77 protein-coding genes and 1 pseudogene are annotated in these 85,561 nt (G+C 63.6%); 43 read left to right on the forward strand and 35 right to left on the reverse strand.

What is annotated here, in order from left to right; all coding sequences use genetic code 11:
• Positions 1–214: 214 nt before the first annotated feature.
• Complete coding sequence (locus AC1VWL_RS03275; protein WP_482985743.1) at positions 215–700, forward strand: CcdC protein domain-containing protein; 486 nt, start codon at positions 215–217, stop codon at positions 698–700.
• Between the two features lie 234 nt (positions 701–934).
• Here AC1VWL_RS03275 and AC1VWL_RS03280 read toward each other — a convergent pair whose 3' ends face one another.
• Complete coding sequence (locus AC1VWL_RS03280; protein WP_482985744.1) at positions 935–2,089, reverse strand: PQQ-dependent sugar dehydrogenase; 1,155 nt, start codon at positions 2,087–2,089, stop codon at positions 935–937.
• Between the two features lie 159 nt (positions 2,090–2,248).
• On the opposite strand from AC1VWL_RS03280, the gene yiaA reads away from it, so the two are divergent.
• Positions 2,249–2,686 (forward strand): inner membrane protein YiaA, encoded by a 438-nt coding sequence (yiaA, locus tag AC1VWL_RS03285; RefSeq protein WP_296246843.1) that lies wholly within the window; start codon positions 2,249–2,251, stop codon positions 2,684–2,686.
• Positions 2,687–2,728: 42 nt separating this feature from the next.
• Here the strand turns inward: yiaA and AC1VWL_RS03290 are convergent, their stop codons facing one another.
• The 5 genes from AC1VWL_RS03290 to AC1VWL_RS03310 form a co-directional block, all read right to left on the reverse strand.
• Positions 2,729–4,021, reverse strand: a complete 1,293-nt coding sequence (locus AC1VWL_RS03290) for a dicarboxylate/amino acid:cation symporter (RefSeq protein ID WP_482985745.1) — start codon at positions 4,019–4,021, stop codon at positions 2,729–2,731.
• Positions 4,022–4,073: 52 nt separating this feature from the next.
• Positions 4,074–4,805: a L,D-transpeptidase family protein gene (locus AC1VWL_RS03295; protein ID WP_482985798.1), complete on the reverse strand. Its 732-nt coding sequence runs from the start codon at positions 4,803–4,805 to the stop codon at positions 4,074–4,076.
• A 68-nt stretch (positions 4,806–4,873) separates the two neighbouring features.
• Positions 4,874–5,722, reverse strand: a complete 849-nt coding sequence (locus AC1VWL_RS03300) for a MurR/RpiR family transcriptional regulator (protein ID WP_481615664.1) — start codon at positions 5,720–5,722, stop codon at positions 4,874–4,876.
• 1,081 nt (positions 5,723–6,803) lie between these two features.
• On the reverse strand, positions 6,804–7,901 hold the full coding sequence (locus tag AC1VWL_RS03305; RefSeq protein WP_481615425.1) for a dipeptide epimerase: 1,098 nt from the start codon (positions 7,899–7,901) through the stop codon (positions 6,804–6,806).
• The gene (locus AC1VWL_RS03310) at positions 7,898–9,352 is read right to left on the reverse strand and encodes a C40 family peptidase (protein ID WP_482985746.1); all 1,455 of its coding nucleotides are present in this window, start codon (positions 9,350–9,352) and stop codon (positions 7,898–7,900) included. The genes AC1VWL_RS03305 and AC1VWL_RS03310 overlap by 4 nt, the downstream gene beginning before the upstream one ends.
• A gap of 204 nt (positions 9,353–9,556) precedes the next feature.
• On the opposite strand from AC1VWL_RS03310, the gene AC1VWL_RS03315 reads away from it, so the two are divergent.
• From AC1VWL_RS03315 to hglS, 9 genes are all read left to right on the forward strand, one after another.
• Positions 9,557–10,981: a transglutaminase-like domain-containing protein gene (locus AC1VWL_RS03315; RefSeq protein WP_482985799.1), complete on the forward strand. Its 1,425-nt coding sequence runs from the start codon at positions 9,557–9,559 to the stop codon at positions 10,979–10,981.
• Positions 10,982–11,051: 70 nt separating this feature from the next.
• Entirely contained in the window at positions 11,052–14,036 is a 2,985-nt protein-coding gene (locus AC1VWL_RS03320) for a TonB-dependent receptor (protein ID WP_482985747.1), read from the forward strand.
• Between the two features lie 57 nt (positions 14,037–14,093).
• Positions 14,094–15,647 carry a serine hydrolase domain-containing protein gene (locus tag AC1VWL_RS03325; RefSeq protein WP_482985748.1) on the forward strand — a complete coding sequence of 518 codons (1,554 nt, stop codon included), beginning with the start codon at positions 14,094–14,096 and terminating at the stop codon, positions 15,645–15,647.
• Entirely contained in the window at positions 15,601–16,338 is a 738-nt protein-coding gene (locus AC1VWL_RS03330; protein WP_482985749.1) for a M15 family metallopeptidase, read from the forward strand. The genes AC1VWL_RS03325 and AC1VWL_RS03330 overlap by 47 nt, the downstream gene beginning before the upstream one ends.
• A 52-nt stretch (positions 16,339–16,390) precedes the next feature.
• Positions 16,391–16,771: a hypothetical protein gene (locus AC1VWL_RS03335; RefSeq protein WP_482985750.1), complete on the forward strand. Its 381-nt coding sequence runs from the start codon at positions 16,391–16,393 to the stop codon at positions 16,769–16,771.
• A gap of 222 nt (positions 16,772–16,993) precedes the next feature.
• Complete coding sequence (locus tag AC1VWL_RS03340; RefSeq protein ID WP_282270757.1) at positions 16,994–17,371, forward strand: EF-hand domain-containing protein; 378 nt, start codon at positions 16,994–16,996, stop codon at positions 17,369–17,371.
• A gap of 263 nt (positions 17,372–17,634) precedes the next feature.
• Positions 17,635–18,387, forward strand: coding sequence for an HAD family hydrolase (locus tag AC1VWL_RS03345; RefSeq protein ID WP_282273261.1), 753 nt, complete (start codon positions 17,635–17,637; stop codon positions 18,385–18,387).
• Positions 18,388–18,463: 76 nt separating this feature from the next.
• On the forward strand, positions 18,464–18,961 hold the full coding sequence (locus AC1VWL_RS03350; protein ID WP_482985751.1) for a hypothetical protein: 498 nt from the start codon (positions 18,464–18,466) through the stop codon (positions 18,959–18,961).
• Positions 18,962–19,055: 94 nt separating this feature from the next.
• The gene (hglS, locus tag AC1VWL_RS03355; RefSeq protein ID WP_482985752.1) at positions 19,056–20,414 is read left to right on the forward strand and encodes a 2-oxoadipate dioxygenase/decarboxylase HglS; all 1,359 of its coding nucleotides are present in this window, start codon (positions 19,056–19,058) and stop codon (positions 20,412–20,414) included.
• Between the two features lie 198 nt (positions 20,415–20,612).
• Here hglS and AC1VWL_RS03360 read toward each other — a convergent pair whose 3' ends face one another.
• From AC1VWL_RS03360 to AC1VWL_RS03390, 7 genes are all read right to left on the reverse strand, one after another.
• Positions 20,613–21,983: a leucyl aminopeptidase family protein gene (locus AC1VWL_RS03360; RefSeq protein ID WP_482985753.1), complete on the reverse strand. Its 1,371-nt coding sequence runs from the start codon at positions 21,981–21,983 to the stop codon at positions 20,613–20,615.
• A gap of 33 nt (positions 21,984–22,016) precedes the next feature.
• Positions 22,017–22,727, reverse strand: coding sequence for an HAD family hydrolase (locus tag AC1VWL_RS03365; protein WP_481615414.1), 711 nt, complete (start codon positions 22,725–22,727; stop codon positions 22,017–22,019).
• 325 nt (positions 22,728–23,052) lie between these two features.
• On the reverse strand, positions 23,053–24,144 hold the full coding sequence (locus AC1VWL_RS03370) for an AI-2E family transporter (RefSeq protein ID WP_482985754.1): 1,092 nt from the start codon (positions 24,142–24,144) through the stop codon (positions 23,053–23,055).
• A gap of 45 nt (positions 24,145–24,189) precedes the next feature.
• A complete protein-coding gene (locus tag AC1VWL_RS03375; RefSeq protein WP_482985755.1) occupies positions 24,190–24,639 on the reverse strand; it encodes a protein sip-5 in 450 nt (149 codons plus the stop codon).
• The gene (locus AC1VWL_RS03380; protein ID WP_282271317.1) at positions 24,636–25,121 is read right to left on the reverse strand and encodes a phage holin family protein; all 486 of its coding nucleotides are present in this window, start codon (positions 25,119–25,121) and stop codon (positions 24,636–24,638) included. The genes AC1VWL_RS03375 and AC1VWL_RS03380 overlap by 4 nt, the downstream gene beginning before the upstream one ends.
• A 5-nt stretch (positions 25,122–25,126) precedes the next feature.
• Positions 25,127–25,486: a hypothetical protein gene (locus AC1VWL_RS03385; protein WP_296246876.1), complete on the reverse strand. Its 360-nt coding sequence runs from the start codon at positions 25,484–25,486 to the stop codon at positions 25,127–25,129.
• Positions 25,487–25,606: 120 nt separating this feature from the next.
• Positions 25,607–27,037, reverse strand: coding sequence for a Do family serine endopeptidase (locus tag AC1VWL_RS03390; protein WP_296246877.1), 1,431 nt, complete (start codon positions 27,035–27,037; stop codon positions 25,607–25,609).
• 461 nt (positions 27,038–27,498) lie between these two features.
• Between AC1VWL_RS03390 and AC1VWL_RS03395 the strand changes: the two genes are divergently transcribed.
• The 4 genes from AC1VWL_RS03395 to AC1VWL_RS03410 all read left to right on the forward strand — a co-directional run bounded on the left by AC1VWL_RS03395 (position 27,499) and on the right by AC1VWL_RS03410 (position 32,298).
• Positions 27,499–29,652: an adenosylcobalamin-dependent ribonucleoside-diphosphate reductase gene (locus AC1VWL_RS03395; RefSeq protein WP_482985756.1), complete on the forward strand. Its 2,154-nt coding sequence runs from the start codon at positions 27,499–27,501 to the stop codon at positions 29,650–29,652.
• 145 nt (positions 29,653–29,797) lie between these two features.
• Positions 29,798–30,604, forward strand: coding sequence for a histone (locus AC1VWL_RS03400; RefSeq protein ID WP_482985757.1), 807 nt, complete (start codon positions 29,798–29,800; stop codon positions 30,602–30,604).
• 77 nt (positions 30,605–30,681) lie between these two features.
• Positions 30,682–31,521, forward strand: a complete 840-nt coding sequence (locus tag AC1VWL_RS03405; RefSeq protein ID WP_482985758.1) for a TSCPD domain-containing protein — start codon at positions 30,682–30,684, stop codon at positions 31,519–31,521.
• Positions 31,522–31,611: 90 nt separating this feature from the next.
• The gene (locus AC1VWL_RS03410; RefSeq protein ID WP_482985759.1) at positions 31,612–32,298 is read left to right on the forward strand and encodes a hypothetical protein; all 687 of its coding nucleotides are present in this window, start codon (positions 31,612–31,614) and stop codon (positions 32,296–32,298) included.
• A gap of 359 nt (positions 32,299–32,657) precedes the next feature.
• On the opposite strand, the pseudogene AC1VWL_RS03415 reads toward AC1VWL_RS03410, so the two are convergent.
• Positions 32,658–32,858: pseudogene (locus AC1VWL_RS03415) on the reverse strand (transposase); the annotation flags it as partial.
• Between the two features lie 830 nt (positions 32,859–33,688).
• Here AC1VWL_RS03415 and AC1VWL_RS03420 point away from each other — a divergent pair.
• Positions 33,689–34,528, forward strand: coding sequence for a hypothetical protein (locus tag AC1VWL_RS03420; protein ID WP_482985760.1), 840 nt, complete (start codon positions 33,689–33,691; stop codon positions 34,526–34,528).
• A gap of 138 nt (positions 34,529–34,666) precedes the next feature.
• On the opposite strand, the gene AC1VWL_RS03425 is transcribed toward AC1VWL_RS03420, so the two are convergent.
• A complete protein-coding gene (locus tag AC1VWL_RS03425; protein ID WP_482985761.1) occupies positions 34,667–35,407 on the reverse strand; it encodes a hypothetical protein in 741 nt (246 codons plus the stop codon).
• Positions 35,408–35,570: 163 nt separating this feature from the next.
• Between AC1VWL_RS03425 and AC1VWL_RS03430 the strand changes: the two genes are divergently transcribed.
• Both AC1VWL_RS03430 and yjjJ read left to right on the forward strand, forming a co-directional pair.
• Positions 35,571–35,789, forward strand: coding sequence for a hypothetical protein (locus AC1VWL_RS03430; protein WP_482985762.1), 219 nt, complete (start codon positions 35,571–35,573; stop codon positions 35,787–35,789).
• Positions 35,790–35,906: 117 nt separating this feature from the next.
• Positions 35,907–37,298 (forward strand): type II toxin-antitoxin system HipA family toxin YjjJ, encoded by a 1,392-nt coding sequence (yjjJ, locus tag AC1VWL_RS03435; protein ID WP_482985763.1) that lies wholly within the window; start codon positions 35,907–35,909, stop codon positions 37,296–37,298.
• A 73-nt stretch (positions 37,299–37,371) separates the two neighbouring features.
• Here the strand turns inward: yjjJ and AC1VWL_RS03440 are convergent, their stop codons facing one another.
• On the reverse strand, positions 37,372–38,358 hold the full coding sequence (locus AC1VWL_RS03440) for a hypothetical protein (RefSeq protein WP_482985764.1): 987 nt from the start codon (positions 38,356–38,358) through the stop codon (positions 37,372–37,374).
• 195 nt (positions 38,359–38,553) lie between these two features.
• Entirely contained in the window at positions 38,554–39,000 is a 447-nt protein-coding gene (locus AC1VWL_RS03445) for a winged helix-turn-helix transcriptional regulator (protein WP_482985765.1), read from the reverse strand.
• 96 nt (positions 39,001–39,096) lie between these two features.
• Here AC1VWL_RS03445 and AC1VWL_RS03450 point away from each other — a divergent pair, with 96 nt between their 5' ends.
• A complete protein-coding gene (locus tag AC1VWL_RS03450; protein ID WP_482985766.1) occupies positions 39,097–40,335 on the forward strand; it encodes an MFS transporter in 1,239 nt (412 codons plus the stop codon).
• Between the two features lie 111 nt (positions 40,336–40,446).
• Here AC1VWL_RS03450 and AC1VWL_RS03455 read toward each other — a convergent pair whose 3' ends face one another.
• A complete protein-coding gene (locus tag AC1VWL_RS03455) occupies positions 40,447–41,028 on the reverse strand; it encodes an ester cyclase (RefSeq protein WP_482985767.1) in 582 nt (193 codons plus the stop codon).
• Between the two features lie 287 nt (positions 41,029–41,315).
• Between AC1VWL_RS03455 and AC1VWL_RS03460 the strand changes: the two genes are divergently transcribed.
• From AC1VWL_RS03460 to AC1VWL_RS03470, 3 genes are all read left to right on the forward strand, one after another.
• On the forward strand, positions 41,316–41,990 hold the full coding sequence (locus AC1VWL_RS03460; RefSeq protein ID WP_482985768.1) for a hypothetical protein: 675 nt from the start codon (positions 41,316–41,318) through the stop codon (positions 41,988–41,990).
• Positions 41,991–42,204: 214 nt separating this feature from the next.
• A complete protein-coding gene (locus AC1VWL_RS03465) occupies positions 42,205–43,644 on the forward strand; it encodes a DUF4919 domain-containing protein (protein ID WP_482985769.1) in 1,440 nt (479 codons plus the stop codon).
• Between the two features lie 224 nt (positions 43,645–43,868).
• Positions 43,869–45,083, forward strand: a complete 1,215-nt coding sequence (locus AC1VWL_RS03470; protein WP_482985770.1) for a DUF2268 domain-containing putative Zn-dependent protease — start codon at positions 43,869–43,871, stop codon at positions 45,081–45,083.
• 175 nt (positions 45,084–45,258) lie between these two features.
• On the opposite strand, the gene AC1VWL_RS03475 is transcribed toward AC1VWL_RS03470, so the two are convergent.
• Complete coding sequence (locus tag AC1VWL_RS03475; protein WP_482985771.1) at positions 45,259–46,377, reverse strand: alkene reductase; 1,119 nt, start codon at positions 46,375–46,377, stop codon at positions 45,259–45,261.
• A 289-nt stretch (positions 46,378–46,666) separates the two neighbouring features.
• Positions 46,667–47,485: a carboxylesterase family protein gene (locus AC1VWL_RS03480; protein WP_482985772.1), complete on the reverse strand. Its 819-nt coding sequence runs from the start codon at positions 47,483–47,485 to the stop codon at positions 46,667–46,669.
• Between the two features lie 255 nt (positions 47,486–47,740).
• On the opposite strand from AC1VWL_RS03480, the gene AC1VWL_RS03485 reads away from it, so the two are divergent.
• The 3 genes from AC1VWL_RS03485 to AC1VWL_RS03495 all read left to right on the forward strand — a co-directional run bounded on the left by AC1VWL_RS03485 (position 47,741) and on the right by AC1VWL_RS03495 (position 50,010).
• The gene (locus AC1VWL_RS03485; RefSeq protein ID WP_482985773.1) at positions 47,741–48,883 is read left to right on the forward strand and encodes an alpha/beta fold hydrolase; all 1,143 of its coding nucleotides are present in this window, start codon (positions 47,741–47,743) and stop codon (positions 48,881–48,883) included.
• 76 nt (positions 48,884–48,959) lie between these two features.
• On the forward strand, positions 48,960–49,619 hold the full coding sequence (locus tag AC1VWL_RS03490) for a glutathione S-transferase family protein (protein WP_482985774.1): 660 nt from the start codon (positions 48,960–48,962) through the stop codon (positions 49,617–49,619).
• Positions 49,612–50,010 (forward strand): hypothetical protein, encoded by a 399-nt coding sequence (locus AC1VWL_RS03495; protein WP_482985775.1) that lies wholly within the window; start codon positions 49,612–49,614, stop codon positions 50,008–50,010. Before AC1VWL_RS03490 ends, AC1VWL_RS03495 begins: the two co-directional genes overlap by 8 nt.
• A 36-nt stretch (positions 50,011–50,046) precedes the next feature.
• On the opposite strand, the gene AC1VWL_RS03500 is transcribed toward AC1VWL_RS03495, so the two are convergent.
• Entirely contained in the window at positions 50,047–51,024 is a 978-nt protein-coding gene (locus AC1VWL_RS03500) for an HPP family protein (RefSeq protein WP_481534384.1), read from the reverse strand.
• A 147-nt stretch (positions 51,025–51,171) separates the two neighbouring features.
• Between AC1VWL_RS03500 and AC1VWL_RS03505 the strand changes: the two genes are divergently transcribed.
• Together AC1VWL_RS03505 and AC1VWL_RS03510 are read left to right on the forward strand one after the other, a co-directional pair.
• On the forward strand, positions 51,172–51,993 hold the full coding sequence (locus AC1VWL_RS03505) for a hypothetical protein (RefSeq protein ID WP_482985776.1): 822 nt from the start codon (positions 51,172–51,174) through the stop codon (positions 51,991–51,993).
• 133 nt (positions 51,994–52,126) lie between these two features.
• A complete protein-coding gene (locus AC1VWL_RS03510) occupies positions 52,127–52,822 on the forward strand; it encodes a TorF family putative porin (RefSeq protein WP_482985777.1) in 696 nt (231 codons plus the stop codon).
• Positions 52,823–53,091: 269 nt separating this feature from the next.
• Here the strand turns inward: AC1VWL_RS03510 and AC1VWL_RS03515 are convergent, their stop codons facing one another.
• Complete coding sequence (locus AC1VWL_RS03515) at positions 53,092–53,367, reverse strand: hypothetical protein (RefSeq protein WP_481534381.1); 276 nt, start codon at positions 53,365–53,367, stop codon at positions 53,092–53,094.
• 171 nt (positions 53,368–53,538) lie between these two features.
• Between AC1VWL_RS03515 and AC1VWL_RS03520 the strand changes: the two genes are divergently transcribed.
• The 3 genes from AC1VWL_RS03520 to bioD are packed head-to-tail and all read left to right on the forward strand — an operon-like array spanning position 53,539 to position 56,109.
• Entirely contained in the window at positions 53,539–54,120 is a 582-nt protein-coding gene (locus AC1VWL_RS03520) for a M23 family metallopeptidase (RefSeq protein ID WP_482985800.1), read from the forward strand.
• 49 nt (positions 54,121–54,169) lie between these two features.
• Entirely contained in the window at positions 54,170–55,462 is a 1,293-nt protein-coding gene (gene bioA, locus AC1VWL_RS03525) for an adenosylmethionine--8-amino-7-oxononanoate transaminase (RefSeq protein WP_482985778.1), read from the forward strand.
• A complete protein-coding gene (bioD, locus tag AC1VWL_RS03530) occupies positions 55,459–56,109 on the forward strand; it encodes a dethiobiotin synthase (protein ID WP_482985779.1) in 651 nt (216 codons plus the stop codon). Before bioA ends, bioD begins: the two co-directional genes overlap by 4 nt.
• A 256-nt stretch (positions 56,110–56,365) precedes the next feature.
• Here the strand turns inward: bioD and AC1VWL_RS03535 are convergent, their stop codons facing one another.
• The gene (locus AC1VWL_RS03535) at positions 56,366–58,717 is read right to left on the reverse strand and encodes a membrane-bound PQQ-dependent dehydrogenase, glucose/quinate/shikimate family (protein ID WP_482985780.1); all 2,352 of its coding nucleotides are present in this window, start codon (positions 58,715–58,717) and stop codon (positions 56,366–56,368) included.
• 119 nt (positions 58,718–58,836) lie between these two features.
• On the opposite strand from AC1VWL_RS03535, the gene AC1VWL_RS03540 reads away from it, so the two are divergent.
• Both AC1VWL_RS03540 and AC1VWL_RS03545 read left to right on the forward strand, forming a co-directional pair.
• Entirely contained in the window at positions 58,837–59,913 is a 1,077-nt protein-coding gene (locus AC1VWL_RS03540) for an SPFH domain-containing protein (protein ID WP_482985781.1), read from the forward strand.
• Positions 59,913–61,112, forward strand: a complete 1,200-nt coding sequence (locus tag AC1VWL_RS03545; protein ID WP_482985782.1) for a TFIIB-type zinc ribbon-containing protein — start codon at positions 59,913–59,915, stop codon at positions 61,110–61,112. The genes AC1VWL_RS03540 and AC1VWL_RS03545 overlap by 1 nt, the downstream gene beginning before the upstream one ends.
• A 260-nt stretch (positions 61,113–61,372) precedes the next feature.
• Here the strand turns inward: AC1VWL_RS03545 and AC1VWL_RS03550 are convergent, their stop codons facing one another.
• Positions 61,373–61,732, reverse strand: a complete 360-nt coding sequence (locus AC1VWL_RS03550; RefSeq protein WP_482985783.1) for a DUF1428 domain-containing protein — start codon at positions 61,730–61,732, stop codon at positions 61,373–61,375.
• A 606-nt stretch (positions 61,733–62,338) separates the two neighbouring features.
• Between AC1VWL_RS03550 and AC1VWL_RS03555 the strand changes: the two genes are divergently transcribed.
• Positions 62,339–63,355 (forward strand): hypothetical protein, encoded by a 1,017-nt coding sequence (locus tag AC1VWL_RS03555; RefSeq protein ID WP_482985784.1) that lies wholly within the window; start codon positions 62,339–62,341, stop codon positions 63,353–63,355.
• A 480-nt stretch (positions 63,356–63,835) separates the two neighbouring features.
• On the opposite strand, the gene AC1VWL_RS03560 is transcribed toward AC1VWL_RS03555, so the two are convergent.
• Positions 63,836–64,225: a DUF6165 family protein gene (locus AC1VWL_RS03560; RefSeq protein ID WP_296246945.1), complete on the reverse strand. Its 390-nt coding sequence runs from the start codon at positions 64,223–64,225 to the stop codon at positions 63,836–63,838.
• 130 nt (positions 64,226–64,355) lie between these two features.
• Here AC1VWL_RS03560 and AC1VWL_RS03565 point away from each other — a divergent pair, with 130 nt between their 5' ends.
• Complete coding sequence (locus tag AC1VWL_RS03565) at positions 64,356–64,760, forward strand: hypothetical protein (RefSeq protein ID WP_482985785.1); 405 nt, start codon at positions 64,356–64,358, stop codon at positions 64,758–64,760.
• 127 nt (positions 64,761–64,887) lie between these two features.
• Here AC1VWL_RS03565 and AC1VWL_RS03570 read toward each other — a convergent pair whose 3' ends face one another.
• Positions 64,888–65,076, reverse strand: coding sequence for a heavy-metal-associated domain-containing protein (locus AC1VWL_RS03570; RefSeq protein WP_481615732.1), 189 nt, complete (start codon positions 65,074–65,076; stop codon positions 64,888–64,890).
• A 131-nt stretch (positions 65,077–65,207) separates the two neighbouring features.
• On the opposite strand from AC1VWL_RS03570, the gene AC1VWL_RS03575 reads away from it, so the two are divergent.
• The 4 genes from AC1VWL_RS03575 (at position 65,208) to AC1VWL_RS03590 (ending at position 69,737) form a co-directional block, all read left to right on the forward strand.
• Entirely contained in the window at positions 65,208–67,700 is a 2,493-nt protein-coding gene (locus AC1VWL_RS03575) for a heavy metal translocating P-type ATPase (RefSeq protein WP_482985786.1), read from the forward strand.
• Between the two features lie 24 nt (positions 67,701–67,724).
• Entirely contained in the window at positions 67,725–68,180 is a 456-nt protein-coding gene (cueR, locus tag AC1VWL_RS03580) for a Cu(I)-responsive transcriptional regulator (protein WP_482985787.1), read from the forward strand.
• 210 nt (positions 68,181–68,390) lie between these two features.
• Positions 68,391–68,966, forward strand: a complete 576-nt coding sequence (locus AC1VWL_RS03585; RefSeq protein ID WP_303748602.1) for an OmpO family porin — start codon at positions 68,391–68,393, stop codon at positions 68,964–68,966.
• Between the two features lie 312 nt (positions 68,967–69,278).
• Entirely contained in the window at positions 69,279–69,737 is a 459-nt protein-coding gene (locus AC1VWL_RS03590) for a hypothetical protein (RefSeq protein WP_482985788.1), read from the forward strand.
• Positions 69,738–69,931: 194 nt separating this feature from the next.
• Here the strand turns inward: AC1VWL_RS03590 and AC1VWL_RS03595 are convergent, their stop codons facing one another.
• On the reverse strand, positions 69,932–70,402 hold the full coding sequence (locus AC1VWL_RS03595; protein WP_481615062.1) for a YehS family protein: 471 nt from the start codon (positions 70,400–70,402) through the stop codon (positions 69,932–69,934).
• A 182-nt stretch (positions 70,403–70,584) separates the two neighbouring features.
• On the opposite strand from AC1VWL_RS03595, the gene AC1VWL_RS03600 reads away from it, so the two are divergent.
• Positions 70,585–70,908 (forward strand): DUF6122 family protein, encoded by a 324-nt coding sequence (locus AC1VWL_RS03600; protein WP_282271453.1) that lies wholly within the window; start codon positions 70,585–70,587, stop codon positions 70,906–70,908.
• A gap of 83 nt (positions 70,909–70,991) precedes the next feature.
• On the opposite strand, the gene AC1VWL_RS03605 is transcribed toward AC1VWL_RS03600, so the two are convergent.
• From AC1VWL_RS03605 to AC1VWL_RS03615, 3 genes are all read right to left on the reverse strand, one after another.
• Positions 70,992–71,450: a hypothetical protein gene (locus AC1VWL_RS03605; RefSeq protein WP_482985789.1), complete on the reverse strand. Its 459-nt coding sequence runs from the start codon at positions 71,448–71,450 to the stop codon at positions 70,992–70,994.
• Positions 71,451–71,558: 108 nt separating this feature from the next.
• Complete coding sequence (locus AC1VWL_RS03610; protein ID WP_482985790.1) at positions 71,559–72,770, reverse strand: NAD(P)/FAD-dependent oxidoreductase; 1,212 nt, start codon at positions 72,768–72,770, stop codon at positions 71,559–71,561.
• A gap of 30 nt (positions 72,771–72,800) precedes the next feature.
• Complete coding sequence (locus tag AC1VWL_RS03615) at positions 72,801–73,295, reverse strand: lipocalin family protein (protein WP_482985791.1); 495 nt, start codon at positions 73,293–73,295, stop codon at positions 72,801–72,803.
• A gap of 190 nt (positions 73,296–73,485) precedes the next feature.
• Here AC1VWL_RS03615 and AC1VWL_RS03620 point away from each other — a divergent pair, with 190 nt between their 5' ends.
• Positions 73,486–73,734, forward strand: coding sequence for a hypothetical protein (locus AC1VWL_RS03620; RefSeq protein WP_481615066.1), 249 nt, complete (start codon positions 73,486–73,488; stop codon positions 73,732–73,734).
• 163 nt (positions 73,735–73,897) lie between these two features.
• Positions 73,898–76,243 (forward strand): DUF3772 domain-containing protein, encoded by a 2,346-nt coding sequence (locus tag AC1VWL_RS03625; RefSeq protein ID WP_482985801.1) that lies wholly within the window; start codon positions 73,898–73,900, stop codon positions 76,241–76,243.
• Between the two features lie 149 nt (positions 76,244–76,392).
• Here AC1VWL_RS03625 and AC1VWL_RS03630 read toward each other — a convergent pair whose 3' ends face one another.
• The gene (locus AC1VWL_RS03630) at positions 76,393–78,492 is read right to left on the reverse strand and encodes a phosphoglycerol transferase I (protein WP_482985792.1); all 2,100 of its coding nucleotides are present in this window, start codon (positions 78,490–78,492) and stop codon (positions 76,393–76,395) included.
• Positions 78,493–78,944: 452 nt separating this feature from the next.
• Positions 78,945–80,639, reverse strand: coding sequence for an ABC1 kinase family protein (locus AC1VWL_RS03635; RefSeq protein WP_282271459.1), 1,695 nt, complete (start codon positions 80,637–80,639; stop codon positions 78,945–78,947).
• 144 nt (positions 80,640–80,783) lie between these two features.
• Here AC1VWL_RS03635 and AC1VWL_RS03640 point away from each other — a divergent pair, with 144 nt between their 5' ends.
• Complete coding sequence (locus tag AC1VWL_RS03640; protein ID WP_482985793.1) at positions 80,784–81,692, forward strand: DUF808 domain-containing protein; 909 nt, start codon at positions 80,784–80,786, stop codon at positions 81,690–81,692.
• Positions 81,693–81,845: 153 nt separating this feature from the next.
• On the opposite strand, the gene AC1VWL_RS03645 is transcribed toward AC1VWL_RS03640, so the two are convergent.
• The 3 genes from AC1VWL_RS03645 to AC1VWL_RS03655 form a co-directional block, all read right to left on the reverse strand.
• Entirely contained in the window at positions 81,846–82,508 is a 663-nt protein-coding gene (locus AC1VWL_RS03645; RefSeq protein ID WP_482985794.1) for a hypothetical protein, read from the reverse strand.
• A 4-nt stretch (positions 82,509–82,512) separates the two neighbouring features.
• Positions 82,513–83,049, reverse strand: a complete 537-nt coding sequence (locus AC1VWL_RS03650) for an RNA polymerase sigma factor (protein WP_482985795.1) — start codon at positions 83,047–83,049, stop codon at positions 82,513–82,515.
• Between the two features lie 67 nt (positions 83,050–83,116).
• A complete protein-coding gene (locus AC1VWL_RS03655; protein WP_482985796.1) occupies positions 83,117–84,658 on the reverse strand; it encodes a GGDEF domain-containing protein in 1,542 nt (513 codons plus the stop codon).
• Positions 84,659–84,776: 118 nt separating this feature from the next.
• Here AC1VWL_RS03655 and AC1VWL_RS03660 point away from each other — a divergent pair, with 118 nt between their 5' ends.
• On the forward strand, positions 84,777–85,409 hold the full coding sequence (locus AC1VWL_RS03660; RefSeq protein ID WP_482985797.1) for an NAD-dependent epimerase/dehydratase family protein: 633 nt from the start codon (positions 84,777–84,779) through the stop codon (positions 85,407–85,409).
• Positions 85,410–85,561: the final 152 nt, after the last annotated feature.

An 85,561-nucleotide genomic window follows, 5' to 3' on the forward strand; every position in this document is an offset into this window, starting at 1 on the left:
ATGCTCGGCAGGGGCTTTACCGGTAAGGCTTCTGCCGAGCATGGCTCGGCACTACGCTCCCTCCCTTGCGCCGCAGGCGTAGGGGAGGGTTGGGGAGGGGTTGGCTTTTGAAGCATTGCCGAAAAAGCCGCTGCCGAGCATGGCTCGGCACTACGATGTCTGGTTTATTGTCAGCTTCGCGGCTTACGCCGCTCCTACAACACGGGGACGCTTCATGCCTGCTGCATTGCCTGTCTACATGCCTTGGTTGATGACGGCTGGTTTTGGTTGGTTGTATTACCGGCGTATCCGTCGCCACTTTGGCTGGCAGCCATGGCGCCCCGTTCGTAACGGCTTCCGTATCGGTCTGCTGTCGTTGGTGAGTGCTGCGCTGGTAGCTGCGGCGATATATATCCCGCATGTCGCGTTGGGGATTGTTGCCGGCGCTGTCGCCGGGGTTGGACTGGGCGTGTTCGCACTCAAACACACGTTGATCAGTCCACGCGATGGACAGGCCGGCTACACGCCGAATCCGTGGATCGGCGGTGGCTTGGCGGTATTGCTGATCGGACGCTTGGCCTGGCGCTGGTATGGCGGCGCTTTCAGCCAGGGCATGGGCGCGGGCATGGGCAATGCCAGTCCGTTGACCTTGGCGTTGGCGGCGGCCTTGATCAGTTATGGTCTGGTGCAGGCGGTAGGCCTGGCGATACGCCTGCGCTGATATCGGTAGTGCCGAGCCATGCCCGGCATGGGCCTTGGCAGTAAAACTTCATCTGTAGTGCCGAGCCATGCTCGGCAAGGGGCCTTACCGGTAAAGCCCCTGCCGAGCATGGCTCGGCACTACAGGCGGGCATTACCAGTAAAGCCTCTGCCGAGCATGGCTCGGCACTACAGGTGGGGCTTTGGCGGTAAAGCTCCTGCCGAGCGTGGCTCGGCACTACAGGAAGCGGAGGCGTCAGCCTGCCTTTGGCGTCAGCTTCAACAGCTTTGCGTTGGCGCCATCTTCCAGCAGCCACAGCGCACCGTCCGGGCCTTGCTCCACTTCGCGGATGCGGTTGCCCATGTCAAAGCGCTCGGCTTCGTGGGCCTTGTCGCCATCAAAGGCGACGCGCACCAGCGACTTGGACGACAGGCCGCCGATGAAACCGCTGCCCTGCCACTGCGGGAACTGCTTGCCGTTGTAGATGATGAAGCCGGCCGGCGAGATCACCTGGCGCCAGGTCACCACCGGGGCGATGAACTCCGGGCGGGTGTCGTGATCGGGAATCGGGCGGCCGTCGTAATGGTCGCCATTGGAGACGATCGGGTAGCCGTAATTGCCGCCGCGCTGGATCAGGTTCAGCTCGTCGCCGCCCTTCGGACCCATCTCGTGTTCCCACAGCTTGCCGTTGCCGTCGAAGGCAATACCCAGCACGCTGCGGTGGCCCAGCGACCACACCTGGTCAGCCGGTGAGCCCTGCGCCACGAACGGGTTGTCGGCCGGCACGCTGCCATCGTCGTTGAGGCGGATGATCTTGCCCAGGTTGGTCTTCATGTCCTGCGCCGGGTCGAACTTCTGCCGCTCGCTGGAACTGATCCACAACTTGCCATCCGGGCCGAAGGCCAGGCGATGGCCGTAATGGCCGCGGCCGGTGACCTTGGGCGTCTGCCGCCAGATCACCTGCGCATCGCTCAACGTGCCGCTGCCATCGGCGTTCAATACCAGCTTGGCGCGGGCGACGGCGGCACCACGGGTATCATCCTCGCCATCTTCGGCGTAGCTGTAATAGACCAGCCCATTGCTGGCGAACTGCGGATGGGCCAGCACGTCACCAAAGCCACCCTGGCCGCCGTAAGCCACGGTCGGGACGCCGCTGATGGTGCCGCGCTTGCCGCTGGCGGGATCGAAATGGAGCAGCTTGCCGGCCTTCTCGGTGACCAGCAGGCTGCCGTCGGGCAGGAAGGTCATTGCCCAGGGCTCATTAAAGCGAGCTGTCTCGGTGGCGGTGAACGGCCATTGCGCGGGCTTCAGCGCGGCTTCGGCGGCCGGGTCGGGATCAGCGGCGCAGGCGCTGGTGAACAGGGCGGGGGCCAGGGCCAGGCTCATGCTGAGCAGGAGGGTACGGGGCATGGAGGTCTCCGGAAGCGGGGTGCGATACCAGTGCAGGGTTGTACACCATGACAGCCGATGCTGTCCGTTCGGGGGATGGGACTGGCGCACGGAATCGCTTACCGTAGCGGCCGAGCGCCCGTGGAACTGGGCCCCCGCATGCACAAAAAAGGAGTTTTCATGACGAAACAACAGATCTATCGCCCCTCTGCCGCGTTCATCGCGTCCGCATGGACGGCATTGTTGCTGGGGGCGGTGGCGTATCTGGTCGGGCTGTTCAATGCGCAGATGCTGCTCAACGAAAAGGGCTATTACCTGACCCTGCTGCTGTTCGGCCTGTTCTCGGCGGTATCGCTGCAGAAGAGCGTGCGTGACCGCCTGGAAGGCATCCCGGTAAGCAGCCTGTATTACAGCCTGTGCTGGTTTGCGCTGTTGTGCGCGTTGTTGCTGCTGTTGGTTGGCCTGTGGAATGCGACCCTGCTGCTCAGCGAGAAGGGCTTCTACGGCATGTCTTTCGCACTGTCGCTGTTCGGTGCCGTGGCGGTGCAGAAGAACACCCGCGACGTGATGGCGGCCGACGCTGCCTACGGCACGCCGCCGCTGCCGCCGCAGGAATGATTGAACGCCACTCCCGCCTATGGCGGGAGTGGTTGCAGGCAATCAGCTGTCGCTGGTTTGATCCTGTTCCGGGTGCTGCGCCGTGTGCCGGGCAACGATGCCGGTGGCGGTAACGCCGCCAGTGGCATTGCCGATTGTGCAGAACACATCGGGAATCGTGTCCACCGCCAGCAACACGCCCAGCGGTTCCACCGGCAGGCCCAGGCTCTGGGTGATCGGCATGTTGTTGGTCATGAAGTTGGCCTGGCCGGGCAGGCCGGTCGAGCCCATGCTGATCGCTGCGGCCAGCAAGATGGCCACCGCGTATTGCGAAGCATGCACGTCCATGCCGTACAGCCAGGCGATGAAGCTGGCCACGGCGATGTACTGCGCCGGGCTGGTGATGCGGAACAGCGACACCGCCATCGGCAGCACCAGCGAGGTCAAAGCAGGCGGGTAGCCCAGACGATTGCGCGCGCTGTCGATCATGGCCGGAAGCGAGGCCAGCGAGGACTGCGTGCTGCCGGCGATCACCTGTACCGGCACCAGTGCCCGGGCAAAGCGGCCGAACGGCTCGCCGGCAGCGAAGCGGGCAACCAGGTACAGCAGCAGGGTGATCAGGATGTAGATCACGCACATCAGCACGATGTAGTAGCCAAGCACGCCGATGATGCTCATGCCTACTTCAGCGCAGACCACGAAGACCAGCGCGAACACGCCTACCGGCGCCGCCCACAGCACCCAACGCACGATGGTGATCATGGTGTCGGCGATGATGCGGATGATGTCCAGGATGCGGTCGCGGCGCTCCGGTTCCTGTCGGCTCAGCGCAAAGCCGAAGAACATGGCGAAGGCCACCAGCGGCAGCATCGCGCTGGAGGCGGCGGCGGCAAGTGCATTGCTGGGAATGAGCGAGCTGATCCACTGCGCGGCACTCAGCGGCGTGGCTGCGGTTGCCGGCGAACGCAGCGCATCGCGGAAGGCCTGGATGTTGTCTGCATCGCGCGGCAGCAGGTCCAGCAGGAACGGGGTGATGACGGCCGAGAACGCGGCCGAGCCGACCAGCAGGATCAGGAACACGATGATCGCATTGCGCGCCGTGCGTCCCGATGCCGCCGCATTGCTGGCGGTATTGACGCCAACGATGACCAGCGCGGTAACCAGCGGTACCACCGTCATCTGCAGGGCATTGAGCCAGAGCCGGCCGATTGGCCGCAGCACGTCGGCGATCTTCAATGCGAGCGCCTGGTCATAGGCGGTCAGTGCCAGCCCGACGATGGCGGCCAGCACCAGCGCGATCAGCACCTTGACGGGCGCTGAGACCTTGGAAGATTTTGCGGGGGCGCTGTCGGTCATGAAGAGAAGGCTTGGCTAAAGGAAGGGAAGATGCCCGGAACCGGACAAATGCTCAACGGGCGGTTTCTGAAAGTGCGGGCAACCCCCAGCTGCGCTGCAGCCGCTGGTACTCGGCATCAGGCAGCAGCACGAACAGCGGCTTGGCCTCGGGTGACAGCCATTCCAGCAAGGCTGACATGCGCTCTGGTTCCATCGCTGTACAGCCAGCGGTCGCCTCGCCAGGCTGGCGCCACAGGTGGGCGAAAATGCAGCTGCCCTGGCCGGGCACTGCAGCGGGGTTGTGCTCGATGACGAAGCCTTCGCGGTAACGACGATCGCCGTTGTTGTGCAGGTCCAGGCGCATGGCCTCGGTCGAACCCTTGACTGCGGCTTCGCCGACCTTGGTGGCATCGACGATCTGGTTGTACAGCGGCGAGGCCGGTACATCCATGCAGTAGCTGCTGGCCAGCATCGGCTGGTAGGGCATGGCGCTGGTGATGTGCTCGGCATAGCCGAAGGCCGGGCCGATGGCGAAGATGCCAGCCGGGCTGCGGCCATCACCTTCGCGCTTCCGCGGGCCATCTGTCTGTTGCGGGTGCACGCCCACGCCCCAGGCGCTGCCGCTACGGCCGAGGCTGACATCGAAGCCGGCATCGTGGGCTTTCCAGCCACCGGCGGTGCGTTCGAAGGCTTGCAGGTGGGCGTTGGTCGCGTCCCAGTTGGGTGTGGTGACGACGATCAGCTGGCGGGCACTGTGTACAGGAGTAGCGAGTGGCGAGGCGAAGCTGACTGGTGCGATGACCATCAACACGCAGCCCAGCAGGTGTCGGAAGTTACGTTGGAACGAGATGAGCATGGCGACGGTTCCCGAGGTCAGATGTCGATCAGGTGCTGGATGCGTTCCTGGTTCAAAGCCAGTTGCCGTTGCCGATCAGGATTGGTCTGGCACAGCAGCACGAACACGAAATCCAGCAGATATTGCAGCGAACTGCGATAAAGCAGCTGCGCGATCGGCGGCTGCGGGTCGTGCGCGCAGATGGCCAACGAGGCATCCGCATGCGCGCGCAGTGGATTGGCGGTGTGGCGGGTGATCGACACGACCTTGCCACCGACTTCCTGGAACTGCCGCGACAGCTGCCATAGCTGCGGCAGCTTGCCGAACTCGGAGAACACCAACAGCACGTCCCCGGGGCGGGCGGCGGAGAGGTTGGCAGTCATCAAGATGGGATCGGCATGTTGCACGGTGAGGATGCCCAGCAGCGACAGTCGCATGGCGAACTCGCGCGCGTACAGGCCATCGTCGCCCAAGCCGTAGATGAAGACTTTGGGTGCATTGTCGACCAGTGCGATGACGGCTTCCACGTCGGCCTGCGCGTTGGCGGCCATGGTTTCTTCTTCGGCAGCGGCTTTGGCACGGCGCAGGGTCTCGGCAACCAGCAGGTAGCCACCGGGTTGGTCCTCTGGTGGCCAGCTGGTACTTTCACCATTGCCGGCAGCGGCGACGGCCGCGCCTACCGAGTATTTCAAGTCTGGATAGCCTTTGAAGCCGAGCTTCTGGCTGAACTTGACGACGCTGGACTGGCTGATATCCAGGGCATTGGCCAGCTGCTGCGAGGAGTAGTCGCGCAGCAGGTGTGCGTTGTCGAGGATGAAGTCGGCGATGCGCCGTTCGATGGCCGACATCTGTTCGCGTTCGGAGCGGATTTTTACCAGAGGTGGCATGGGCGTATGGATGTTTATCTGCTGAAGACTTTAAGGGATAGCGTAAGCAAGTGGAGCAGTGGTGCTGCTTCGGCTGTTGCTCGGGAGCCCCTCTCCTGCGAAGCGGGAGAGGGGTTGGGGTGAGGGCGCTTTGGTTTTCGCCTGTGCCCGTATCTTTGCTCCAGCCCCCTCCCTTGCACGAAGTGCAGGGGAGGGTTGGGGAGGGGTAGCTTCTGCAGTTGCAGTTGCTCCGGCTCCTGCCGTTGCTCGTGCTCCACCGGGTCCCCTTCCGCAGCGACGGAGCTGGCAGACAAGACCCCGAATGGGGCGACGCACAGGGATGTGCGTCGTTTTTCGACGATATAGGGATGTATCGTCGAAAAATCCTGCCAGCGGAGTGGACCTGGAGCGCGCAGCGCGGAAGGCGCGTAGGCAGGGTGTGCTTGACCAGCCATTCGGCTGTTGAAAAGGCGCCTCTTTGGGCCACGTTTCTTTGCACAAGCAAAGAAAGGTGCGCTCGTGCCCCGAAGGAGAGCGGAAACCTTTGATTCTGGTTTTGCTGTTGCCGCTGCTTTGGAGGTGCCAAAGGGCAAGTCAAAGTCAAAGCAAGGGCTTTCGCTCCCCGTCGGGGAGCGAGTTACTTTTCTTTGCTTGTGCAAAGAAAAGCTAACCAAAAGAAAGCACACCCTGCCTACGCGCCCACGACGCTGCGCGCCGCGGGTCCACTCCGCCGCCGGGATTTTTCGACGAGACGTCCCTGTCTCGTCGAAAAACGACGTGCATCCATGCACGTCGCCCCTGCGGGGTCTTGTCCGTCTGCTGCGTCGCTGCGGAAGGGGACCCGGTGGGGCAAAAGCTGGAGCAACAGCAACAGCAACAGCAGAAGCCGGAGCAGAAGCAGAAGCAGAAGCTACCCCTCCCCAGCCCTCCCCTGCGCTGCGCGCAAGGGAGGGGGCAACAGCAGAAGCAGAAGCCAGGTTCATGCGTTGGTGGGGGGACTCCTCCCAAAACAAAACAGCACCGGGCTTTGCCGGTGCTGTTGTTTCCACATGCGCGACCACCGCGGCGGCAACCGAGGAGAGACCGGTTGCCGCCTGCGTGATCACGGCTTGATCATCTCCAGCCCGCGGACCTCGATGATGCCCAGTCCCGGTGCGTCGGTGATGCTGATCTCCGATTCGTTGAAGATCACGCCGCCTACCACCGGATTGAACTGGCTCAACGATGGCCCATCCAGATCCACCTTGCTGATCGCGCCGGACTTGGCCACGCCAAGATGCACTGCCGCCGCGACGCTGATGCTGGACTCCAGCATGCAGCCGATCATGCATGGCACGCCGTACAACGAGGCGATATCGGCAATCTTGATCGCGTTGGAGATGCCGCCGGTCTTCATCAGCTTGATGTTGATGATGTCGGCTGCACCCTGCTGGATCAGGTCGAATACCTGGTGCGGGCTGAACACGCTTTCGTCAGCCATCACCGGTGTATTGACGCGCTCGGTGACGTACTTCATGCCAGCGATGTCTGCAGCCTTCACCGGCTGTTCCAACAGCTCCAGCACGACACCAGCGTTCTCCAGCACGTGCATCGCATACACCGCCTGCTTGGCGGTCCAGCCCTGGTTGGCATCCAGACGCAGCAGGGCGCGGCCTTCGACGGCGGCGTGGATGGCCTTGACCCGTTCGATGTCCAGGCCGATGTCCTTGCCCACCTTGATCTTCAGCGACTCGAAGCCGCGCTCCACCGCCGACAGCGAATCAGCCACCATCTTGTCGATGTAATCGACGCTGATAGTGATGTCGGTGGTGATCACCGGGTCGCCGCCGCCCAGCATCTGGTACAGCGGTGCCTTGTGCAGCTGTGCCCACAGATCGTAAATGGCGATCTCCACCGCCGCCTTGGCGCTGGTATTGCGCTCCAGCGAGGTCTGGATCAGCCCGCAGATGCGGTTGAGGTTGCTGATGTCCTCGCCGATCAGGCGGGGTTTGATGAAGGTGTTGATGGCCTCGATGATCGAGCCGTGGGTGTCGCCGGTGATCACCGCAGTGGCCGGCGCCTCACCGTAGCCGGTGTTGCCGGTGTCGGTGCGCACCATCACCACGATGTCTTCCACCGTTTCCACGGTGCGCAACGCGGTTTTGAACGGGGTTTTCAGCGGCACGCGGAGCATGCCAAGTTCGATGTCGGTGATCTTCATTTGGTGTTTTGCAGGCGGATGCGCTGGATGTTGGTCATGCGGTCGATGTAGCTGACGGTGTCGCTGGCCATCATCGGCTGCAGCGGGGTCACCGATACGCCGTTGAGGCTGGCATGCACGCGCTTGCCGCTGGCGTCGAACCAACTGCCACCGGAAGTATCGTGGATCACCCAGGTCATGCCATTGGCTTCACCGAGCATCATCATCACGTGGCCGGGGATGTAGATCAGGTCGCCGACCTGCAGCTTGGCGATCGCATCATTGCGCTTGGCCTTGCTGTCCTTGTCGGTGAAGGGCACGCGGTTCAAGGCCGGGCTGATTGCCTGCGCGCTGGTATTGCGCGGCAGCAGCACGCCGAAGCTGCGGTAGATTTCCGATACGAAGCCACTGCAGTCGCGGGTGTCGTAGGAGTGGCCCCAGCCATAGCGTTCGCCGAGGAACTTGAAGGCCTGGGTGATCAGGTTGGCCTGGGTCAGCGGCAGGTAGTCGCTGGCCGATTCCTGCGTGCGCGGCAGCAAGGCCGGCACCAGCGCCAGGCTGCCGTCGTCATTGCGTACCGGCAGCTGGATCACATGGCCGCCATGCGCCTGCTGGCCGTTGACCGGATCCATCACCGGCCAGTCGGCGATTACCGGCACGCGCACGCCCATTTCCAGCTGCAGGTCGGAGACGCGCGGCTCTTCCGGGGTGTGTGCGGTGAAGGCCTTGCCCGCAGTGATCACCCGGTACGGACCGGTGGCGCCGTAACCGAAGACCTGTTCGGCGCTGCCGACGCCGACGAAGCGCTTCTCCATCCACGCCGCATAGCGCTCGCTGGCGACGAATACCCACTTGCCGTCTGCACTTTCATGCAGCACCGCCACCGCGTCGCCGGGGAACAGTGCCGACTCCTGGAAGCGGTCGATATCGGTATCGCCCTGGCTGCTGAATACGCGCAGCTCGGTGGGAAAGGCGCGCAGCGCGGCGCGGTGCACGACCAGGCCGTACTGGATCGGGCGAGTGGCCGGGATCGCGTCCAGGGCGAGGTTGGCGGTCACTGCCTGCAATTGGGCTGGGGTGACCTGCTTGCCGTGTACGTCGTACAGGGTGCGGGTCGGCGCCTTGGAGATGCCGTTGATCTGCTCACGGACCAATACTTGTGGCAGTAGCGCGGGCAGCGTGTGCAGGTCGATGATGGAGGCATCGAGCTGGCGCATGCGCGCGTTCTGCGCCTCGATGGCGGCGCGGTCCAGGATCACGGCGTCGGCGTTGGGCAGCCCGCTGATCCACGGCTGCGGCGTCAGCAGGGCTTCTTCCAGGCCGATGATGCCTGCGTAGCCCGGGGCCGCCGTTGCAACGGGTGGCGGCGACAGCGCAAAAGCCGGCCCGGCGCACAGCGCCGTGGCAAGGATCAAAGCCCGCGCAAGCGGGGCAAGGCGTCGGCGCTGGGACAGCGGCGGCAAAGCAAGCATTGGGAAGCTCCCCTCGTTGATGCTCAGGAATATTTATTCCTTTCGCCGTCGAAAGCAAGAATAAATTATTGACCGGCTATCGGGTGCGTGTTACACAGCGTTAACCACCCTGCACGTGGAAGTGTTGCCGTGGCTTCAAACGCCGATTCTGCCCGCTTTGCCTGCGTCCCGTTCGCCCGCACGGTCCTCGCCTCTGCCTTGTGCATGAGCGTGGCCTGGATCGCCTATGCCGGTGAGGCGCCATTGACGGCGCTGCCCGGGTTGACGGCGCGTGTGGACCGTGGCGATTTTGCTGGCGCGCAGGCCGAGATCGACAAGGCACTGGCAGCACCCGGCATCGATGCCGACAGCCGCGCCGCCTACCTGTTCCAGCAGGAACGCATGCGCCGCATCCGCCTGGATTTCACCCTGGACGAAGCGCAAGCCAAAGCCGCCGTGCGCAGGTCGGTACCGGATCTGCGTGATGAAGAATTCAAGGCTTGGGATGACGCCGGCCTGATCGAGCACCTCGACATCGACGGCCAGCGTCGCTGGTTCAAGCGCGCACCGAACAATCTGTTCCTGTTCAGTGCCGAGGCCTCCAACCGGCGGCCGGCCGACAAGCGTGTTTCCCGGCCTGGCCCGTACGAGCGACTGGGCTCGCACCATCTCGAGGTGATCAAGGCTTCGGAGCAGAGCGGCCAGACCAGCATCAGCCCGCGGCGGGTGCGCATCACCCAGTCCATCAAGGTCGACGCCGATGCGGTGCCGGCGGGGAAGACGGTGCGCGCCTGGCTGCCGTATCCGCGTTCAATACCTGGCCAGCAGGAAAACATCCAATGGCTGTCCAGCGCGCCGCAGGGCGCGCAGATCGCACCCGAAGACACGCTGCAGCGTACCGCCTACCTCGAACGCAAGGCCGTGGCCGGCACGCCTACCGAGTTCTCGGTCAGCTACGAGCTCACCATCTCCGCGCGCCGATTCATCATCGATCCCGACAAGGTGCTGCCGACGCCGCGGGATGCGGCGCTGGAGCCCTATCTGGCCGAGCGCGCGCCGCATGTGGTGTTCACCCCCGCCATGCGTGAGTTCTCGCGCAAGGCGGTAGGCAATGAAACCAACCCGTACCGCGTCGCCAAGAAGTTGTTCGATGCGGTGGATGCGATTCCGTGGGGTGGTGCCCGCGAGTATTCGACGATCAGCAATATTTCCGACTACGCGCTGCATGCCGGGCATGCCGACTGCGGCCAGCAGACCTTGCTGCTGATCTCGCTGCTGCGCATGAACGGCATCCCGGCGCGCTGGCAGTCGGGCATGGTGTATTCGGACAACGAGGTCGGCTACAACAACCTGCACGATTGGGGCGCGCTCTATCTTGCTCCCTACGGCTGGGTGCCGATGGATGTAAGCACGGGCGCACTGGACAGCGACCAGCCCGAACAACGCAATTTCTATTTCGGCGGGCTGGATGCCTACCGCATCGCGTTCAACGATGACTACTCACGCGCGTTCGTGCCTGCCAAGCAGCACTTCCGCTCGGAGACCGTTGATCTGCAACGAGGTGAGGTTGAGTGGGAAGGGGGGAACCTTTACTTCAACCAGTGGCAATACGACTTCCAGTCGCAGGTTCTGGCGCCGGAGTCCAAGTAATAGAACGTCGTAACCGTTGTCTTACTTATCGATTTACGTCTGCAGGAGAGAGCAGGGGATGAACAGGAAAATGTTGAAAAGAGCGGCGCTGACCGTCGCATTGGGTGCCTGTCTTGGCGTGATGGCGCCGAGCGTGATGGCACAGAGTGCGAACGGTGCGATTGCCGGCCGCGCAAACTCCGGTGACCAGATCACCGTGGTGAACAAGGCGACGGGTTTGACCCGTACCGTAACCGTCGGCGCTGATGGCTCGTATCGCCTGAGCCAGCTGCCGGTGGGCGACTACAGCCTGCAAGTCAAGCGGGACGGGGAAGTCGACAAGGAGCCGGTGGCAGTCAACGTGTCGCTGGGCGGCACCACAAATGTCAATCTGGGTGGTGGTGGAGCAGGCAACGCGGTCACCCTGGACTCGGTGCAGGTCACCGGTTCCAAGATCGTCAACCGGGTCGACGTCTACTCGACCGAATCCTCGTTCAACATCAAACGCGAAGAACTGGCGCGCATGCCGGTGGACCAGAGCGTGGCGGCGGTCGCCTTGCTGGCACCAGGCGTGGTGGACTCCGGCTCGAGCTTCGGTGGCTTGAGCTTTGGTGGTTCCTCCGTGGCTGAAAACGTGGCCTACATCAACGGCTTGAACGTTACCGATCCCTATCGTCGCCAAGGTTTCTCGACGGTTCCCTTCAACTTCTATGAAGAGTTCCAGATCAAGACCGGCGGCTATTCGGCCGAGTTCGGCCGTAGCACCGGTGGCGTCATCAACGCCATCACCCGCTCGGGCGGCAACGAGTTCAAGGGCGGTGTGCAGGTCACCATGGAGCCCTCGGCATGGGCTTCGGAGAAGAAGGATCATTTCCACAGCGATGGCACCATCGATGAGCGTAACCGCACCAGTCGCGATCGTGCGCCGCTGACGAAGACCAATGTATGGGCGTCCGGTCCGATCATGCAGGACAAGCTGTTCTTCTTCGCGATGTATGAGAACCGCGACAGCAAATCGCAGGATGTCGATAACTCCGAAGCCTGGAAGACCAAGAGCAACAACGACTTCTGGGGCACGAAGCTCGATTGGCGTATCAGCGACAATCACCAGCTTGAGCTGCTTGCGTTCTCCGACAAGGCAGATTCGGTGACCACCAGCTACGAGGACTACGATTGGAACACCAACATTTTCGGTGAATCCAGTGGCCAGAGCAGCGGTTCCTCCGGCGGTGACAACTGGTCGCTGACCTACACAGGGCATCTGACCGACAATTTCGTCGCCAAGGCGATGTACGGCGTCAACAAGCGCAGCGCCGTGAGTGACAGTCCGGCGGATGGCGACTGCAGCATCATCACGGTGGCGTCAAGCTTCACCAAGATTTATGGCGAGCAGGAAGGCGTGGGTTGCCACCCGACCAATAGCGCCATCAGCAACCGTGAAGACAAGCGTGAAGCGGCACGCGTGGATTTTGAGTGGACACTGGGTGATCACCTGGTTCGGTTTGGTCTGGACCAGGAAGTGATGGATTCGGCCAGCTCGACGCTTTACCCAGGCGATGGCTCTACCTATCAGGTGCTTTCGGTAGACCCGGGGAGCTCCGTCAACGGCGTGGTGCTGCCTGCAGGTGTTACCGACATCATTGATGCCCGCTACAAGGTCACTGGTGCGCCGGTCAGCACCAAGGCGCAGGCGTTCTATCTGGAAGACAACTGGAACGTCACCCCGAACCTGCTGCTTAACCTCGGCGTGCGTTTCGACCAGTTCCACAACAAACTGGCCTCTGGCGCCACCTTCGCCAAATCCAAGTTCAATGACATGATCTCGCCGCGCCTCGGCTTCAGCTGGGACGTCAAGGGTGATGGCTCGATGAAGGTGTTCGGCAACGCGGGTCGTTACTACACCCCGCTGACCAACAAGCTCACCGACTACTTCGGTGGTGGTACCACCGACGAACATACCTACTACGCGTTCAACGGTTGGGAAGAGAAGCAGAGCGCAAACGGGGGCACGTACAAGGTTCCGGTGCTCGGCCAGCAGATCGGCCCGGTCAACACCGAAGGCAACGCCCCGGCGCCGACGGACGTTCGCACGGCGGTGGCGCGTGATCTGAAGCAGGTATTTCAGGATGAGTACATCCTCGGTTTCCAGCAGGCGATCAACGAGGAATGGTCGTACGGCGTCAATGCCACCTACCGTCGCATGACGCGCGCCGTGGAAGATGCGCGCATCAACCACGTCGAAGGTTGCGACTGGTACTCGGGCGACTGGCCGATCATCAACCCGGGTGAAACCAATAAGTTGTGGTGCCCGGATACGAACAGCTGGGTGACGCTGGATTCGTCCAAGGATGGCTACAAGGCCTCCGGTAGCGGTGCCATCATGGGTTACAAACGGCCCAAGCGTACCTACAAGGCGCTGGAGTTCCAGATTGACCGTGCCTGGAATGACAAGTGGTCGTTCAATGCCAGCTACCTGCTGTCCAAGAGCGAAGGCAACATCGAAGGCCCGGTGAACTCTGATACCGGCTACAACGACACCAACCTGGTGCAGTACTACGACCACCCGGCGGTCAACGAGCGCTTTGGCGTGACCTTCAATGACGCCCGCCACCAGTTCAAGCTGCGCGGCACCTTCAAGCTCAACGAACAGTGGTCGTTCGGCAGCACGTTGTCGGCGCGCTCCGGTGGTCCGATCACGGCGTTTGGTGTGGTCTGGCCGAATGACAATCGCAATGCAGGTGGCCCAGGCGAATACAGTGGTGGTGGCTCGGGTTGGCTGTGCAAGGCCAACTGCTCAACGTGGGCAACCCGCGAGCTTGTGTATTCCGAGCGTGGTGCCTTCGGTCGCATGCCGTGGGTAATCGATCTCGGTGCAAGCGTGATGTGGACCTTGCCGGTGGAAGGTGTCGACCTGACGGCACGCCTGTCGGTCTACAACCTGCTCAACCGGCAGACAGTGGTCAACGTGCATTCCCGCTACGAAAGTACCCCTGGCACGAAGATGCCTTACTTCGGCGAAGGCACCAATTGGCAGGCGCCGCGTTACACGAATCTCGTTGTGACCTGGAACTTCTGATGTAGTGTGTGAGAACGGCCCGCTTCGGCGGGCCGTTCGCTTTTGTGGAGAGGGATGATGCGATTGAAACTGCTGTTGGCCATCGTTGCCGTGCTTGCGGCAAGCCCGGTGCTCGCCGCTGATGGCGACAACGCGCGGATGGACGCGTTGGTCGAGCAGGCGGTGCAGCGCTATCAGCTTCCCGGAATAGCGGTGGGGGTGATCGAGGATGGCAAGGTGGTGCGGCGTATCACCCGCGGTGAGCTGGTAGCGGGCGAGAGCGCTGCAATCAACGATGACAGCCTGTTCAAGATCGCCTCCAACACCAAGGCGATGACCGCAGCAGTTCTGGCGCGGCTGGTGCAGGCCGGCAAGTTGCGCTGGGATGACCCTGTCACCAGGCACCTGCCGCAGTTCCGCATGCAGGACCCGTGGGTGACGCGCAATATGCAGGTTCGCGATCTGCTGATCCACAACAGCGGCCTCGGCCTGGGCGCAGGTGATCTGATGCTGTGGCCCGAGCCGAACAACTTTGATCGTCAGGACATCATTGCAGGCCTCGCGCACCTGAAGCCGACTGGTAGCTTCCGTAGCGAGTACGCGTACGACAACCTCATGTATGTGGTGGCCGGTGAAGTCGCCGCTGCTGCGGGCGGAAAGCCATACGCACAGTTGATGCGCGAGGAAATCTTCCAGCCGCTGGGCATGCAGCGCTGCCAGGTAGGTGCGTGGTCACCCGCGGCGCTCGGCAATATCGCGCAGCCGCATCATCGTGATGGCAAGCGCAACATTGCCGCCGAACGCGATCCTGCACAGGTCACCGATTTCCCATCGATGGCTGCCGGCGGTATCCGCTGCAGCCTCAACGACATGTTGCGCTGGATGCAGGTGCTGCTGGATCCGGCGCAGGCACCGGGTTGGCTGGATGCGACCCAGCGGCGTGCGCTATGGACCGCACATATGCCGATGCCGATCAGCCAACGCCTGCGCGACTGGGACAACACGCACTTCTACGCCTATGGCTATGGCTGGCGTCTGTCGGATATGGATGGGCAGTGGAAGGTCGCGCATACCGGCACCTTGTCCGGCATGTATTCCTCGCTGGCCTTGCTGCCGGATCGCAAGACCGGCGTGGTGATCCTGATCAACGGTGAGGGCGAAGATGCACGCACGGCGCTGATGCAGGCCATGCTCAAGCATTACACCGCACCGGCGGCGAACAATGACGTGTTGCATTACGCCAGGTTGATTGACGACGCGGCCGCGCAGCGCCGTTCTGCAGGGCACGTGCGTCCTGCATTGCCGAAGGCACGTGCGGCCACGGCGGCCGAGTTCGGCAGCAAGGTCGGCGTCTGGCAAGACCCGTGGTTCGGCGAGGTGTCTTTGTGCCCGCGTGATGGCAAGCTGCAGTTCGCCTCGGCCAAGTCGCCGCGCATGAGTGGGCAGGTGATGCGTGCCGGTGAACGCTGGTATGTGGCCTGGCAGGGATTGGGCGAAGATGCCGATGCCTGGCTGGAATTCTCCGGCGACGCCCAACATCCGCTGCTGCATCTACGTGCCATCGACCCGGATATCGACTTCAGCTATGACTACCCCGATCTGGAATTCCAACGCCGTGGCGATTGCCACTAAATCGTTGCCATTGTTGCTGGCACTGTTGCCGTTCACCGTGCTTGCCCAGCAGGTGCAGGTATCGCCGGCAGAGACGCCGGCACAGGCCGGCATCGTCGATGTCACCACGCTGGCCCCGGACATCGCCCTGGATATCCGCTACGCCGGCACCGACAACTTCACCGGGCGCGTCGTCCCCGGCTATGAAGCACCGCGCTGCTATCTGCTGCAGCCGGCGGCGCAGGCCTTGGCGCGGGTGCAGCGCGGACTGCGCGCGCAGGGTTATCGACTGCAGGTGTTTGACTGCTACCGGCCGGTGCACTCGGTGACCTCGTTCGTCGCCTGGGTGCACGATGGCAAGGATCAGATCGCCAAGCAGCGCTATTACCCCAACATCGACAAGAGCCGCCTGCTCGACGGCTACATCGCCGAAACCTCTGGCCATAGCCGGGCGGCGACGGTGGACCTTGGCGTGCTGGATTGCCGCAGCATGCCGTGCACCGCCCTGGACATGGGCACCGGCTTCGACCGCTTCGATGTGCTGGCGCATACCGCCAATCCCGATATCAGCGCGGTGCAGAAGCAGAACCGACAGCTGCTGCTCGATGCGATGCAGGCGCAGGGGTTTGCCAACTATCCAATGGAATGGTGGCATTACACCTTCAAGCCCGAGCCCACGCCGACCACGGCCTACGACTTCCCGGTGCGTTGAACGGGGCAGGGGCGGTTAGACTGCGGTTCCCTGAATGGACCGCGCTGCGCCCATGAATCTGGTTCTGCATTACGGCCTGCTCGGCTCGCTGGAAGCTGGCTTGATCGCTCTGGCGATCGGCTTTGTGGTGTTTGCGTTGTGGTGGCAGGTGTGCCGGCGCGCCGGGCTGCGGCACGGCCACGCCATCGCCTATTCCGCGCTGATAGCGGCGGCCATCGCTGCGGGCGTGGATGGCTGGAAGCTGTTTTCGCTGGGCATGGTCAACCTGCAGTCGCCGCTGTACGCCAGATTGGCGCTGGCTTCGATCCATGACCCGGACCAGCTGGGCACGCGCGTGCTGTTTGAGTTGATCGGCGTAGCCGTTGGCGTCGGCCTGGGTTGGTTGTTGTTCAGTTCGCAGCAACCGCTCGCTGACACCACGCATGGTGCTTGAGGCGCCGGCATCGCATCGATAAGCACTATGCTTGGAACGCTCTAATCAGTGGCTTACTTTCACTTCATGCACGGCTAACAGGGGTGGTAACCGCTGATCCGGTGCAGGTGGTTAACAGGATGTTCGCTGCGGTTTCTTGGGGTGCAAGCGATTCAGGCGCGACTTGTCAGGGTTGGGGCGTGCGGAATTTCCGCGCTTTAGCCAACACACGAGGAAGACCTGATGACCGTACGTAATCGCACTCCGCTGTTCGCCCTGGTTGCCATCGTAGGTTCCGCGCTTGCACTGCCGGCAATGGCGCAGGATGCACAGGATCAGGCCGCCGCTGCGCAGGCACAGGCTGCGCAGGCACAGGATTCGGCAGAACAGGCGCAGAACGCTGCTGCCAGTGCATCAAGCAGCGCCGCCAAGGCCTCGGCGGCGGCTGGAGGCGGCCAGAGTTGGGCAGATGTGGATGCTGATGGTGATGGCGCCATCAGCAAGACCGAGTCGCAGGCCAATGCTGGCCTGGCCCAGGTGTTTGATGAGGCTGATAGTGACAAGGACGGCAAGCTGACGCCGGATGAGTACCGGGCTTATGCGGCTGCGCATAAGAATTGATTGGTAACCGGGTAGGGCTCGAAGAGCCCCCCTCCCCAACCCTCCCCTGCGCTACGCGCAAGGGAGGGGGTAGAAGCGGCATTGCGCGATGAACCAGCAGTTTGCGCGGTCCGCTCCCTCCCTTGCACGCAGTGCCGGGGAGGGCCGGGGAGGGGGGCTGTTTGCCGTTGCACTTTGCTTGAGCTGCCATCCCAGCAAGCCAAACCCTGCCTTCCAGACGCGATCCCCTATTCACCGCAGGGCAGATTGCTATCCTGTGCGGCATGAACACGCAGACTTCCCCCTCCGCCATCGGCCTGGTCGGCTTCGACGGCGATGACACGCTCTGGAAGAGCGAAGACTATTACCAGAAGGCCGAGCACGAATTTGGCCTGATCCTCAGCAACTACATCGACCTGCACGATGCCGGCACCGCCCAGCATCTGCTCAAGGTGCAGCGCCGCAACCTGGCCGTGTTCGGCTACGGTGCCAAGGGCATGACCTTGTCGATGCTGGAAGCTGCAATCGAATTGACCGACGAGAAGATCTCCGCGCATGACCTGCGCCAGATCGTCGAGATCGGCCGCCGCACGCTGGAGCATCCGGTGGATGTCATCGATGGCGTCCGTGAAGCGGTGGCGGCCATCGCCGCCGAATACCCGGTGGTGCTGATCACCAAGGGCGACCTGTTCCATCAGGAGCAGAAGATCGAGCGTTCCGGCCTGCTGGACCTGTTCCCGCGCATCGAGATCATCTCGGAGAAGGATCAGTCCACCTACGCCAAGGTATTGGCCGAGTTCAACATGCCGGCCGAGCGCTTCGTGATGGTCGGCAATTCGCTGCGCTCGGATATCGAGCCGGTGCTGGGTCTGGGTGGCTGGGGCATCCATACCCCGTACGCAATGACCTGGGCGCACGAGGCTGAGCATGGTGTCTCCGCGGAAGAACCGCGCCTGCACCACGCCGATACCGCCCACCAGTGGCCGGAAGCGGTGCGTGCCGTCGCCGCGCAGGCTGCAGCAGCGCAAGGCAACTGAGGTGAGCGCGGCAGGCTCCCGGCAATCTCCACGTCGCACAGGCTTGCTGCTGCGGTTTGGATTGCTGGCAGCTGCCGTGCTGCCCCTGCCGTTGTTGGCGCAACAGCCGGTAACGGCAGCGGTGGCCGAGGTCTACGCGCCGGCCACCGGTGACGCCTGGGTGGACAAGCAACTGGCCGATATCAACGCCTATGCCGCGCGCTACCCGGAAGCCTTCGTCGATGAGTTGGCGCGTTATGCCAGTGCGCGCCCGGGCTATGTGCAGGCCTTGCTGCAGGACCATGGCTGGAAGCCCGGTGATGTCTATCTGGCCTGCTTCTGGGGCAAGCTCAACGGCAGCAACTGCCGTACCGCGGTGAAGGCCCGCGCGCAGCAGCCCGAGGCCAGCTGGAAAGAGGTGTTGGCTGGCCTGCAGCCGGCCCCGGACAACCTGCGCTGGCGGGCCCTGCGCCACGCCATCGTCGCCAGTTTCGACCACTGGGACCGGCCGATAACGCTGGATCCGCTGCTGCAGCGGCAGCTCGGCGACCGCGCCCAGCGCGAGGCGGCAGCGCGCAGGAGTGACGCGGAGTAAAACCGCGTCGGCATTTGCTGCCCTGCAGATAGGCGCAGGGGGCGATTCCGGGCGAAAATGGCGTTCCTTCGATTTCGCGTCAAAGCGCTTTGTCATGACCGCCGACCGTTTCGTTTCGCCCGATCACATCCGCAGCCTGTTCTCGCAGGCGATGTCGCATATGTACCGCACCGAAGTGCCGTTGTACGGCACGCTGGTGGAACTGGTTGGCGCGATCAACGCCGACGTCCTGGCCGCGCAGCCGGAGCTCGCCGCGCAGATGCAGCGCAGTGGCGAACGCGAGCGCCTGGACGTGGAACGCCATGGCGCAATCCGCGTCGGCACCGCGCAGGAGCTGGCCACGCTTGGCCGCCTGTTCGCGGTGATGGGCATGCAGCCGGTGGGCTATTACGATCTGTCGGTGGCCGGCGTACCGGTGCATTCCACCGCGTTCCGGCCGGTGGATGGCGAGTCCTTGAACCGCAACCCGTTCCGCGTGTTCACCTCGCTGCTGCGGCTGGAGTTGATCGAGGACGCCGCGCTGCGCGAGCAGGCCGCCGAGATCCTGGCCCGCCGCAATATCTTCACCGCTGGCGCGCTGCAGCTGATTGAACAATGCGAGCGCGATGGCGGCCTTAGCGAAGACGATGCCTGGCGCTTCGTCGTTGAGTCACTGGAAACCTTCCGCTGGCACAACGAAGCCACCGTGTCGCTGGAGACTTATCACGCCTTGCATGGCGCGCACCGTCTGGTTGCCGACGTGGTCAGCTTCCGTGGCCCGCACATCAACCACCTCACCCCGCGCACGCTGGACATCGATGCGGCACAGGCGGCGATGCATGAGCGTGGTCTGGCGGCAAAGGCCGTGATCGAAGGCCCGCCGCGCCGTGATTGCGCCATCCTGCTGCGCCAGACCAGCTTCAAGGCGCTGGAGGAAATGGTGCATTTCCCGTCGGGGGCCGACAACGAAGCCGGCACCCACACCGCGCGCTTCGGTGAGATCGAACAGCGCGGCCTCGCGCTGACGCCGAAGGGCCGCGATCTGTATGACGCCCTGCTTGCGCAGGCACGTGGCGGCGAAGGCAGTGCCGGTGGCGACTACATGCAGCGCCTGCAGAGCGCATTTGCCGCGTTCCCGGATGACCATGCAACGCTGCGCCGCGAAGGCCTGGGTTATTACCGCTACAGCCTGACCGATGCGGGCCTTGCCGCTGATGCGGAAACCCGTGCCTTGCCGGCGGAAGTGTTGATCGAGCGTGGTTTCGCCAGCGCTGACCCGATCATCTATGAGGATTTCCTGCCGGTGAGTGCGGCGGGTATTTTCCAGTCCAACCTCGGTGGTGGCGAACAGCGTGCGTATGCCGCGCGTGCCAACCGCGATGCCTTCGAGCAGGCCCTGGGCGCGACGGTCAGCGACGAGTTCGCAATCTACGAGCGCCTGCAGGCCGAGTCGCTGGCAGCACTGAAGGCTTGATGCATTGCTCCCTCCCTTTGCCGTAGGCAAGGGGAGGGTTGGGGAGGGGGGCTCTTGCCGTTGTAGTGCCGAGCCATGCACGGCAGGGGCTTCATCGGTAAAGCCTCAATGCCGAGCATGGCTCGGCACTACAGTTGAAGCGTTACCGGCAAGGCCCATTGCCGAGCATGGCTCGGCACTACCAAAAGCCGGGACGCTTCAGGCGCCGTAACGCGCCTTCAACATCGCCCATGCCGAGCGCAGCGCCAGTGCTTCACCACCGGCCGGGCGGCCCGGGCGTTCGCCGTCATTCCAGGCGTAGACGTCCAGATGTGCCCACACCTGGCCTTCGTTGATGAAGCGCTCCAGATACAGCGCTGCGGTCACCGAACCGGCCATGCGCGAGCCGGCGTTGGCCAGGTCGGCAATGCCGCTGTTGAGGTAGCGCAGGTAGGGACGCCACAACGGCATGCGCCACACCGGGTCGCGGGTGCTGTCGCCCGCCTGCAACCACTGGTTGGCCAGGGTGTCGTCATTGGCGAACAAGGCCGGCAGGTCCGGGCCCAGCGCGATGCGTGCGGCACCGGTAAGGGTGGCGAAATCGAGGATGGTGTCCGGGTTCTGCTCGCTGACGTAGGTCAGCGCGTCGCACAGCACCAGGCGGCCTTCGGCGTCGGTGTTGTCGATCTCCACGGTGATGCCCTTGCGGGTGGTGATCACTTCGCCGGGACGGAAGGCATCCGGGCCAACGGCATTTTCCACCGCAGCCACCACCAGGGTCAGCTGCACCGGCAGCTGCTGCGCCATCACCAAACCCGCCAGGGCGATGGCGTGGGCGGCACCGCCCATGTCCTTCTTCATGTTGCGCATGCCGTCGGCCGGCTTCAGGTCCAGGCCGCCGGTGTCGAAGCACACGCCCTTGCCGACCAGTGCCAGATGCGGTGCACCGGCATTGCCCCAGCGCAGCACGATCAAGCGCGGCGCGCGATGCGAGGCGCGGCCAACCGCGTGGATGGTGGGGAAGTTCATTTCCAGCAGTTCGTCGCCGGCAATCACTTCCAGCTCGCCGCCATGGGCTTCGACCAGATCGCGCGCGGCGTCTTCCAGCTGCTGCGGGCCCATGTCTTCGGTCGGCGTATTGACCCAGTCGCGCACGCGCAGGCAGGCGGTCACCACGTCCAGCACTTCGGCGGCCGGGCTTGCCAGCAGCTGTGCGGCCGGGCGCGCCAGCTTGCGGTAGCGGTCGAAGCGGTAGCTGCCCAGGCCCCAGCCGATCTGCAGGTTGGCGCTGCTGCTGGCGTCCAGCGCGTTGGCAACCTGCCAGGTGGTGCCGGCCGGCAGCGCGAACGGTGCATGCGCGTAGGCGTAGGCATCGGCATGGTCGCCAACGCCGAGCACGGCGCCGGCAATGCCGTTGTCGCCGGGCAACAACAGCACGCTGCTCGGTGCAGCATTGAACTGTTGTGCTGCGGCCCAGGCCTGCACCGCGGCCGGCTGCTGTGCCTTCCACGCGGCGAAGCCGTCGCGGTCCAGCACGTACAGCGGCAGGGCGTTGCTGGAATCGGTGGTGTAAGCGGTAATCGGGGTCATGGTGTTCTCTTGCGTCTGCTGGCGGCCGTGGGCTTAGCGCTGCTGCGAGGATGCGTTCGCATCCAACCAGTCGGCCAGTCCGGTCAGGGTGTCGAACTGCAGGTCAGGCTGCAGTTCGGTGTGGGTCCATGAATGTTCTTCGCGGTTGATCCAGCAACCACGCAGGCCGGCGCGCATCGCACCGGCTACGTCCATTTCGGCATGATCGCCAACGTGCAGTACCTGCGCGTGTTCGACGCCAAGGCGCTCGCAGGCGGCATGGAAGATGCCCGGGTCCGGCTTGGCCGCGCCGAATTCGCGCGAGCCCAGCTGGAAGGCGAACAGCTCGCCGATGCCAATGCGCTGCAGGTCGGCATTGCCGTTGCTCACTGCGGCCACCGGCACGCGCGCGGCGATACGGCGCAGCGCCGCCAATGCATCGGGGTAGAACTCGACCTGGTTGCGCGCGGCGTAGAAGGCTTCGTAGGCCGGGTCGAGCAGGTCCATGCTTGCCCCGCTCTTTTCCAGCGCTTCGGCCAGGGTCAGCCGGCGCAAGGCGCTGAGGTCGTAGTGCAGATGCGGGTTGTCGCGGAACGAGCGTTCGCGCAGCTCACGCATGGCGGCGACCGGGTACATGCTGGCGGTTGCCGGGCTGTGCTGCAGCATCCAGTCGTGCAGCACCTGGTCGATGCGGGCACCGATGGGAGCGAACGGCCACAGGGTGTCGTCCAGATCGAGGGTGATGGCGAGTACGGGGAAATTCATCCGGGCATTTTACGCCAAGCCCATGAGCCGGGCCTGTAGGAGCCGTGGCTGCCCGATCTTGCTTGTGGGAGCGGCGTGAGCCGCGAAGCCGGTCCATCATCGGCGGCGTAGCCCGGGTAAGCGCAGCGCACCCGGGAGGTGGGCGCGTGCTGATGTCTGCAGCGGCGTAGCCCGGGTAAGCGCAGCGCACCCGGGAAGTGGGCGCGCGCTGATGTCTGGCGTTGTCTGCAAACGGCCCCGGGTGCGCTGCGCTTACCCGGGCTACGTTGCTGGTTGCTTCAGCATTGTCAGCTTCGCGGCTGACGCCGCTCCCACAATAGGGACGCTACTCCAATAGCTTTGCCCAGCCGTGCATGCCGTCGACGCGGCTCAGCACCAGCTTCACGCAGACCAGCAGCGGCACTGCCAGCAGCAGGCCGATCATGCCCCACAGCCAGCCGAACAGCATCAATGCCAGGATCAGCATCAGCGGCGAGATCGCCATGCGGCGGCCGAGCACGATGGGCGTGATCAGCTGCCCCTCCAGCGTATGCAGGGCCAGGTAAGCCAGCGCTGGCAGCAGGGCGGTCAGTGGATCGCGGAATTCGACGAAGCCCATCAGCAGCATCAGTACGATGCCGATCAGTGGCCCCACGTACGGGGCGAAATTCAGCAGCGCGGCCACCGTGCCCCACAGCAAAGCCTCGGGCAGGGCGATGCCGAGCAGCATCAGCACGCCGGACAGGATCAGGCCCAGACCGACATTGATGAGGGTGATGGTCAGTACGTAGCGGGATATCTCGCGCTCGATCGAGCGCAGTATCTCGGCGGTGAAGCGCTTCTGCTGGCGATTGGGCAGCAGCGCGATCACGTGCCGCTGCAGGTTTTCGCCGTAGATCATGAAGAACAGGGTCAGCAGCACCACCGCCAGCGCCGAGGCGGCCAGCTTGGGTGTGCGCACCAGTGCCTTGTAGGGATCGTCGAGCTGGGTGCGGATCACCTGCACCTTGCGGTTGCCTTCGCCACCGGCGGCGCGGGCGAAGCTCTCCGCCGCCAGGTTGGCCTGCTGCACCGGTTTGACGAAGTCCTGCACCTTGCGCGAGATCTGTCGCATCTGCTGCGGCGCTTCCTGCACCCATTCGGTGGCCGGGCCGGCCAACTGCACGGTCAGCGCGGCGCTGCCTGCCAAGCCTGCCGCCATCACCAGCAGTGCGCCGAGGAAGCGTGGCAGGTGCAGTTTCTGCAGCAGGCGGATGATGGGGTTGCCGATCAGCGCGAAGAACATCGCCAGCAGCACCGGCAGGATCACTTCCTGCGCGGCCCACAGCGTGTAACCCACCGCCAGCGTCGCCAGTACCACCACGGCGACTGGCGCGCGCGGGCGTGGCGCAGGGGCTTCAGCGGGGCGGGGTGTGGCTTCGGGCAACGGGTCAGACATGCGGGCAGCGCTCCGTGAACGGAACGGCGCGCAAGGGCGCCGTGCTCAGGATTCTGACAGTTCTGTCGCCGCTTCGGCGGGGCCGGGTGGCGTGCTGTTGCTGCGCGCCGTGCTGGCTGCCGCGGCGGGCGGCGGCGAGTTGTCCTCGCCGGTCTCGTCGTCGCCTTCATCGGTATCGGCCGCTGCCTGCCCGGCCATCACGCCCGCCGCTGCCGCAGCGGCGGCGAACGAGGCCACCGAAGCCTGCGCGCTGCTGACCAGCCCGGACACCGAGCCGATCATCTGCAGCCAGCGGCTGCCGCTGAAGGCACCGCCGGGTTCCAGCTTGCCGGCCAGGAAGCCGCCAGCCAGGCCGACCACCACGATGCGACCGGGTGTCCATGCACTGCGCCAGCTCTGGTTGAGCTGGTCCCAGTGCTGGGTGGCTTCCTCGCCACGCACCTGCACCACGGCTTCGGCGCGGCGCACACGGCGTTGCAGGGCTTCGAAATTCACGGTGTGTTCTCCCCGGGGATCTTCACTTCGGCATCGGGGTCTTCGCCGGTTGGTTCGTCGAACAGACCCAGCCGCGACAACTGGCGGCGGGTGGCGTGCATGCCGGTGTGGTGGAAGAAGTACGACACCCGCCATATCGCGTAGCCGGTGACGGCCAGGCTGGTGAGGGTGGGGATCAGCAGCGAGACGAACAGCGACAAGCCCATGTATTGCAGCATCGCCACCGCCGTGGCCGCCAACAGCAGCCAGGCCGAGGCGCCGAATACGATGGCCACGCCGCTCCATGCCAGGGAACGACCAAACGCGCTGCGCGCCAGGGCCAGGTCGGCCGAAGCCAGCCTGCGCAGGGAGCGCAGCGTGTTGGAAGCCGAGTCCAGCGTCTGCCGGCCGGCCGCGCCAACCTGACGGATGCTTTCTTCCAGCCCGGGCGCCTGGCCCGGGGTGGAATCGTCGCCAGTGGGCGGTGTTGCGTTATCGCTCACGCCGATCAGTCGTTGCTGCGGGCGAGCTTGGCAATGATCCAGCCAGCGGCGAAGGCCACGCCGAACGAGGCCAGCGGACGCTCACGGATGAGGTCGGCGGCGCTGTCGATAAGGTCCTTGCCCTTGTCCATCAGTGCATCGACCTGTTCCTTGGCGGCGGCACCGCCAAGTTCAGCGGCGGCCAGGCCGGACAGCGCGCTGTCGGACAGTTCGGCCTTCATGTTGGCCTTGCCCAGACGCAGTTCGTCGCCGGCGGCACCGGCAGCGCCCTTGACGGCCGAGCCAGCGGCGGAAGCGGCGGACTTCAGGTGTGCGCCAGCCTCGCCCAGGTGTTCCTTCATGTTCTCGGTATTGGTGGGGCTCATCGTGATCTCCTGGTTTCAGCGGGTGCGCCGGATGGCGCGCGGTTGCAACAGAACTCAACAAATAGCAGTTGCCGGGTGTAAACAACGTTACGCCGGCAGCACAAGATGCTCACCTGGGCATCATCGCATCATCAATTGGCCACGCTGGCTGCCACCGCGCAGGATGTTCAACACCAGCTGTGGCGGGCGTTGGCCGAAGCTTGCCCGCCAGCCGGCAAGGTCGGTGAACGCACCGCTGCTGGCCGCGAGAATCACATCGCCACCGGCCAAGCCCGATTGCGCGGCGCGGCTGCCGCGCGCCACTTCGCTGACCAGCACGCCGTTGATGCCGGCCTGGCGCAGCGATTCGGGCAGGTCGGCGAAAGTGGCTCCGCTCAGACGCGGATCCAGCGTATCGCCTGCGACTGCACGTGGTTGTTCCTTCAAGGTGGCCTTGAGCTGCAGCGGCTTGCCGTCGCGGCGTACCTCCAGATCAACCGTGCGGCCGACCGTGGAGAGCCCTTCAAAGTTGTGCAGCGCCTGCGCGCTGTCCACGCGCTGGCCATTGATCGCAGTGACCACGTCGCCAGCCTTTACTCCGGCAGCGGCTGCACCGGAACCGGCCAGCACGCGCGTTACCAAAGCGCCACGGGCCTCTTCCAGGCCCAGGCCCTGCGCGATCTGTGGGGTCAGGTTCTGGGTTTCCACACCCAGCGTGCCGCGCACCACCACGCCCTTGGTGATCAGCTGCTCGACCACGTCACGGGCCAGGTTGGACGGAATCGCCAGGCCCAGGCCGATGTTGCCGGCCATGCTGCCCTGCGGGTTGTAGCTGGCGGTATTGATACCGACCAGCTGGCCGTTGAGGTTGACCAGCGCGCCACCGGAGTTGCCGGGGTTGATCGAAGCATCGGTCTGGATGAAGTTCTGGTAGCCCAGCCCGCGGATGCCGCTGCGGCCCACCGCCGAGACGATGCCGGAGGTGACGGTCTGGCTGAAGCCGAAGGGGTTGCCGATCGCCACGACGAAGTCACCCACGCGCAGCTGGTCGCTGTTGCCCAGTGGCAGCGCGGTGAGCTTTTCGGCGGGGATGCGGATCAGGGCGATGTCGGTGTCGCGGTCCGAACCGAGGAACTCGGCCTTGACCGTGCGGCCGTCGGCCAGGGTGACCTGTACGTCGTCGGCGTTCTCGACCACGTGGTGGTTGGTGAGCACGTAGCCGCGCGCTGCATCGATGATCACGCCCGAGCCCAGCGACTCGTTGATGCGCTCCTGTGGCACCTGCGGGAACAGGCGGCGGAAGAAGGGGTCGTCAAAGAAGGGATTGCGTACCCGCACGACCTGCTTGGTGTTGACGCTGACCACGGCTGGCATGGCCTGTTCCAGCATCGGCGCCAGTGACGGCACCGCTTGTCCGGCGACGGCGGCCGGCAGCGCGGCGGTGGTCGGCAACACCGTACTCAGCGAGGCGGCTTCGGCGCGGTTGTCCAGGTGGGCATTGATGGCGGTGGCAGTGAAACCACCAAAGGCGGCGGCCAGGGCGAGGGTCAGCAGGGTCGGGATGGGTCGCATTGCCGGGGGTTCCATGCGGGGGCGCCCGAGGGCGGCGCCGGGGTGGGGCGGGTTGCTGAACACGAGTGTGGCGGGGGGCAGTTAAATCGGCAATGAAACTTCTGCATTGCCGCAATCCCAAGGGCCTCAAGCTCTGCACGGAATGCAATAGAGAAGACGTACATTTTTCGTTTGACATCACCCCGTGGGTGGGTAAGCTTGGTCGGGTCATCACCCACTAGATGTTGGGTTGATGTGAAAAGCGTCCCCAAGCAGTAGGGTTTAGTGCTCGGGGTGCAAGCACCCCAACGGAAGGCGTGCAATGACCGCGACAGTGATGCAGAAAACCGGTTTTTCCCGGAATCCCCTCATCCCGCCGACAGGCGCGTAAGTACGCGCCTGCGCGTCGCTGTCTTTGCTGCCCGGCCTGTTTGGGAAAAGAAAATCGCACCGCAAGGTGCCCCAGGAGAGTTTCCACAATCATGAGTACGGTGCGTCTGGAAGTGGTCAGCAATCAAACCAAGTCGGACATGATCCCTCTGCAGCCTGCCTCGCAGGACATCTGGGAAAAGAAGTACCGCCTCACGACCAAGGCGGGCGAAGCGCTGGACGCCGATATCGACGGCACCTACCTGCGCGTGGCCCGTGCCCTGGCGGATGCCGAGGCGACCGACGACAAGCGCGCCTACTGGTATGAGCGCTTTGCCTGGGCCCTGCGCCGTGGCGCAATCCCGGCTGGCCGCATCACCTCCAATGCCGGCGCCCAGCAGCACAAGCCGGCCACCAGCACCATCAACTGCACCGTGTCGGGCACCATCACCGACTCGATGGACGGCATCCTGGAGAAGGTCCACGAAGCGGGCCTGACCCTGAAGGCCGGCTGCGGCATCGGCTACGAGTTCAGCACCCTGCGTCCGCGCGGTGCCTTCGTTGCCGGCGCTGGCGCCTACACCTCCGGGCCGATGTCCTTCATGGATATCTACGACAAGATGTGCTTCACCGTGTCCTCGGCCGGTGGCCGTCGTGGCGCGCAGATGGGCACCTTCGACGTGTCGCACCCGGACGTGAAGGACTTCATCCGCGCCAAGCGCGAGGACGGCCGCCTGCGCCAGTTCAACCTGTCGCTGCTGATCACCGACGGCTTCATGGATGCGGTGAACAACGACGCCGACTGGCAGCTGGTGTTCCCGATCAACACCAAGGAACAGGCCGAGCTGGACCCGTCCAGCGGTGAGGAAGTGGTGTGGCGCGAATGGCCGACCCACGAGAACTACATCGTCCGCGACGACGGCCTGGTGGCCTGCAAGGTGTACGGCCACATCCGTGCCCGTCACCTGTGGGACATGATCATGGTCTCCACCTATGACTACGCCGAGCCGGGTTTCATCCTGATCGACCGCGTCAACGAGATGAACAACAACTGGTGGTGCGAGAACATCCGCGCAACCAACCCCTGCGGCGAGCAGCCGCTGCCGCCGTACGGCGCCTGCCTGCTGGGCTCGGTGAACCTGACCAAGTTCGTGCGTGACCCGTTCACCGACAAGGCCTCGTTCGATTGGGACGAGTACAAGGAAGTGGTGCGCGTGTTCACCCGCATGCTCGACAACGTGGTCGAAGTGAACGGCCTGCCGCTGGAACAGCAGCGCAACGAGATCATGCGCAAGCGCCGCCACGGCATGGGCTTCCTTGGCCTGGGCAGCACCATGACCATGCTGAAGATGAAGTACGGCAGCACCGAGTCCTGCGAGTTCACCGAAGCCATCGCCCGCGACATGGCCGTGGCCGGCTGGGAAACCGGCCTGGAGCTGGCCCGTGAGAAGGGCGCCGCCCCGATCATGGAAGAGCAGTTCGACGTCACCGCCGCCATGCTGCGCCAGCGCCCGGAAATGAAGAAGGACGGCTGGAAGGTCGGCCAGAAGATCGCCGGCAAGGTGCTGCACGCCCGCTACAGCCGCTACATGCAGCGCGTGGCCACGGTGGCCCCGGAGCTGGTGGAAGAGCTGGCCACGGTCGGTTCGCGATTCACCCACCACAGCTCCATCGCCCCGACCGGCACCATCAGCCTGTCGCTGGCCAACAACGCCTCCAACGGCATCGAGCCCTCGTTCGCGCACCACTACAGCCGCAACGTGATCCGCGAAGGCAAGAAGTCCAAGGAAAAGGTGGACGTGTTCTCGTTCGAGCTGCTGGCCTACCGCCAGCTGGTCAACGACAAGGCCATGCCGTTCTCCGACGAGGTTGACGCCAAGCTGCCGGAGTACTTCATCAGCGCCGACGACATCTCGCCCAAGGAACACGTGGACGTGCAGGCCGCCGCGCAGAAGTGGGTGGACAGCTCGATCTCCAAGACCGCCAACGTACCGACCGATTACCCGTACGAGCAGTTCAAGGACATCTACCGCTACGCCCACGAGCAGGGCCTGAAGGGCTGCACCACCTTCCGCTTCAACCCGGCCGCCTTCCAGGGCGTGCTGGTCAAGGAAGCGGACCTGGAGAACACCACCTACCGCTTCGAGCTGGAAGACGGCCAGGTGGTGGAGGTCAAGGGCAACGAACAGATCGAGTACGACGGCGAGATGCACACCGCCGCCAACCTGTTCGACGCCCTGAAAGAAGGCTACTACGGCAAGTTCTGAGTGCCTTCATCGCCCTCCCGGCCGCGCGCTGGGAGGGCATGACGGTGGCTTCGCCGCCACCTTCCTGTTGCGCGCTTGTTTCACGTTGCATCGGCTTCGATATAGCATCGCCACATTACAGACCCGATGCCCTTAGGAGGGCTTTATGAGCAATGGTAATGGTGTGACCGCGACCGTAACCCAGGTTGCCGAGGACGTGAAAGAAACCGTCAAGGAAACCGTCGCCCACGCGGGTGAGAGCATCGCGGCAACCGCCAGCGACGCCGTGGTTGCAGTGAAGGCCAGTGCAAAGAAGGTTGAGGCCGGCGCCAAGAAGCAGGTGGCCAAGGTCAAGAAGGCTGTAAAGAAGGCCGAGAAGGCCGTCAAGAAGGCTGAGAAGGTTGTCGCCAAGAAGGCCAGCGCGGCCAAGAAGGAAGTGAAGAAGAAGGTTGCTTCCGTGCGCCAGAAGCTGGAAGCCGCCAAGGCCAACGCCAAGGCTGAAGCCACCGAGCTGAAGAAGAAGGGCGCCGGCAAGCGTGCGGCGACCAAGAAGGCCATCGCCAAGGTCGAGAAGAAGGCCGCCACCAAGGTCGCCTCGGCCAAGAAGACGGTGAAGGCTGCCGAGAAGAAGGTCGCCAAGGCCGTCGGCAAGAAGGCTGCTGCCGCCAAGAAGTCGGTGAAGGCTACCGAGAAGAAGATTGCCAAGGCTGTCGTCAAGAAGACCACCGCTGCCAAGAAGGCAGTGAAGAAGGTCGAAAAGAAGGCAGCCAAGAAGGTCGCCGCCGTCAAGAAGACGGTGAAGGCCACTGAAAAGAAGGTCGCCAAGAAAGTAGCCGTCAGCAAGAAGACCGCTGCCAAGAAGGTTGCCCTGACCAAGAAGACCGTGGCCAAGAAGGCCGCTACCGCAAAGAAGACGGTTGCCAAGAAGGCCGCCGCAGTGAAGAAGGCCGCCAAGAAGGCGACCCGCAAGTAAGCCGCACCGCGCGCCCCGTCCTGCAAGGACGGGGTTGCTGCCAATCCGTTTAGCAACGCATAACCAGGACTCGCACCATGGCCGTCAAGATCGACAAGAAAATCAAGGGCTATTCCGTCATCACCCCGGACGACAAGGCCCGTGAAACCGCTGCGGCCAAGGCCCCGGTGGCTGCCGCCCTGGACGAGTCCCCGGCCGACAACATCGTGCACATGCACGAGCGCATCGAGCGCCCGGAAGTGCTGATCGGCAGCACCTACAAGATCAAATCGCCGCTGGTGGAACACGCCTTCTACGTGACCATCAACGACATCGTGCTCAACCAGGGCACCGAGCACGAACTGCGCCGTCCGTTCGAGATCTTCATCAACTCCAAGTCGATGGAGCATTTCCAGTGGATCGTGGCGCTGACCCGCATCATGTCCGCTGTGTTCCGCAAGGGCGGTGACGTCACCTTCATCGTTGACGAAATGAAGGCCGTGTTCGACCCGAAGGGCGGTTACTTCAAGGTCGGCGGCGTGTACATGCCGTCGCTGGTGGCCGAGCTGGGCTCCATCGTCGAAGACCACATGAAGTCGATCGGCCTGCTGCAGGACCCGGAAATGAGCGCCCACCAGCGCGCCCTGATTGCCGAAAAGCGCAAGCAGTTCGAAGAACGCTCAAAAAAAAACAGTGAAGTAAACGCAGCGCCGGCGAAAAGCGCCGCGCTCGCCCCTTCCCTTTCGCAAAGCGAAGGGGAGGGCCAGGGAGGGGTAGCCCTTGACGTTGCCGTTGCCCCCGAAGCCAACCCCGAAAGCGCCGACAACGGCAGCTTCCCGGCCAGCGCCACCATGTGCCACAAGTGCAGCACCAAGGCGCTGGTGATCATGGATGGCTGCCAGACTTGCTTGAATTGTGGGTATAGCAAGTGCGGGTGATAGGCTTGGAACTGAGGTGAGAGATTGGGCTAGGCGCGTTATCGAGCCTGGCCCAACCTTTTTGGGGAGTAGAAAACTAAGGAAGGACGAGTGGGCGTATCGAATAAGGTGTCGTTGTCGAGCGCGCAGATACTGGCATGGGGGTCTGTGCTGCTGGGATTCGGGTTGGTCCAAGGTGTTATTTACCTCAAATCATATTGGGGTCGCTTTCGTTTGGATCCGTTCCAGTTCGCAGATGCCAGTGGCTTAGCTGTGGTCGGAATGACTGCGGTCGGGGCAACTATTGCAATGATGTTCATGGCCGCATTGATTGGAAGTTCTATTGGGAAAGGGATTGGTAGCTATCTGGAGGAGAGAAAGGTCTTGGCCGCTCTCGTCGTTTGCGCTTTTTCAGTGCTGCTGATAGCTCTTTGCCTTTTTGTTGATTTTGGTGGATATCTAGTTGTCGGAATTCTAGCGACGTGGATATCGATCTGGATGGCGTGTCGCTCACCTCGGATCCTCAAGATCATCGGCGATGCGGAGTTTCTACCTTACGTTGCGTTCGCAATATTTTATGTTTCTCTCGGGGCTCACTACCTTGGTAAGCGCGAGGCCAATGATGTAGTTATGGGCCGTAAAGGTGGTCTACTTGCCACACCCTCTGCTGAATTAAAAGGCCATAATTTCGCGGGAAGAATTGGTGACGTCTACGTGTTCTTCAATCCGACGGATGGTGGCGTTTCGTTGATTCAAACGTCGGAAGTAGGGCGGCTCGTTCTAAAGACACGTAAGTGACAGCACGTAGCCCGGGTAAGCAGAGCGCACCCGGGGTTTGCAATGATCGAAGAAGCCGAGCCGACGCTCGGCTTTCTGCTTTTGGCGTCGATTTTTTTCCTTCAGCGCCGACGACTCGCCTAGTCCCTCAGTGACGTAGCCCGGGTAAGCGCAGCGCACCCGGGATCTGCAGTGATCGAACAAGCCCAGCCAACGCTCGGCTTTCTGCTTTTTGGCGTAGGCTGCTTTCCTTAGGTGCCGACGACGCGCCTAATCCCTTGACTACGATTTGACGCAATGCCGGGCATCGTGCGATCCCGGGTGCGCTGCGCTTACCCGGGCTACGGATTGCCTAGGCCCGGCGGCTGATTTGCCTACGGATCGCGGCGCAGGTGACACAGGCGCTTGGTATTGGACACATTAGTAGCGCCGAATTTGCTCCGCCACAGGTAGTACTAGGCCTGGCTGAAGCCGCGCCGGCGGTAAAGATCCTTGATCGGCATGCCTGCTTCAGTGTCACGCAGGACGCAAATGATCTGTCCTTCGGTAAAGCGCCTTTTCACGTCCAATGTCCTTGTCATTGAGGATTGGACCCAAACTGCTGTGCTACCTAATCTCAAGGGAGCGCTGGATGGCAAAGGAAAACTCTCTCTGCTACAAAGAGATCCCAGCTCAGGACGATCTGGCGTTACCTGGAAGTAAGCAGTTGACCATTGCAAGGATAAGGGAATGAGTGATTCAAGTGTCCTCAAGGGCGTAATCCGAAGTTTGCCATTTGCTGGTGGGTTGCTTGCAGTTGGAGCCAATTCGGTCAATGAGAGTTGCTGTACTACAAATGGCTGCCATCCAACTCCGCCAATAGGTGTTGGTGATGGATGAGAGATGGGCGGAGGCGCATGGGGAGGTGGTAATGATCAGCGTGATCTGGATTCGATCGCTGAGTGTTACTGTCGAGGGTGCGCGCTTGCCCCAACCGAGTTCGCAGCGTATGGCTGTGGTATTCGCTCGCTACCTCCGCTGATATTGAATGGCTGTGGTACTTCGGGAGGTCAGCTGGTGCCAGGGTTTCTGGTTGAAGCAGTACAGTTCGGGGCAATATTCACTGCTCCCTGCAATACGCGCGACCAATGCCATGAAGCTGCGGGAGAAGCCAAAGTGCGGCGCGAAACTGTGCTCAGGGATAATGAGATTTCATGCATAAACACAGGTTCCTTCTGTTTTGCGCGCGATCTACATGCCTCTTGCAAGAGGCGCAGGTCGCAGCATATCCGCAGGTTCTTCAGCGGGAAGCGATTGCAGCTTGGACACGCCTTCCGGCATTCAATGCAGCCCGAGATGAGCTTGTCGCCGGTTATGGATATCCGACCATGCCGAAGAGTGTTGATTTGAATTCAGATATCGGGGTATCGAAATGAAGAGATTCTTGGTGGTAGGCGGTCTGGGCTTGATTGCTATTTCGGCAATTACTTTGACAAGCCTCAATCATTCGCCCGCATCAAAATCAGATGGGCGCGCGGAATACAACTCCGGTGTCAGTAGTCTGGAGGAGAGCCGGCATCATCGAGATCCTGGGAAACTATTGGGTAAAGATGAATCTCGCCATGCGCGGATAGATCCTTCCTCTATCCGTAACGAAATCAGATCGAGCTCAGAGCTGGTGGCATCGGATGCACGGTTAATTGCGATTTCGATGGAAGAGCTCGAGTGGATGAAAAATCATTACTACCCTACTCAGGCTGAAATAAATTCGCTGGCGACACTTGATATCGACTCGCTCAACGGTACGGACGATCCGAAATTGCAGACGCTATTCGGGCTTGCGGCTATTCGGCAAGGGAAGCCAATGGCTAGCCTTGGCATGCTGGAAGACGCGGCTTCAAAAGGTTCAGTTTATGCATACGAAGAACTGGCGCTTGCTGAGTATGGACTTGCTAATGAAAGATTTGGCAAGTCCATCGACGGAGATAGGGTATTGCGTGCCCGGTTGGAGGTTGCAAAGATTTTAGGTGATTACAAGGCCGATGCGTTGATCAAGCAGTATCTCCCGAATTTTGACGATCGAGCGAACGCTGCCGTAGTTCAGTTGCAGACGACCGAGTTCCTTCGCCAGCTAGGCACCCATGGTCAATTGCAGGGCTATCGTACTGCTGGACCTGATCCTCGCCCCAACTTGGATCAGTGGAATGACCTAAAGAAGCTGGCGCAGGCCGGGCAGTCGACCCCAATAGAGACATTTTCGTTGGAAAAGTAAATCACGGGAGACAGGGGTCCGGAAACATGGGTCAGAGTCGGGTTTTCGCTCTGACCCTCTCTGCTTCAGGCGGGGGTGACCTGCGGATGCCGACTCTGGTCCCTTGGATCATCCGCAAGCAGGATCCGCGGTACAGGGCTATCTCCATATTTCGGTTGTGATGAAGCTGTAGTCTCTGCTGTTACAAGCTTCTATGGTTGCACTTCCGTCGTGCATGCCCAGCGACAGTGATCCCGTGCCGCAGGTGACAGCGCGGGATGCCCAAAGCCATCGCTGATGGTGACCAGACTCGCCCAGACTGCAGCCAGGAAGAAAGTTGGCGTTCCAGGTAACAATGGAACCGCTGATCCCCTCCCACTCCGCGTCCGCATGTACGGCGAATCCACCTGGATCGCCACGATAGACGGAACCAGGGCCATCCATGACGATGCTCATGGTTGCATCGCAGAAGGCGCGTGAGGCGCTGGCGGAGGGGTTGCTGCTCGATCCGGTCGCTTTTGGCCGTGGGCCGCTTCCGCCGCAGGAAAGCAGCGTTTGTGTTTCCTTGGTAAGAATTGATACCCCTGTGCGGGCTGCTTGTCCTCCATATCTGGCGCAGTACTTGTCGAGTTTGGAGAGCGCATCTTCGGATTGGCGAGAAGCATCCAGCTCCAGTTTTCCGTCGGCTTCCACGGTATGTATGAGCTCCACGTAATCACCCGTATACAGGCGATACGTTCGCAATAGAATCGCCGATGTCCTTGTCAATGAGATATCGCGTGAAGTCGACTCCGACACGAGGCTGAAGGAATCCGCGTTGTGTGACTGTCCATGCTGCGCTGCGGATGCTTGGGCAATGGAGAACGCGAGGGCCAGTGAAATTCCAAATTTGAAGTTCAATCTACTCTCTCCTTGAGCTGCTGATTCGAGACTTATGAAGATGTGCCTTTGTGCCCATGCAGGTGTATTGAGCAAACATCCCAGGCTTGGTTAGGCGCGAGAGCGTCACCTGCAGGTAGGTGCGCGCCGTTGCCATGCAATCAGACCCATCTGGCTTTCCACTGTGATCAAGAACAGTGGGCGAGAACAGGCGATACAGCCGGATTCTTGCTCTGATTCCGCTTCGTTTCTGGGTAGTGAAAATCTGAAAGCCGAAAAGCCGGGGTCAGCGTCGGTTTCCGCTTTGGCCCTTGCTCGTTTCAAGGTTTTGGTTCTTCAGAACCAGCCGGATCTGCCGCAACAGGCGGACGATGGGCATTCCTATCCGGATGGAGAATCGTAAAGAAATTGCCGGATAGTGATGGCGCGGTGCAGTGAAATAGCTATTCATATCAACGTGTTGAAATTCTTCTCATGCGCCAGTATCGTTTCGTGAATCGTAAAGAAACGAGCTCTGATCATGGCCCGTCCTTCCTCAGCCAGCGTCCTGCAACTGCTTGATCTGCTTCAAAGCGGCGATCCGGTGCCGGCCGGCGAGTTGGTCGAGAAGCTGGCCGTTTCCCGTCCCGTCCTGTCGCGATTGGTAGCGGAAGCCGGTGATCAGGTGCGCCGTGTTGGCAAGGCGCGCGCCACGGCCTACGTAGCCACTGCGCTGGTCCGGCCCAATAGGTGGCCGCTTTACCGGATGGGCGCGGACGCGAATATGGAAGAGCTGGGCACCCTGCACGCGTTGCGTGGAGACGGCTTTCTTTTTGAACCCACGGGTGATCGCCAGAACCTGACGCGCGCAGTGGATGGTCCGCGGGGTTACTTTCCGGGGCTGCCCTGGTTTCTGGATGATGTGCGTCCGCAAGGTTTCCGCGGTCGTTCCTTGGCGCATCGTTTGGGCCGGGCATTGGGTGTGCCCCAGGACCTGAAAAGTTGGCAATCGCGCGACAACCTGCTCGGCATCCTGCATGGTGGCACCAGTGTCGGCGACCTGCTGTTGGGACAGGCTGCCATCGACCGTGCGTTGTTGGATGTGGATGCGCCAGCGGATCGCGTGGACATGGACAGCCGGCATGATGTCTATGCCATACGCGCCAAGGAAGCCCTCGATGGCGAGGAAGTTGGTTCGTCTCCAGGCGGCGAGCAGCCCAAGTTCACTGCGACTGTTGTTACCACTACTGGTCGCTACGCTGCCTTGGTCAAGTTCGCGCTGCCGTCGTTGAACCCGTTGGGCGCGCGTTGGGCAGACCTGCTCGTCTGCGAGCACCTGGCCTTATCCACGCTGCGCGAGGAAGGCTTCCCGGCGTCGCGCACGCAGCTGCTGCGCAGCGATGAACATGTGTTCCTTGAAGTGGAGCGGTTTGATCGCACCGAGGACGTATTGGGTCGGCGCGGTTTCGTTTCGTTGTTGGCGCTGGATGCAGCATTCATCGGTGAGGGACCGCGCGACTGGGGTCTGGCCGGCGAGCAGCTCGTTGACGAGCGATTGGTCACTCAGGACACCGCCGAGAACATGGCGCGGCTGCATTGGTTCGGCCGGTTGATCGGTAACACCGATATGCATCTGGGCAACGTCGGCTTCCACCTCATCGACGAGGGTCCGCTAGCCCTGTGTCCTGCCTACGACATGCTGCCGATGTATATGGCGCCATCCGCACAAACCGGAAATATTCGCGCACTGGCACCGATAAACATCAATGCGCCCAGCAGGGCCGGGCAAGCGCCATTCATTGCCTGGGCCGCAGAACTGGCCGAGCAGTTCTGGCGGCGGGTAGCGGAATCGGAGGTTGCCCCGGATATTCAGGCCGTAGCCCAGCAAAATATCGACGTAGTCAGCCGCTACGCCCAACGCTTCGGCAGCTGAAAGAAAACCGGGGTCAGAGTCGGTTATCTCGACGCGGTTCTTCGGTCACGATTCCGAAAAACCAAGGCTCCGCTCAGGGCAGCACGTAAAGCACCTGTGCTGGGTAATCCGCCACCATCTTCAAGCGAGCGAATGCCGAGCCGCCGATGGCGCCTTCCACCGGGGCATCGGTCATCGATGACATGTACTCGGTGAAATTGCGGTCCGGGCGCGCCGCAAACCATGCTGGGCCGGTATCGGTGCCAGCGATGCGCACGTTGGCTACCTGGATCATCGGCATGCCGCCATCGCCTTTCAGTGCCACCGGCCAGTCCGGGTGCGCATCGCGCCACTTGCGGTACTGGCGGGCGGTGATGAAGCTGCCTGCCACGCGCGCGCCTTCGGCATGGCCCAGCGCCTTGGCACCATCCGCGCCCAGCCGGAGTTCAGCACCGGTGTCGAACAGCATGTCGAGCTGTTCGCCGTCGATTTCAACCTGGATGCGCGGCCAGTACATGTTGCGCTTCGGCAGCATCGTCAGCGGCGTGCTGCGGGCAGTGGCCGGCGGCGTCCAGCCCTGCAGCACGCTGAGCGTGCTGTTGGGGTAATCGAACTCCCACACGCGCCCGGCAAACCAGCGACTGCCCAGAAAGCCCTCATTGAGCATGGGGCCTTCGCCGAAGCCCTCGGCGGGCACTACCGCGAGCCGACCCTGCAGGTAGCTGTCGTGTTCGGCGGGCGGAATGCTGGCGCCATCGGCGAAGGCTGGCCATTCCGTGGTCTTGAGCGGCGGCTGGCCTTCTTCCTCCACGTCCGCACCGGGGCGCAGGCCGAAGCGTTGCGCGATATCGTCGCGCACCATGTTCAGACCGCCACCGGTGTCGGTGTAGAACACGATTGTCGCGCCATTGGCCAGGCGCGGTGTCAGCAGGATGCGCTGGTGCTCGAAAAGGGCAGGTACCACCGTGCGCGTGGGAGCTGGCTGCGATGCAGCACTCTCGGACGCCAACGCGGTCACCGGGCAGGCCGCAGACAGCATCAACCCCAATACGAGTACGTCACGGCGGGCGAACAACGTCATGCAGCACATCCTTGTTGTCATTGGTTACCCGATCTTCGCAGATGCATGTGCCCGGTGTCGTGTGACGGAAGTTGCACGGACTTGCAGAGCCGGGCACAGGGCCGGTTGCAGTTGAATTCAAAAGGGAGGAACAAACACGTCGCTTCCGCCTCGCTTCGCCGGTCAGTCACCAATACCGGCCCGGGCTGTGAGGTATCAGGCCAGCTTGCGCACCCGTGTATCCGTCGCCTTCAGCGGCGCTCCATCAGCACCCTGCAAGCGCATCAACGGAACCGGCTTGCCGGTGCGGTTGTCGAGCAGTTGCGAATGCCGTTCTCCGCGTTGGTACAGGTGTTGTTCGCCCCATTGACGCAGGGCGACGAGGATGGGGAACAGGCTCTCGCCCTTGGGGGTGAGCACGTATTCCTGATACGCCGTGCCGTCCGATGCGGCATGCAGCTGCAGGATGCCTGCTTCCACCAGCTTGCGCAGGCGGTCGGTGAGGATGTTGCGGGCCACGCCCAGGCCGCGCTGGAAATCGCCGAAGCGGCGAACACCGTCGAATGCATCGCGCAGGATGAGCAGTGACCAGCGGTCGCCGACAAGGTCGAGGCTGCGTGCCACGGGGCAAGGGGAATCGTGTTCTGGGCTGCGGCGAGACATGGCGGCTCCTGTGGATACGTCCATTGTAGTTGCATTTTAAAACCACTGTCCGCTAGCATCTATCTGGTTGTTATTTGCAACTGGATTGGATCGGCCGTGAATCTGCCTTTGGAAAGCTCGCTGGAACACCGCGAGGCCACCACACAGTTGCGGGGCGATGCGCTGCCCGCAGGTCTGGTATGGCTGTTCGCGATTGCCAGCGGGCTGTGCGTGGCCAATGTGTATTACGCGCAGCCCTTGCTGGACCTGCTGGCCGCATCACTGGGTATCAGCCTGGCCGCTGTCGGTAGCGTGGTGACTGCAACCCAGATCGGCAGTGCCTTGGCCTTGCTGTTGCTTGTGCCACTGGGCGACAGGCTGGAGCGGCGCCGCCTGATGCTGGTCCAGCTGTTGGCCTTGGTGGTCGCGTTGTTGTGGGTGGCCTCGGCGCAATCGCCGTGGCTGTTGTTGCTGGGCATGCTGGCGGTAGGTCTGCTCGGTACGGCGATGACACAGGGCCTGATTGCCTATGCGGCCAGTGCTGCCGGCGACAACGAGCGTGGACGTGTAGTCGGTGCCGCGCAGGCGGGTGTGTTCATCGGCCTGCTGATGGCGCGTGTGGTCGCTGGCGGTGTTGCCGACCTGGGTGGCTGGCGCAGCGTCTACGTCGTTGCGGCGCTGGCGATGCTGCTGCTGGCCGGCGTTCTCTATCGAAGGCTTCCGCGTTTACCGGCGAGCGCAGTGGCGATGCGCTACCCGCAGTTGCTCGGCTCGATGCTGCAGTTGCTGCGACAGGACCGGGTGCTGCAGATCCGCGGAATGCTGGCATTGCTGATGTTCGCGGCATTCAACATCTTCTGGAGTGCACTGGTGCTGCCGCTGAGTGCGCCGCCTTATGGCTATTCGCACACGGCAATTGGTGCCTTCGGCCTGGTCGGCGTCATTGGTGCGTTGGGCGCGACTGGAGCAGGCCGATGGGTCGATCGCGGGCGAGGCCAGGCCGTCACCGCGATGGCGCTGCTGATGCTGCTGCTGGCGTGGTGGCCGCTATCGTTGATGCCTGCCTCATTGTGGGCACTGGCGCTCGGCATCGTGCTGCTGGATCTGGGCGGACAGGCGCTGCACGTGAGCAACCAGAGCATGATCCTCCGCGAGCAGTCGCAGGCGCATAGCCGGTTGGTTGGGCTGTACATGTTGTTCTATGCGGTGGGTAGCGGGACCGGCGCGATTGCAACGACCGCCATGTACGCGCAGGCAGGTTGGAGTGGTGTATCCATGCTGGGCGCGGCGACTTGTGGCGTTGCTGGAGTGTTCTGGCTCGCAACTCGGCGCTACATGCCCCAGCAGCCGCGGTAGCGAACAGCATCACTCGATAGGTGGATGAAGTGGCCCGGGCACGTGACGCCGCCCCGAGCCACAAGCGAAGCTTCAGTGTGTAAACCGCTATGTTGGTGAGTGGTATCAACCTCAGTTGCCAACACCAATCTGCTTCATGAAAGCGGCGTTGTCCCAGTACAGGAACTCCTCCGTCATCTGTCCCTCCTCGTTCCAATGTCCAATGGTGACCATCGGCAGCCGGTAGGTCTTGTTGGTCGGCTGGATCACGGTGCCATCGGCAAGCACCATGGGTTTACTGAAAGTGCCTTCGATGAAGCCCGCAACCGCCGTCCACTCGGCATTCGCTGAGCCGAAACGCACCGGATGCTCGGTAATCCGGTTGTCGGGCGCGAAGGTCCACATGAAGTCCAGTTCCTTGATGTGGTCAGGCAAACCGGTGGTGGTGTGGCCGTCGGGATAGTGCACGACGATGTCCTTGGCATGGCTCAGGTGCAGGTCATCCCATTGCTGCTTCGTGTAGACGCGGAAATCCAGGTCATCAAAGGTCGCAAGGTTCCTGGCCAGGGCTGACGGCATTCCCTGTACGGCGGGAGTTGCTTCGCCCACCTTGCTGGCCGGCCAACTGTCGATCGGTTGCCCGGCTGCAGATGCGACGCCAACCGTGGTGAGTGCTACGGAAGCAGCGGAAGCGACGCGTTTCATGGCATTCATTGAACGGCTCCTGCAAGGTGTGCGCTGAGGTGACGACGTTCGTGGTGTTCCAGCCTTTGCCGCAAAAGCCAGCCGCCTGGCTGGAAGCGGAGGAAGCATGAGCCGCCGCTGGTTCGAGGTGTGTGAAGCCAGTGCGGGGGCGAATTCAGGTCTTTCGCTTCTCCCGGTATCGCTGTGCTTGCGGGCGCGCGCAGTCAATTCCCTGACCCAGAAGCTACAATCGGCCGATTCCCATTGCATGACCGGGAACTACATGGATGCAACGTACTGATTACCCCAGGTGAAAAATGAAAGTCCGTATTTTTGGAGTGTCGCTGCTTGTAGGTCTGCTGCTGGGCTGCAAGCAGGTGCCGGCGGGTGAAGCGGAGGGTGCCGCCAGCGCAGTTCCGGCGGCCGAGTTGCCGGCCAAGGCAAGCGCGGATCCGGTCGCCGAGATCGAGGACACCGAATCCTCGCCCTATGAAGAGGGCGACCCGGAGGGCGATGCGCCCACGCCAGCCGCGTTCGACCACGAGCCCAGCTGTGAGGAAGATCCACTGGCGACGTATTTCTTCACCCTGGTGGGCGGCAACACCGTGGACAACTGCGGCCGTGCTGATCCCAAGGTCACCGCCGCATTCGACGAGCTGCTGAAAGAGGCGGCTGAGGGCGACATCGCCGATCCGCATGTCCCACCGCAGCGCGACCGGCTGCTCAGTGGCCCCAGCGCACCGGGCGTGCCCAAGATGTTGGGAAGCGAAACATGGTGGTTCTACACGGCCTGCCAGGCGCACCAGTGCGACACGCAGCAGCTGGCAATGCTGTATCAGCCCCAGCACGCCAGGATGGTTGGCCGTCTGGTATCGCGCTGCAAGGTGTGGTGGTTGGGCAATCCGACGGCTGAGCAGCGTGCGCTTATCGATGAAGCCAAGCCGGTGGATCCCGCGCTGCTAAGTGATGAACCCTGCGACGAAGAGCTTTGAATTCGGCTGCAGTAGTGGCGCTGAAGTCCGATAGCAGGGTTGATTGACTGAGCCGAATGTTGAAGACGCTCTGGACTGTGCGACAGTCCAGAGCCACATAAGGAGATGTGGAATGACCGGGATTCGTCTTCGCCACTTGCCTGGCATCTGCGCGGCGATCGCACTTGCTGCAGTTGCATTGCCCGCGCTGGCGATTGGACAACAGTCAGCCTCAATGCCGGCTGCACTGGCGCCGCCTCCAACGTACCCCGACGAATCCGCAGCACGCCAGACCGCCCAACGCTATCAACAGCTGCTTCCGCTGTACCGCTGGCGTTTGCTCACTGCTGTGGACAAGGATGGAATGCCGCGAGCCTGGTTCGGTGAGGGGGCAGATGCACCGCAGCTGCAATTCGGTGTCGAGGATAAAAGCCCATCAGCGGAACCGTCTCTGCTGCTGCATAGCGAGCTGTGCAAGCGGCAGGTGGATGGCGAGGTGGTGCTGCGGCGCTATCAGGTGCAAGGCGCTGATCCGCAGCGCGAGGTGGCCTGGCAGTTGAACCTGCGCAGGCAGCCGCATGAGCGCACGCCTGCATTGACCTGTCAAAAGCCGGCGTACACCGCTGAGCTGCGCCTGCTGCAGATGTTGTCCGGCGGGCATGCGCTGCGCATGCGCGTTGAGCCGGCGAAGAAGGATCGGCCGCAACTGGAGCTTGGCGACGCATTTGGTGGCGTACTGCGTTTCGAAGGAACGGCGCTCGTGCAGGGCGCGCGCTACGGTCTGCAGGGGGCGGAACGACTGCTGCAGATCAAGGAGGCATCGGCTACATGCGCGAACAGCTGGCTGCCTGGTAATCGTTGCCTGCTGTTCCGCGAGGTGGCGTTGGATGGTCGGGGGAACGCTGCACCCGATTGGAACAGCGATGTCCTGGCGGTTGACGGCTATAGGCATCTCGCCGGGACTGACGTGATGTTGCTGGTCCGGCGCTATGGAAGCACGGGTGACGACCTTGCAGCGCCGATGAGTTATCGCACGGAACGCCAGTTGTGGGAGCGTGGCGCTGCGGCAGGGCCGGACATGATGGCGAGCGTCGCAGGCGTGCGCGCGGATGCGGTGCTGGAGCCTGAGCAGGCAACGTTCTACCCGAAGTTGTTGGCGCGATTCATCGGCCGTGATCGCGGTCTTGCAGGTACTGAGTTCGCCCATCTGTATTACGGCGCATGGTTGCAGCGCAACCTCGGGCCGAAACCGGCCGAAGGCGATTCGCCATTCACCGGGGCCGACGAGCTGGCAGCGGCCGAGGGCTATCTCGAACTGCGCAGGCAGCTTGCTGCGTTGGACGGGGCGGGCGGCTCAGCTGACGCGCGCCTGCAGCTTTACCAGGATTTTCTGGGGCGGTATCCCTTGCATTTGAATGCGCTTGAGAGTCTTGCTGGCGATGACGCGGCTGTGCGCTTCGGGTTTGACGGACTGTTGCAGGCCATCATGGCAAGTGGCGACGGCAACAGTTGCCAATCGCCGTGGATCGTAACGTCGTCTGCTGATATCGGCGTGGTGTTCCGGCATCTGGTGCTGGATCGGGATTACGCGATGGATCGGAAGGAGGGCGAAGCTTGCCTGCGGGTTGGCTCCGGGGAGGATGGGAAGTACTTCCTCGTGCTGGGCTCGCGATAGCAACAGTTGTATGTGGGAGCGGCGTAAGCCGCGAAGCTGATACTCCGAGACGAAGCGAGCTTGATCGTTCTACAGCAACTCCTTTGTTGGAAAGTTGGCGAGCTTCGCGACTTACGCAGCTCCCGCAAAGCAGGATCAGGTCGCGCTCTCGGATGGAGGTGGAGCGATCAGATGGAAAGCGACTTCAATGTTGGTAATGGCCAGGCACAGGTAAACGAAGCAATATGAAATTCTTCTTGATTCTTGCGCTGCTGCTGGCATCCAGCATCGGCACTTCCTTGCTCGCTCCTGTTGGGGTTGCGCATGCCGCGCTGCCACAGGCCGCAGCCGTGTCGCCGTTGGTTGTGGCGGCTGCAGACGCCGGTCTGTTCGCTGATGACAGGGAGAAAGGAAAGGACGCGCTCTATGCGGTAGCGTTCTTCCTCGTGGTCTTCATCCTGACTGGTTGGCTGGTAACGCACCTGTCGCGCGAAAAGAGGTCTGCGAAAGTGGCGCCATTGCCGCGTGTGCCGGTGCGCATGCATTGGTATGACGGCACCCAGCTGCCAATCGCGGATTGGGACCGTATCAGCGAGGACGCGCCGACGGGATTGGATGCCGACGCCACGCATATCCACCGCACCTCGGCGGCCAAGGAGTGGCTGGAAGCGCTCAACCAGCGGCTAGGGGAGCATTACCGCATCACCGAGTCCGCCGACTTCCTTCTGCTGTCGAACCTGATGGACAGGCCAGGCGAGGTATTCCTCGCAACCTGCCAGCGCCTGCTGGCGCGGATCAATCGCAGCCTTGGCGATCTTGCAGTCGCGCCCGGCCTTGGCAAGCATGTGGTGATGGTGTTCGCCGACCAGGAAGACTATTACGCCTACGTATCGCATTACTACCCGGATGGCGGCGAGTACGCGATGTCCTCGGGCATGTTCATCAAGGCAGGATATGGGCACTTCGTGATGCCGTTGGAGATCCTTGATTCGATGGAGCCGGTGATCGCCCATGAGCTTACTCACTGCCTGCTGCAACACCTGCCGATTCCGGCGTGGTTGAACGAGGGCCTGGCGGTGAACACCGAGCACACCTTGTATCCACAGCTGGCCGCACCCGGCGCACAGATGTACTTTCCGCACGAGATCGCTGCGCAACACGCGGCTTACTGGAACGAAGAAAGCATCCAGTCATTCTGGTCCGGGAAGTCATTCCTGGCTGCGGATGATGGCAACCGGCTGTCCTACGATCTGGCCAAGAAGATCACCGCGTTAGCGGCGGGTGATGAGCGTGCATTCCGCAAGTTCGTGGCCGCCGCGCAGATGAGCGACGGCGGTTTGGCGGCGGAGCAGCACCTGGGTTATCCGATCCAGAACCTGCTGGAGGCGGTACTGGGTGAAGGCGAGTGGACGCCGCGGCCGGAGTCGTGGAAACAAGGTGTGGAGCGGGGGCAGTTCTAGCTTGGCTGGGTAACGGGCCAAGCAATCGCACGAGGCGATGCACGCCTTGTAGGAGCGACGTGAGTCGCGAAGCTGGGTATCGGTGCGCGGTCCTTGGCCATGCACTTGCACGGACCGGCCGGCTTTGGGATTTCCAGCTTCGCGGCTTACGCCGCTCCCACAATCAAGGGGCGGATCAGGCTGCGGCGTTGTATGGCGGGTAGTCGATGTAGCCCTTGCCGCTGCCGCCGTAGAAGGTGGTTGGATCGGCCTTGGCAAGCGGGTAGTCGTTGCGCAGGCGCTCGACCAGATCGGGGTTGCTGATGAACGGCACACCGAAACCGGCCATGTCGATCAGACCCTCATCAATCAGTGCCTGCGCCGATTCGCGGTCCAGTCCGCCGGCCAGGATCAAGCGGGTTTCCTGCAGCTTGCTGCGGATCGTCCTGAGCAGGTTGTTGAAGCCTGCCTGGCCCGGCGCGCTGCTTGAGTAGCCGGCCTGGTTCATCAGGTGCACGAAGCCCAGCTTGCGCTCGCCGATGGCCTCCGCAAGCGCGGTGTAGGTCTCATCGATCTGCGGGTAGGCGGGCATGTCAAAGAGGTTGCCGTACGGCGAGAGACGAATGCCGGTGCGCTCAGGACCAATGCGCGCGACGATGGCGTCGATCACCTCCAGCGTGAAGCGGATGCGGTTCTCCAGCGTGTCAGCGGAGTACTGATCACTGCGATCATTGACCAGCGGGTTGAGGAACTGCTCATGCAGGTAGCCATTGGCGCCGTGGATCTCGACGCCGTCAAAGCCCGCATCAATCGCGTTCTGTGCAGCCTGGGCAAAGTCGTTGACCACGCGTGCAACCTCCGCGGTGCTCAGCTGGCGCGGCGCGGGCGCATCGACCATGCCTGGCTGGCCTTCTTCGTTGTAGCCGAAGGCCTTGGAGTTGGCCGGCTGCTTGCTGCTGGCGCTGACCGGTGTGCGGCCATCGGTCTGGATCGACGGGTGCGACATGCGACCGACGTGCCACAGCTGCGCGACGATCCTGCCACCGAGCGCATGCACCGAGTTGGTGGTCAGCCGCCAGCCCTCGATCTGCTCGGGGGTGTAGATGCCGGGGTTGAACAGGTAGCCCTGGCCTTCGCGCGAGATTGGCGTGCCTTCGCTGACGATCAGGCCGGCGCTGGCGCGCTGGGCGTAATAGAGGGCAACGCGCTCGTCAGCGATATCGTTGGGGGCGCGTGCGCGGGTCATGGGCGCCATGGCGATGCGGTTGGAGAGCTTGGTGCCGATGAGGCCGTAGGGCTCGAAGAGCTTGGTCATTGAAGTGTTCCAGGTGGATCCAGACGGGGAGGGCAGTGCCTGTCGCGACAGCGGGAAACCGCTGTCGCAGCATGTATTGCGGAATACATGGGCCCTGTCTGGGGTGTCACAACCGGACGCGGTGGAAAGCAGAGTTGCGGTTTGTGCAACATCTGGCCGCGAGCGTGGCCGGTGTTGCAGGAACGGGGAAGCCCCGAGACCGCTGGCGGCTGGCGTCGCAATCGCTGATTCCACCTGCGTGGGAAGATCGCCGGCTTTGCGGTTTACGCCGCTCCTGCAAGGGCGGCGGTCAACGACGGTGTTGCTGGAACAGCCAATCGCGCCACCACTTGCCAGGGTGGATATCGGCCGGCGGTGCGTGCGGCAGTGCGTCGTACTCCCTGAGCTGTACCTGCTCGCCGCCAGCTGCGCGGATGGCGGCGACAAAGCGCCTGTCAGCGGTGATCGGGTTCTCGTCATCGGCAGTGCCGTGCATGGCCAGCACCGGCAGGTTCCTGAAAGTGGCGGCATCGGCATTCGCTGGTGCAATGCCGGAGATCGGCACGATGGCGGCGAGCAGGTCTGGCTGCAAGGTGGGCGCCAGCCACGCCGCCGACCCGCCCATCGAGAATCCAAGCGCATAGATCCGCGTGGTGTCGACGGGATTGTCGGTGGCGATCCTGTTTGCCAGCTCGAGCGCGGCGCTGAGCATCGGAGAGGCTTCCGCATGCTGATCCGCTGACGCAGGGCCGTAGTTCGCGCTGCGCTCAGCGAACTGCGGTACCAGCACATAGGCGGGGTAGTGCTGCCGTACTTCAGGCATCGCCCAGCTCCTGGCCAAACGGTCGAGTTGGCTGCTGTTGTCCCTGCCTATGCCGCCAGAGCCGTGGAACTGGATGACCAATGGGTAGGTCACGTCGGCTTTGGCTGCCGTAGGGCGCAACAGTCGATAGGGGATGACCACTCCGCCAGCCGAGGTGAAACTGCCGGTCTCGAACTGGCGAATATCAACCGACGCGAACACCTCCTTGCCCAGCGGCGCTACACCGACGACCTGCTCGGCAGCGGCGCTGCCAAGCGTGCACGCAGCGAGCAGGCCGAAGGCGAATGCCAGGTGACGGTTGCGCATGTTTGATCGTCCCGGTTTGAGTGCCGGTGATTGTAGGGCCGGGCTTTCATGCAGCGCCGCGAGATTAACTCATGGCAGCCATGAGTCAGGCGGGATGTTGTGGGAGCGGCGTGAGCCGCGATGCTGGGAATCCCAGCACGCCGTATACAGGCATGCCCGGAAAGCCTGGATTGCCGGCTTCGCGGCTCACGCCGCTCCCACAGTCGCTGCATTGAGCTAGCATCAGCGCAATCGGGCAGCCAGGGACTGGAACGCATGCGAAACGCGGTGACACGCTGGCTGTTGCTGGCTACCTTGCTGTACTCCGGTTGCGCGCCTGGGTTGGCCGCGCCCGGCAAGCTGCTGGAGGCGGTTGCCACCGACGGCGCTCCCGCTGGCGCCAAGGCCTGGCGTATCCGCTACGAGACTACCGATGTCGATGGCGATCCCACCCAATCCACCGGCGTGCTGGTTGCGCCTGACGGGCCAAGCCCGGTTCAAGGGCGCGACATCGTGGCATGGGCGCACGGCACCGTGGGCATCGATTCGGCGTGCACGCCGATTCGTAGCCTGGACCAGATCCCGGGGCTGGCCGACATGCTGGCGCGGGGATGGGTGGTGGTCGCCAGTGACTACCCGGGACTCGGCACGCGCGGTCCGCATGCCTACCTGGCGGGCGACGCCGCCGCGGCAGCGGTGCTGGACTCGGTGCGCGCTGCGACGGCGCTGCCAGCCGCCGGTGCCAGCCGCAGCTTCGCGGTCTGGGGGCATTCGCAGGGCGGGCACGCGGCGCTGTTCAGCGCGCAACGCGCACGCAGCTATGCGCCCGACCTGCAGTTGCAGGGCGTGGTTGCAGTGTCGCCGCCTACGGATCTGGCAGCCAACATGCAGCATGCCGATACCACGGTTCGCGGCCTGTTGACCGCGTTCACCGCGCGCAGCTGGTCCAGGGTCTACGGCGCCGATCTGTCCACCATTGCCAATGCAACAACCCGCGGCGTGATCGAGCGAGCCACCAGCGGCTGCGAAGGCGATCCGTTCTCGGCCGCGGCACTGGTGCGTTTGTTGCGCTTGCGCGCGCGCCTCGGCAGCCTGGATCTGGGCGGTCGTGCGCCCTGGGATGGCTTGATGGCACGCAATTCGATCACGGCGTTGGCTGCCGGTTCGGCGCCGCTGTTGCTGGTGCAATCCGACGCTGACGGCCTGGTCGCGACGCCGGTCACCTGGCGCTTCTTCGAGCAGAGCTGCAAGCGCGGCGCAGCGGTGAACTACCTGCGTCTGCCAGATGCCGGCCATGCCACCACGGCAATCGCCTCGGCGGATCGCGCCATTGCCTGGATCGCCGAACGCTTCAGCGGGCGACCAGCTGGCAGCGATTGTGGGCTGGCGATGAGCGCTGGTACGGACGCTGGTGGATGAAGCGGCCTTCATGCAATGAACAGCCCGCCCTGGCAGCAGCGTATTCCGCTGTGGTTCCAATCACGGAGACTTCGTCATGTCGCTTGTGCTCTACGGTCATCCATTCTCCTCGTATACGCAGAAGGTGCTGATTGCGCTTTATGAGAACGCCATCGACTTCGAGTTCCGCCAGCTCGGCCCCGACACGCCTGAGCACATCGGCCAGTGGCTGCAGCATTGGCCGCTGGGCAAGTTTCCGTTGCTGCTCGACGGCGAGCGCAGTGTCGTGGAAACCAGCATCATCATCGAATACCTCCAGCTGAAACACGGCGGCGTGGTGCGACTGCTGCCCGAAGAACCAATCCAGGCGCTGGACGTGCGCTTTCATGATCGTTTCTTCGACCTGCATGTGATGAGCCCGGTGCAGCATGCAGTGAACGGCGCGCTCAGTGGCGACGATGGCAGGCGCGACGAAGCCCGCGCCTTCAGCGTGCAGAAGCTGGAGCTTGCCTATGCCTGGTTGGAAAGCCAAATGCCGGGCCGCCGATGGGCCTGTGGTGAGGTCTTCTCGATGGCCGATTGTGCAGCGGCGCCTGCGTTGTTCTACGCCGATTGGACACACCGCATCAGCGATGACTACCCGCTGCTGCTGGATTACCGGCAACGCTTGCTGCAGCGGCCCTCCTTCGCGCGAGCGGTGGATGAAGCGCGCGGCTACCGTCACCTGTTCCCCCTGGGCGCGCCCGATCGTGATTGACGGCCCGCAGCGCGCCTGGTGGTCGCGTTACCCGTGGTCGCCTGTGATCCGCATTGCCGCGTTCGTCACGCCCTTGCTGGCGCTGCTGTTGTACGCGCGCATCGCCGCCGCGCATGCGTCCAGCCAACAGCATCGCGGTGATACCGGCTTGGGCATCGCCCTGCTGTTGGGCGCTGTTGCATTGCTGATGCTGGTGGGATTCTTCGTTGACGCAGTGCTGCAGCTGGTGCGCGGGCACCACTGGAACTGGATCGCCGATGCATTGATCCTGGGCCTGTTGTTGGTGCCCTTTGGCTGGGTGGCCTGCAATTGGTTCGGCGTGCATGAGTCGCTCGCCTGCCGGGTGCCGATCAGCCTGTTTGGCACCGTACTGGCGTTGCTTTCGCTGTAATGCCGGACGGCGCGTGCTTTCAGCCGGGTTGCAGGATCAGCGGCTACCGAGCTTTGCCCAGCGCCCACCTTCATGCAGTGAAACCTCGAAGCGGGCCCATTGCCGCAACTCCGCAGCGGTTGCATGACCAATGTCGCCAATGCCATCGCCCGCCACCACCGCAAATACCAGGCGATCAGCAGAAGGACCGGAAAGCGCTGGTGTTACCGATACCCGTCGCACGCTCCAGGCGCGACCCAGGCGGCCATTGCTGTAACAGCGGCCGGGTTCGATCAGGTCCGGGTGCAGCGCATCACGCTCCGCATTCTGCTTGGCAAGCTCCAGCAGCTCGGTGAGGCTTTCGTCGGTGATGTCGACGAAGGAGTTGAGCTGGCCAATGGCCGCGTGAAAGTCTTCCTGGGTCAAGTCGACATGGCGCTGTGCCGAGGGCACGGCTATGGCCTGCTGGCGACGACGATGCAGCTGCACCGGGTAGCGGCGCCAGGCGAAGCAGGCGTTGAACGCGATGCCGGCCAACAGGATGGCGGCGACGTTGATTGCCACCGGGGTGAGCAGGTAGTTGTAGCCCAATGCGTGCACGTCGCTACCGCCAATCACCGCGGCCAGCGCGGTGGCGCCGCCGGGTGGATGGATGCAGCGCAGGTAGTGCATCGCACCGACGGCCAGGCCGACCGCGAGTGCGCCCGTCCAGGCTTGATCGGGGAACATCAGCTGGCAGCTGACGCCGATGAAGGCGGATACCAGATGACCGGCAATCACCGCCCACGGCTGCGACAAGGCACCATGTGGCACGGCAAACACCAGTACCGCGCTCGCCCCCATCGAGGCCAGCATGATCGCGCCGCCTGCGTGGTTGAAGCCTGCGGGGAAGCACCAATGGGTGAGCTGGTAGACCACCGTGATGCCGATCAGTGCGCCCAGTGCGGAAATCCACTTCTCTCCGTGGCTGGTCTGGTTGCGCTCGATGCTCAACCAGCTGCGGAATGGGTGCAGGGGCTTGCTGCTGGACTTCATGACGGTTGTTGGATTCAGGGGAGGCTATTTTGCCGCGTTTCCCGCGCCGTACATGAGTCCGGATCGGTTCATTGGCCATTGGCTGATGCGGATTGGTTTGGTTCTCATGCAGTGAATGCATGCGCCGAGACGCTGAAGGGGTAGGATGTGAAGCGCTCCCCCTCTGTTGTCTGCGTGATGATTCCCGGACCATTGATCTCCTGGCCGTTCCTGCTGATGGTGTTCGTGTTGCCGCTGCTGGGCGGCTTGGTGGCGATTGGTTTGCTTGTGCGGGCCTGGTACTTCCATCGCCACGGCCAGGGCGGCTGGGGCGCGTTCTTCAACTGGAAGGTGCGCCTGTGCACCGCGTTTGTAGTGCTGGTGGCGGCCTGGGTAGGGGTGCTGATCTACAAGACCACCGAGTTCAAGCGCGAGTTCGCCATCGAGAGCTGGAAGCGCGGCAGCCGTGCACAGTTCGTGCTGGACCGTGATTTTCAGTATGGCGAGTTCACTGTCCCCAAGGGAACGCTGGTCAATCGCCGCGATGTCTTCGACAACGGCGAGCCGCAACGGCCATTGGGATTGCGTGGCCTGGATGCACTGCAGTTCCCCGAGCCAGTGCAGCTGGCGGGTCTGTGGGTCGATGTACTGGAAACATCTCCCGGGCGCATGCGCTTGACTGCCGATCAGCGCATCAGCCCGGTCTATCATTCCGATCCGGAGAGTGGTGACTGGGTGGTCGATCCTTCGCGTCCGTTCATCGACTGCAAGGCCGGTGAAGTCGCCTGGTTCAATACACCGTTGATCGACTATGACATCCAGGCCGAGTTCACGACCGGTGAACCGGATGGCGCAGCCGCACGCTTCAGACCCAGCCAATGGCAGTTCACCCATTGTGAGCGCGACTGGGGGCCGCTGGAGATCAAGCCGGCCTTCGCCGAGCCGATGCCAGCGGGCGCGACGCCACAGGTTTTCGCGCGGCAGAACTGATCTTCTGCAGCAGGAGGATAGGTTTTACGCAGATTTGATGCGGACCTTGGGGCGTCGCCATCGTCGGTTTATGGAAGCTGCGTGAACAATTCCGCATCGCCGCGCAGCTCGCGCGGCCGCTTCCGGAAATCCCATGAAACGCTCACGTTCTTCGTTGTACTTTGCTGCCTTCATCGCACTTACCGCCAGCGCGGATGCATTGGCCATCGACACCAGCGGCAGTGCCGCCTTGACCAGCGACTATGTCTGGCGCGGCTCCAGCCAGAGCCAGGGTGACGCCGCTGTGCAGGCCGGTTTCCGCGTTGCCGGCGATAGTGGCTTCTACGCCTCGGCCTGGGGATCCAACGTGGAGTTCGCACCGGAAGCACATGCCAGCAGCGAGTTGGACTTCGTCGTTGGTTGGAACGGGAAGCTGGCCGATGACTGGGCATTGGACGCCAATCTGCTGCATTACCGGTATCCGGCAACGACCGTCGACCTGAACTGGACCGAGCTCAATACCACGCTGACCTGGAAGGACAATTACTGGTTGTCGCTGGGTTGGTCGCCGCAGGCGCTGGGCACCAACCAGGATGGTCTGTACACCCAGTTGGGCGCACGAATGCCGCTGTCTCCGCAACTGCGTCTTGAGGCCGCCGCTGGTTGGTACCAGTTGCAGGATGCGGTGGGCGGTGGCTACGCCCACGGACAGGTCAGTGCGATCTGGGCAGTGGCAGCGCCGATCGAGCTGCGGTTGAGTGGGCACTTCACCGACCAGCAGGCACGTGATCTGTTTGGCGATCAGGCCGCTGGCACACGTTGGGAAGCGGCCGTGCAGGCGTCGTTCTGACAGGGCCCGGCTTTGTGGGAGAGCGCGCCGTTTTTGTAGGAGCGGCGTAAGCCGCGAAGCCGGGAACTGCTGGCAGCCAGTTGCCCAGCGATCTGATGGTGTGTGAGCTTCGCGACTTACGTCGCTCCCACAAGAAGGCGGGGTGCCCTTGTGGGAGCGGCATCAGCCGCGAAGCTGGCATCAATGAGCAGCCATATCGATTGCGATCTGATGGTCCATCAGTTTCGCGACTCACGTCGCTCCTACAAAACGGCGTTGGTGCCGATCCGTCAGCGGCTTTCGGCTGGTGCCTGCGCTTTGATGCTGCTTCTACCTTGCTTCCTGTTACCGGCGAAGGTCAGTGACAGGTGGATGAGGGCGATAAGTGCGATGACCATGGCCGATTCACCATGACTGGCCAGGAACGCCATAAGCAACCCAATGAATCCAAAGATGGAAAGGGCATCGAATAGCAAGCGACTGAAGCACCAGGCAGCAACTAGGATCAGCAGGTACAGCGCCGCTGGCAGTGCTGGCGTCCGGGCCATGAAGTAGAGAATTTCCATCTCGGGGATGCATGCTTGTTGGGTTGTTGGAGGCGAATTCTAGGTGCGTCGCATGTGCCGGATATGCGGCCAATGTGAAGCGAATTTGAAGTGCTGAATGCCTGCGCCTGGCGTTGAAAAAGTTCTGGAAATCCGTCGCTGGCTGCGGTTAGCTTTTGCCACTCCGTAGACATTCAACAGACGACCTTGAACTCTTCCGATCGAACCAGCTGGCCGCGAACAGTGCGCATCGTCTTGCTGCTTACAGTGCTGACGCTTGCCGGCGGCTGGCTGTGGCAGCAGCCCTTCACCGTGGTTGCCCGAGAAGGCTGGAAGCTCTCCCGCCTGCCAGCGCCAACGGCGATAGCCGTGCCGGTGCAGGGCATCAAGCCACGGCAGATTGCCGATACTTTCGGCGCACCACGCGGGCGCGACCGCAAGCACCATGGCGTGGACATCTTCGCCAAACGCGGCACGCCGGTTGTCGCCGCCACCCAGGGCGTGGTGGCAGCGGTGCGCGACAGCGGCCTGGGCGGGCGTCAGGTGTGGGTGATCGGGCCGGCCGGGCAAAGGCACTACTACGCGCACCTGCAGGATTGGACGCCAGGGCTGGCCTACGGGCGCATCGTGCAGGCTGGGGATGTGCTGGGCTTCGTGGGTGACAGCGGCAATGCGCGCGGTACGCCGCCGCATCTGCACTACGGCATCTATGGCGGCGATGGCCCGTTCGACCCGTTGCCGCTGATGCATGCAGGCCAGCCGCGCAAGCGGTAAGGTACGCCCCCTGCAAGCCGCCTTCCCGCGGCGTGAGCTGTACTGAACGATGCTGATTGATCAATTCGACCGTGAACACCTGTGGCACCCCTACAGCGCCTTGGGCAGCCCGGTGCCGGTGCTCAAGGTGGCCCGCGCCGATGGCGTGCTGCTGCAGCTGGAAGATGGTTCCCGGCTGATCGACGGGATGGCCTCGTGGTGGTGCGCCATCCATGGTTACAACCATCCGCAGCTGAACCAGGCGGTGGTTGACCAGCTGGGCCGCATGTCGCACGTGATGTTCGGCGGGCTGACCCACGAGCCGGCCATCGCGCTGGGCAAGCAGCTGCTGCAGATCGCGCCCAAGGGCTTGGACGCGATCTTCTACGCGGACTCCGGCTCGGTGTCGGTGGAAGTGGCGCTGAAGATGGCGATCCAGTACCAGGCTGCGCGCGGCAAGCCGGGCAAGTGCAATATCGCCACCACGCGCTCGGGCTATCACGGTGATACCTGGAACGCGATGTCGGTATGCGATCCGGTTACTGGCATGCATGGCTTGTTTGGCACGTCACTGCCGACACGCCGTTTCGTGCCTGCGCCGCAGACACGCTTCGGCGACGATTGGAATCCTGCCGATATCGCAGCGCTCGCACAGCTGTTTGCTGAAAGCGCCGATGAACTGGCTGCCTTCATCATCGAGCCGGTGGTGCAGGGCGCAGGTGGCATGCGCTTCTACCATCCGCAGTATCTGCGTGAGCTGGAACGGCTATGCCGCGAACACGATGTATTGCTGATCTGTGACGAAATCGCCACCGGTTTCGGTCGCAGCGGGCGCTTGTTTGCCTGTGAGCATGCCGGCATCAGCCCTGACATCCTGTGCATCGGCAAGGCACTGACCGGCGGTTACATGACGCTGGCGGCGACGCTGTGCACGCGCGAGGTTGCCGACGTGATCGCCAGCGGCGAGCCGGGCGTGTTCATGCACGGGCCGACCTTCATGGCCAATCCGCTGGCCTGCGCGGTGGCGCTGGCCTCGGTGCAGCTGCTGCTGTCGCAGGATTGGCGGAGCAGGGTGGCGGCGATCGAGCAACGTCTTGAACAACGCCTGGCACCCGCGCGTGCCTTGCCGCAGGTGGCCGATGTGCGCGTGCTTGGGGCCATCGGCGTGATCGAACTGAAGATGTCGGTGCGTCTGGAACGCATCCAGCAACGGATGCTGGATCACGGTATCTGGATCCGGCCGTTCGGCCGCCTGGTCTATGTGATGCCGCCGTTTGTAATCGACGATGCGCAGCTGCAGCAGCTGTGCGATGGCATGGTCGCGCTGGTGGCCAGCCTGCAGGAAGAGGATATGCGCGCATGAGCGGCAAGATTGTGTTTGTCAGTGGTATCGATACCGAGATCGGCAAGACGGTTGTCACCGGCTGGCTCGCGCAGCAATGGGCGGCGCAGGGCGAGGAGGTGATCACCCAGAAGCTGGTGCAGACCGGCTGTGTGGCCGCCTCCGATGACATCCTGCTGCACCGGCGCATCATGGGCACGGGATTGTTTGAAGAGGACCGCGACGGCACCACGATGCCGGCGTTGTTTGCCTATCCGGCATCCCCGCATTTGGCCGCGCGTCTGGAGCAGAGGACGTTGGATCTTTCTGCAATTGAAAGCGCTACGGCGCGGTTGTCTGAGCGCTACGAATCGGTGTTGATCGAAGGTGCCGGCGGTTTGATGGTGCCGCTGACCGAGCAGCTGCTGACGATTGACTACGTCGCACAGAAGGGCTGGCCGGTGTTGCTGGTGACCTCCGGGCGCCTGGGTTCGATCAACCACACCTTGCTGTCGTTGGAAGCGCTGGCGGCGCGTGGCATCGCCTTGCATGGCGTGGCCTGGAACAGCCGCGATGACAGCAGTGATGAAGTGATCGCTGCAGATAGCCGCGGCTTCATTCGTGACTGGGTGTTGAAGCGGTTTCCGGATGCGGTGTGGTACGACGTGCCGCGGATTGATCTGGGCTGATTGGGGTCTTTGCGAAAGGCACCCCTCCCCAACCCTCCCCTGCGCGTTGCGCAAGGGAGGGGGCAGATGGGGCAGGGCTGATTGGGTTCCTCGCGAAAGGCACCCCTCCCCAGCCCTCCCCTGCGCGTTGCGCAAGGGAGGGGGCTGATCATGCAGGCTTGAGGCTGTTGCTTGCGCCCCCTCCCTTTGCCGAAGGCAAGGGAAGGGTTGGGGAGGGGTGCTTCTGCTCCTGCTCCTGCTTCACTCGCAGAAGCCCCTACTTCTTCAACTTGTACGCCAGCACATAGTCGCCCGCCTTGGTCCCGGTCGAACCATGACCACCCGCCACCAGCAGCACCATCTGCTCGCCCTGGCTGTTGAGGTAAGTCATCGGCGTGGCCTGCCCACCGGCCGGAATACGCACATCCCACAGCACCTTGCCGCTGGCCAGGTCGTAGGCGCGGAAGTTGTCGTCGGTGGCCGCGCTCATGAAGGCCACACCGCTTGCGGTCAGCATCGGTCCACCAATGCCGGGCACGCCGATGCGTATCGGTAAGGGCAGCGGTGACAGATCGCGGATGGTGCCGTTGCGGTGCTGGTAGGCGATCCTGCCGGTGCGCAGATCGGCGGCGGCAACCGTGCCCCATGGTGGTACCTGGCAGGGGACGCCAATCGGCGACATGAAGGGTGTCATTTCCACCGCATAGTCGGCGCCCTTGTTCTCATTCAAGCCATGCTCGCCCTTGTTCATCTCGCGGCCGCTGGTTTCATGCTTGGGCACCAGCTTGGAGACGAAGGCCAGGTAGGTGGGCATGCCGAACATCACCTGCCGCTGCGGGTCCACCGCCACGCTGCCCCAGTTGAAGGTGCCGAAGTTGCCCGGATAGATCAGGCTGCCCTGCAGCGTCGGCGGTGTGTAGCGGCCTTCGTAGCGCAGCTGCCGGTACTGGATGCGGCACAGCATCTGGTCGATCAGGCTCGCGCCCCACATATCGGCTTCGCGCAGCGGTTTGGGCTCGAAGCTCAACGCTGACGCTGGTTGCGTGGGCGCGGCGAATTGGCCTGGTATGTCCACGTACTGCGGTGCGGTGCGTTGGCTGATTGGCAGCAAGGGCTTGCCGTCGCGGCGGTCCAGTACGTAGACGTCACCTTGTTTGGTGGGTTGCACCAGCGCTGGTACGCGGCCCTGCGGTAGATCCAGATCCAGCAGCACCGGTTGCGCCGGGGTGTCCATGTCCCACAGATCGTGGTGCACGAACTGCTGCACCCAACGCACCTGGCCACTGGCAATATCCAGTGCCACCACCGATGAGGCGTAGGTTTCCTCGGCGGGGCTGCGGTACATGCCGAGCTGGTCCGGGGTGCGGTTGCCCATCGGGAAGTAAGCCAGCCCCAGTGCTTCATCAGCGCTGGCCACCGACCAGCTGTTGGGCGAACTGGGCGTGTAGACCTGGTTGGGATTGTTCGGGTCCAGTGGCGCGGTCTGGGTGGGGTTGCCCGAGTCCCAGTTCCACAACAGCTGGCCGCTGTGCACGTCGTAGGCGCGGATCACCCCGGACGGCGAGTTGATCGCATAGTCGTCGTTGACCGCACCGGCGATGATCACCTTGCCACCTGCTATCAGCGGCGGCGAGGTGGAATAGTAGTAACCGGCCTGCTTGAACGGCATGTTGTGCAGCAGGTCGAGCACGCCGTTGTTGCCGAAGTCGCTGCAGTGCTCGCCAGTCTGCGCGTCCAGCGCATGCAGCTTGGCATCGGCACTGGGCAGGAACACGCGGCTGCTGCAGGTGTGCACGCCGGTTGCTGCGCTTGTTGCGGCGGGGGCGGCGGTTTCGGTGAAGTACGACAGCCCGCGGCAGGTCTGATGCTGGCGCTGCGGTTCCATGCCAGCACCCGGGTCGAACTTCCACAGCACCTTGCCGCTGTCGGCATCCAGCGCGAACGCCAGGCTGTGCGGGGTGCACAGGTACAGCGTGTTGCCGATCTTCAACGGGGTGACTTCGTAGGTGGTCTCGCCCACGTCCTGCGGCAGGCGCACATCACCGGTCTGCATCTGCCAGGCCAGCTGCAACTGGTCGACATTGGCCGGTGTGATCTGCGCCAGCGGCGAGTAACGTTGACCGTAGCCGCTGCGCCCGTAGGCCTGCCATTCGCCCTCCGGCTGCGCGGTGTCGCCCAGTGCCGGATTGGCGTTGACGATGTCCATCGGCAGGCGGCCATCGGTCTCATGCAGGTGCCGCGGAATGCCGACGAAGGCGACCGCGGCCACGCCCAGCGACGCCAGCAGCACCGGCCAGCCGGCCGGGCCGGTGTAACCACGCGGGCTGGAGCGGCGCGAGGCGGGCAAGGCCATCAGCAGGCCGAGCAGGGCGGGCAGGCCAACGCGGGTGGCCAACGGCCACCAGTACAGGCCGGCCTCCCACAGCGACCAGCCCAGCAGCACCAGTAACCAGCCGGCGTACAGCCAGGTCGGCCAGCGCCGGTGTCGCCACAGGCCCCACGCCACGGCCAACAGCAGCAGGCCGCTGAGCAGGTAGAACGGGCTGCCGTGCAGTGCCAGCAGCCAGCCACCACCCACTGCCAGCGCCAGCCCAAACAGCGTGGTCAACAACAGGGTCAGAACACGCATGGCGTCCCCGCAGCTCCGGAAGATGCGGCCATGCTGCGCCACCGCATGTCTGCGCGGCGTCATGCGCACTCTTAACATTCCCGCCGTAGAATCGGAGCCTTGCCGACCAGGGACTGAGCATGAGCATTCTGGACTTCATCAGAAAGGAACTGATCGAGATCATCGAGTGGACCGATGACTCGCGTGACACGCTGTCGTACCGCTGGCCGGATGACGACCGCCAGATCAAGAACGGCGCACAACTGATCGTGCGTGAGTCGCAGATGGTGCAGTTCGTCGCTGCCGGCCAGTACGCCGATCTGTTCGGCCCAGGCAAGCACACGCTGAGCACCCAGAACATCCCGGTGCTGTCCACCATCCTGGGCTGGAAGTACGGCTTCGAATCGCCGTTCAAGTGCGATGTTTACTACCTCAACACGCGCCTGTTCACCGGCAACAAGTGGGGCACCTCCAATCCGGTGATGATGCGCGACGCCGATTTCGGCGTGGTCCGCCTGCGCGCGTTTGGTACCTACGATTTCCGTATCGTCGACCCGCCGAAGTTCCTCAAGGAAGTGGCCGGTACCGACCAGAATTTCCGCCTGGATGAGTTCGCCGACACCATGCGTTCGCGCATCGTCAGCGTGTTCACCGAGGCGCTGGCCAAGGCCGGCGTGCCGGCGCTGGATGTGGCCTCGCGTTACTCGGAACTGGGCGAAGCCTTGCTGCCGATCATCAATCCGGCGATGACCGACAAGTACGGCATCGAGGTCACCAGCTTCATCCTGGAGAACGTGTCGGTGCCGCCGGAAGTGGAACAGGCGATCGACAAGCGTTCCAGCATGGGCGTGATCGGCAACCTCAACGACTACGTGAAGTACCAGATGGGCCACGGCATGGGCGAGGGTGGCGAAGGTGCAGCCGCCGCCGCGGTCCCGGCTCAGATGGCGATGGGCTTCGGCATGGCGCAGGAAATGATGCGCAACATGCAGACCAGCGCGCCGGTGGTGCCGGGTGCTGCTGCGCCGCCGCCGTTGCCGGCTGCCGGTGATGCCGTGGCGCTGGACGTGCTCACCCCCGAACAGGCTGCACAGGCCTTGTCGGTATCGGTCGAGGACGTGATGGCGTCGATCGCTTCAGGTGACCTGAAGGCACGCAAGATCGGCAATGCCACCCGCATCGCCCGCTCGGCACTGGAAGAGTTCCTGCGCGGCTGATGAACAACGCAACAGTTGGCAAACATCCCTGCCCGGAATGCGGCGGGGATCTGCAATGGAATGCCGGCAAGCAAGCCCTGGCCTGTCCCTACTGCGGCACCATCGTGCCGCTGTCGGAGGCAGCGATGGGCGTGGGCGATGGCAGTACCGGCGTGGTCGAGCAGGACCTGCTGGCGGCACTGAAGCGGCTGCAGGACGAGGCGAACCAGCCGCCACCGTTGCCGCCACAGCCGCAGGGCGGTGTGGTCGGCATGCTGCAGAGCATGGCCGCCACCCCGGCCGAGCAACGCGGCTATGGCGCGCAGCCGCGCGAGGTGCAATGCCAGAGTTGTCATGCGATCTCGGTCTTCGTCGACCGCAAGGTGGCCGACCGCTGCGAGTTCTGCGGTTCGCCATCGATCATCGACCATGAGTCGCTGGGCGATGCGATCACCCCGCAGAGCGTGCTGCCGTTCAAGATCAGTGACGGCCAGGTCCGCGACATCATCCGCAAGTGGTATGGCACGCGCTGGTTCGCGCCGAGCAAGCTCAAGCGCGCCGCGCTGACCGATACGCTCAAGGGCATGTATCTGCCGTACTGGACGTTCGACGCGCAGGTCGCCGCGCGTTGGACCGCCGAGGCGGGGTATTACTACTACGTCACCGTCAGTTACCGTGATTCCAAGGGCAATACGCAGACCCGCCAGGAACGGCGTGTGCGCTGGGAACCGGCATCCGGTTCGCTGCAGCATTTCTTCGACGATGAGCTGGTGCCGGGCACGGTAGGCGTGCATCCGGAATTGCTGGGCAAGATCGGCCAGTTCCCGACCACCACCGATTTGAAGCCGTATTCGCCCGAGTTCGTGCGCGGCTGGACGGTGGAGCGTTACCAAGTGGATCTGCGCCAGGCCGCGCGGCAGGGTGAGGAACAGATGCAGACGCAGACCCGCTACCTGTGTTCCGAGCAGGTGCCGGGCGACACCCAGCGCAACCTGCAGGTGCAGGCGACGTACAGCAAGCGCACCTTCAAGCACATCCTGGTGCCGGTGTGGCTGGTCAGCTACACCTATGGCTCGCGCAGCTTCCAGATATTGGCCAACGGCTATACCGGGCAACTGGCGGGTGAGCGTCCGTATAGCGCGTGGAAGATATTCTTCGCGGTGCTTGCGGGTGTGCTCGCCTTGCTGGTGCTGATGTACGTGTTGGGGATGGCGCAGTAACGGCGCAGTTGTCGCCGTCCTCGTTCACCTAGCCCGGGCTGCAACCGCCGGGCTTTCTGGCTTCTGGTTTTTGTAGGAGCGGCGTGAGCCGCGAAGCAGGTACATCATCAGTGGGCATGGACGCTGGTTGCTCAAACGATGTCAGCTTCGCGGCTTACGCCGCTCCTACAAACGCGCAGCGATCGCGCTCGACCATTCTGGCAAGTCTCATGTGTCCGAAGCAGCTGCGCTTGCCCCGGTTACAGAACTGCAATGCTCGCCTAATCGCCCAGATGCAGCACCGGCATGAAGCCGCCATAGATCAAGCGCTTGCCGTCGAATGGCATCGGATTGGTGGCTGGGTCCATGCGTGGGTCTTCCATCATTTTCTGCATGCCGGCATCGCGGGTGGCCTTGTCCGGCCATTCGATCCACGAGAACACCACCGCTTCATCGTCCCTGGCCTGCACGGCGCGGTAGAAGTCGGTCAGGGTCCCGTGTGGCACGTCGTCGGACCAGCATTCGGTCACCCGCAAGGCACCGAACTCGATGAACAGGGCATCGGTAATATGCGCGTGCTCGATGAACCGGGCTTTGTTGGCCAGCGGCACGGCGGCCAGGAAACCATCTACGTAAGACATGTCGGGCCTCGCAGGATGGGCGGCGTGGGGCCGCCTTCGGTGGAACCGCGGTAATGGGTTACATCGATTCTGCGCCGGACAATGTTTCGGTCCTGCAAAAACTCCGTTGCGAGCCGTCCTTGCACGCAGCGGAAGCACGGTTATGTGGCCTGGCGCACAACCGATCGGCGACGAACCGCCAACGGCATTGATATTGATCAGGGTCGGCTGGCGTTGGCCTGCCGACAATGGCCTTGCTTCGGGTAAGGCAGGGAACATGAACCAGCTTCAGGAAGTCGATTCGCGAGCCAGCCCGGCTCCGTGCCACCGCATCCGTACCAGCAGGCGTGGTGACAGGGGGCGAGGGGGCAGGAGAGGGGTCAATGAATGCCCGTCGCTGCCGTTATGGGGAAGCACCCCGTTCAAAGCCTGCATCGGCACGCTGCTGGCGCCAGAAAGCCCCCGTTGTGAAACCTTGCTTCGCCGGCGCCGCACCCGTGGTCTCGGTGAGCGCTGGGCGGCTGGATGAGGCGGCCTGCTTGCCTGGCAGCCGCGCAGGAACGGCCGCCAGTTATTTACCCGAAAGATCGCATACCGCCAGCATTGGCTGGCACCAGGAGAGTAGTGATGCAGTTTGTTTCCCGTAATGCACTGGCCGCCGCGCTGGCTGCACTGTGCCTGCCGGCCGTGGCCTGGGCCCAGGATGCAGCGCCCGCCACCAAGGTGTCGGCGCAGATCTTCGTCAACGCCAGCCAGCTGGATCGTGATGGCGTGGTCACCGACGATGAAGGCCTGGCGCTGGATCTGAAGCGCACCTTCATCACCGTCGATCATCGCTTCAACCAGCACTGGACGGCGCAGGTCACCACCGACGTGCAGTGGCTGCGCAACAGCGACCCCACCGACGTGTGGCTGCGCCATGCCTACCTGCAGCGCAGCTTCGGCAAGGGCAACTGGCTGCGGTTGGGCAACGCGCCGCTGCCGTGGATCCAGCAGGAGTCGGCGCGTGATGGTTATCGCTATGTCGATGGTGCCCTGATCACCCGCAGCAAGATGGGCAATGCGGCTGACTACGGCGTGCATGGCCAGTACACCCGTGGTGACTTCACCTACGCCGCTTCGGTGGTCACCGGTGGTGGTTACCAGAAGCCGCGCCTGGGCAATCGCCCGGACGTGGAGGCGCGGGTAGGTTGGGCGCCGGCCAAGGGAGTTGAGCTGGCGCTGGGCGGCTACCGTGGCACCCGTGCGCTGGATGCGGGTGACATGCCGCGGCAACACACCGCGCAGCGCTGGAACGCGATGGCCAGCTGGGTCGGCGAGCGTGGCCGGATCGGCGCGCAGTACTTCCGTGCCGAGGACTGGACCCGGGTGGTCAAGCCGGGCAGCGACGACCAGCGCGGCTGGTCGGTGTGGGGCAGTTACCAGTTGAACCCGCAGTACGCAGTGTTCACCCGCCACGAAGAAACCCGGATGAGCCTGGACATCGATCCGCGTACCCGCGAGCGGTATCACATGGTCGGTGTGGAATGGAAACCGAACAAGCACCTGCGTCTGGCGGCGGTGGGCAAGCAGCTGAGGCAGGAGACGGCGAAGAAGTCGCTGGAAAGCCATGAAGCCGGCTTGTGGGCGCAGATAGCGTTCTAAGCACTTTGCGCTGAACCTCCGACGAGGCTGGCGTTGCTCCTCCCCTTTGGCGTAGCCAAGGGGGAGGTTGGGAGGGGGTTGGCTTTTGCTTGAGGCTTTGAGGTTGCCGCTGAGAGCACCCCTCCCCAACCCTCCCCTTCGCTGCGCGAATGGGAGGGGGCTTGGCTGCTTGCGTGGCCGGGAGCGCTTGGCTCCTCCCCTTTGGCGTAAGCCAAGGGGGAGGTTGGGAGGGGGTTGGCTTTTGCTTGAAGCTTTGTGGTTGCTGCGAAGAGCACCCCTCCCCAACCCTCCCCTTCGCTGCGCGAAAGGGAGGGGGCGTGGCTGCTTGCGTGGCCGGGAGCGCTTGGCTCCTCCCCTTTGGCGTAAGCCAAGGGGGAGGTTGGGAGGGGGTTGGTTTTTGCTTGAGGCTTTGAGGTTGTTGCGAAGAGCACCCCTCCCCAACCCTCCCCTTCGCTGCGCGAAAGGGAGGGAGCAGGGTGCTTACTCGCCCTGGTACTGCTTCTCTTCAACCAGCGCCGAACCGGCAACGCGGTTGATCTCGTTCTTGACCACGATGCGCTCGCCATTGGTGCCGTACACGCCGCGCGCCAGGGTGATGAACTCCGCACCGAAATCCTGCGCCGCTTCCTTCTCGCGCAGGCGGTCCTGGATCTCCCACATGCGCTCGTTGATGGCCTTGAGCTGGTCCTTGAGCGCGCTCAGCGACGGGCGCGCTTCCTGCTGCGACAGCCACAGCGGCCACAGGCCCTGCAGCTCGGTGCGCACGTTGGCCAGCTTGGCGGTATCCGTGATGCGCTCGGCCTTGATCTCGAGGATGGTGATCTTGTCGATCAGTTCGCCAATCGATACCGGGGTGAGTAGGGTCTGCACGTTGTGGCCGCCGTTGATTCGTGTAATGCGGCAATGATAGCGCCCCGCCAAAGGTTGCCAATGAACCCGTATTGGCGTTCGGGCAGCGGCGATGCGCACAATGCGGGCCCATCCCGATCAGGACTTGCCGATGCTGCTGCGTTCTTTCGCCACCGTTGTATTGATGCTGGGCGCTGCCGGCGCACACGGCGCCGAGGGCCTGCAGGGCGCCTGGCAACTGCAGGCCGGGGAGTTCATCAACCCGGAAGGGAAGGTCGTGGACTACGCCAGCCAGAAGCTGGCCGGCACCAAGGTATTGGCCGATGGCCGTTTTGCCTTCACCACCACCAGCGATGGCAAGTTCTGGGCCGGCGGCTCAGGCACGTATCGCAGTGCTGACGGGCACTATGTGGAAACGCCGTTGATGGCGTCGTATCCATTGGAGAACGGCGGCAGCTACAGCTTCCGCTACACCCTGGAAGGCGATGTGTGGACGCTGGAGCGCTGGGACGGCGAGCGCCGGGTTGAGCGCGAAGTGTGGAAGCGCGCGCGCTGAGTGAGCGTCAGGTTTGTAGGAGCGGCGTCAGCCGCGAAGCCGGGAGTCCATGACAACCCGGCAATGCCTCGATCTGGTAATTCGTCAGCTTCGCGGCTGACACCGCTCCTACAACGGCAGATCGGCGTTACTTCGCCGGGAAGCCCACGTCTTCCAGTGCCTTGGTGAAGTTCTCCACTGGCTGGCTGGACTCGATCTTCACATTCCTGCCTGGCAGGTCGATGTCGACCGTGGCGGCCGGGTCTACATCCTTGATGGCGGCCGTCACGCTGCGTGCGCAGCCGCCGCAGGTCATGCTTTCGATATGCAGTTTCATGGGGTTTCTCCGTTGGGCTGGAGCCAGCATGAAGCTTGCCATGATGGCAAGGTCAAGCGATAAAGAACGCTTGACCCTCCCATCGTTGGAAGCTTTAAGGTGCCTCCAACAATAGAAATGGAGACGTGCCGATGAGCAGCATCGCCAGTCCGGGCAAGCACAAGACCGGGCCTGCTACCGAAGATCTGATGATCGAGGGCATGACCTGCGCCTCCTGCGTGGGCCGGGTCGAGCGTGCGCTGAAGGCCATCCCCGGGGTCAGCCAGGCCAGCGTCAATCTGGCCACTGAACGTGCCAGCGTGCAGACCGACGGCAGCGTGCCGCGCGAGGCGCTGGTGCAGGCCATACACAAGGCCGGCTACGAGGTCTCCGCCCCCGCCGCGCAGGAGCTGCTGATCGAAGGCATGACCTGTGCTTCCTGCGTGGGCCGCGTCGAGCGCGCGCTGAAGGCGGTGCCGGGCGTGCAGTCGGCCAGCGTCAACCTGGCCACGGAGCGCGCCAGCGTGCAGGGCAGCGCCGCCCCGGCCGCGCTGTTGGCGGCGATCGAAAAGGCCGGCTATACGGCCAGTGTGATCGGCAGCGCCGGCAGCAATGAGGATCAGCAGGCGCAACGGCATGCTGATGACCTGCGCGTGCTCAAGCGCGATCTGTGGATAGCCGCAGCGCTGAGCCTGCCGGTGTTCCTGCTGGAAATGGGCGGGCACCTGATCCCGGCCTTCCATCACTTCATCGCCGGCACGCTGGGCACCCAGAACAGCTGGCTGCTGCAGTTCGTGCTGGCCACGCTGGTGCTGGTGTTCCCTGGTCGCCGTTTCTACCAGAAGGGCATCCCGGCCCTGCTGCGCGCAGCGCCGGACATGAACTCGCTGGTCGCGGTCGGCACGCTGGCGGCGTACGGCTACTCACTGGTTGCGACCTTCCTGCCGCGGTTGCTGCCGGCCGGCACCGTCAACGTTTACTACGAGGCCGCCGCGGTCATCGTCACCTTGATCCTGCTTGGTCGCATGTTGGAGGCCAAGGCCAAGGGCCGCACCTCCGAGGCGATCAAGCGCCTGCTCAAGCTGCAGGCCAAGACCGCGCGGGTGCGTCGCGATGGCAGCGTGGTCGAGCTGCCGCTGGAACAGATCGCCAGTGGCGACGTGATCGAAGTGCGCCCGGGCGAGCGCATCGCGGTGGATGGTGAGGTTGTCGACGGCGACAGCTATGTCGATGAATCGATGATCAGCGGCGAGCCGGTGCCGGTGCAGAAGGCGCCGGGTAGCACTGTCATTGGCGGCACCGTCAACCAGACCGGTGCGCTCGGCGTGCGTGCCACCGCCGTCGGCGGCGCAACGGTGCTGGCGCAGATCATCCACCTGGTGGAGCAGGCGCAGAGCGCCAAGCTGCCGATCCAGGCGCTGGTTGATCGCATCACCCTGGTGTTCGTGCCGATCGTTATGGGCCTGGCCTTGTTGACCTTCGCGGTGTGGCTGATCTTCGGCCCCGAGCCGGCGCTGACCTTTGGTCTGGTCAATGCGGTGGCGGTGCTGATCATCGCCTGCCCGTGTGCGATGGGGCTGGCGACGCCGACCTCGATCATGGTCGGCACCGGCCGTGGCGCCGAGTTGGGCGTGCTGTTCCGCAAGGGCGAGGCGCTGCAGCTGTTGAAGGAAGCGCAGGTGGTGGCGGTGGACAAGACCGGCACCCTGACCGAAGGCCGTCCGCTGTTGACCGATCTTCAGCTGGCCGAAGGCTTCCAGCGCAGCGAGGTGCTGGCACGCGTGGCGGCAGTGGAAGACCGCTCGGAGCACCCGATTGCTCGCGCCATCGTCACTGCCGCACAGCAGGAAAACCTGCAGTTGCCGGCCGTGGATGCCTTCGAATCGGTGACCGGCTACGGCGTGCGTGCGAACGTGGACGGCGTGCGCGTGGAAGTGGGCGCGGATCGTTTCATGCAGAAGCTCGGCCTGGATGTGGCGGTGTTTGCCGCCGATGCGCAGCGTCTGGGTGAAGAGGGCAAGAGCCCGCTGTACGCAGCGCTGGATGGCCGCCTGGCGGCGATCATCGCAGTCTCCGACCCGATCAAGTCCGATACCCGCGCCGCCATCGCCAGCCTGCATGCGCTGGGCCTGAAGGTAGCGATGATCACCGGCGACAACCGTCGCACCGCTGAAGCCATCGCGCGCCAGCTCGGCATCGATGAAGTGGTTGCCGAAGTGCTGCCGGAAGGCAAGGTCGATGCGGTACGCCGGCTCAAGGTCGAGCACGGGCGGCTGGCCTATGTCGGAGATGGCATCAACGACGCACCTGCCTTGGCCGAAGCCGATGTCGGCCTGGCGATCGGCACCGGCACCGATGTGGCGATCGAGGCGGCCGATGTGGTGTTGATGTCCGGCAGCCTGCAGGGCGTGCCCAATGCCATCGCGCTGAGCAAGGCGACGATGGGCAATATCCGCCAGAACCTGTTCTGGGCCTTCGTCTACAACGCGGCCTTGATTCCGGTCGCGGCCGGCGTGTTGTATCCGGTCTGGGGCATCCTGTTGTCGCCGGTGTTCGCGGCCGGTGCGATGGCGCTGTCATCGGTGTTCGTACTCGGCAATGCGTTGCGCCTGAAGCGCTTCCGTGCCCCACAGATGGACGCCTGAGGAGTGATGACGATGGAAGAGGGCATGAACATCGGCCAGGCCGCCAAGGCCTCCGGCATCTCCGCCAAGATGATCCGCTACTACGAGGACATCGGCCTGATCGGGCCGGTGGCACGTACCGACGCCGGCTACCGCCTGTACGCACCGCGTGACATCCATACGCTGGGTTTCATCAAGCGCTCGCGTGACATGGGTTTCAGCGTGGAGCGTATCGGCGAACTGCTGGAGCTGTGGCGCGACCGCTCGCGGCACAGCGCCGATGTGAAGCGCATGGCGCTGGAGCACGTGCAGATACTGCAGCAGCGCATCGCCGAGCTGCAGGGCATGGTGCAGACCGTGCAGGCGCTGGCCAATTGCTGCGCCGGTGACGACCGCCCGGATTGCCCCATCCTGCGTGATATCGAGACCGGCGTGCCGCTGCACGACGCCGCATTGCCAACCACATTTGGCGGCGTCTCCGCAGGCAAACGCGCACGCTGATTATTGCGTGCAATTGCGAAAATGAACGGGATGCAAAGTGCGCGCGCGCCGCGCGTGCCAGAAAACGCCTGAATAAAAGCCAAAAATCGGCGTTTTATTGCAGGCGTGGTTTCAGGGTTTGTTGGGGCGTCTAACGGAAAACTTACATCCGGACGCAGACAGCTGTTTGCTGTCGTGCCATCAAGCTCAGTAATGCAGAGGTAGTACCCCATGAAGACTTCGTTGATTGCCCTGGCGCTGGTTGCCGCCCTCCCGTTCGCCGCTTCGGCCGCTGACGGCCTGTCCTACAACTATGCTGAAGCCGATTACGCCAAGACCTCGGCCGACGGCAAGGCTGAAGGTTGGGGCGTAAAGGGCTCCTACGGGTTCCTGCCGAATTTCCACGCTTTCGGTGAATACACCCGCCAGGAAATCTCGCACACCAACCTTGATATCGAGCAGTGGCGCGTTGGCGCCGGCTTCAACAAGGAAATCGCGCCGACCACCGATTTCGTTGCTCGTGCGGCTTACGAAAAGTACGACGAGAAGTTTGCCCAGGGCCTGGACTTCAACGGCTACAGCGCTGAAGCCGGCATCCGCACCGCATTCGGCAAGCACGCCGAGGTCTATGCCATGGCTGGCTACGAAGACTTCAGCAAGAAGCACGGCATCAGCCCGGAAGGTGACTTCTACGGCCGTCTTGGTGGCCAGGTGAAGTTGAACCAGAACTGGGGCATCAATGGCGACATCAAGATGTTCAACAACGGTGACAAGCAGTGGACCGTCGGTCCGCGCTTCAGCTGGTAAGACGTACTGGCGCCTTGGCGTCATGTAGCGAAGGAGGGCCCGGCTATGCCGGGCCTTTTCTTTTGGGTTCTTGCTGTTGTTCGAGATTTTTCGCTGGAAGCCTCCCCTCACCCCAACCCCTCTCCCGCACGCGGGAGAGGGGCTAGTGGACTAGCAGCCGACGTGATCCGAGCCCCTCTCCCGCATGCGGGAGAGGGGTTGGGGTGAGGGGAAGCTCCTGGCAAGCAAACCCAAAAGCAAGTCTGTAACACCACTGCAACCAAACTGCAGCAAAGTGCGCCTCAACCGGCATCGGCCGGAAGGACCATGAGAATGAAAACCCGCCTGCTGCTCGCCGCGATGCTGTTGTCGACAACCCCACTGGCCTGGAGCCAGCAACGCGACTACCTGCCGCTGGAGCAGCGCCTGAGCGCCGAACAGCTGCAGCAGGTCGGCTTGAGTGCGCAGCAGCTGCAGCTGCTCAATCGCATGCTCAGCGAAGCAGCGCCATCACCGGCACCAGTGGCCGCCACGCCCACGCCGGCCCCCATGCAGATCGGCCTGGAAGAAGGGCCGGTGCACAGCAGCGTGCAGGGAACGGTGGAGGGCTGGGAACCGGGTACGGTGTTTGTGCTGGCCAATGGCCAGCAATGGAAGGTGCTCAAAGGCCAGATGCGCCTTCGCGCTGCCTTGCAGTCACCGGAAATCGAAGTGATCCCGGGCATCGCCGGGCGCTGGTTCCTGCAGGTGGACGAAGACCTGCCGAAGGCGCGGGTTTACCGCATCCTGTAAACGGTCAGACCGCGCGGGCGTTGCAGCTTTTGCAGCTTTTGTGGGAGGGGGTTAAGCCGCGAAGCCACAGTTGTTTCCGAAGCAGCGGACAACGCCATATCGGCCGAAGAGAATCTCCGGCGCAGATGCATTGTCAGCTTCGCGGCTTACGCCGCTCCCACAAGGGAGCTGTCGCTCCCACATCCCACAGTCGCTTACGCCGGACGCACGCGCTGGGTCAGGCCCTTGAGGAAGTTGCGCAGAGCCTGGTCGCCGCATTCGCGGTAATTCTTGTGGTCCGGCTGGCGGAACAGTGCCGACAGCTCCGGCTTGGACATCGGGAAGCCAGCGGCCTCGAAGATCGCATGCATGTCCACGTCCTTCAGCTCGAAGGCCACGCGCAGCTTCTTCAGCACGATGTTGTTGGTGATGCGCTTTTCCGGCGGACGCTGCGGCTGCGATTCATCGCGGCCACGGTAGTGGTAGATCAGACCGTCCAGGAAGCGTGCCAATACCGAATCCGGGCAGGCTTCAAACAACGGCTCGTCGTCCTTGCGCAGGAAGTCGTGCACCTGGGCCGCATCCACTTCAAAGCTGGAATCGGCCAGGTGAATGGTGTCCACCACCATGCTGTCGCTGAGGTCGAGCATGTAGCGGATGCTGCGCAGTACGTCGTTGTTGATCATTGCCACTCCGGAACCACCGCGGCGGGGATGCCGGCGGGGGCATAGTGTAACGCCGCACCGGCTGGGCTCCGGCCTACAATCGGGGCTGGTTCAGCAAAGTCCGCGCGTATGCAGGTTCCCGCAGTTGTCCCCGTCAGGCCCGCCAGGGCTGGTTTTGCCGTGTTGCCGCTGGCGGCACGGCAATGAGTTCACGCGCGATCCTGCACCTGTGCCTGCATGTGGCGGTGCCGGCCTTGCTGGCCTGGCTGTTCTGGCGGCCGCAGTTCGGCAAGGCCTGGCTATTGCTGCTGCTGGGCTGGGTGATCGACCTGGACCACCTGCTGGCCGACCCGATCTATGCCCCCAACCGCTGCAGCATCGGCTTCCACCCGCTGCATACCGCGCCTGCCATCGTGCTGTACGCGGGTTTGACCCTGCCCAAGCGGACCCGCCTGTTCGGCATCGGCCTGCTGGTGCATATCGCGCTGGATGCGCTGGATTGCCTGTGGATGCACGCCGGCCGCTAAGTGGGCGCCTGTGGACGGGCTTGCCACCCGCTGGAACCAGGGAACGGCGGGCTCAGTAGCCGCCAGGAGCAGCAGGGGCGGGCTTACCAGCCGCCCCAGGGGCCGGGGCCAAAACCCGGGCCAGGGCCGTAGCCATAGGGGCCGGGGCCTTCGCTCTTGCTCATATGGATGTTCAGGTTCACCCGACGGCTCTCGCCCTCGTCGGTGTTGTAGTTCTTGCCCAGGTTCAGGTCCACGGCCTGCCAATTGCTGTTGCCGTAGGCCTTGGAATAGCCGATGCCGGCGCTGACCGCGCCATGCACCTGCAGCTTGTCGTCCACTACCTCGGCGCCTGGACTGTTGTCCTTCTTGGCCAGGCCGCGACCGCTGTGGTCGCCGTAATAGGTGCCTGGCGCATCGCCCTTGTAGATATCGCCCAGGTAGCGCAGCGGTGCCTGCGGCACGCTCAGGTCCAGCCCGCCCGCAGTGCTGGCGGCATCGTCCTGCGCCATGGCCAGGGCAGGTGCCAACAACAGGACGGCGATCAGGGATGTGCGGATCATGTTGCGGGTGCTCCGGTACGGGGACCACGCCGTGCTGGCGGGCAACATGGACGCTAACAGAAAAGCGTTGAACGATGGCTGTCGATCACCGTCGCTGCAGGGGAACTTTCAGGCCAGGCGCTGGAAGGAGAACAACTCCGCCAAGCGATGCGGCCGGCGCTCGATGGCGGCGCGGATCAGGCCGGCACCCAGCATCGAATAGGTGATGCCATTGCCGCCGTAGGCCATGGCGAAATGCACGCGCGGTCCCCATTGCGGGTGCGGGCCGAAGAAGGGCAGGCCGTCCTCGGTCTCGGCAAAGGTGCCTGCCCAGGCGAAGGTCGGGGTCATCGCCAGTTGCGGGAACAGTTTGCCGACCTTTGTTGCCAGTCGTTGCGCCTTGCGATCCACCTGCGCATCGCGGCGCAGCGGCAGGTCGATGGCATCGTCCTCGCCGCCGACCAGCAGACGCTGGTCGGCGGTGGTGCGCAGGTAGAGATAGGGGCGGGCGGTCTCCCACAGCAAGGTGTCGCGCAGTTGCGCCAGCGCATCCGCCGGCAACGGGTCGGTGACGAACGCATAGCTGCTGCGGTTGCGTGCAACGCGTTGGCGCAACCACTGCTGGGCCGCGTAGCCGGTGGCCACCACGAGATGTTTGCACTCGATGCGCAGGCCATCGGCGGTGCGCAGCTGCACCTGCCGGGTGCTGGTCTCCACCGCGTCGATGCGGCAGCGGTCATGGACCTGCGCACCCCGTGCAAGCAACCGGATCAGCAGCCGGTAGCTCATGCGGTAAGGGTCCATGCTTGCGGCCGGTGTGCTGAGAATCGCGCCGGGCGCGTTGAAGCCGAACTCGTCGGCAACGCCCGCGGCGTCCAGCCAGTCCACCGCGAAGCCATGCCGGCTACGCAGTTCGAATTCTTCCAGCAGCGGCCCCAGGTGGCGGCGCCGGCTGGCGTAATACAGGCTGCGCGCGTTGCGGAAATCGACGTCGTCCACCTGCGCGGCCAACACCCGCAATGCTTCGATGGCCTGCTCGCAGGCACGGTAGGCCAGCACTGCTGCCTCCAGTCCATGACGCTTGGCGAGCTCGCGCAGGGGCGTGTCGATCTCGTATTGCAGCAGCGCGGTGCTGGCCGCAGTGGAACCCCAGCCGATATCACGCTGCTCGATGACCGCGACTTCATGGCCATGCTGCACCAGCTCATCGGCGATCAGCGCGGCGGTGATGCCACCGCCAACCACCACCACCTCGCAGCGCAGATCCTGCTGCAACGGCGCGAAGGCATGCATCAGGCCGTTCTTGATGGCCCAGAACGGGTAGCCACTCTTCAGGTCCATGCGCGCCTCCGTTCGCCGCTGCAGCGGTTGTCAGCCGGTCGGGTGGCCGGTATGCGGGGTGTGGATCAAGGGTTTGGTGTCAAAGCCCTGCTGTTGTGCATAGGCGATGTAATGGTCACGGGTGGTGGCATCCATCCGCGGCAGGCGCGCCAGCAGCCACAGGTATTTGCGGTCGGGGCTGCCCACCAGAGCGGTGGTATAGGCCGAGTCCAGCTGCATGATCCAGTAGTCGCCCTTGGTGAAGGGAATCCAGCGCAGGCCCTCGGGCAGGAAGCTGACTTCCAGCTTGCTGTTGCTGTCATCGATTGCAGTTGCCTGGCCGATCGATTCTTCCAGTTTGCCGTCATGCAGGCAGCGGTTCTGCACGCGCACGCTGCCGTCTTCGTTGAGCGAGTAATGGGCGCTGATGTCGGTGGCATCCTCGGGTTCGTGGCGCATTGGCAGGCGCGCCACTTCATACCAGGTGCCCAGGTAGCGCTGCAGGTCCACGTGCGGAATGGTTGCCAGGGAGGAGTGTTGCGTCATGGTTGACCTCTTCGGCGGTGGCGCGGGGTGCCGCGCCGGGGCAACAGCTATAGGCCACTGCCGGTTAAGGGATTGTGCCCGGTGGGTTGATTCGCCATTCACTGAATCGCCGCCATCGACGGCGGCGTTTCTTCGCGCCGGGAAAATCCGGCTGCGCTAGGCTGGTGTCGTCCGAAAACAGGAGTCCTCCATGTTTGTCGTGATCCTGCTCATGGGGCAGAACCGCTACGCACGCGAGCGCTGGGAGCAGTTGCCGGAGGTGGTCGAGTACGAGGGGCTGGGTTTCACCCTGCGTGCCGGCCCGCGCCAGCCGCAAGCCACCACGCAGGTGTGGGAGCCGGTGGCGATCTACGCGCCGCATGCCTTGACCGAGGATGAGTTCAAGGAAATCTACGAGCTCAACCGCCACCACATCGTCGAGCTGTCGCTCGAGTACTGAAGAGTGGGCACGGTTTTGCAGGATGTGAACGCGCACTGACATATAGTTCCCGGCAGGCGCGGTGGTCCGCGCGATCCGGTGTCCTGCCTTGCTTGCCCAACGCTTTCTGCATCCGCTGCGCGCGCTGTTGTTTGTCCTGCTGGTTGGCCTGGCTGCCGGCAATATGGCCTGGGCCGCGCCTGATGGTGCGGCGGCTGACAGCAGTCCGCAGACCCGCATAGAACAGGCCTCGCGCGCAGTTGCGGCGGTCAAACGTGCGGTCAATGACGCCGACGCGCCGGAAACCCTGAAAACCCTGGCCGAGCGTGCCACCCAGGCGCAGCGCGAGGCCGAGGCCAGCGTCGCCGCGCTGCAACCGGAACTGACCCAGCTCGATGCCCGCATCGAGCAGCTCGGGCCGGCACCAGAGGGCGGGGAAGAGTCGGGTATCGCCCGCCAGCGCAAGCTGCTGGACCAGCAACGCAGCCAGATCGATGCCGACATCAAGCGCGGCAAGCTGCTGGCCGAGGAGGCCAAGCAGGCCAACGAGGCCATCGAGAAGATGCGTGCCCAGCAGTTTGGCGAGCAGATGGGTCGCAAGGTGGCTTCGCCACTGTCGCCGGCGCTGTGGCGCGAGTTTGGTGCGCATGTGCCTGACGATCTCGCCCGCTTCCGGTCGCTGTACCGGCAAGCCCACGATGCCCTGCTGAAGGCAGCCCGCAAGCAGGGCTGGGGCATGCCGCTGCTGGGCGCTTCGCTGGCCTTGTTGATGCTGTTCCCGTTGCGGATCTGGTTGCGCCACCTTGGCCGCCGCTATGCCGCTTCCGAGCGCGCCCCGGACGGACGCCTGCGTCGCACCGGTCTTGCGGTGTGGCTGCTGCTGGTCGGCACCCTGCTGCCCGGGCTGGCGGCCACGGTACTGGTGGCCAGCCTGCGGGCAATCGATGCGATCGCGCCGCGCTTGGAATCGGTGGCCGACATGTTCGTCGTCGCCACCTTCGTGGCGGCCTTCATCGGTGCGGTGGCGGCCAGCCTGCTGGTGCCGTCGCGGCCGACCTGGCGCCTGCTGGACATCGATGATGTCGCCGCCGCCCGCCTGCGGCGTTTTGCCTGGGGTGCGGCCAGCCTGACCTGGCTGACCATGCTGCTGCGCGACGTCAATCGCGCGGCGCGCACCTCGGCGGTGGGCACGGTGACCCTGGATGGCCTGATCGCACTGACCTACGTGGTGTTGATCATGAGCATGCTGGCGACCTTGGCCGGCTTGCACCGGCGCCGCGCCGCACAGGCAGCACAGGCCGAAGCAGAGAACACCAGCAGCGGCCGCTCGCCGCGTGCACCGCGCAGTGGCTGGCTGATCGTGGCGCGCCTGGGCGGCTACCTGAGCATCTTCGCCGCGCTGGTGGCGACCTTGCTCGGCTACCTCAACTTCGCCATGTTCACTGCCCAGCAGATGGTCTGGGGCACGGTGATCGTGCTGGCGACGACGTTGCTGACCCGCTTCGCCGACGACTTCGCGTTGTGGCTGCTGGCACCGGACAGTGCCGCCGGGCGCATGCTGCGGCTGTCGACCGGCTTGTCCTCCAATCGCCTGGAACAGGCCGGCGTATTGCTGTCGGCCACGTCACGGCTCGCGCTGGTGATGCTGGGCATCACCGCCTTTGTTGCACCGTTCGGCAACGTCAGCGCCCTGTATGGCTGGCTGGAGCGCCTGTCGGCCGGCATCAAGATCGGCGGCAACCTGCTGACGCCGGCCTCGATCATCAGCGCGGTGCTGGTGCTGGTATTGGGCCTGGCGCTGATGCGGGTGGTGCAGCGTTGGCTTGTGGATACCTATCTGCCCAAGACCGACCTGGATATCGGTGCACGCAATTCGATCAGTACCGTTGCCCACTATCTCGGCATCGTGCTGGCTGCGCTGTGGGCGCTGGCCGCGCTGGGCATTGGCTTTGAAAAGGTGGCCTTGCTGGCCAGCGCCTTGTCGGTGGGTATTGGTTTTGGTCTGCAGGCGATCACCCAGAACTTCGTCTCCGGCCTGATCCTGCTGGCCGAACGCCCGGTGAAGATCGGTGACTGGATCAAGATCGGTGACCAGGAGGGCGATATCCGCCGCATCTCGGTGCGTTCGACCGAGATCCAGGTGGGCGATCGTTCCACGCTGATCGTGCCCAACTCGGAGCTGATCACCAAGACCATCCGCAACATGACCATGGCCAATGCGCTGGGCCGCATCCAGGTGCAGTTCTCGGTGCCGCTGGGCACCGACATGGGCAAGCTGCGGACCTTGCTGCTGGGGATCTACGCGGCCAACGAAACGGTGCTGATCGATCCGGCGCCGTCGTTCTTCATTGATTCGATCAGTGGTGGACAGGTGGCGGTGAACAGCTTTGCCTATGTGTCATCGTCGCGCAGTGTATACGGCACCCGCAGTGACGTGCTGTTCGCTTTGCTGGAGCAGAGTGCTGCCGCCGGCATCGCCCTGGTCACCCCGACCGACATCCACCTGGTGCGCGATCCGCCCGAGGCCTAGGTAGTGCCGAGCCGTGCTCGGCAGGGGCTTTACCGGTGATCTGTAGGAGCGGCGTAAGCCGCGAAGCTATTGATCCATTGGATTGCGACTGCAATGGCGATTGCAACATCGCCAGCTTCGCGGCTCATGCCGCTCCTACAAGAGCTTGATCACGACCTCGGATGATCGCTGGTCGGCACCAGCGCATAGTCGTCGACGGCCAACTGCTCGGCGTGATTGAGCCAGGCGCGGATCTCCAGATCATCAATTTCCTGGTTCACGCCCAGCGGCATGCGGATGCGGCCTTCGCTATCGGGCTGTACCCATTGCTGGGCCACCACCACGTTGCGCTTTGATGCCACCGCTTCCACCCAGAAGCCGCGCTGCGGGCGCTGTGCGGCATACAGCTCCAGTACGTATTGGCCGGGACTGGTGTGGCGCGGCTGGCGGCTGATCATGCGTGATTGACGCACGCTCGGGCGTGGCCCGCTGAACGCCTGCAAGGGCGCATCCACAGCGATGCCACGGCGCAGCTGCGCATCGCGGTACAGGCGCATGCCCTGATCGCTGTCCAGCAGCAAGGCGCACCATTGGCCATCGGCCGAGCCATCTTCAAACGCGGTGCAGCGATCGACATAGGCCAGGCGATGTTGCGGATCGGCCTCCTCGAACTTGCGTGACGTGTTCTCCAGGTACACGGATTTCAGGTCCCACTGCTGGTCGTATTCCAGCAATACAGGTGGCTGCACCTTCTGTACGCCGACCAGTACCTGGTCGTCATCCAGTCGCAGCATGCGGGTCTGTTCACCCAGCCACAGCGAGCGTGCGAATGCGCTATAGCGCGCGTAGGTCCTCGTATCACCGCTGGTGGCCGCTACGCTGGCACTGGCCGCGGGTGTCGGCTTCAACAGCGAGCGGCCAAAGCCGATCGCATCGATCGCCGGATCCAGCAGCTGCAGCGCGGTAGCACCCGAGTCCAGCGTGGTGCCCGCCTGCGCAACGATCTGCCGCGGCTGCAGCTTGTTGCCGAGGAACAGCAGCAGGTTCTCGCGCTTCTGCTTCTCCAGCACATGGCTCAGGTCATTGGGCATGGCCAGATGATCCGAGGCCACCACCACCAGCGTGTTGTCGGCGAACGCGCTGCTGCGGATGCGATCAACCAGACGCGAGATCAAGCGATCACTGCACTTGAGCGCATTGAGCAGGCCGATATTGCCGTGTGCGCTGCGGTAGCGCGTGTTCTTGCAGGCAACCGGCAGATGCCCGGCCGGGTGGTGGGTGTCCATGGTCAAGGCGGTCAGCATGAACGGCTGGCCGCTCGCCGAGAGCTCGAGGAACCGCTCGTAGGCACGTTCCAGCAGCACGTCATCGTGCACGCCCCAATTGGAGAAATGGCGTTTGGCGATGTTCTGCTGCTGGAACCATTCCAGATCGCGCACGTCGTCAAAGCCGTGCGAGTTGAGGAAGTCGGCCTTGGCGGCGAACTGCCCGTTGGCGCCACCCATGTAGTGGTTGCTATAGCCCTGCTGCTTCAGGTAATCGCCGAGGCAGAAGGCTTCGGGCAGGAAGCGGCCCATCCGGCCCATGCTGTTTTCGTCGCCCTGCGCGGTGGTCAGCGGCACGCCACACATGGAGGACACCAGACCGGCGATGGTCCAGCCACTGCCGTCGGCCGAGGCGATGTTGCGGAAATCCAGGCCTTCGCCCGCAAGTCGGGTCAGGTTGGGCATCAAGCCGGGGAAGACGTCTTCGTTGACATAGGTGCGTTCCAGACTCTCGCCGTAGATCCAGACGATGTTCGGCCGCTGCGCCAACGCCTTCGATGGCAACTGGTATTCCGGTGCTACCGCGCTGTAGTCCACTGGCTGCATCTGCTGATAGATGCGCTTGCCGTCGGTGTACAACGGGCTGAGCAGCAGTGTTGTCAGTAGCAGTGCGGCGAAGCCGCCGAACACTGCCACGCCATGGCGTGGGCGCTGCAGGCGACGCACGCGCAGCAACAGCAGCGGGGTCAGCGAGATGATCACCAGGCCGATGAAGCCGATGATGTAGGCGCTGAAGTCGCCAACGCCGGCGCCTTCCATGTCGCTGCGCAGGTGGTACAGCGTGGCCGAGTTGATGCCATCGCCGCTGAGTTTGTCGATCAGCCACCAGCTGCTCAGTGCCAACAACAGCAGCGATAGAAGACCTGCCTTCACGCGGGCCAGGGTGGGTGACAACATCAACAATACAAACAGTGCTGCCAGAGACAGCCAGATGATCCAATGCATGCGGTCACGTGGGTAGCGGAGACAGGGGCGACGGCCTAGGCCGTCATCGCTCTACACACTGTTGTTTCAGTGTCGTGGCAGAAGCATCTGGATCTTGCCTGCCGTAACCTGACTGAAATGTTGGGACGGCGCAGCTGCATTCATCATCAGTTGCGCGCTATGTGCTGTACGTCGAAAGCTGTGAGTTGTGGTGAGAGAGTGTGCTTTTGGCCTGATTTCAGCGGTTGGAGACTTCTGTTGTCGCTTCTCAAGCTGCAATTGGATTGTTCATGCACCCACGTAGCCCGGGTAAGCGCAGCGCACCCGGGGCAGGGAATGATCGAAGGGAGATGACCTGCGCTTGTCTGCGCCCGTTCAAGGCAAGCGCGCATCACACTGCTGTTGTATTGCTGCATGCACCCTGTGCTCCCGGGTGCACTGTGCTCACCCGGGCTACGGTGATACCGCCGTGCTCAGCGGTGTCCGCGCTCTTCGCGTGCCCGTGCCCTTGTGCGGCGATCGAACAGCAGTGAGCTGACAATCAGTCCAAGGCCGATGATCACGCCGAGCAGGAACAGCAGCATCGCAAAGGCCGGGTAGCCGAACAGCGTCCAGCGTGTCGGCACGCGCATCAACAACGTCGAGGACAACAGCAAGGCAGCGGTGATAAGGCCAGCAGCAATGCGGTTGGCCACTTTCTGGATGTTCTCCATCAGCCGCGATTCGTCCAGGCCGGTGACCTTCATCTGCAGCCGGTTCTCGGCCAGCACGCTGAGGATGTCGGACATGCGGCGCGGCCCGTTGCGCAGCAGCTGCTGCAGCTCCATCGCCTCACTGGCGAGGTTGGCCGCCGAGAACGACTTGCGGAAATGTGCGCGCATCACATGCTGCAGCTGCCGTTCGACAACCTTGCGGGTTTGCATCTCCGGCGCCAGGAAACGGCACACGCCTTCCAGATTGAGCAGCGCCTTGCCGAGCAGGCTCAGCTCCGGTGGCGTGCGCAGGTTGCTGGAGGTGGCGATGCGCACGATCTCCAGCACCACATGGCCTTCGGACAAGGTGCCATTGGCAGCGTAGCGGGCAATCATCTGCCCGGTCTCGCGCAGATAGCGCTCCTCGTCGTAGTCCTCCAGTCGGGTACTGATGCCGATGATCTCGTCGGCCACTTCCTCGCCACGGCCATCCACTGCGGCGAACAATACCTTCAGCAGGCGCTGGCGCAGCCGTGGCGGCACATGCGCGACCATGCCCAGGTCGAAGATCGCCAGCCGGCCTTCGGGGGTGACGCGCAGATTGCCGGGATGCGGATCGGCATGGATTTCGCCATGCACGAAGATCTGGTCCAGATAGCCGCGTACGAGTGCGGCGGCCAGCGGCACCATTGACTGCTCGGTGCGGCGCACCGGTGGGATCGCATCCACCCGCACGCCCTGCACCAGTTCCATGGTCAGCACGCGGCGTCCACACAGGTCCCACACCGGTTGCGGTATCCACAGTTCGGGGTACGGTGCCAGATGCTGGCCGAAACGCGCCAGGTTGGCGGCCTCGGCCTCGTAGTCCAGCTCCATGCGCAGGGTCTTGGCGAACTCGCCAAGCCAGTCGGAGAAGCGCACCTTGCGGCCGACCCGGGTCAGGTGATCGGCGGCAGTGGCGAAGCTGCGCAGCACACCGATATCCGAACGCAGCTGGGCGGCGACATCGGGCTTCTGAACCTTGATGGCAACCTGGCGGCCATCGTGCAGTTCGGCCTGGTGGACCTGGGCGATGGAGGCGCTGCCCAGCGGCTGCGGGTCGAACCAGGCAAACAGCTTGCTGACCGGCGCGCCCAACTCGTCCTCGATCACCGCGCGGATCTGTTCCACTGGGATCGGCGCGACTTTTTCCTGCATGCGTTCCAGCGCGGCCACGTATTCGGGCGGGATCATGTCCGGGCGGGTCGACAGCACCTGGCCAAGTTTGACGAAGGTGGTGCCCAGCGCTTCCAGATCAGCGACGAACTGGGTGGGATTGCCGGCGGCCGGTGGCCGGCCCAGGCGCGGGATTTCGCCATCCAGCGAGATGCCGGAGAACACCCCCGAACTGCGGTAGCGCAGCAGCAGCCGCACGATCTGCTGGCGTCGGCTGTTGCCGCCGACGGTGGTCGGGTTGTCGCTGTTGGTCGGGTCCATCAAGCGGGGGTCTTCCTGGCGGCCGAAGCTGCAGTGTGGCCGCAGCCGGGTTGCCGGTGGGTGAATACGTGGTCCCATGCCCCGATCCAGCCGCGAATGAGTGAGAATCCTCCCTTCCCCTGTCTCATGACCTTACGGTGACCCATGGCTGGAGCCAGCCTGTTTGCCCTGCTCGACGATATTGCCGCGTTGCTGGATGACGTCTCCATCCTCACCAAGGTCGCCGCCAAGAAGACCGCCGGTGTGCTCGGTGATGATCTGGCCTTGAACGCGCAGCAGGTAACCGGCGTCACTGCCAACCGTGAGTTGCCGGTGGTGTGGGCGGTGGCCAAGGGCTCAATGGTCAACAAGGCGATCCTGGTGCCGGCGGCCTTGGCGATCAGTGCATGGCTGCCGTGGGCGATCACCCCGCTGATGATGATCGGCGGTGCCTTCCTCTGCTACGAAGGCGTGGAGAAGCTGGCGCACAAGTTCCTGCATTCCAAGGAAGAGGACGAGGCGCACAAGGCCGAGCGCCTGAAGGCCATGGCCGATGAGAAGGTGGATCTGGTCGCGTTCGAGAAGGACAAGATCAAGGGCGCGGTGCGTACCGATTTCATCCTGTCGGCGGAGATCATCGTGCTGTCGTTGGGGGTGGTATCGAACCATCCGTTTGCACAGCAGGTAGCGACCCTGATCGTGATCGCGCTGGGCATGACAGTGTTCGTCTATGGCCTGGTCGCCGGCATCGTCAAGCTCGACGATATCGGCGCCTGGTTGCTGGACAAGGGCCGCGCGCTGGCGGCGCTTGGACGCGGTCTGCTGTATGCCACGCCATGGTTGATGCGCGGCCTGTCGATTGCCGGCACCGCAGCGATGTTCCTGGTTGGCGGCGGCATTCTGGTGCACGCGATTCCGCCACTGCACCACTTCGTGGTCGGGCTGGCACCGGCCAATCTGGAGTGGCTGGCCAACGCACTGGGCAGCATGGTGGTGGGCATCATCATCGGCGCGGTGGTGCTGACCGCGGTGACCATGATCCAGCGTTTGCGTGGGGCGAAAGCCGCGCATTGATGCCGGCATTCCTGCCTTGATTGTGGGAGCGGCCTCAGCCGCGAAGCAGGCAATCCATCAGATGTCTGTCATGCCGGCACTATTGCTGATGCCTGAAGCATTCCCTGCTTCGCGGCTGAGGCCGCTCCCACAAAACAGCAACACCGCTGCAGTTCACTGCAGGCCCTGCTGCAACTCCCGCAACTGCTGCTGCGCGCGGGCCAACGATTGCCCGGACAGGCTGTCCAGCAAGCGTTGCAGGCGATGACTGGCCGGCAAGCGTTGCATCGCCCAGCGTGCGGCCGCGACGCTAGCCAGCATCACCACCACGCCGAAGCCCAAAGTGCTGAGGAACCACGCTGGCGCCATCGCGTACAGGTCCAGTCCCAGCCACTGCACGCACAGGCATTGCAGCGCCAGCAGCCATAGGCAGAACCACGGCAGGCCCAGGCCAAGCTCGCTGAGCGCGGTGAAGCGGCGCAGCCGCGCCAGCCGTTGCTGCTGGATCAACACTGGTGCCCCGGCCGCATCTGCGTGCAGCGCCAACAAGGCGCGGGTCACCGATACCCAGATCGCGGCGATGCCGTAGATATGCATGGCCAGCCCGCTTAGCAGCAGATGCGGCATCTGACGGTGCTCCACCCAGAAGCTGGCCGCCAGCACGGTCACCACGATCCATACCAGCAGCCAAGCCAGTTGCAGGGCGCTGAACCAGCGCAGGCGGCGCCGCACGCCGGCCTGGCGCGGCTGCTGCCATGCCTGCAGCGCCAGCACTTCCAGCTGGTCGATACGTTGCGCCTGCTGTGCCCAGGCGGCCTTGAGTTCGTCGAGTTCCATGAGGTCAGCCTCGCGTGGTGTCGGTGGGGGCGAACTGGCTGCGCAGTTGCTGGCGCAGCCGGTGCAGGCGGGTGGCGGTGTTGCTGGCGCTGATGCCCAGCACATCGCCTATTTCACGGTGGCTGCAGTCGTCCAGGTGCAGCAACAGCAAGGCGCGATCCAGTGCCGGCAAGCGATGTATCAGCTGGTTGAGCTGGGCCAGGCTGGCGTTGTCCTCGGCGTTGTCGGCGATGCTGGCCAGGTCGTCTTCCAGCGCCGCGTCGCTGTGGTATTGCCGGCGCAGCTCGCGGCTGCGCAGCTGTGAAATGGCGGTGTTCAAGGCGATGCGGTACAGCCAGGTGCTGAACTGCGCGCGCTGTGGATCAAAGGCCGCGAAGGCGCGCCAGGCCTGGGTGCTGATTTCCTGGATCAGGTCGCTGCGGTCGTCGCGCTGCGCGCAATAGCCGCGCGCGACCTTGAGCACGATGCCCTGGTGCTGGGCCAGCAACTGGGCAAAGCGCTGTTGCAGCTCGGCGATGGGGGTGGTCGCGGTGATGTCCATGCCTTGGTGATTCGCACCAGCGCAGCAAATATCACAGCCGTGAGCCGATTGTCGTTGCGCTCGCCGCTCAGGCGGCGGGCAGGACCTGGTTGCGGCCAACGCGCTTGGCCGCATACAAAGCCTGGTCGGCGCGCTGCAGCAGGCCCTGCAGGGCTTCGCCGGGCTGGGCCTGGGCGACACCAGCGCTGAAACGCACCTGCACACGCTGTTCTTCATGCAGGAAGGGGCGCTGCGCCAGCTGCTGCTGCAGCTGCTGCAGGGTCTCCAGCGCTGCAGCGCGGTTGAGGCCGGGCAGCACCAGTACGAATTCGTCGCCGCCGAGGCGGGCGATGCAGTCGCGGCCGCGCAGGCGCTGCTGGGTCACCGCCACCAGATGACGCAGGGCCTGATCGCCGCCGGCGTGACCGTGCTGGGCATTGGTCTGGCCGAAGTGGTCCAGATCGATCATGGCCAGGCTCAGGGGGGCGCTGTGGTCGGCCAGCAACTCGCTGAGTTGCTGCTCCAGGCCGCGGCGGTTGAGGGCGCCAGTCAGCGGGTCGGTGCGCAGCTGGCTGCCGGCTTCCTCAAGCTCGCGTTCCAGCTGCTGCACGCGCTGCTCGGCGGCCTTGGCCTCGGCGCGGGCATTGGCCAGATGGTCGCGCGCGCGTGCGGCCTGTGCCTGTACCCGGGCGGTGTCCTGCAGCACGTCCTGCAGCAGCTGGGTCAGGTCGGAGATGCTGCGGGTCTGGCGTACGGCAATGGAATAGCTGGCGATGCGATCGTGGAATTCGCCGGTTTCGGTGACCATGCCGTCCACCTGCGTCACGAAGTCCACCATCAGGTCCTTCATCGCCTGCTTGGATTGATCGATGCCCTCGCGCAGCAGCCCTTGCCGGTAGATCACTTCGCGCAGGTCGTTGCGGGTCTGCTCCAGCGAGTTGGCGTCCAGTGGCCCGGCCAGCAGTTGCCGGATCGAGCGGATCTGGCCCTGCAGCCAGCTGTCGCCATCGAGCAGTTCGGAGATGTTCTCCAGCAGCATGTCGAACAGGTTGAGCAGCAGGTCGCGCTGTTCCTGCAGGCTGCTGCTGCGCACGCCGACCTGGTGGCAAAGCTCGCGCAGATGGATGGCCACCGGCTGCAAGGGTTGGCCGCTTCGCCAGGTGCGCAGTTCCTCGCCCATGCGCTGGGCCTGCTGTTCGAGCTCGGGCGACTGCTGCATCAGGCTGGCCAGCACGGCGCCGAGGGTGTCGCGCAGCATGTCGCGCAGCTGCTCGGCCTGGCTGTTGCTGGTGTGGGAGGCTTCCAACTCGACGGTGCGGATGTACTTGTCGATCAACTGCCGCAGCAGGCGGCCGTAGCGCTCCCAATCCTGTTCGGCGTGTGCGCTGTGCAGGCGCTGGCCCATGTCGCCGAGTTCACCGGGCAGGGTGCACATGCCCTGGGCGAAGGCCGCCAACACCGGTTCCGGTGCGTTGGCGCCAATGAAAAGGCGCTGCAGCATCGCCATGCCACCGCCCCCGTTGGCTACGACCTCGACCGCTGCAGCCGCCTGTGGCGCGGTGCGCCGGGACAGGATGCGGCCCAGCCCGCTGCTGCGGGAAGCGGAGGAGTCGTCGGGGCTGTCGGCCATTGCGCAGGGGTCCGGGCGGGTTGCGGCGGCGCCTGTGCGCAGCCGGAGGTGGTGTCCAAGCCCCATTATCGGCAAGGTAGCAGCCGGCTTGAATGGCAGCCGATCACAGGAGCACATCATGCGGGTATTGCTGGCTGGCGCGACCGGACTGGTCGGGGCGCAGGTATTGCAGCGCTTGCTGTCCGACCCACGCTGCAGTGGCGTGGTGGCGCCGACCCGGCGCGCGCTGGCGCGCACCGACCCCAGGCTGCTCAATCCGGTGCTGGATTTCGCTGGGTTGGCGGCGGTGGCGTCGGGCTGGCAGGTAGATGCGGTGGTCTGTGCACTGGGCTCGACGATGAAGCAGGCCGGCTCGCGCGAGGCCTTCCGGCAGATCGACCATGGCTATCCCTTGGCGATCGCGCAGGCGGTACGGGCCAACGGCTGCGAGGTGTTTGCGCTGAATTCGGCGGCCGGTGCCAATCCGCGTTCGCTGGTGTTCTATAGCCGGGTCAAGGGCGAGCTGGAGCAGGATCTTCGCGCGCTGGGGTTTGCTTCATTGACCTTGGTACGCCCGGGCCTGATTGGTGGCGACCGCGCCGAGCGGCGTGCCGGCGAGCATCTGGCCAGCGTGGTGCTGGGGGCGCTGGCGCCGGTGCTGCCGCGGGCATGGCGGATCAATCCGGCCACGCGGATTGCCGACGCCTTGGTGCAGGCGGTATTGGACCCACAGCCGGGCGTGCAGGTGGTTGGGCCGGCGGAGTTGGTGTGAGTTCTGGTTGAGCGTGCTTGGTTTGTGGGAGCGGGGGGGGGGGGGGGGCGCGGGGGGGGGGGTGTGTTGGGGTTTTGAGGGGGGTGGGGGGCGCGCACACCGGGGGGGGGGGGGGGGGCCGGGGCGGGGGGGGGCGGCGCCAGCCCCGGGCC

It is taken from the genome of Stenotrophomonas sp. STEN063 (genome assembly GCF_056854515.1).

Bases quoted from the DNA above. Each gene is read 5' to 3' on its own strand.
- AC1VWL_RS03320 (WP_482985747.1), top strand. From the start codon at position 11,052: ATGTTGAAAAGAGCGGCGCTGACCGTCGCATTGGGTGCCTGTCTTGGC.
- AC1VWL_RS03655 (WP_482985796.1), bottom strand. From the start codon at position 84,658: ATGGCCGACAGCCCCGACGACTCCTCCGCTTCCCGCAGCAGCGGGCTG.
- AC1VWL_RS03635 (WP_282271459.1), bottom strand. From the start codon at position 80,639: ATGGACCCGACCAACAGCGACAACCCGACCACCGTCGGCGGCAACAGC.
- AC1VWL_RS03475 (WP_482985771.1), bottom strand. From the start codon at position 46,377: ATGACCAAGCTCTTCGAGCCCTACGGCCTCATCGGCACCAAGCTCTCC.
- AC1VWL_RS03275 (WP_482985743.1), top strand. From the start codon at position 215: ATGCCTGCTGCATTGCCTGTCTACATGCCTTGGTTGATGACGGCTGGT.
- AC1VWL_RS03310 (WP_482985746.1), bottom strand. From the start codon at position 9,352: ATGCTTGCTTTGCCGCCGCTGTCCCAGCGCCGACGCCTTGCCCCGCTT.
- cueR (WP_482985787.1), top strand. From the start codon at position 67,725: ATGAACATCGGCCAGGCCGCCAAGGCCTCCGGCATCTCCGCCAAGATG.
- AC1VWL_RS03565 (WP_482985785.1), top strand. From the start codon at position 64,356: ATGCTGCTGCGTTCTTTCGCCACCGTTGTATTGATGCTGGGCGCTGCC.
- bioA (WP_482985778.1), top strand. From the start codon at position 54,170: ATGCTGATTGATCAATTCGACCGTGAACACCTGTGGCACCCCTACAGC.
- AC1VWL_RS03585 (WP_303748602.1), top strand. From the start codon at position 68,391: ATGAAGACTTCGTTGATTGCCCTGGCGCTGGTTGCCGCCCTCCCGTTC.
- AC1VWL_RS03650 (WP_482985795.1), bottom strand. From the start codon at position 83,049: ATGGACATCACCGCGACCACCCCCATCGCCGAGCTGCAACAGCGCTTT.
- AC1VWL_RS03625 (WP_482985801.1), top strand. From the start codon at position 73,898: ATGGCCTGGGCCGCGCCTGATGGTGCGGCGGCTGACAGCAGTCCGCAG.
- AC1VWL_RS03440 (WP_482985764.1), bottom strand. From the start codon at position 38,358: ATGACGTTGTTCGCCCGCCGTGACGTACTCGTATTGGGGTTGATGCTG.
- AC1VWL_RS03500 (WP_481534384.1), bottom strand. From the start codon at position 51,024: ATGAAGTCCAGCAGCAAGCCCCTGCACCCATTCCGCAGCTGGTTGAGC.
- AC1VWL_RS03465 (WP_482985769.1), top strand. From the start codon at position 42,205: ATGCCGGCTGCACTGGCGCCGCCTCCAACGTACCCCGACGAATCCGCA.
- AC1VWL_RS03420 (WP_482985760.1), top strand. From the start codon at position 33,689: ATGAAGAGATTCTTGGTGGTAGGCGGTCTGGGCTTGATTGCTATTTCG.
- AC1VWL_RS03390 (WP_296246877.1), bottom strand. From the start codon at position 27,037: ATGCGACCCATCCCGACCCTGCTGACCCTCGCCCTGGCCGCCGCCTTT.
- AC1VWL_RS03325 (WP_482985748.1), top strand. From the start codon at position 14,094: ATGCGATTGAAACTGCTGTTGGCCATCGTTGCCGTGCTTGCGGCAAGC.
- AC1VWL_RS03590 (WP_482985788.1), top strand. From the start codon at position 69,279: ATGAAAACCCGCCTGCTGCTCGCCGCGATGCTGTTGTCGACAACCCCA.
- bioD (WP_482985779.1), top strand. From the start codon at position 55,459: ATGAGCGGCAAGATTGTGTTTGTCAGTGGTATCGATACCGAGATCGGC.
- AC1VWL_RS03535 (WP_482985780.1), bottom strand. From the start codon at position 58,717: ATGCGTGTTCTGACCCTGTTGTTGACCACGCTGTTTGGGCTGGCGCTG.
- AC1VWL_RS03555 (WP_482985784.1), top strand. From the start codon at position 62,339: ATGCAGTTTGTTTCCCGTAATGCACTGGCCGCCGCGCTGGCTGCACTG.
- AC1VWL_RS03610 (WP_482985790.1), bottom strand. From the start codon at position 72,770: ATGGACCTGAAGAGTGGCTACCCGTTCTGGGCCATCAAGAACGGCCTG.
- AC1VWL_RS03575 (WP_482985786.1), top strand. From the start codon at position 65,208: ATGAGCAGCATCGCCAGTCCGGGCAAGCACAAGACCGGGCCTGCTACC.
- AC1VWL_RS03480 (WP_482985772.1), bottom strand. From the start codon at position 47,485: ATGCGCAACCGTCACCTGGCATTCGCCTTCGGCCTGCTCGCTGCGTGC.
- AC1VWL_RS03460 (WP_482985768.1), top strand. From the start codon at position 41,316: ATGAAAGTCCGTATTTTTGGAGTGTCGCTGCTTGTAGGTCTGCTGCTG.
- AC1VWL_RS03405 (WP_482985758.1), top strand. From the start codon at position 30,682: ATGGCCGTCAAGATCGACAAGAAAATCAAGGGCTATTCCGTCATCACC.
- AC1VWL_RS03400 (WP_482985757.1), top strand. From the start codon at position 29,798: ATGAGCAATGGTAATGGTGTGACCGCGACCGTAACCCAGGTTGCCGAG.
- AC1VWL_RS03360 (WP_482985753.1), bottom strand. From the start codon at position 21,983: ATGACCCCGATTACCGCTTACACCACCGATTCCAGCAACGCCCTGCCG.
- AC1VWL_RS03345 (WP_282273261.1), top strand. From the start codon at position 17,635: ATGAACACGCAGACTTCCCCCTCCGCCATCGGCCTGGTCGGCTTCGAC.
- AC1VWL_RS03305 (WP_481615425.1), bottom strand. From the start codon at position 7,901: ATGAAGATCACCGACATCGAACTTGGCATGCTCCGCGTGCCGCTGAAA.
- AC1VWL_RS03570 (WP_481615732.1), bottom strand. From the start codon at position 65,076: ATGAAACTGCATATCGAAAGCATGACCTGCGGCGGCTGCGCACGCAGC.
- AC1VWL_RS03620 (WP_481615066.1), top strand. From the start codon at position 73,486: ATGTTTGTCGTGATCCTGCTCATGGGGCAGAACCGCTACGCACGCGAG.
- AC1VWL_RS03595 (WP_481615062.1), bottom strand. From the start codon at position 70,402: ATGATCAACAACGACGTACTGCGCAGCATCCGCTACATGCTCGACCTC.
- AC1VWL_RS03315 (WP_482985799.1), top strand. From the start codon at position 9,557: ATGAGCGTGGCCTGGATCGCCTATGCCGGTGAGGCGCCATTGACGGCG.
- AC1VWL_RS03335 (WP_482985750.1), top strand. From the start codon at position 16,391: ATGAATCTGGTTCTGCATTACGGCCTGCTCGGCTCGCTGGAAGCTGGC.
- AC1VWL_RS03615 (WP_482985791.1), bottom strand. From the start codon at position 73,295: ATGACGCAACACTCCTCCCTGGCAACCATTCCGCACGTGGACCTGCAG.
- AC1VWL_RS03490 (WP_482985774.1), top strand. From the start codon at position 48,960: ATGTCGCTTGTGCTCTACGGTCATCCATTCTCCTCGTATACGCAGAAG.
- AC1VWL_RS03545 (WP_482985782.1), top strand. From the start codon at position 59,913: ATGAACAACGCAACAGTTGGCAAACATCCCTGCCCGGAATGCGGCGGG.
- AC1VWL_RS03660 (WP_482985797.1), top strand. From the start codon at position 84,777: ATGCGGGTATTGCTGGCTGGCGCGACCGGACTGGTCGGGGCGCAGGTA.
- AC1VWL_RS03295 (WP_482985798.1), bottom strand. From the start codon at position 4,805: ATGGTCATCGCACCAGTCAGCTTCGCCTCGCCACTCGCTACTCCTGTA.
- AC1VWL_RS03280 (WP_482985744.1), bottom strand. From the start codon at position 2,089: ATGCCCCGTACCCTCCTGCTCAGCATGAGCCTGGCCCTGGCCCCCGCC.
- AC1VWL_RS03640 (WP_482985793.1), top strand. From the start codon at position 80,784: ATGGCTGGAGCCAGCCTGTTTGCCCTGCTCGACGATATTGCCGCGTTG.
- AC1VWL_RS03645 (WP_482985794.1), bottom strand. From the start codon at position 82,508: ATGGAACTCGACGAACTCAAGGCCGCCTGGGCACAGCAGGCGCAACGT.
- AC1VWL_RS03515 (WP_481534381.1), bottom strand. From the start codon at position 53,367: ATGGAAATTCTCTACTTCATGGCCCGGACGCCAGCACTGCCAGCGGCG.
- AC1VWL_RS03600 (WP_282271453.1), top strand. From the start codon at position 70,585: ATGAGTTCACGCGCGATCCTGCACCTGTGCCTGCATGTGGCGGTGCCG.
- AC1VWL_RS03445 (WP_482985765.1), bottom strand. From the start codon at position 39,000: ATGTCTCGCCGCAGCCCAGAACACGATTCCCCTTGCCCCGTGGCACGC.
- AC1VWL_RS03385 (WP_296246876.1), bottom strand. From the start codon at position 25,486: ATGAGCCCCACCAATACCGAGAACATGAAGGAACACCTGGGCGAGGCT.
- AC1VWL_RS03340 (WP_282270757.1), top strand. From the start codon at position 16,994: ATGACCGTACGTAATCGCACTCCGCTGTTCGCCCTGGTTGCCATCGTA.
- yiaA (WP_296246843.1), top strand. From the start codon at position 2,249: ATGACGAAACAACAGATCTATCGCCCCTCTGCCGCGTTCATCGCGTCC.
- AC1VWL_RS03455 (WP_482985767.1), bottom strand. From the start codon at position 41,028: ATGAATGCCATGAAACGCGTCGCTTCCGCTGCTTCCGTAGCACTCACC.
- hglS (WP_482985752.1), top strand. From the start codon at position 19,056: ATGACCGCCGACCGTTTCGTTTCGCCCGATCACATCCGCAGCCTGTTC.
- AC1VWL_RS03630 (WP_482985792.1), bottom strand. From the start codon at position 78,492: ATGCATTGGATCATCTGGCTGTCTCTGGCAGCACTGTTTGTATTGTTG.
- AC1VWL_RS03300 (WP_481615664.1), bottom strand. From the start codon at position 5,722: ATGCCACCTCTGGTAAAAATCCGCTCCGAACGCGAACAGATGTCGGCC.
- AC1VWL_RS03485 (WP_482985773.1), top strand. From the start codon at position 47,741: ATGCGAAACGCGGTGACACGCTGGCTGTTGCTGGCTACCTTGCTGTAC.
- AC1VWL_RS03540 (WP_482985781.1), top strand. From the start codon at position 58,837: ATGAGCATTCTGGACTTCATCAGAAAGGAACTGATCGAGATCATCGAG.
- AC1VWL_RS03605 (WP_482985789.1), bottom strand. From the start codon at position 71,450: ATGATCCGCACATCCCTGATCGCCGTCCTGTTGTTGGCACCTGCCCTG.
- yjjJ (WP_482985763.1), top strand. From the start codon at position 35,907: ATGGCCCGTCCTTCCTCAGCCAGCGTCCTGCAACTGCTTGATCTGCTT.
- AC1VWL_RS03365 (WP_481615414.1), bottom strand. From the start codon at position 22,727: ATGAATTTCCCCGTACTCGCCATCACCCTCGATCTGGACGACACCCTG.
- AC1VWL_RS03470 (WP_482985770.1), top strand. From the start codon at position 43,869: ATGAAATTCTTCTTGATTCTTGCGCTGCTGCTGGCATCCAGCATCGGC.
- AC1VWL_RS03330 (WP_482985749.1), top strand. From the start codon at position 15,601: ATGACTACCCCGATCTGGAATTCCAACGCCGTGGCGATTGCCACTAAA.
- AC1VWL_RS03290 (WP_482985745.1), bottom strand. From the start codon at position 4,021: ATGACCGACAGCGCCCCCGCAAAATCTTCCAAGGTCTCAGCGCCCGTC.
- AC1VWL_RS03370 (WP_482985754.1), bottom strand. From the start codon at position 24,144: ATGTCTGACCCGTTGCCCGAAGCCACACCCCGCCCCGCTGAAGCCCCT.
- AC1VWL_RS03550 (WP_482985783.1), bottom strand. From the start codon at position 61,732: ATGTCTTACGTAGATGGTTTCCTGGCCGCCGTGCCGCTGGCCAACAAA.
- AC1VWL_RS03395 (WP_482985756.1), top strand. From the start codon at position 27,499: ATGAGTACGGTGCGTCTGGAAGTGGTCAGCAATCAAACCAAGTCGGAC.
- AC1VWL_RS03510 (WP_482985777.1), top strand. From the start codon at position 52,127: ATGAAACGCTCACGTTCTTCGTTGTACTTTGCTGCCTTCATCGCACTT.